Raw genomic sequence first — 115,343 nt, forward strand, 5'->3', positions numbered from 1 at the left:
TCCAAGTCATTTCGCCAGTATTCTCCAACAGAATAAAATTTTTCTCCATAAGTTGCCCTTATTTGTGTCAAAAATTCTGCTATAAACTCATCTTTTATATGTTTTACTGCATCCATTCTGAATCCATCAAGTTTCAATTCATTTACAACCCATTTTCCCCATCGGATTACTTCTTTCCGTACTTCAGGATGAGAAAAATCAATATCAGCATTCATCAAATAGTCATAATTTCCAAGTTCAGAATCAACTCCTTCATCCCAGTCCTTGTTTTCTCCAACAATCTTATAAATTCCATTTTTACCTGTTCGGTTATCAAAATCAATACCGTCAAAAAGGTTATAATTCCACTTAAATGCAGAATATTTATCGTTTCTTCCAGGAAAAGTGAATTTTGTCCACCCTTCTATTTCAAAAGGTTCAGATATTTCCACTGTCCTATCTTCCGGATCAACTTCAATTGCCAAAAAATTCTCTGTTTCGTCAGCACCGCCCTTATGATTCAAAACCGCATCCAAATACACATTTATATTATACTTATGAAGCTCTTCAATTGCCTCAATCAATTCTTGTTTTGTCCCATATTTCGTTCTAACAGTTCCTTTTTGATCAAATTCCCCTAAATCCCACAAATCATAAGCTCCATAACCAACATCATCTTGCGAAGTCCCTTTATATGCAGGCGGGATCCATACTCCAGTTACTCCAATTTCACTCAAGTGCTTTGCATCTTCCTTCAATCGTTTCCAATGTTTTCCGTCATTCGGCAAATTCCATTCAAAATACTGTATCATTACTCCATTTTCCATAAAAATTCTCTCCTTTTTGTAATATTTTTAATTTTACAATTTTTTATTCAAGTTTTATTCCATTTTCCTTTATAAATTTAACAACTTCCCTCAAATCCTCTTCTGTATCCACACCTATCACATTCGACTTAGTTTCCAACACCTTTATTTTATACCCATTTTCAATAAATCTCAACTGCTCAAGCGACTCAATTTTTTCAAGCACACCTTCCTTCAAATTTTTTAATTTGTTCAAAAAACTCGTGGTATATCCGTAAATCCCAATATGTCTAAAGTACTTAAAATCTGCATTTTTATTACGTTCATAAGGAATTACAGAACGGCTAAAATAAATGGCATTGTCATTAAAATCTGCAATAACCTTTACATGATTTGGATTTTCAATCTCCTTTTGAGATTTTATTTCCTGTTTCAGTGTAATAATTTCTGATTTTTCACTTCTGTAATTATTTGCAAGAACATTAATTGATTCAATGTCAATCAACGGCTCATCCCCCTGAATATTTATCACAAAATCATAATTTTTAAATTTATCTTTATTTATAACTTCAACTATTCTAGAAGTCCCATTCTGATGATTTTCAGCAGTCATAACCACATTTCCCCCAAATTTTTTCACAGCCTCAAAAATCCTTTCGTCATCTGTCGCCACAACCAATCCATCAATATCCGCATTTTTAGCCCTTTTGTAAACCCATTCAATCATAGAATGTCCACAAATATCTTTTAATGGCTTTCCTTCAAACCTGCTAGATGCATATCTCGCTGGAATTACTCCTAATATTTTCATAAATATACTCCTCTTTTTGATAATCTTGTAAAATTACAATAATAACGTTTTTTTTTAATCTAAAATTTTTAATTTTTATCAATTTAATTTTAAATCAGTTTTGAATATATTTTATCACATTTTTGTCTAAATTACATTATTTTATTGTTATAAAGATTTTTTTATTTCATAAATTACAATATTAATTGTGACATTTTACCAAGTTTTTTTGCTTGCTTTTTTTTTTAAATTTTAGTATAATAATAGTAAAATATTTTTTTTAAAAGATAATAAATTTAAAATCATATTTTTAAAGTTTATATTACACTTAAAAAAATATTTCAAAAAAAAATCACTTACAATCACTAAAAAATCACTTTTATCAAAAATTATTTTGAGCACTATCGAAAAGAACCATGGAAAAATCTTAATAGTTTTCAAGCAATTTCACTATATTTAAAATTTTTTTTGGTTTTATATCATAAATGAAAAATTTAATTATCACAAAAAATTTTTTACAAGGAGATATATTAAAATGACAAATAGCATTACAAAAATAAAGCAGGATTTGCGGGCTTATGCAAAAAGATGTAAGGATGTGCATTATACAGAAGGTCTAGTAATAACATTTTTAATTACTGGAATGCTTTTTGCAGCGAGGAATCTATTTTCAGATTCGGCAGGTACAAGTATAGAAAATCAGAAACAAGCAATTTCTACATCAATTAAGACAATACATCAGCAAGTCAAAGCAACACGAAAAGAAAATGACAAATTATTGAAAAGCACAAATCTTGAACTAATTCAATTAATGGAACAAGGAGATCACGTTGTAAAAGCGCCTTGGAGCAGCTGGCAATATGGTATAAATTACTTTAATAACAACTGGAATGGTACTTATAAAGGTAGAGGAGATAAAAAGGAAAAATATCCTTATGAAGGTGTATATACAAGAAGTAATGATGTGTTTGTAAGAAATACATCTCCACTAAGTAATCAGTACAAAAAATTACCTTCAATGGGCTTGGCACAAACAAGTTACGGTTTAATAAGCAATATACGTGAACAGGAACCATTAGTAAGTGCTAAGGCAGAAGTAGCTATAATTCCAAGAACAGTACTAAAAAACCCTTTAAATGTGGTAACTCCCACAATGACAGAACCCAACCCAACAACACCTAACATAGCAATAAAACCGCCAAAATCAATAAAAATTGTGGAACCAACAGCACCAAATGTAAATCCAAACTTGCCAGAACCAAACGCAAGTCCTTTTGTTGACTACTGTTTCACAGGATGTGGAAATAGTAATAGTTGGGTAGCGGCTGATTCTAGACGTTCTGGAGGGGGTGCGACATATTATGCAGGAGTAGATAGTAGTGGAAATTTTAATGATCTTGCAAGACCAGCTCAAGTGATATACATAAATAATTCTCATAATGTAAATGGACATGGTTTTTCATTTAGTAATGATGCAACTGGTGTAACAATGTACTTAGCTGGAAGCAGTAACGGAACTCGAAATGTAGGAAATGGTGGTCATGTTGCGGGGCAAATAGGGATTCACTCTGTGGCTGATGGTAAATTAGCAAATATTACAGCTAATTTGTATGGAAGAGCTGCATTTCATTCAATAGAAACTTGGCATGCAGGACATAATTTATATGATAATGTGACTGTTAATCTTAAAGGGACAGATAATACAGTATTTCTTATTTATCCAGCTGCATGGGAATCGTTGGTTTTACACACAAGTGTGAATGGTGTTAATGGTACTCATAATAAAAGAGGTGAATTTAATGGAAGTGTAGACGTTACGATACCAGAATCTGCAAGTCAAAATATTATCTATAATGTGTTAGGGGCACAAGCAAGTTTTGCTGTGGAAAGTAGAGGAAATTATATACTTGAAGGACAAGGAAACATGGTGTATTCAGGATATGGATATTCTCCAAATTATAAAAATTTAAATGGAGAAACTTATAGCACTTCAAACGGAAGAACTGCTTCAGTAACTATTAGTGCTCCTGGAACTTCAAGAATACCATATATAAATTTAGAGAAATATGTACAATCATATGGAGATGACAATATAATTTTGTATTTTGCAAATAAAAATAAAAATGCAGCAGGAGATCCGTATCAAGAAGGTATCACTACAGGTGCTAACAGTATTGATAACTGGAAAGAAGCAGTAGTAGGGATTTATCAAGGAGAAATTTCGGCAAAAGCAGTTATTGGAAATCAATTAAATATAGCAAATGACGGTACTCCTCAAACTGGAGGAAATAAAACTAGTGGAGATAATAAATATGTTGAAACAAATGTTGGAGTATTTGCAAGATCTGGACAAAGAAAAGATATTACTCCTTCTAATGATATGGGTGCATTAGGTATTTTTGATAAGGATAAAGTACATTCTTTACAAATAAATAATGTTGACATTAAATTTGGAAAATATTCTAAGAGTGGAATTATGTTTGCATCTGAATATGGAACTATAATGGATGTAGCAATGAGTACAAATAACAAAGAAGTGATAACAACATTGTCAACTGATATAAAAGACAATGGAAATGCTGCATCAATAGGAATAGTAGGACCATCAGGTGCTGGAAAAATTTCAGCCGATGATTCTTTAAATGAAGCGGCAACTGGAACCATTATTGCCTATTCAAATGGTGTTTGGGATAATAACAAACATAGTATGAGTGCTGCTACAAATACTGCTCTTAAAGGAAAACCAAGTGAAATTAATATTGGTGCGAATGTAGAACTTTCTGCAAGATACTTGAAGACAGGTGTAGATGCAAATGGAAATGAGACAGGAATAAATCCTATTGCTTATCTTGCAAAAGATGGAGGATTAGTTAATGCTAAAGGAACAACAGATGCTAAAGGATTTGGTTCAATAATTGCATATGCGGAAGGCTTTGATTCTAATAACCAAACTACAGTATCGAAAGTAGAAACAACAGGGAAAATAACAGCTGTTGACGAATGGGTTTCAAATGATGATAAGACAGTGCCGTATATTTATAAGAATATAGGGGGATTGGCTAAAAATAAAGGACACATTGATATTAATGGAACGGCTGAAATTAATGGTATAGGAGCACTTGCTACAGGAGATGGCTCTATTGTAAATTTAAATGGTTCAAATAATGTGATTAGAGCTGGTAGAACTGGAGGACTTGCGGCATTTGATAAAGGAGTAGTAAATATCGCAGGAACAACGAAAATAGAAGTTAAAGATATAAGATATTTAGATAGTAAAAATGTTGTTCAGACATCAGGAAGCCATGATAGTACAACACCATTTTATGCTAGTGGTGGTGGAAAAATTAATTTTAATGCCAATACAGAAATAGAAATGCACAATGGATTAATTATTCCTGATACTTCTGACACTAAATTTTATTCTCAAACTGCAACACCTACCTCATCAGCAACAAAATATTTTAATATGGGAAAAGTAAAGTATAAGATAGTTGGAGATAAAGTTACATTTGGAGTATTTAATAATAAATCAAATGTTATTTGGAATGGAAGTACTCAGGATTTAGCAAGTGGACTAGGCTTTAATGGAATTATTACTTATGATTCAAGTAATCCAAATCCATTTGTAAAAACTGTGTTTGAAAATTCTGATATAACACTAGATACTACAAGTACAGTTCCAGGAAGCAATAATACTAATGCTGCAATTAATTTGACATTAACACCTTATACTAATGAAGGATTTAATGCAATTACTGCCGAAAGATCAAGAATAACAATAGCTTCTACTCAGACGATAGATGCTACAACAGCTTTAAATGAAAATATTCAGGGACTTTCAATGGGATCTAATAAAAATGCAACATCGAATGCAGAAACTGCATATATTAATTATGGGACTGTAAATAATACTGGAGGAACAGCGGCTGCCAATATTGCTGGAATGAATGTGAGTTATGGAACAATAACAAATAAATCTGGTGCAAATGTTACTGTAAATCACGGGGCTGGAATTTATGGAACTAATGGAAGTAAACTTGTAAATGAAGCTGGGGCAACTATAACTGTAACAGATTCAGGAGCGGCTATTGCGGCGAAAGTTACGGCTGATACTACACGTCTTTTAAATTATGGAACTGATAAGTCAGGAAATACTCAGACAGCTATAGAGATTACAAATGAAGGAAACCTTGTGACAACAGGAATGGCAAATCCGATTGGAATATTAGCACAAAATAACAGAGCGGATGAAGTTGATAGAAGTAGAGTGGTTATAAATAATAAAAATAATATTACTCTTGGTGATAGAGGTGTTGGAATAATTGTTACGGCATCTTCTAAGACAGCTGGTGGAAATCCATTACATGGTGGAACAATAAATCTTACTGGAAATGGAAGTTCTGATATAGTTACAGGAGCAACGGGAACAGGAGTATATGCTCAAAATTCAAATGTTAATTTACTTACAAATTATGGTATTGAAACAAAAGAAGAAGGAGCAGGTATCTACGTAAAAGGAAATACTTCAACTATAAATGGGCCTGGAAAATTTGAATACAAATATAATGGTTCTGCTACAGGAAAAGGAGCAGGACTTGCATTCGGAGGAAGTCTTGCTGGAGAAAGCGGAAATCCTGATGCCAAAAATTATGTTGATGTAGATGTTGTAAATGCGACAAATACTACAGGTGGTATTGCTTCACTATATGCAACTGGTGGAGGCACTTTAACAAATTATGGAACTATAAATGCTTCAACTGTAAAAGGGTATAACATAATAGGAGATGGAAGAAGCATTGTAAATGAAGGTGTGCTTAATGTTGTAAATTCTACAAATTCTTCAGAACCTAATATAGGTATAGTTGTAACAGGTTCTGGAAAAGCTGTAAATAATAAAAATATAGTAGCTGGAGATAAATCTGTTGGAATTTATGGACTAGATGCCGAACTTGGGTCAAATTCAGTTACAACAGTAGGTAAAGAAGGAATAGGAATATATTCTAAAGGCGGAACAGTTAAGCTTTTGACAGGAAGTACACTTAATGTTGGTACTGATGAAGGAGTCGGAGTTTATACAGTAGGAAATGGACAAAATGTATATTCTTCTGGAAATATAAATTTGGCAGAAAATTCGTTTGGATTTGTAAATGTTGGAAATAATAACATGGTAGAAAGTAATTCAAACGTAAGTTTACATAATAATAATATACATATATATTCATCTGATGCAGCGGGAAGAATATATAATAAAGGAAATGTAACATCTAGCGGTAATAGAAACTATGGAGTATATGCTGCTGGACATTCAGAAAATAGTGGACACATAAATATGACGACAGGTTTGGGAAATATAGGAATGTATAGTAAATCTGGAGATGCACATAATGTAGCAGGTGGAACAATAACTGTTGGTTTAAGTGGGACTAATCCAAATTACAATCCTATTGATTCAAGAACAGGAAACTTAAAAGATCCAACAAAACCACTAGATCCAGTAGGAACTTTGTATAGTGTAGGAATGGCGGCTGGATATCTTGAAAGAGATCCTAGAACAAATCTTCTTGTAAAAGATTCGGCAGGAAATAATATTGTACATGATCAAGGAAGAATAACAAATTCAGGTACAATAAATGTTGTTGGAAAAGATAGTACAGGAATGTATGGAGCTGGTTCAAATACAGTTATAACGAATGCAGCCGGCTCTTTCATAAATCTTGCATCTGATGGAGCAATAGGAATATTTGCAGAAGAAGGGGCAAGAGTAATAAACAGAGGTACAATTCAAACTACTGTTGATGGACTGAAGGATGTAAAAGGTGTTGTACTTGGACAAAATTCTGTACTTGATAATCAAGGTGGTAAAATATTGATAAAAAATGCAGATACCAGTGTAGGAGTTCTTTTGAAAGGTGCGACTATAATTAACAGAGGAACAATAGAAGTTAGAGGTGGAATAGGGTCAACTGAAACTCAAGTGTTTGAACAAAGTTCGACTGGAAAACCAGTATCAGCTTTCCCAAATATTATTTCAATATCAGCTGAGCCGAATGCCCCTGAAGCTACAATAACAGTAAATGGACAAGTTGTGCAACCTGAACCTGTTAAATTTAACGTAATATCAGCACCTAAACAAGTAAGTCTAAGTTCAATAGGAATTTATGTGGATACATCTGGAACAGAATATACAATACCAGTAGTTGGTCTTCAAAATCTTACAAAAGAGGCAGATCTAATAATTGGATCAGAAGCAGCAAGAAGAACAACAGCTAAAGAAATAGTAATAGATGACCCAAATATAATAGAACCTTATAATGAATCAATGAGAAGTAACGGAAGAGTAGACAAATGGAATTTTTATTCAGGAGCACTTACATGGGCTGCAACTGCCACAATAATAGATGCCAGCATGAGTGCATTCCCAGGACACGTTCAAATAAATAAAATGTACCTTGTAAAAAAACCTTATACTGACTGGGCTGGAAAAGATGCAACACCAGTAGATAGTACAGATACATATAATTTCTTAAACGGACTGGAGCAAAGATATGGAATCGAAGCCTTAGGTTCACGTGAAAATCAATTATTCCAAAAATTAAATGGAATTGGAAACAACGAGGAAGTATTGCTGTACCAAGCATTTGACGAAATGATGGGACACCAGTATGGAAACCTTCAACAAAGAATCAATGCAACTGGAAGCTTGCTTGACAAAGAGTTCAAGTACTTGAAACATGACTGGAGAAATCCATCTAAGCAAAACAACAAGATTAAGGTATTCGGCATGAGAGACGAATACAATACTGATACAGCTGGAATTATTGATTATACAAGCAATGCCTACGGTGTGGCTTACGTTCATGAGGATGAAAAAATCAAGATGGGTAACTCTAGAGGATGGTACGCAGGAGCTGTAACAAACAGATTCAAGTTCAAGGATATTGGAAAATCTAAAGAAAACCAGACAATACTTAAAGCAGGAGTGTTCAAGACAATGTCGCCTAAGAAAGACTACAACGGAGCATTGCAATGGACAATTGGCGGAGATTTATTTGTAGGCATTAACGATATGAAACGTAGATATCTAGTTGTAGACGACGTATTCCAGGCAAAATCTGACTACCATTCTTATGGAGCGGCTCTGAAAACTGATTTGGGATACGATGTAAGATTGAGTGAAAGAACACATTTCCGTCCGTATGGAGCCTTGAAGATGGAATACGGTAGATTTAACAGCATCAAGGAAGACAGAGGGGAAATGAGACTGGAAGTAAAAGGAAACGACTATTTTTCAGTAAAACCTGAAGTTGGAATGGAATTCAGATATGTTCAGCCGTTAGCGGTAAGAACAAACTTGACAATAGGACTTACAGCAGCCTATGAAAATGAACTAGGAAAAGTTGGGGATGTAAACAACAAGGCAAGAGTGAGATACACAACAGCAGACTGGTTTGGAATCAGAGGAGAAAAGGAAGATAGAAAAGGAAATGGTAAGTTTGACTTGAATGTCGGTGTTGACAATACAAGATTTGGAGTTACAGTAAATGGCGGATACGATACTAAAGGTAAGAATGTAAGGGCAGGTATTGGATTTAGAGCTGTTTACTAAATTCTAAACTGATAATATATTTAAATTTTAAAGAAAAGAAAGTATCCATTTATCAAATAGGATATTTTTAAGGCTATGTAAAATTTTTGTGTAAACCTCTAAATAATATATAGTAAAGAACTATATAATATTTGGAGGTTTTTATTATGGCTAATACTACTTTCCCATTTAAATATCGGAATAGTTATGAATTTTTTTGCAAGGTAAAATATAATTTCTATAAATGGAGTTTTAGTATAAAAAGAAAATTGACAAGGAAATTTTTGAGAATCATGATATTAAAGATATGTTTAAGGATTTGCTTTAAGATGCTATTCAGACTATGCTTGAATTTTAAATTTCACGGATTGGGGTTATGCTGAAATATTAAAATTAGGGAATAGCAGTCTAGACACAGCTTGAAGATGCCATTAATTATTATGGACACTCTCAGAATTACTTCAATGCTAAACTTCATTTCAAAAAAAAAAGAGTCATTTAAATCTTTAAACAACTCCATATTTTTTATCCTATGCCATTCCAAATGTTACAAATCTCAAAATACGCCCAAACATTGATAACTGCTTATAATTATTCTGAGCCAAAATATCCACAGTTCCTACAACTTTATTATCATTTGACAGCACTTCCAGCTTACCAATCACATCACCTTCAGAAATTCCTTGTTTTTCAGCTGTAACTTGTAAATCCTTTATTTCAAATTTGTAATTTGTATTGTCAATTTGATATACATTGCTTGAAAGGATACCGCTTATTTCCTTTTGTTCAGCATTTTTCACTTTAAATTTGCTTCCTATTTCCTGTCCTGCTTTATAAACTGGAATCATTCTTTTTTCCAGCTGTGCAAATTCTCTTTTCTGATCTTCAGTCCTGTCATTATCCGTCTTATTCCCCAAAGTTACTGAAATAATTTCAAGGTTTCCAATTTTACTGGAAACAATCATATTGTATCCTGCCTGTGCATGAAATCCTGTTTTTAATCCATAAATACCAAATTGATCCAACAGATGATTTCTGTTATTATAAACTACATCTTCTCCTTCAGAATTATGCAGAACTAATTCAGATTCTTTCATCCATGCTCTTAATCTTTCATCTCTAATTGCTCTTTTTCCAAGAAGATACATATCATATGCTGTAGAAATATCCATATTTTTCTTTGTCATAGAAGATGGCAGCCCCGCTGGAGTATAATAATGTGTATCCTTCATTCCAAGTTCTTTTGCCTTCTCATTCATCAATTTTACAAAATTATCATAATTTCCGTGTCCAATGTGATATGCCACTAAATATGCAGCATTATTAGCAGAATAAATAATTTCTGCACGTAATAAATCTCTTAATGTATAACAGTCACCAGCTTTTGCATTTAACCAGCTTCCTCCCATATTCACTGTTTCAGGTGTAAAACATACTTTATCATCAAGTTTTGCATTTCCTCTATCCACTTGATCAAGTGCAACAAGAATATTCATAACCTTTGTAAGTGAAGCTATTGGATGTTTTTGTCTTGACATCTTATCCTTCAAAACTTTTCCATCTGTAGTTGCAATATACTTTATTACTTCTCCAGAATATTGCGAAACACCCTCTTGCTCGTGTTCTATCGCTTTTACAACTTTTCTTTTTGGAGCAGGAGTACTATCATTATTTTTTGTAGATTTATTTTTATTACTAACTTCTCTTGTTGTATTATCTTTTAAATTTTTCTGATTTACAATTTTTAATTGTTCATTACTTTTTTCAAATTTTTTCTTTTTCTCTCTTCTTGTTCCTTTTCTTTTTACAGTTTGATATTCAAATTCACTACGTCTTTCATTATTTTCTTTCACAACTGAAGAATTTTTTTTCTCTTCTCTAATTATAACACTATTTTCCTTTGGAGCAGCACTCCCACCTTCCTGTTCACCTTCAGCATAAACTAGCGACGCAAGTAATGCAACAACTCCCAAAACCAAAACTCTTTTTACTCTCTTAACCATTCTTTTCCTTTCTTATATTATTTAAAATTAATAATTATGACGAACCACTTTAAAACAAACTTAAATACTAAATTCTATTTAAAATATTTAAATAAGAAATAGTATAAAATAAAATTTAAAAATTATAATATTATTTTTTAAAATTCTCTAAATTATATTTACAATAATCCCGAATTTCACATATATCACATTTTGGACTTCTAGCAATACACTTATCTCGCCCGTGTAAAATCATATAATGTGAATACACAAACCAGTCCTTTTTAGGCACAAATTTCATAAGTTCCCTCTCGATAATTTCAGGGTTTTCACTTTTTACAAATCCAATACGGTTAGACACCCTTTTTACATGCGTATCAACTACAATTCCCTCGCGAATGTTCCAAAGTTCACCCAGAACGACATTTGCAGTTTTTCGACCTACACCTGGCAATTCCACCAGTTTTTCCAGTTCTTTCGGAATTTTGTCACCATATTTTTCCAACATCATTTCAGCATTCAATTTTATATTTTTAGCTTTATTTCTGTAAAATCCCGTTGACTTTATGTACTTTTCCAATGTTTCCAAGTCCATTTTCCTTATATCCTTAGGTTCCTTTATAACTTTAAAAAGTTCCTTTGTAACAATATTCACACGTGCATCAGTACATTGAGCCGAGAGAATCACCGCAACCATCAGCTGATAAGGTGTCTCAAATTCTAAAGCTGCTTTTGGATTTCCAAACTTTTCCTTTAATATTGGAAATACCTTTTTTAATCTTTCCTTTTTTGTCATTTCTCTCTCCAAAATTTAAAAAAAATATTTTTACATCTTTTCCAAAATAAATTTTATAACTTCCAAAATAAAAAAATGTATCGGATAAAATAAATAAAAAAAGTACTTCATACTTCTTCCCTTTTTTCCATTATACATAAAAATAAACACTAATGAAATTAATGAAAACAATTGAGTATCAGGCAAATCAAAGACCTTTGGAAAAATTACATTATAAATATTTAGTACAAGAAAATTCATCAAAATTTTAAATTTATTATTTCTAAAAATATTAAAATTTATAATAACTAAAATCCCATATATTCCATAATCCAATTTAAATTTTTGTGAAAGAAATAAAACAAATCCAATTAGAATAATTTTTAAAATTACATTCATCTTTTTTAAATTAAAAATATAGATAGACAAAAGACCTAAAAATAATGTAAAAAAAATATTCATTGGATAGTCATAACCAAATAGGATTGATGGCATTTGAATACTAACAGCAAAAATAAATAACCTTAAAAGATACTTTTTCAAACTTCGAGTATGCACATACCCTTCATTAAGCGTAAATGCAAATATCGGAAATGCAATTCTTCCAATAACATTTAAAATCTCACTTCCACCAACTATATAATGATAATGATCCAAAAACATTGTCACTATCCCAATTATTTTTAAAATAAATAAACTCAATTCATCTCCTAAATTTAATATTGAAAACTATGATAACAAGTCTAAAAAATATGACTATTCTGATAAATATATCATATTTAATAATATCATTTTTTTAGTTTAATTTCAAGAATTTTTTTAGAAATCTCTTTATACTAAATTCTATTTAAGAAATAAAATAATATTTATATATTCAACAATAAAAAACTATAATTCTCTAAAAGATAAAACTTCAAAACAAATCCATATTTAATAATAGAACATAGTATCAATATTTAATTTCAAAATAATATCCATATTTTTTAACAAAAAAAAGCAATCTATCTTCCACTTAGTGAACTGCTCCCGCTTTTAGAAGCGGGAGCTTCTTGGGAAGTATCTGCTTTTGCTAGCCAAATATATTTACCAAGCTCTTCGGACAGTCCCTGCCCTGTCTTCTTTTATTTTCCTAGTATTCCAACATTTCTTTTCCAACATCTCTTATATTCAGTGCCGCATTGTAATCTCTATCAATTTCAATCCCACAGCAATTACATTTATAACTTCTTTCTGATAATTCCAGTTCCTCTTTAACATTTCCACATTTACTACAAGTTTTCGACGATGGAAACCACTTATCTATCTTCAAAAATTGCTTTCCTAAAAACATCAGTTTATACTCAACCATCCTCAAAAACATTCCCCATCCATTATCTCCTACACTTTTCCCAAAATTTAATGCCTGGCTCATCCCTTTCATATTCAAATCCTCAACAACCACAGCATTATACGCTTCAGATAATTTTTTCGATAATTTATGTAGAAAATCTCTTCGACAATTTTTGATATATTCATGCAATTTTGATATTTTTTCTTTTTGTTTATACCAATTTTTAGAAAATTTTACTTTTCTTGACAATGACTTTTGTAATTCTTTCAATTTTTTCTCCAACATCCTAAAATATCTTGGATAATCAGCCCTTTGGTTTTCAGAACTGACAAATAATTCAGACATTGAAAAATCAAGTCCAATTACTTTATCACTACTTGGATTTTTTTGAATTTCTTTTTCAAATTCCGTCAAAACAGAAACATAGTAATTTCCATTACTCTTTGTCAATGTTACTGACTTTATCTTGTAATCCTTCGGTATTTCTCTATGATATTTTAATTTAACTTTTTTCAATTTTGGCAAAACCAAATATTTGTTTTCCTCAATTCGTATTGAATTATTCACACAATTTGTCGTGTAACTTTTAACATTATTCTTTTTAGATTTGAACCTTGGAAATTTTGCTCTCTTCTGAAAAAAATTTGTAAACGATCGTTTTACATTCAATTGAGCATTTGAAAGTGCTAGACTGTCCACTTCTTTTAAAAATTGGTTTTCACTTTTTAAACTGGCAGGTGTAATTATTTTATTTTTTCCAGTTTCTTCATAAATTTTATTCGCAGTATACAAAATTGTATTGTAAACAAAACGAACACATCCAAAAGTCTTGTTTATCAATAATTCCTGCTCTTTATTTGGATAAATTCTATATTTGAATGCTAAATTATATTTCATAAAATTACACCTCCTTTTGACTTTGAATATTATTTCTTTAGAAATTTTATCATTAATGATTTCTCTTCAATATTTTATACAAAAATTTTATCATGGATGTATCCTTTTTTTCAATTTTTTTTACAAAAAAAAGCAATTCATCTCCCACTTATAGAAGTTGGAGACTTCTTGCTATCTTTTGTTAAAATAAAAATATTTAAAATGCTGTTACTGTTGCTAAAAATCCAAAAATTACTCCTGGTAAGTTTGCTGCTGATAATGGATAATCTTTTTGTTCTTTTAAAAGTCCATAACTTGTCCATATCGCACAGTTAATAGTAGCTGCCAGAGGTTGTAAAAAAAATGTTTTGTGACCGTGTAAATTTCCCATAATTTGGGGAACATAAGATACATACATTATTACAGAAAGTAATGTTCCAAGCCATCCTAAAATTTTTAAATTCTTTTCACTCATATTTTCCTCCAATTCATTATATTTTAATCAGGTCAATTTAACATTTCCCAACTGAAAATATAACATCTAAATTTTTTTATATCTTATTATTATAACATTTTTTATTTATAATTTCAAATAAATAATTTTTAGTTTTTTGTTAAATTACAATTTTTTTTATATTATTTTTACTTTTCTGTTGCACTTAGCTTAACAATACATTTTTTTAAATTTTTACTTGACATTAAGTAAAAAATTCGATATAATATTTTTGTTAGTTTTGCCGCTTTAGCTCATCTGGTAGAGCAACTGACTTGTAATCAGTAGGTGGTTGGTTCGAGTCCGACAAGCGGCACCACTTTAAAAATATCACTCATATTATAAGTTTAGAGCTATTTTATTTCGGTAAAATAGTTTTTTTATTTACAAATTTTTGAACATGCTAACTTCGATTCCTTTTGTATCAAACTGTAAAACTTTATAACTTGAAAAGAATAACAATCATAAAAATTCATAGTAATATTACTTTAAACTTATTTTACATTTTATTCATTTATAAATCTCGTTTTTTTATATTCTAAATTATTCAAAATAATTTCAATTCTTCTATTATTATATCTCCCTTCTACAGTTTCATTTGTATCCATAGGCATCTCTCCACCTTTTCCTATAATTTTCTCAATAGAAAATCTTTTATCAAGCCCATATTCTCGTAATAATTTAGCCACATTTCTCGCCCTTATCAACGACAATTTCAAATTATGCTTTTTTGAACCATATGAATCTGTATGTCCTATAATTTCAAGTGAACCTTTTTCCATATAAGTATTAAGCATATTTGCAATATACTTCAAATTATAACTTTCAGCTTCATTCATTTTTTCTCCATCCACCTTAAATCCAAGAATTACACATTTTCCCTCTGTTATATCACAAGGTGGAAAGCCACAAATTATCTGAGTTGTCATTGGTGGTTCAATTTTCTCTTTTTCTTCCAAAATTTCTCCTGTAAATGTATTTACACTTACTATTCCCATCAAAAATATAATTAATTTTTTCATCATCTTATTTCCATCCTCTTCTCAATTTAAATAAAATTTCAATTTTATTTACTTTCTGAATTTTTAAATTCTATGTCAATAAAAATAAAACTATTTTCTTCGATTATTATCACTCCTTAATATTTTTTTAACTAAAATTATGCCCTATCTTTTTTAAAAAAAAAAGAAAAATCTGATGAAATCAAATCTTTCCTTTTATATGAACCGCTCCCGATTTTAGAAGCATAAGCTTCTTTGGAAATATATCCTTTTGTTAGCTGTATATATTTACCGAGCTCAACGGATAGTCCCTACTCTAGTGTATTATAGCTATTTTTCGCAATTCATCTTCAAATTATAGAACAAGGAGATTTCTTGCTATCTTTTTGTTAAAATATTATTTCTTAGTTTTTTTAACCAATAATTTATTATGTTCCTTTATCACTTCATTGAAATTTGCAAGTAAATTTTCTGGCGTTCCTTCCTCAGTCTGGGCAAAGAAACTGTCGCTTACTGATGAATGTGAGGCTTTTTCCTTTTTCTCTATTCTTTGAATAAATACATTTACAGACTGATTAAATTTGTTGGCTTTTTGGACAAATTCACTGTGATCTCCAGGTGTATATCCTTCCTTTTCAAGCTGTTTTGTATTTTTTAAGGATTTTTCAAATTTTATAAGAGCCTTATCCATTTTTTCTTCCATTTTCTTAAATTGTTTAGCATTTCCCTTTAAAATAAAGTCACTTGCATCTAATTCTTGTTTATGTATTTCTTTTATAATCTTTTCACCTTCAATAATAAACATGAATTGATTATATGTAATGAATTGTCTTCGTTTATCATAATCCTTTATCATTAATTTTTTTATCTCATCAGATTTTTTTTCAAATACATTCTTATAATTTTTAGTAACTTGATTATACTTATCCAAAGTTGCAAGTAATTGTGTATGCAAAACCTGTGCCTTTTCATAATTATCCTTCAAATATTCTTTGTTTTTATAATATGTTCTCATTTCATCTGTAATTGGCATCATTTTTTCAAGTATTGGAATCATTGCAATTGCCTTTTTATCCAGTTCATCTTTTTCCTTACTAGTTTCCAATTCCTTCAATTTATCAATAAAATTCTTATCAATCGCAATATCTGCTGTAATATCTTCATTTTGAATAGTTCTAAATTTTTTATCTGTTCCAGCATCTTCAAAATAATACAAAAGTCCCTTATCAATATTGAGTATTCTGTTATAAAAACGTATATGCTTACTGTATTTATCCTTATTTCTACTCAATATTTCCTGTTCCTTGGAAACTCCGCTCAATGACTTTTTTTCCACTTTTCCCGATACCATTGATAAAAACACTATTACCAATAATCCTATCATTATTATTCCAATTTTCTTCATATAATTGTTCTCACTCCTCCTTCTGATTTATAACAAATTTATCTTAAAACTCAATCTAAAAAGTTGTAATCATTCCACCAATTTCTAGCATTTAATATAATTTCCAGGCAATTTTTCATCTAAATTTCTTTGAGTTTTATTTTAAATCCATTTTACTTCCTTAGTACAATTATAATAATTTTTATACATAATGTCAAATAAAAAAATATATTTTTGAAAAATTTTAAAATATATGCTATACTAAACTTATCAATCAAAAATGTTAAATATCTATTTAAATCATTTAAATAAAATCTACAATTTAACATCAAATTAAAAAAAAGGAGAATGATTCAAAATGAAAAAAATACTACTTATTATCTCAATGTTTATGGTATTTATGATTGGTTACGGAAAAGAAAAGGCACTTGATGTAAATATGGAGGCTGGAGCTAAAATTCCTAGTTTTCAATTAAGGGACTTCAGCGGAAAATACACAAATAGCAGAAAAATATTTAATAATGGAAAGCCTACATTATTAGTTCTAGCAGCAGAATGGTGTCCATATTGCCGTTCAGAATTGCCTGATGTTCAAAAATTTTATGAAGAAAATAAGGATAACGTAAACGTAGTAGTTGTATTTACAAGAAGAAAAACAAATTTATCAGAAACTAAAAAATATGCAGAAGAAAGCAAATTTACTTTCCCAGTTTACTACGATGCTGATGATTCAATAATGAAGGGATTCAAAGCAAACAGTATTCCATACAACATAAAAATTGAAAATTCAAAAATTCAAGAAATTTTAGGTGGAACTATGCAATATGATGCTATAAAATCAGCATTTGGCATTGAATAAATTTATTAATTAAGTTTCAGTTTTTAAAATTTATCAGGATTTAAAGTTTTGTGCTTTAAGTCCTTTTTTTATGCTATTTTCCATTAAAATAACAGATTTATTATAACACAAGGGGCAAGACCCCTTGTTTAAAAAATAGACTATAATTTCTCCTTTTCAAAAGGGATTTAGTACTAAATAAATTTAGTACTGATTCACAAAATTAATATAATTTTGTTCCACATTCTGGACAAAACTTGCTTCCATTTGTCTTTGTTCCACATTCTGGACAGAATTTTGGAGCAGCGGTATTTCCTGCCGGATGATTATTTTCTGATGGCTGCTGATTATTATTGAGGGCTTGGTTCTGCTGATTCATTTGATTTGCCATTTGCTGTCCCATCATCATTCCCATTTGCATACCTGCAACGTTTCCAGCCATATTTCCTGCACCTGTTCCATTTTCCATAGAGTCAGCCATTGCCATTTGAGTATACTTGTTTACATCTCCAACCATACTTTGTCCTGCTGCCTTTTCCTGCATACGTTTTATTTCTTCTGGATAATTGAAGCTGGAAATAGTGAAGCTTGGAATACAAAGCCCGATTTTTCTCATCTCAAAATCCATATCTTCTTTAATCCCATTTCCAATTTCATAAGAATTTGCCTGAAGATTGAACATATCCTTTCCTTCTCTAACTATCCATTTCATAAGCAGCTGATCCAGCATTGAGATTACTCTTTCTTTTACATCATCAATGTTATACTGCTGTTTAATTCCAGCAATTTTATCAATAAATACATTATAGTTATCAACTTTACAAGCCATTACACCAAATGCTCTTATTGGCATTCCTCCTGGAAGTCCTGGTGCTGGAATATTAATAGCATTTTTAGTTCCCCATTTTACAGTAACTTCCTTTGTATTGATAAAAAGCACTTCGGCTCTCATTCCTGAATTAAATCCAAACTTAAATCCTTTTAATGTCGACAAAAAAGGAACTATTTGTGAAGCGACATCATAACTGCCTTCATCTTCAAAAACACCTTCTATTTTTCCATTAAAAAGAAAAATTGCATCTTGTCCAGGTCTTATAATCAATTTTGATCCTTTTTTTATTTCTTTATTTGACCATTTCCAAAAAAGAGTTTCATCATTATACTGCTCCCATTCTATAATGTTAGCAAGCTGATTTCCAAATAATCCCATTATAAATTTCTCCCTTCAATTTTTATATTCCCATTTCCTTTTTTAATCTTTCAAGCTCATCATCAACCGCAGATGAATTTTCCTTAGACTCCGCATCATCATATTTTTTCATAAGGTCATCTACTCCATCTCTTTTGGGAGAATCAAGTTCTATACTTGCATTTGCTTCATCTAACATTCTGTTAGCTTTTTCTTCAACAGAATTAAATGCATCCATTTTTCCGCTTATGCCAGTAGAAGATGATAATTTACTAATTTTTTGAGCAGATTTTGCCATTTTGATTTTTGCCTTTATTTCATTTCTTCTGGCATTAAGTTTTTGTATATCCGATGTAAGTTTATCATGCATTTCTCTCATTTTTAAAGAGTTTTCAACCGCAACCATTTTTTCCTTTTCAAGCGATTCTAATTTTATTTTAATAGATTCCTTTTTTTCCAAAAACATTCTAGCATCAGCTTCATTTCCAGCTTGAAGGGCTTTTTTCGCATAACTTTCCATTTTTTTTATTTCATCTTCACATTCCAAAACTTTTCTTTTTGCTGCACTTTCCTGTGCCATTACAGCAACTGTTTCAGCCTTTACACTCCCAAGATCCTTTTCCATATCCCTTAAATACTGATCTATCATTTTTTCAGGATCTTCCATTTTATCCAGCACCGCATTAATATTCGATGCCATTATTGTTTTAAATCTTTCTAAAATACCAGCCATTTTTAATTCCTCCAATATATTTTTTTATTTATTCATATAGTAAAATAACAATCCCAATGCTATTACAGCCAATATAACTACAATGGCTATTTTTACAGCCGATTTTGGATATTCCCCAACTATTTTCCCATTTTCCCCATTTATAACAATTTGATAAGATTTTCCATTAAATGAATAAGACATTGAATATACAGGTAACAATAAAAGCCTGTAATATTCATCGTTCCAATAAACAGAATATCTTATATCTCGTACTCTATCGTATCTTCTTAGCACATCTGAAGAAATTGTATTGTAAATTTCATCTTCCATTTTTACTTTAGCCTCTTCATAGCCTTGCCTCATGGAAATTTTAAAAATTTCAGAATTGTACCCTGACAAATATCTTGAATCAAAATTTATCGTATTTTCCACATTAAATCCTCCAAGACTTTTTAAAAGCCTGTCATTTAACGTTCTGGAAGCTCTCATTATGACATTTCTGAATTTATTTTCAACTTCTCCACTTACATAATACCAGTCTGTAACTATCCTTGTCTTCGTCTTTCCATCCTCTTCGTAAGTTTCTGTCCTGTCAATCCCTCCCTGAGCAGTATATTCACTATCTGCACTATTGTCAAAAGACCAGTATGGAAGATATATTCCAGTTACTTTTCCGCTTTGATACAAATTTTTTAAAACATTTGGAGCAAACCATCTTCTTTTTATCCAATTTGAAAAAAGATTTCCAATTTCTCTTTTATCCACAATAAAAGGTCTTATTCCATCAGGTTCTAATACAGATACCGCCTTTTCGCTCAACACGATATTTGTATCGCAATAAGGGCATTTTTTTGAAGTTTCAAGTGGTCCCATCTCGACCATAGCTCCACAGGAACTGCATTGAACAATAGTTTTTTCTTCAGATATTTTACTTTTTATCCTTTTTTCATAATCATCTATATCATGTCTTTTATGTGTAAAAACTTTTGGCAATTCTTCTTCTGTTTCACAATTCTCACATTTCAGATTCCCAGATTTTGGATCAAACCGCATCATTCCACCACAATTTTTACATCTAAAATCATCACTTTTCATTAAAATTACTCCCGAACTTTTATTAAATAAAATAATATCAAATTTAATAAATAAACATAGAATCTCCAAAGCTATAAAATCTATATTTCTCTTCAATAGCCTTTTTATAAGCCTCAAAAATAAATTCTTTTCCACCAAATGCTGAAATTAGCATAATTAACGTAGATTTCGGCAAATGAAAATTTGTAATTATCGCATCAGCAATTTTAAATTTATAATTTCCATAAATAAAAATACTTGTATTTCCTTCATCTGCCATAAGTTTCCCGCTTTCATCAACAGCTGACTCTAATGTTCTTACCGATGTTGTCCCTACTGCAATTACACGGTTACCCTTTTCCTTAGCCTCATTGACAATTTTAGCCGTTTCTTCAGGTACCCGGTATTTTTCACTGTGCATTTTATGATCCAGTATATTTTCTACCTGTACAGGTCTAAACGTTCCAAGTCCCACATCCAAAAATACTTCTGCAATGATAACTCCCTTTTCACGAATTTTTTCTAAAAGTTCATTTGTAAAATGAAGTCCCGCAGTTGGAGCAGCGACAGACTCCCCTTCCTTTGCATATACAGTCTGATATCGGTTCTTATCCTCCAATTTCTCCATAATATATGGCGGAAGCGGCATTTCCCCCAACTTATCCAATATTTCCTCAAATCTTCCTTCAAAATTAAACTTTACAACTCTATTCCCATCTTTCTTAATTTCCAAAAGTTCCGCCTCCAGAACTCCTTCTAAAAATATGATTTTCTGCCCAATTTTCAACTTTTTAGCAGGTTTTAACAAAACTTCCCACGTATACAAATCATATCTTTTTAAAAGAAAACATTCAAGCACAACCCCATTTTCCTTATGCCCAAACAATCTTGCTGGAATAACTTTTGTACGGTTAATTACAAGAACATCATCTTTTTTTAAATAATCTATTATATTATAAAATTTTTTATGTTCCAATGTTTTTTCTGTTTTATTTGATACTAACAATCTTGAATGATCTCTTGGATTAACTGCATGCTGTGCTATCAGCTCTTCTGGCAATTCAAAATCAAAATCTGAAATTTTCATTTAACTTATTTTTCTCACTTTCTTTTATTTTTCTTATTTTAAAGGAAACAGGGAATTTAATAATTCCCTGCCAATTTCCACAATTTTTATTTGTTTTTAAATATATCTATTAATATGCACTTCCAATTTCAAATGTTTTATAAGTGTCTACTCTGTTATACCATCCTTGTAACCATCTGCTTTCATTTCTTGGAGCATTTTTTACACGTCTTGCCAATATGTCTTTAGCAGAATTACTAAATTCTACCAATGCACTTTGTCCAGTTGCTGTTCCTTTCATATTTTCAAGTACTTGTCTTAATCCCCAAGCAACATTGTTATATGATGAAACACCTTTCAATCCTTCACCTTTAAAGTTTACATAATCAATTAACGCATATAGCCCATTGGGAGTGTTTACCATTCTTTCAAATTGATTTTTTAAATTTTCCTTATTTGAAGAAGCCTGTATCATTTTATCAAGCGAATTTTTTAATCTGTCATAAATAAACATTACCTGAATATCTCTTGTATTGTCAAAAAATGCGATTAATTCTTGAATATCTTTATCCCCATTAGCCTTTTTAGCCATCAACTCTGATTTGCTGTTCCAAGGAGAATGTTTAAATTCTGCAAGTAATTTTGGCAATGTAATACCTTTTTCCTTATAATAGGCAATCATATCAGGCAAACTGTCTCCAAATCCACTTCTTCCACCGCTAGCCTTAAACCACGTGAAATGTCCAATTCCAAGTGACGGAAAATTTTCTCCATCATTCCAGTCAACTAGATTATTTCTAACCCCGCCAGTTTCATTCTGGAAAATTTTCTCAGCTACAGCAAGTAATTGCTCTCTTGATAATTTCATATCAGGTGTCCCTTGCTGAGTTTTTCTGTTCGCTGTGTAAGTATTTGCATTTGGACGCTCATAACTTCCACTATCACGCATATTTTTTAAACTTGTATTTACATTTAAATCTATGCTTTTATTATTATATTGATTTTTAATTAATTTTTCCAATTGAGAATTATTAGTTTTAGTTGAAGCTACCGATGCAGGTTCTTTTTTAGGCGTACTTACGCTTTCAATGTTCCCTTTTAACGACACCTCCTTAATATTTTCATTTCCAAATGATATTATTGAGTACACTAAACCCAATAATGATACTCCTGTTCTTTTAAAAAATCTCCTATCACTAATCATTAACTCATCTCCATTCTTTTTTAATTAAATAATTTTTATATTTTTAAAATATCAAAAACTATTTAATGTTTAACTAATTTTCAATTTTATTTATAATTTTTTGTCCTATAACAACTCTATCCAATCCCGCTAAATCCTGTATAACATCAATATTTTTAAAACCAAAATTTTTCATGATTTCTGAAACATTTTTTCCCTGCTTATAGCCAATCTCAAATAACAAATATCCAAAATCAGCCAAATAATCAAATGCCTTCTGACAAATTTCATAATAAAAATATAATCCGTCATTTTCTGCAAAAAGTGCTTCGCTTGGCTCATGTAATAAAGTGTCATCTGACATAATACCAACTTCATTAAGGGAAATATACGGCGGATTTGACACTATCATATCAAACTGTTTAAATTCTACGTTTTCAAATAAATCAGATTTTAAAAACTTTATATTTGAAACTTTTAAAATCTCTTTATTTTTTTGAGCAGTTTCAAGTGCCTTTTCAGAAATATCTACACCTAACACATAAGAACTTTCTACTTCCAATGCAGCTGTTATCCCTATTATACCACTTCCAACTCCAATGTCAAGTATTTTTGGATGCACTTGATTTTTTGAAATTTTAGTTTTTAAAATATCAATCATTTTTTCTACCAAAATTTCTGTATCTTGACGCGGAATCAAAACCCCTTTATCAACATAAAATTTTCTTTTATAAAATTCCTGCTCATTTAGCAAATATTGAACTGGAAACTTTTCACGTCCAATTTTTTGAATAAAATATCTGATTTTCTCGATTTTTTCATCTTCAATATCATCTCTATACTTTGTAAAAAGCATCATTCTGTCAATATTCAAAACATGCGAAAATACAATTTCTGCGATTAATTTACTTTCTTCAATATCATTTTTTTCAAGATATTGAATACTTTTATCAAGCAGTAATTTTAATTGTTTTTCAGATTTTACTGCATTTTCAAAATTATTATCACCAGATATCTTCTTTTCTTTTAATTTATTTACTACTTCATTTAATTTCCCCCTGATTTTTTTTAATTCATCTTCTGATAATATTCGTTCAAATTCAGCATATAGCATAATTCTTTCCATTTTCATTATTTCAGCAATTATACTTTCCGCTGTTAATCGAGCATTTTTTACCTTTTGTTTTTTCAAATAATTAACCGATTTATTCAAAATATCCAGCAAATTATTCATTATTACTTCCAACCTCTTTCAATAATTCCGCTTGCTCATAAGCTATTAAGGCATCTATCATCTCATTCAGATCCCCATCCAAAATTCCTTCAAGTCTGTGAAGTGTCAATTTAATCCTATGATCCGTAACTCTTCCTTGTGGAAAGTTATAAGTTCTAATTTTTTCAGATCTATCTCCACTTCCAACTTGTGAACGTCTTTCATTTTCAACCGCACTTCTTTGTTTTTCACATTCCATTTCATATAATTTAGAAACCAGTACCTTCATTGCAGCTTCCTTATTTTTTATTTGTGAACGTCCATCTTGTGAAGTTACCACAAGTCCAGTTGGCAAGTGAGTAATTCTTACGGCAGAATCAGTAGTATTTACATGCTGTCCACCTGCACCACTTGATCTATACGTATCAATTTTCAAATCATTTGGATTAATTTCTACTTCACTTACATCATCTATTTCAGGTAATACCGCAACTGTAATTGTAGATGTATGAACTCTTCCAGAAGATTCAGTAGCTGGAACTCTTTGCACACGATGAACTCCACTTTCAAATTTTAATCTTGAATAAGCTCCGTGTCCTTTAATCAAAAATGTTACTTCTTTTAATCCGCCAACACCAATTTCATTCTTTTCAATGATTTCAGTTTTCCAGCGGTTTCTTTCTGCATATCTTGTAAACATTCTGAAAATATCAGCTGCAAATAATGCCGCTTCATCTCCACCCGCACCAGCACGGATTTCCATAATAACATTTTTATCATCGTTGGGATCCTTTGGAAGTAAAAGAACTTTTAATTCTTCCTCAAGATGTGGAATTTCTTCTTCAATTAAATGAATTTCTTCATGCATCATTTCTTTCATTTCGGTATCTTTTTCAGATTTCAAGTCTTCTTTTAAACCTTCCAATTCCTCTTTACGATCTTTGTAATATGTATACTTTTTAACAACCTCATCAATACTGTTTAAAGCCTTATTATACTCCATAATTTTCTTTGGATCTGATACAACTTCAGGATCCATAAGCATTTTTGTAAGTTCTTCATGCTTTAAAACAACATCGTCTAATTTTTGAAACATAATTTATTTTCCAACTCCTAAATTCTTAATTTTATTTAAACAATTTATAATCCAAATTATTTTTGAAACTTTTATATCAATTTTTTTGATTATCTAAAATAAATTTTCTCAACAATTCCTTTTTTAGATAACTTTTAACGTTAAGTATTATAGCACATTTTTTAATCTTTTTCAATTTTTAATTATACAAAATTCCAAATTGCATCATTATAAATAATATAACAAACGCAACTGAAAATCCAAGCAGTCCACCCAACAAAACTTCCCTAATACTGTGAATTCCAGACTTAACTCTACTTTGAGCAACTAATGCAGCCATAAAGAATCCCAAAACCAATATTCTTACATCTGAAGTCATAAATACAAGTATTCCAAAAGCCGCAAAAGCTATTGCACTATGTCCACTAGGCATACCTCCTTCAAGCGGTGTACCTTTTCTAAAAAATGTTTTTAAAACAATTACCAGAATTGAAACCAAAATTAATATCAAAATTGAAATATTACCTTTTCTTCCAGCAATAATATGTAACTTATTCGTACCATCAAAAATATCCAGCAATTTATCATAAAATAGCAGATAACCCACACAAAGTGCATTAATTGCAGCAACTAAGACCGCTCCAGCTGCTACATCCTTAGCCAATTTCGCAAGTGGATGCCGTTCAGGAGAAACCAAATCAACAATTGCTTCAACTGCAGTATTTATAAGTTCCGTAATTAATACAAATGAAACCGATAATGAAATTATCAAAATTTCTACTTTACTCGCATTTATAATAATCGCTAAAATTACAATAATAATTGCCGCAAGTATATGAACTTTCATGTGTTTTTCATTCTTCAATGATGAAATTAGCCCTTCAATCGCAAAATTAAAACTATCGACAAGTCTTTTATCCCTTGCCCTTTCCTTTTTTATATCCCAATTATATCTATTCTTTTTACGAAATAATGAAAATATTGATTTTTTCTTTTTTTTATTTTTATTTTTTCCCATTAAAATTTTTACTCCTTCCTAGATTTCTTATAAAAAATTTATCTCGTATAATTAAATTTACTCAAAATTTCTTCTTCTCGTCTTCTCATAACAACCTTATCTTCTTCCTCAATATGGTCATATCCCAATAAATGTAACATTCCATGACATAAAACATAGTAAAATTCACGTTCGTCAGAATGTCCATATTCACTTGATTGCTCCTTCACACGATCAATCGAAATTACAATATCACCCAACATATTAACTGCCCCAATATTTTCTGTTTCATTGTAAGCAAAAGAAATTACATCAGTTGGAGCATTTTTTTGGCGGTATTCTCGATTTATTTTCTGAATTTCCTCATTTGTTGTAATTAATAATGAAAGGTAGTATTCATTTTTATCAAAATCTTCACTATATTCATCTTTCAAAATATAACTTACAAACTTATTTATTTTTTCTTCATCAAAGAAACTATCAATTTTTTCAATGTTATAAGTTATATCTATTTCTATTTTTTTTTCTGCATTCACTTCTTTTTCCATTTTTTATATTTTCTCCATCTTCCAATTAGAGTTCGACAATCTAATTTATTTATTTTTCTTAGTTCTTTCATCCATTTTCGGATATTTTATTCTTTCATGATAAACACCTTGCAGTGTATTTATAAAGGATTGAATAACTTTTTCTAATTCTCCCAAAGTTAAATCAGAATCGCTTAATTGTTTATCTTCAATTTTTGATTTTACTAAATACCTAATAAAATTTTCTATTCCTTCCTTGCTTTTATTTTCAAGTGTTCTCGTAGCCGCTTCCACCGTATCTGCCAAAAGTATAATTCCAGATTCCTTTGTTTTCGGTTTAGGTCCACTATATCTAAAGTTACTTTCAACTACCTTTTCTCCACTTTCTAATGCCTTATAGTAAAAATATTGAGTCAAAGTTGTTCCGTGATGCTGTAAAATCACATCCAGTATTTCCTTTGGCAATTTGTTTTCTTTACCCATTATATATCCGTCTTTTGTATGGGAAGTCAATATTAATGCACTTAATGAAGGTTTTATCTTATTATGTGGATTAATTCCATCCCTCTGATTTTCCACAAAAAACTCTGGACGTTTCATTTTTCCAATATCATGATAATACGAGGCAATTCTCGCAAAAGTGGCATTTGCTCCTATACTTTCAGCCGCTCCTTCAGCTAGTGCTCCAACCATTATACTGTGATGGAAAGTCCCTGGAGCTTTTATAAGCAACTGTTTAAGCAACGTATGTGAAAAGTCACTTAATTCCAGCAATTTCATCGTTGTCAAAATATCAAAGTAATCTTCAAAATACGGTAATATCGCAAGTGACATCATCCCAGTCAAAATCCCTGAAAATACTGAAAATACAATCATTATCATTATTAATCCCAAATTCGACTGATTTACTAATCCATAGCTAAATGCCAATAATGCCTGAAATATCCCTAGAAAAAAACTCAATTTAATAATATCACTTCTACCAACAAGATCATCCGCCTTGTAAATTGCAATAAGTGAAACTGCTATTGTAACAAAAAACCATGATTCTTCCTGTGATAACATAATCATATTAGAAAATGTTATGATAATCGCATAAGTTTTATTTCCCAAAATTGTAGAAATAATCGGAAGCATCGCAAAAGGAAGCAAATAAATAAAAAATTGATTATTTAAAAATAAAACATAAATTACATTTACAATTATTATTGTAATTAATGTTGGGTAAAATGCATTCGATTCCACAACTTTTCTTACATTTTTTTTAAGAAGATAATGTATTAAAATTAAAAGTAATGAAAATGTTGTTGTCAGCCCAACTGCTTTTTTAAACTTATCTCCATTTCTTATCAAGTTCAGTTTTTCCAATTTCATAAATGCATCTGAATCAATTATTTCACCTTTTTTTACAATAATATCTCCTTTATAAATCTTAATTTCCTTATCCTTCAATGACATCATATTATCTGCAATTTTCTTTTTTGTAGCCTCTTCATTTATAACCAAATTTGGCTTTATAAAATTTTGAAGAACCTTCATATCTAGATTATCAGCTTTTATATCCTTTCTTCGGATTATTTTTGGTAAATTCTCCATTTTATAAATTCCTGTGCTGTAAATTTCAGACATAATTTCATCAAGATTTACAGAATATTCCACATTTTCGGTCCTTGCTGCTATTTCTCTAATATCAGCATTTGTAAATGTATACTTATTATCCTTTATATACTTTCCAATAGCCGCATCATCAGACAAATTCATATTACGTATATCCCGTAAAAATTTATTAAGAGCAATTACTGTCTCCCTATTTACGCTATTTATTTTATCATATTCAGGCTGTGTCGTTCTCATTATTTTTTCTTCAATACTGTCATCCAAAATATCCACAAAATACGACATATTTTTATAAGCTACAATATCAGATTTTGCGATACTTCCAACACTATAGTTTACATTTAGCCTTGACATTTCTATAATTATTCCAAATATCATAAATGTTATCGCCAAAATAGCAAATCTAAATATAAATCTATTTTTAATATAGGATTGGGATTCATTATTTTTTTTCTTTTTTTCCTTTATTTCAAAAAGAAATTCCCGCCCTAATATATTTACTTTCATTTTCCCTTTCCTTTCCTAAATTTTATAAAATTCCTTTTTTATATCCTAAGCCAATATTTTTTTATATAAAATTTTTACTTTTATAATTTTCTTTAAACATTCTATTTTATTCTCTTTAAAATCTCATTTTTACTTTTAACTACTCTATTTTGTGGTAAAGCAGCCAAAAATTTCTTTCCATACATTTTTTTTATTATTCTATTATCAAGAATAACTATATTCCCACTATCTGACTTACTTCTAATAAGCCTTCCAACTCCTTGCTTAAATTTAATCACAGCCTGTGGAACTTGATAATCATTAAACGGATTTTGCCCATTTTTTTTTATATTTTCAATAATAGCCTCTGTTACAGGATCATTTGGCACTTTAAACGGCAGTTTTGTAATAATTACTGATTTTAATTGATCTCCCTGAACATCAACACCTTCCCAAAAACTGTCTGTCCCAAATAATATCGGATTTTTAGAGTTCTTAAATATTTCAATCATTTCATGCCGTGGAAAATCATTTTGCTTTATAAGCGTATATTCCTTTTCAGAAAACCGTGTTTTTAACTGGTTATACAAAAAATTTAAAGCACTATGTGAAGTAAATAATAAAAAACAATGTCCTTTCGTACTTTTTATCACCCCTTCAATAAATTCTTCCAAATCCCTCATAAACTCAATATTCGTTGGATTAAGTGCATCTTCTGGAATATAGACTTTCATTTGCTTTTCATAGTCAAATGGTGATTTTACAATTTTTTCATCTATTTTTTTATGTTTTTCCTTCATAAGTCCAACGCTTTTTTTATAATAGTCAAACTTATTGTCAACAGCAAGTGTCGCTGAAGTAAAAATCATTCTATCCATTTTCATAAACAAATTATCATTTAGTTCATCTGAAATATCAAATGGTGTCGCATACAATTTCACATTTGGACGAACTGTCGTAACATTTGCCCAGTAAACATAGCCTTCCTCTTTCCCTTCCAAAATAAACTCAAACTTTTTATAATATTGCTTCAATCTTTCATAATATCTTGAAAATTCAAATAAGAATCCCTCTTTATCTTCCAAATTATAATTGCTCACTTTATTTAAAAATTTATTAATTTTTATAACTAAATTTCCATAAATTTCCTTAAACTGGCTATTTAATTTCATAGCCTCACAAAAAAATTTATTTCTTTGCATTTTCTCCTTATCAATTTTTACTTTAATTTCCTTGTTATCATTATTTTCCGAAAAAAGATAAGTTAATTTGTCAAAAATATCAATTCCCTTATCATAAAATTTATTCAGTTCCTCAACAACATCCTCCCGCAATTCATCGACTTCCTTATATTCTTCACTTGAAAGACTTTCATTCAAGTAAGTCAAAAGTCTTACAAGAGCCCCTCCATTGTTTGATTTTACAACACGCTTATTATAAATATTTCCCATAAGCCGTCCAAAGGAAATTTTTGACGTTTCAAAAGTAAAATAATTCCGAGCAGTATCTTCAATATTGTGAGCTTCATCAAAAACTACAATATCATAATTCGGTAAAATTGAATAATTTGTATAAAATCCTGTATGATTTCTAATTGCTAAATCGGCAAAAAACATATGATGATTTACAATAAGAAGTCTCGCATCTGAAACATTTCTTCTTGCATTAAAGAAATGACATTTTGAATAATACGGACACTTCACACCTTTACACATATCAGCTTCACTATTCACTTTTTCCCAAATACTATTTGGAATCTCATATTTCAACTCAGTCCTGTCACCTGTTTTCGTAACATTTTTATCCCATTCAATGAGATTTCTTATGACTTTTTTTTCTTTTTTTTCATATTCTGTATCTGTTTCCTTATCATCAATCTCTAAATTATAAAGTTTTCTTTTACAAAGATAATTTCCTCTTCCTTTTACAATTTGATAACTAAAATCCTCATCAATAATTTTTTTCAAAAGTGGAATATCTTTATTAATAAGCTGTTCCTGTAAGTTAATTGTATTTGTAGAAACAATTACCTTCAAATTATTTTCAATAGCATAAATTAATGTAGGCAAAAGATAAGCAATCGTTTTTCCCGTTCCAGTCCCAGCTTCAACTATCAGTTTCCTATTCTCATTCATACTTTTCTCAATAAATTTAGCCATCTCATACTGCTCCCGCCGTACTTCAAACTTTCCAAAATTTTTATGAATAATCCCATTTTCTCCAAAATAATCATCAATATCAATTTTTATAAATTCCCTTAAAGGCACAACCACACAAATATCATCCACATCATTATTTACAATATATGAAGCTCCACCAACTTCTCCATACATACTAGAAATATTCACATCCTCATCAGATGGAATCAGCACTCCAGATGGATGATTATGTATTATAACCTCATTTTTTCTCATCATATTCAGCAACGCAGCAACAGAGCCAGCATTTCCCCTAGCAATAACCTCAAACTCAGAAATAATCCCATTCTCATCAGGAATTCCCCTAAAAAATATCTCATTCCCGCCATATCTCTTTATTTCTGATCGCATCCCGCTTGCCGCTTTTTCACTAATAAATTCAGAAATTTTCATTTTTCCTCCTATACTAAAGATTTTACTATATAAAAAGTTTTTTTTCAACTTTTCTTTACAAAAAAATAACCATTGCTTATACAACAATGATTATTTACTTAGAAATTAATTTTTTATTTTTTATTAATTTCTGGAACTCCCTTTTCTGTCAAATCATGGTTTTGCCTATAAAACTCCCATTCATCAACTTCTTTCCCATCCTTAAATTTACAAATTCCATATTCATTTTCATCTTTATCTTTTCTAATAATCGACTTCCCACCTTGTTCCACACAATAAACTGAAGCAGGATTAGCCATTCCAATCATTTTTTGTTCAGGAAAATCTTCATTTAAATCTTTATTTCCATTATTTTTAATAGAAATATTCTGATCTATTCTTACTGGTTTTGTCACCTTTCTACTAGCATCCTTACTATGTGCCTCCAACGACATTGATAATAATCCAACCAATAAAATTCCAAATGCTTTTTTCATTTTTCCTCCTTATTTTACTTTCATATTACTTATAAATATTATATAATATTTTTTAATATTTATATATATATTTACCTTAATTCTATATTTTTATTTCATTATTTATTGGAATTTAAAAAATTTATCAAATGAACTTCGACTATTACTTTTTTATTGATCTATAACTAAAAAACTCTATATCCGAATCTATTTGAAAATAAAAACAAATTTTATTTTTTTCAACTTAACTAAACAATTACTCAATTTCTTCAAAATAGTTTTTTTGCAATCCATAAGTCGATATTTTCCGATTAACCAGATAAGCAAAAATCACAATTATCACAAAAAATGGCAAATTATTAAATCCAAAAACTTCTCCACCAATAAAAATTGGTGCTAATAAAGTATTTGTCGCACTTCCAAATACACTGATATACCCTGCCGCAGCAACAAATTCAATCGGAAGTCCAAAGAAAATCCCTATCACAACACCCAATGAAGCTCCAATTGAAAATAGTGGCGTCACTTCTCCACCTTGAAATCCAGCAGCCAATGTCAATGTTGTCAATAATAATTTTAATATCCAGTCATATCCAAAAATTGGTTTCCCTAAAAAACTGTTTTCAATTAAATTTGTTCCAAGCCCAGTATATCGACCTTCGTGCAATAATAAAAGTATTATGCTAAGAAAAATTCCAATAATAAAAATTCGATAATATGGATTTTTAATTTTTTCTGCAGCAAATTTTTTCAAAAAACTTTGTAAATAAACAAATAAATTTCCAGCAAATCCAAAAATTATTCCTAAAATTGCAAATTTTACAAATGTCGTTGGAGTTATTGATAAAGTTGTATTCACAATGTGAGTAAACTTTTCCAGTCCTAGAAAAGATGAAGTCCAACTAGCAGTAAATGCTGCAACAACAGCTGGAAGCAAAGCATATAACTGCAAATTTCCCAATGCTAAAACTTCTAAACCAAAAAATAACGCTGCAATCGGAGTCTGAAACAATCCACCAAAGCCTGCCGCCATTCCTGTTACCAAAAAAACTTTAGACTTATCAGGAAAATTAAAGTACTTATTAAATCTATGAGAAAGCGTCGCTCCCAGCTGCACAGCAACCCCTTCACGCCCAGCACTTCCCCCAAACAAATGCGTAATCCAAGTCGCAACCGTCAGAATCGGAACAAGTCTTAAAGGAATCTCCTTCTCAGTCCCATGACCAACTTCAAAAATTAGTCCCATCCCCTTACCAGTTTTCCCAGCAAATTTTTGATAAATAAAAACAATTAAAAGTCCTGCCAAAGCCAAGAAAGGCACAAAATAATACAAATATTCCTTCCGAATATCTCCAATCCAAATCAATCCTCTTCCAAAAATCGTATCAATTATTCCAACAATAAAACCAATAATAATACCTGCTATTATCAATTTTAAATACAAAAAATATGAATGCTGATAACTTTCTTTTATATTTTTTAACACTCAACTTCTCCTTTCTAAAATTTATTAACATCAAATTGTTTATACTAGGTTCCGTTTAAAATTATATTATTTGCTGACAAGAGAATCTTGATCCTTGCAAAAAAATTTATAACTAGCTCGCTGTTTAAATAAGAAATAGTATAAACCTTTTATCAAATTTTATCATATTCTTTTCAACTATAATAGTTTTATTTTAATTTTTAAATCAAATATTTTAGAGAAATAAAAAAAGCTATTTGATATAACTATTAAAATTATATAAACAGCTTTTTTATATTAAACTTTTTTACTTTTCAGTATATGATTAAATTTTTCCAACAATTAAAATTTTTTATAATAATATAAAATCCTTTGCTTTAAAATTTTTATTTTCCAAATTTTAAATACAGTTTTCTAAACAAATCTATTATTCTTCAATAGAACCATGACCAGTACTTTTTAATGTACAGCTCTTATCTTTTCCATTTTCTGTGTAAACAGCATCATTTCCTTTCATGTGAATTGAAATATTTCCATCAGAATATTTTTCTCCACTTGCAGCTGATGTAGAATTTAAATTATAGATACTTCCATAACCATCAGCTAATTTTACTTTATCTGTTGAAAGATTTTCAACTGTTATATCTTGGTAACCATCACAGCTAAATTTTCTTAATAAATTTCCACTTGCAGCTTTATTTGAGTTTCCGCTATTTGAATTTGAATCGCTTGTTAAATTACAGCTTTCATCATTTCCACTTGCTGTAAATACAGCATCATTTCCTTTTATTTGAATAGAAACTCCGTTACCTGAATATAATTCTCCACTAGCAGATCTTGTCAATTTTAAATTGTAAACTTTTCCGCTATCATCTGTCAATCTAACTTTATTTGTTGAAAGATTTTCTACTGTTACGTTTCTGCTGCTGCAGCTAAATTTTCTTGTTAAATTTTTAGAAGTTACTGCTGTTTTATTTACAGCTTTTTTTCTAGAAGTTTTTGATACAGCTGAATAACCAATAGAACCGATAGCCAATACTCCAATTAAAGTTGCTAAAATCATTTTTTTTGTAGATTTCATAATAATCACTCTCTCTTTTCTTCAATCTTTTATATTTATTTTTTGAAATTTTTGATCCTTTTAATCTCTCAAATTTCAGTATGAGTATACTACAAATTACTTTGTTTTTAATATTAAATCAATTATAATTTTAATAGTTTTACAATTTATATAAAGATAACTAGATAAGCAATATTTGTTACCTGTGCAATCTTCGCTTAAACTCTTCCTTATACGATTTGTAGGCATATCGCAACATTATGCTTAAAATAAATAATGGAATTGAAGAAAATATGCTCCAAGTCATTTTTTTGCTTATAATTAATTCTAAAACTAAAAGAAATATTCCAACAAAAAAAATAAAAAAATTCAATATTTTCATCCTATCACTTTTATGTTTATCCCATACATACGAGAAAACAAAGCTAATAAGATAAAATACAAAAACAATAGGAATTCCACGTCCTATGCTCCAAGTTAATTTTTTATCTCCAAAATCAAGTATAAGAAAAAAAACTGTAAGACCAGTCAATATCAAAAATAAATTTGTTCTCATTCTATAAGAGTCTAAAAATACAAATAATCCCAAATCAAAGACTAAAATAGATGGAATCGCATAATATCCCCATTCAAGTTTCCCATACATTATCAAATTTTGAAAAAAAACCTCCAATATTGAAATAATTGAAATTGTAAAAAATGATAGAAATATAGCTTTTTTCACTTTTTTCATCTTCATTTCATACAAATTTATATTAATAATCGGATATTCTCTTGCAAATTCTTCTTCCGTTTCCTTTATTTCAGGAACAGCCGTTTCACATAGCGGACATCTTTTCACTCCATCTTCCAGCTCTACTCCACACTTTATACAATACATTTTCATTTCCTTCTTTATTATTTTTTTTATAATATTCTCAATAATTAGTAATTATTTTAGATCTTATGCCTCTTTTTCTCAAATAAACAAAAAAATCCCTTTCAATATCATAATCTGCAGTTAAATTTCCAAAATTTATATAAACTTTTTGACTATCGCTTATAACTCCCATTTTTATTTTACATCTTTTACTTGGTGGTGGTAAAAATCTGAATCCCTTTAAATATTTTTCATATTTCTTATCAATTTTAAAAATTCCCAAATTGGAAAATCCTGTTGTATAGCCACGTTCTCCATAGTAATCAAATATAAATGGAAAAAATATTCGTTTTATCAAATATGGGACAGATTTTATAATTATATTTCTCATTGGATTCATCGCTTTATAAATACTTTTATAAAATTCTTTTTTTGTAATTTTCAAGGCAAAATAATTATCCAAATAAGTGATAATTTCAGATAGGGAATATGCTCCAAGGCTAGCATCTATACTTGGAGTTATATTTATAAAAAAATTCCTATATGTTTTTTCCTCAAAAATTCTTCGTAAATCAACTGGAACTCCAATAACAATCGGATTTTTTGCACTAGAATACCTATCCAGCAAAATTTTAAAATAAACCGCAAGTAAATATTTTCCAATTGTAGTTTTATGCTTTTTGCTTTCCATTTTTAAATCATCAATATAAATCTCACCAGTCGTAATATGATACTGTCCCTTCTCTAATATTTTCATTGGTAAATGAAATGCAGATTTTATCGTAGTTTCCTTACTTACTTTCCTCATATATTTTTCATAAAGATCAACATATTTATTTTCCTTTACATTATTTTCCTCATCATAATTTCCAAATATTTCTTCATTTTTTTTTAAAATCTTTTTTTTATTTTCTAAAAAACTTTTATTTTCAAAATTTTTAATTTTACTGCCTATCATTTTGGGAAAATCAATCATTTTTTTTAAATTTTTATCATTTACTAAATCTTTATTTTTTATTTTAAATTTATTCTTATCCTCACTCTTTCCATTATTTTCAACAATAATCCTCTTATTTTCAAAATTTTCATTCCTAATATTTTTAGAAAAATACTTCTTTTCTGTATATTCTTCAATTAAATCCTGAAAAAACAGCATTGCACCTTTCCCATCTGTTAAAAAATGTGCGATTTCTATTGACAATTTATTATTAAAATAAATTATTCGCAACGGATTATCTTTTTGTATATCCGTACAAGGATAAGTTTTTTCCTCCTCAATCATAAAATGAGTCTTCTTTTGCTGTAAATAATTCCAAAAAATACCTTTTTTCAATTCAGAATTATAAAACGGATACTTCTCTTCAAGTAAAATTACTACTTTTTCCAATATTATCAAATCAACATTTTCAGAAAACAATACTGAAAGTCTAAAACACGTTGTTCTTCCTTCACTAATTATCGAAGAATATGTCTTTGCAAAGGCATCCAGTTCATACCAAATTTTTTCATTTTTCACTTTTCCCTCCCTTCTTATTTTTTTTATTAGTTATTTATAAAAATTTATAATTTCATATTTTTATTAGAGATATTAGTGAACTACTCCCGCTTTTAGAAGCGGGAGCTTCTTGGGAAGTATCTGCTTTTGCTAGCCAAATATATTTACCAAGCTCTTCGGGCAGTTCCTGCCCTGTCTTCTTTTATTTTCCTAATATTCCAACATTGCTTTTCCAATGTTTTTTATATTCAATGCCGCATTATAATCTCTATCAATTTCAATCCCACAACATTCACATTTATAACTTCTTTCTGATAATTTCAGTTCCTCTTTAATATTTCCACATTTACTGCAAGTTTTCGACGATGGAAACCACTTATCTATCTTCAAAAATTGCTTTCCCAAAAACATCAGTTTATACTCAAGCATTCTCAAGAACATTCCCCATCCATTATCTCCTACACTTTTCCCAAAATTTAATGACTGGCTCATCCCTTTCATATTCAAATCCTCAACAACCACAGCATTGTACTCTTCAGATAATTTTTTCGATAATTTATGCAAGAAATCTCTTCGACAATTTTTGATATACTCATGAAGTTTTGATATTTTCGATCTTTGCTTATACCAATTTTTAGAAAATTTTACTTTTCTTGATAATGATTTTTGTAATTTTTTCAATTTTTTCTCCAACATCCTAAAATATCTTGGATAATCAGCCCTTTGGTTTTCAGAACTGATAAATAGTTCAGACATCGAAAAATCAAGTCCAATCACTTTATCATTACTTGGATTTTTTTGAATTTCTTTTTCAAATTCTGTCAAAACAGAAACATAATAATTTCCATTGCTATTTGTCAATGTTACTGACTTTATCTTGTAATCTTCTGTTATTTCTCTATGATATTTCAATTTTACTTTTTTCAATTTTGGCAAAACTAAATATTTATTTTCTTCAATTCGTATCGAATTGTTCACACAATTTGTCGTATAACTTTTAACACTAGTCTTTTTAGATTTGAACTTTGGAAACTTCGCTCTCTTCTGAAAAAAATTTGTAAACGATCGTTTTACATTCAATTGAGCATTTGAAAGTGCCAGACTGTCAACTTCTTTCAAAAATTGGTTTTCATTTTTCAAACTGGCAGGTGTAATTATTTTATTTTTTCCCGTTTCTTCATAAAATTTATTTGCAACATACAAAATCGTATTGTAAACAAAACGAACACATCCAAAAGTCTTATTTATCAATAATTCCTGCTCTTTATTTGGATAAATTCTGTATCTGAATGCTAAATTATATTTCATAAAATTACACCTCCTTTTGATTTTGAATATTATTTTTAATTATTTCTTTAGAAATTTATCATTAGTGATTTCTCTTCGATATTTTATACAAAAATTGTATCATAGACATATCCTTTTTTCAATTTTTTTACAAAAAAGCAATTCATCTCCCACTTGTAGAAAGCCTACGACTTCTTGCTATCTTTTTGTTAAAAATTATATTTCTAAATATTTTTTCAATTTTTCATAATTTTTTTTTGCAGTTTCATATCCAATATTATACACTTCAAAAAGTTTTTTCCGATTTTTCTCAATTCTTCCAAGAGTCAATCCCACTTCTGGGCGAATCACAAAAATTTCACTCTTTGCCTCCAATTCATCAATGTAATCAAGTTCCTTATTATATCTAATGTATCTCGTATTCATAAGTTCAACAAATTTAGGAAATTTTTTATATTTTACTCCTGTAATTCTACCTAAAGCACTTTGTTTTTTTCTATAACTTTTATCACGTGTCAAAATAACTACATTTTTTTTATTCCCATTTTCAATAGATTTTCTTATTGGTATCGAATCAGAAACTCCTCCGTCCAAATAAACATTGCCATTAATTTCAACCATTCTGGCAAGTAATGGCAATGAACTGGAAGCTCTTACATAAATTGTATCTTTATCAAAATCCTTAACTTCAGGATACTCTGCTTCTCCAGTTTCACAATTTGTAATTACCACCTGAAATTTTGTTTTGTTTTTCTTAAATGCTTCATTGTCAATTGGATTTAATTTATTTGGAATTTCATCATAAACAAAATCTACACCAAATAAATCTCCCGTTTTAATTAAGCTATAAAAACTACAATATCTTTTGTCGTCTAAATAATCTACCGACACGTTAAATGCCCTCTTATACTGTTTTGCCAAATAACTGCATGCATGGCAAGCTCCAGCAGATACTCCTATACAGCTATCAAATTCAATATTTTTTTCCAAAAAGAAATCCAAGACTCCAGCTGTAAAAATACCACGAAGTCCTCCACCTTCTAATACTAACCCAGTTTTTTCACCCATTAATTTCATCCCTTTCAACATTAATATATTTTTACAATTTTGTATTTTTCAATATTATACACCTATTAACTATATTTTTCTACTTTTTTTAATGATTTCTTATCTAAAAACAAAAAAAAGACTGAGTAATTTACCCAGCCTCACACAACTTATTTTTCAATAGTTTTATCATTTTTAGCCAATTCTGAAAACGCCGTAACCATTCCAGCTAAATTTTGCAATTCACTTGGAATAATGATTTTTGTTGCTTTTCCATCTGCCACCTTTTCAAAAGTTTCCATTCCCCTCAATGACAATACTTCCTTTGTCGGTGCAGCTTCATTTAACAATCTCAATGCTTCCGCTTTTGCCCTTTGAACTGACAAAATAGCTTCTGCTTCCCCTTCAGCCTCTTTTATCTGTTGCTCCTTCTTGGCTTCAGCTCTCAAAATTGCAGCTTGCTTTTCTCCTTCAGCAACCAATATTGCTGCTTCTCTTTTAGCCTGTGCTTCCAAAATATTAGCTCTTTTTTCACGTTCAGCTTTCATTTCTTTTTCCATTGCAACACGAATATCCGCTGGTGGCAAAATACTCTTTAATTCCACACGATTCACTTTTATCCCCCAAGGATCAGTTGCATCATCCAATTCTTGACGCATTTTTGTATTAATAATATCTCTTGAAGTCAAAGTTTGGTCAACTGTCATATCTCCAATAATATTTCTTAAAGTTGTTGCTGTTAAATTTTCAATTGCTGAAAGCGGTCTTTCTACCCCATAGGTATATAATTTTGGATCAGTTATTTGAAAATAAACGACTGTATCAATTTGCATTGTCGCATTATCTTTTGTAATGACTGGCTGAGGTGGAAAATCCACGACTTGCTCCTTTAATGATACACTTCTTGCAACTCTGTCAAAAAATGGATTCAAAAAACTAAGTCCTGAATTTAAAGATCTATCGTACTTTCCTAATTTTTCCACGATAAGTACACGTGATTCAGGTACAATCTTTATTGATTTTAAAATATAAATTAGTGCAATTACAATAAGAATTACTACTATTGGCAATGCCCACATAATTCTACCTCCTATTTTTTTATTTTTATAATTACTTATTTTTTTCTAAAATTATCTTATTCCCTCTAAATCCTTTAATTTTCGCAATTTCCCCACTTGAAAATATTTCTTCACTTACTCCACTCCAAATAGAACCTTTAAATTTTACTTCATATTCCTTTTCGATTTTTTTAGTGTCAACCACTTTTACAACTTTTATATTTGTTCCCTTCATACTTGAATCAAAATTTGTTTTCCTTTGTATTTCAATATATTTTCTCAAAACTGGACGTGTAAAAATCAAGAAAATTATTGAAAGCACAGCAAATATTAAAAATTGAATCAGTGAATCTCCAATGAAATTTGAAAGAAACATTACAATCAAAGCTGAAAGTGCAAACCAAATTGTCACAAGCCCTGGAATAATTATTTCCAGAATTGCCATTATTCCTGACAAAATTGCCCAAAATAACGCTCCCATAATTTTTTCCTCCCAATTTTATTCTTCACTAAAATCCGATTCCAATTCCTCCATGAACTCCTCCAGTACCTACTCCAATCCCAGCACTTAAACACGATGTTAATGCTAATAACATCAATATCGTGATAATTATTTTTTTCATAATCTATCTTCCTTTCATTTTTTATTAAACTGAGTTACTTCCAACTTTAGAAAAAAACTCCTTGTTAAATTTCGTTAAAATCCAATTCCTCCAGAAAGTCTACCGTCTGTATCAATCCCAATTCCTCCTTTAATTAAACCATCTGTAGACACTCCAATATTTCCCCTAACTTTTCCGTCACTACCAATTCCAATTCCTCCAGTTACGCATGAAGTCAATGAAAATAACATCAACGTTACCAAAATAACTTTTTTCATACCAACTCCTTTAATTTTATTTATTACTTTTTTGTTACTACCTTCCATATTTTATAACTTTATTTTCTTTCTTGCAAGCATTATTTTAAAAAAAGTCATCTTAAACAAGCTCTAAAAATTTATTTTCACTTACAAGATGACCTCCTAATCAATATTTATCATTTTCTTTTCAATATCTGTAACTATTCTTGATAAATTATCCTTGATACAATTTAATAGATTCTCTAAATTTAGCAATTTTGTTTTCTAATTCTTCTTTTATGCCATTTTCTTTATTGATAACTTCTTTTGGTGCTTTAGACAAGAATTTTTCATTTGATAATTTTCCTAAAACTCTGTCTAATTCTTTTTGTGTTTTTTGAATGTCTTTTTCAAGTTTTGCGATTTCTTTTTCTTTGTCAATTAAATCAGCAAGTGGAACGTAAATTTCTGTTGTTTCAACTAATTTGAATCCAACTAATGCAGGAATTTCTGTATTAAATTCATATTTTTCAACATTTGCTAATTTATCTAATATTTTCGCATTATGTTCTAAAATTTCTTTTTCTCCATCATTTACGATTTTGAAGATTACTTCAATTTTCTTCGCTGGTGAAACATTTGCTTCCCCTCTAATATTTCTAATTGCATTAACGATTTCTTTCAAGTAATCAAATTCTTTTTCAGCCGCCAAATCAACATATTTTTTGTTTTCTGTTGGGAATTCTGATAACATAATTGTTTCTTCGTCTAATCCTAATTTTTGCCAAATTTCTTCAGTTATGAATGGCATAAATGGATGAAGCATTCTCAATCCTTTATCAAGAACTGTTTTCAATACATACTGTGCCACAGTTTTATCTGAACCTTCTTGTCCATAAACTCTAGTTTTCGCAATTTCCACATACCAGTCACAGAAATTTCCTCTGAAAAATTCATAAGCAACTTTTGCTGCTGAATCCAATTCATATTTATTCATATATTCGTTAATTTGTCTTGAAGTTGTTTGCAATTTAGATAAAATCCATCTATCTTCTAGCTTAAATTCTTTCTCATCAATAACTGCATTTGCATCAAAGTCTTCCAAATTCGATAAAACGAATCTTGAAGCATTCCAAACTTTGTTTGCAAACGTAGAACCCATTTCTAATAATTTTTCAGAAAAATGAATATCTTGTCCTTGTGAAGTATTATACAAGAAACTGAATCTTATCGCATCTGCTCCATATTTTGCAATTAAATCTAATGGATCAGGTGAATTTCCTAATGATTTCGACATTTTTCTACCTAATTCATCTCTAATAATTCCGTGCAAATATACATAACTAAATGGAATTTCATCATTAATATACAAACTCATCATAACCATTCTTGCTACCCAGAAGAATAAAATATCTGCCCCTGTTACTAACGCATTTGTTGGAAAGAATTTTTCCAAATCTGGAGTTTTGTCAGGCCAACCTAATGTTGAAAATGGCCACAATGCTGATGAAAACCAAGTATCTAGCACATCTGTTTCTTCTCTTAATGAAACTTCTTTTCCAAATTTTTCTTTCGCTTGAGCTTTTGCCTCTTCCATATTTCTAGCGACAAATACTGTTCCATCTTCAGCATAGTACGCAGGAATTCTGTGTCCCCACCAAATTTGTCTAGAAATAGTCCAGTCTCTTATATTTTCAAGCCAGTTGTAATAAACTTTTTCCCATCTTTTTGGAGTAATTTGAATTTGTCCATTTTTTACAACTTCCAATGCTCTTTTTGCAAGTGGTTCCATTTTTACAAACCATTGAGTTGAAACTCTTGGCTCAATAATAGAATCACATCTGTAGCAATGTCCCACAGCATGATTGTGTTCTTTTGTCCCAACTAATAATCCTTCAGCTTCTAAATCAGCCAAAATCGCTTTTCTAGCCGCAAATCTTTCTAATCCTTCGTATTTTCCACCATTTGAATTTACGTGCGCATCTTCAGTAAAAATATTTATAAATTCAAGTCCAGTTCTTTTTGCTACTTCAAAGTCGTTAGGATCGTGTGAAGGTGTCATTTTTACTACCCCTGTACCGAATTCCATATCTACATACTCATCTGCAACAACAGGAATTTCTCTATTCATCAACGGTAAAATAACTTTTTTACCAATTAAATGTTTGTATCTTTCATCATTTGGATTTACTGCAACCCCTGTATCTCCTAACATTGTTTCAGGTCTTGTTGTCGCAATAATTACATAATCATCAGTATCCTTTATTCTATATTTGATTTCCCAAATTTTCCCTTTTTTGTCAATGTGATTAACTTCATCATCAGCCAAAGCTGTTTTGTCGTGAGGACACCAGTTTACAATGTACTCTCCTCTATAAATTAAACCATCATTATACAATTTTATGAAAACTTCTTTTACAGCTTTTGAAAGCCCTTCATCCATCGTAAATCTTTCTCTATCCCAGTCAAGTGAAACTCCCAATTTTCTCAACTGTTTAGTAATTAATCCACCATGTTTTTCTTTCCATTCCCAGGTTCTTCTCAAAAATTCATCGTATCCAATTTCTTCTTTTGAAGTTCCTTCTTCTTTTAACATTCTCTCAACTTTATTTTGAGTCGCAATCCCAGCATGATCCATTCCAGGAATCCAAAGTGTCTCAAACCCGCTCATTCTTTTATATCTAATAATTGCATCTTGAATCGCATTATTCAACATATGTCCCATATGCAAAATCCCAGTTACATTTGGTGGCGGAATAGCAATCGAATATCCTGGTTTTTCGCTATTATGCTGTGCATTAAAATACCCTTTTTCTTCCCAAATTTTGTACCATTTGTCTTCTATTTCTGTTGGTGAATATGCTTTACCTAACTCATTTGACATTTTATTTATATCCTCCTGTTTAAATTTCTAAATTTTAAAATTTTTAGATATTTTTATTTATTTTTTTTTACAAATTATATACATATTTTATCATAAAACTGACTTTTTTTCTACTATTACATTTTTTAAAACTATTCAATAATCTTCATTCCTCTTTCCCGCAATTCTCCAGCATATTTACGGGCAGTTTCATAATCTGTTATAATTACAAGCTGATTTCCACTTTGAATTGGCGTATCTCCACGTGCAATAATATCTTTTCCAGATTTACGCACACTTACGATTAATAAATTTTCCGGTAATTTAAGATCCTTTACTGATTTATTGTCAAATTCAGAATTTGCTCCTACCGGAATTAAAAGTGTTACAATCTTATCCTTTACATCTGGTCTTACACCAATTCCAAATTTTTTATTTTTCCACCATTTTTCCAATATTTCCAATCTTTTGACATGTTTTTGGATTTTTTCATTTTCCTCGTTTTCTTCCAAGATTTGCTTTTGAAACATATTCAAATAAAGCCTTTCATAAATTGGCTCCATTTTTAATAGTTCTGTAAAAATGTAAGTTATCGTACAAACAACTATTAACATATATAAATATGAAAAATTGCCTGTCATTTCCAAAATCAATGTAATTCCAGTAATTGGAGCTCTAACAACTGCCGTAAAATAAGCAGCCATTCCAAGCAGCATAAAATGCACAATTATTTCATTTGGAATTGAAAAATAATGATTTAACACTTCGCCATAAACTTTTCCAGTCAAAGCCCCTATTACAAGCATTGGAAGAAAAATTCCTCCTGGAGCGCTTGTTGCATAGCAAAGCATTGTATAAAAGAATTTTAATATTAAAATTATAATAATCGTTTTTAACATCACATTTTTCCCAAACATTTCCTCAATAAGCTCATGTCCGCCACCTGTAATGTCACTAAAAAACACAGCTACAATATATGCTATTACCATAAATATTGAAATTTTCACATAATTATTCAAATTTATTTTTCTATAATATTTTTGAATAAGCAGTAAAAAATAGCTGAATGCTCTTCCAGTAATTGTAATTACAATACAAAAAATAACTGTTACAAGTGCAATTACGTAATATGGAATATCTTTTGGCAATATGAAATTGTATTGAAAAGACGTATGTGAACCTAAAATCATTCTGGAAACAAAGTTAGAGGTACCGCTTGCTACCATAACGCAAATTAACAGCAGTGGAGAAAAGAATTTATGGATTTCCTCAAGTGAAAATATAACTCCCGCAAGTGGAGCATTAAATGTAGAAGAAATACCAGCACTTGCCCCACAAGTTACAAGATATTTTTCCTCCACTTCTGAACGCCTTGTAAGCTTCTTTATTCCAGAGCCAACTAAAGCTCCCAAATGCACCGAAGGCCCTTCACGTCCCATTGACATTCCAGCCCCAATCGCCAATATTCCCCCCACAAATTTCGTAATTAACTCTCCAAGCCATTTAAACTTTACTTTTTTCGTAAGCAGCCCGCTAACTTGCGGAATCCCACTTCCACTAATTAACGGATATTTAGAAAGCATAAACTGTATAGCCAGTCCCAATAATATAAAAACTGTTATTCCGATAATTATTTTGGGAAATCCCAAATTTGTAGTGAAAAACTCTCTAAAAATTGTCATTTTTTTTAATATTAACGTATAACTTCCAACAATAATTCCAGAAAAAATTCCCACAACAAAACACAGGAATATCAATACTACATTATTTCTTCGTGATTTCAATGAATTTATATCCCTTAATTCATGTAAAATATCCTTTGCCAATCTATTTCTCTCCTTTCCAGCAGACTTTCTGTATTCTATTAAATTACTATTTTATTAATGGCAATTCCCGTAATAATTTTGCTAGTTTAATTGCAGCCCAAGGTAAATGTTCGGTAATTCCAAGCCCAATTAAATTAAAATTATCATTAACATCATTTATCAATTTTGAAACAGTAGATATTTTAGCCCCAACAGGAAATTCATTCTTGTATTTATCAAATATTTCAGGTTCTGCAAAATACTGTGAATTAAATTCATACAAATCCAAAACATCCAAGTCAAAATGGACTATCACATTTTTTATCTCACGACTTTTCAACTCTTTCACAATTTTATCTCCATTTTTCTGAAATTCTTCTGTCGTAAAATTCTTAAAATTGTACTTCTTATAAACAACCCTGTCAAATTCTCGAGAATCATCAATTCCAGCAAATATCACATTTTCAGGTTTCACTTTCGTAGTTACCAAATTGTCAATATCTTTATCAGCTTCTCCAAGTAGACTTGCCAGAACCATTGCATGAAAATTCTTCCAATTATCCGCCGTCGTAGTAACGTCAGGATGTGCATCAATCCACAAAATCGCAGTTTTTTCATTTTTATACTTTTCCAGCAAATATCCAAACGGAGCCAATTCCACACTGCAATCCCCACCAAAAACCACAATTTTATCAGGATTCTTTTCATCCAGAATCTCAAATGTTTTTTTATATTGCTTTAACAAAGTATCCTTTGCTACAATCCCATCTCTCGTTTCATTGTTTGCAGTTTCTTTATCCACAGGAACTTCTACAGTTTCATCTTCCGACTCAGGTGCCAGCCAGTTAAGAAGTTTTGCACCCAAAAAATATTGCTCCCGATTTCCACCTTGCCATTGCGGAATTAATAATCTTAAAGTTTTACTCATTTAACTTCACTCTCTTTTCATATTAAAGTCATTTTTTAAAATTTAAAAAATATTTTTCCATATTAAAATAATATATTTTCCCAGACTTATCAATCAAAAACCCTGAAATTTCCATTTCGCAAGACAACTTTTCCATAATTTCATAAAATCCTTCAGGTGTTTGATTATAAAGCCCCGTTGAAATAATATCACCAAAAAAGGCATTTTCTGTAATTACTCCAACTTGCTTATTTTGAGATGGAAAACCTGTTTTGGGACTTATTATATGCCCGTATTTTTCATTATCTATAATAAGATATGTATTTTTCTGATTGGAAGTCGAATAACTCATATTTTTTATTTTTATTTCAAACAAGTCATTATCTCCATTTCCAGAATATTCATATTTCGTTATTCTAACAGGCATTCCATTTACATTTCTCAATACCTCTTTTTCATCTTCAGGATTTTCAGCGATAATTCCCCATTCATCAATAGCAATAATACTGCTCCCGCCAGCATTTACAATTGCATCCTTTATTCCAATTTTTTTCATTTCCTCAACCATTTTTTCAATTGCATAAGCCTTTATAAATGAACCTGTTATAATTTCTTGATTTTTTCCAATTCTTACACGATTTCTTTTCCTGTCAATAACAATTTTCTTATAATCCACAAGTCTTTTCACTTTTTTTATTTTTTCAAAACATGGCAAAACAGGATTTTGTTTATAAAATCCCCAAAGTCTTATGAGAGGCATTATTGTAATGTCATATTCTCCACCAATAATTTTTGACAAATGAATAATTTTTCTTAAAATCTCAACAGTTTCAATATCAACTTTTACAAAATGTCCGCTATTTTTATTAACTTTATCAATATATGAATTTTCCGAATATGAATTATACCTTTTATTCACATCTTCCAAAATTCCAAACAAATCATCAAAAACTGAATCATCATAAATTTCAGGTATTTTTATTTTTATATCTGAATGAAATAAAAAACGTACTTGGACTTTATACATCATACTTTTTACCTATTTTCCACTTGATGAATCATCATTTTTACTTTCTTTACCTTTATTTGGCGTATTTAATTTAAATTGACTTTCAACATCTTTATTTTTATCAATTTTTAACCGCTCTGATTCTTTTTGCTGTATTTTTTTTGAATCTTGATTTTTAGAATTATCTGTTTTATTTTGATTATTATCAGAATTTCTTTTTTCTTTTTCATTTGAAGGTTTTTGTGGTACATTATTTACTGGCTTATTTGACTGCGGAACAGATTTTACTTCTGCCATTGGTTCATTATTTCCAGTTGATGAAGTGGCTTTCTCGCTAGTTTTTCCTCCTTTAGCTACTCCATCTTTAGATGATGTTGCCTTTTCATTTGTTTTGCCTTCTTTTGAATTTTTACCCACTGATGAGGTAGCCCTTTCGCTAACCTTTCCTTCTATCGTAGTTTTTCCCTTATGATTTTCCACAAATTGTCGATAATTCCCAAAAACTACTAACGAGATTGCTCCTAAAAATAATATTACCTTTTTTTTATTATTCATTTTTATACTCCTTAACACTTCTTTATTTTATTATAAAGTGAACTTGGGAAGTATCTGCTTTTGCTAGCCAAATATATTTACCAAGCTCTTCGGGCAGTTCCTACCCTGTCTTCTTTTATTTTCCTAATATTCCAACATCAATTTTCCAATGTCTTTTATATTCAATGCCGCATTGTAATCTCTATCAATTTCAATCCCACAGCACTCACATTTATAAATTCTTTCTGATAATTTCAATTTCTCTTTAACGTTTCCACATTTACTGCAAGTTTTCGATGACGGAAACCACTTATCTATCTTCAAAAATTGTTTCCCTAAAAACATCAGTTTATACTCAAGCATCCTCAAAAACATTCCCCATCCATTATCTCCTACACTTTTACCAAAATTTAATGCCCGGCTCATCCCCTTCATATTCAAATCCTCAACAGCCACAGCATTATAATCTTCAGACAATTTTTTCGATAATTTATGCAGAAAATCTCTTCGACAATTTTTGATATATTCATGCAATTTTGATATTTTTTCTTTTTGTTTATACCAATTTTTAGAAAATTTTACTTTTCTTGACAATGACTTTTGTAATTCTTTCAATTTTTTCTCCAACATCCTAAAATATCTTGGATAATCAGCCTTTTGGTTTTCAGAACTGACAAATAATTCAGACATTGAAAAATCAAGTCCTATTACTTTATCATTACTAGCTACCTTTTGTATTTCTTTTTCAAATTCTGTCAAAATAGAAACATAGTAATTTCCATTACTGTTTGTCAATGTTACTGACTTTATCTTGTAATCCTCTGGTATTTCTCTATGATATTTTAATTTGATTTTTTTCAATTTTGGCAAAATCAAATATTTATTTTCTTCAATTCGTATCGAATTGTTCACATAATTTGTCGTATAACTTTTAACACTAGTCTTTTTAGATTTGAACTTTGGAAATTTCGCTCTCTTTTGAAAAAAATTCTTAAACGATCGTTTTACATTCAATTGAGCATTTGAAAGTGCCAAGCTGTCTACTTCTTTCAAAAATTGATTTTCACTTTTCAAACTGGCAGGTGTAATTATTTTATTTTTTCCAGTTTCTTCATAAATTTTATTCGCAGTATACAAAATCGTATTGTAAACAAAACGAACACATCCAAAAGTCTTGTTTATCAATAATTCCTACTCTTTATTTGGATAAATTTGGATAAATTCTGTATTTGAATGCTAAATTATATTTCATAAAATTACACCTTCTTTTAATTTTGAATATTATTTTTAATGACTTCTCTTCAATATTTTACACAAAAATTGTATCATAGGTGTATCCTTTTTTCAATTTTTTTTACAAAAAAAGCAATTCATCTCCCACTTATAGAAGTCGGAAACTTCTTGCTATCTTTTTGTTAAAATTACAAAATTTCAGATACATAACACGCTAGACTTAATACTCTATCTGAAACATCTTTTAATTTTAAAGGTTTTACATCCTGTTTTTTCATACTTTGTGAAATATCCTCATAATGAAATGATACATTATCTTTAAAAAACAATATCTTTCTTATTTTTGATATTTTTGAATATTCTCTTGGAAAAAATGAATCTGTCATAATAACAATTTTTGTTTTTGCATTTTCATCATAATAATGAATTCCGTATGCCATTCCATCATTTCCACAGCTAATTTCAAATCCCAATTTTGAACTTTGTTTTCGTAATTCTTTTATGAGAAATTCTTTTTCATTATAATCTAAAACTTCTATACTTTCCTGATTTTTTCCTATTAATTTATAAATTGGCATATTTAATTGACTTATCGGTTGTTTTAATTTATTATCTTTAAAATATTTTTTCCAATATTCTTGATCATTACTAGATATTTCAGGAAGATACAAAAGATTTATATAAGTATCTTCACCTAATTCATATTCTTTTTCATTAATTGTTTTAAAAATTCCATTTCTAGTATATCTAAATGTATTTATTGTTTTATTTTCATTGTCAATTTCTTTCCAAATAAGCAGCATTGCATATTTTTGCATAACAGGATTTTTTATAAAAACTTCCTTCCATTTTTTTACAGTCCATTTTCTTTGGGTAAAAAAAGCCTTTAGTAAATTGTCATTTTGAACTAGCGATATTACTTTTAATTGTTTTTTTATATATTTTAGCTCCTTTTTGCATTTTTCAAGCACATCATCACTTCTTCTTTTTTTATTTATTCTTGGAAAACTTCTCATAGATCTGCCACTTTCATCAAAAAGAATAACTTTTTGAGGTTCTTCTTCAATTTCAAGCACTGCTGTTACTTTCTTTTCCCCATAATTAAAAATTTTTATCCTATCCATTCCAAAGCCAAAATCTGGAACTAAAATATCATTTAATTCATCCCTAGAAATTCCTTCTCTTTCTGTAATCATCCCTAATGCCTCATCAGCAGCAATTCTAATCCTTTTGTCCTTATAATTCAAGCTAAATCCATTTAGAAGTATTCCTATTTCCTTAACTTCCTTTCGCAATGTCAAAACTCTTATTCCATAAGCGGCAACTGCAATTTTATTATATTCGCTCACAAGCATATCAACTATATTTATCATTTCATATATTTGTTTTAAACTTGCAGTTCTTATTAGTGGTATAAAAAGATTTTTATACTTTGGATTGAATTTAGATGCCTTCCATCTTTCAAATATTTTCTTGACAAATTTTCTTAAATCTTCCTTTTGTGCAATTTCCTCTATTTTATTACATACATCAATACTCCTTATGTCCTCTGATAATATATATTCTGAAATATAATATTTTATTAATTTAGATGGTATTCTTTTATTTTCACCCTTCAACCGTATTGAATTATAATCAACTTCTGTACTAAATACTGCATTTTCCTCATGCTTTTCAAGACACAGGTTATCTGCGTAATCAATAATATCATTTAAATCTGTCAGACCTTCTATTTTTTCCTGTGCTTCTATATTTTTCCAATATTTGATAAGATTACTGGCAATAGATTCAACAGAATCATTTTGATTTTTAGAAATTTCTTCTATTTTAAGTCTTACTTGTGCATTATTCATTTGATTTTTCAAGATTTTTTCAATTTTATTTTTTACAGTTATATCTGCTCTTATTAATAATTCAGGCAATTTTACATAATCAAATCCATTATCCTTTGAATATAAAATATTTACATATTTTTCAATGACCTTACTTGATATTATATCATTTTCAAAGCTTTCATACAATTCTTTTTCATGCTCATGTAAAAATTCCATCCAAATTTTATTATTTTCGTTATTATTATCTATTTTTTCAATATATTCAAAATATTTTTTATTAATAAAACTTATTGGTAAATTGTAATTCCATAATTCATCCAACATTTGTCTAAGGTCAGTTATTCCATAGATTATACTATATTTTATAAAAATATCCTCAAATATATTTACTCTTTCCACACATCTTATTAAAAGTTGAAAAATTTTTTGATACATATTTGAATATTTCAAAAGTGAAAATATTATTTTGCTTTTTTCCCATAAAATAATTGCCGCTTTACTCCCTTGACAGCTTACAAAAATATTTTCCCAATTAATATCATTTTCTTGTAAAAAATTTAGATTTCTGAAATTTGCTGGATGCCATTCCCATGCACTCATTTCAAATAGTCTTTTCAGCTGTTCAATCAATATACTTTCAGATTTTTTTAACAATTTATTTTTTTCATTTTCATTAATTAAATTTTCTCTTATTAAAAAATGTAGTAAAAATGAATATTCCAATCTATTTTCATTTAAATTATAACATAGGATTTCTTTTGTGTTTTTTAGATTTTCTTTAATTGTATCTTTGAATAATTTATATATTATTTTAGAATTTTTAAGATTTTCAAAAATAATATTAGATCCGTAATTTACAAGAAGATAAGTTTTCTGTCCATGAGAAAAATCATATTTTTCAAAATTTTCCATTATTTTTTTAAACATTCTATTACGATAATTATAATCATTATTTGTAGGTGAAAATTCTATTCCTGAAAATATAATAAATAATTTAATTCCTTCAGCAATAATATCTGAAATTTGACTATTTTCTATTATAACTTCATAAAATCTTTTTTCAAGGTATTTTCTCACTTCTCCAAATTCAAGCGTCTCCATACTTTGAAAATATTTTCTAAAATTTCCGCTATCCAGATACTTTTCAAACATTTCATCCATGCCGATTTTATTAATTTTACTCGCAATATAGCCTGTAAAGATATTATCTAATTTTTTTATTTCCACTTCGTTTCTTACTTTTCCTTTATTCACAGCCTCAATATTTTTGACAATTATTAACACTCCTAATTTTATTAAAAAGTTATTTGAATATAATTTATAATTTTGAATATATTCATTTGCCAAATCTTCAAAATAATTAATGAAATATTTACAATTATTCCAAAGAATCTCTTTAGTTTTAATTTCTGAATTATTTTCAAAATCTTTTTTTACAAATTCATTAGAAAAGCCTAAAATTTTATAAATTTTATATTTTAATGGAAAATTTGTAAACTGATAACTTAATTCCTCAGAAAAATTATCATACATATATTTAAAATACTTAATTAGTATTTTTCCCGCCTCACTTTCCAAAAACTCATCCTTTTCCATAAATTTATTCATCTCAAGATTATTAATATAGCGCAAATCTCTCTTATGAATATTTACAATTTTTTCTACCGATCCATTCAAAAAATACCGAATCTCATTACGAATATGCTCCGTTTTAGCTGATTCAACAAGATTCTTTATCATTTCTTCAACCATTTTTATGTGCCTCCATTTATAGTGAACTACTTCCGCTTTTAGAAGTGGGAGCTTCTTGGGAAGTATCTGCTTTTGTTAGCCAAATATATTTACCAAGCTCTTCGGACAGTCCCTGCCCTGTTTTCTTTTATTTTCCTAATATTCCAACATTTCTTTTCCAACATCTCTTATATTCAGTGCCGCATTGTAATCTCTATCAATTTCAATTCCACAGCACTCACATTTATAGCTTCTTTCTGACAATTTCAGTTTTTCTTTAATATTTCCACATCTACTACAAGTTTTCGACGATGGAAACCACTTATCTATCTTCAAAAATTGTTTCCCTAAAAACATCAGTTTATATTCAAGCATCCTCAAAAATATTCCCCACCCATTATCTCCTACACTTTTCCCAAAATTTAATGCCTGACTCATCCCTTTCATATTCAAATCCTCAACAACCACAGCATTATACACTTCAGACAATTTTTTCGATAATTTATGCAAAAAATCCCTTCGACAATTTTTGATATATTCATGCAATTTTGATATTTTCACTTTTTGCTTATACCAATTTTTAGAAAATTTCACTTTTCTTGACAATGACTTCTGTAATTTCTTCAATTTTTTCTCCAACATCCTAAAATATTTTGGATAATCAGCCCTTTGGTTTTCAGAACTGAAAAATAATTCAGACATTGAAAAATCAAGTCCAATTACTTTATCATTACTAGCTACTTTTTGAATTTCTTTTTCAAATTCCGCCAAAACAGAAACATAATAATTTCCATTACTGTTTGTCAATGTTACTGACTTTATCTTGTAATCCTTCGGTATTTCTCTATGATATTTTAATTTTACTCTTTTCAATTTTGGCAAAATCAAATATTTGTTTTCCTCTATTCGTATCGAATTATTTACACAATTTGTTGTGTAAGTTTTAATATTATTCTTTTTAGATTTGAACTTTGGAAACTTCGCTCTCTTCTGAAAGAAATTCATAAACGATCGTTTTACATTTAATTGAGCATTTGCAAGTGCCAAGCTGTCCACTTCTTTTAAAAATTGATTTTCACTTTTCAAACTGGCAGGTGTAATTATTTTATTTTTTCCGGTTTCTTCATAAATTTTATTCGCAGTATACAAGATCGTATTGTAGACAAAACGAACACATCCAAAAGTCTTGTTTATCAATAATTCCTGCTCCTTATTTGGATAAATCCTGTATTTGAATGCTAAATTATATTTCACAAAATTACACCTCCTTTTAATTTTGAATATTATTTTTAATGACTTCTCTTCAATATTTTACACAAAAATTGTATCATAGGCATATCCTTTTTTCAATTTTTTTTACAAAAAAAGCAATTCATCTCCCACTTATAGAAGCCGGAGACTTCTTGCTATCTTTTTGTTAAAAAATAAAATAGATTTTATTTATTTATTTTTTGAATTATTATTTTATATTTTTCAATTTAGTATATCATATTACTTTTTAAAAATCAAAAAAAAAAAAAAAAATAATAACTATATTTAAAGACTTTACTTTCATTTTAAACTCTTAATGTTTAAAAAAATAAACAATACTTTTTATTTTATGATCTCTTTATTAGATAAATTTACAACTAAAATTTTTTCATATTATATATTAATTCTTAATTAATTTATTTAAAAAAGTTGACTTTTTACTACTAACAAATAAAATATAATTTACTTATTTCTCAGAAAGGGAAATATCTCCCTTTCTAAAAAAATATAGTTAAAAATCCATAATATTCAAATAATAATTAAAATTAGTAAATTGCCTTGAATCCAATTCCGCCTCTTATATTTTCACCTTTTGTATCATAACCTGCGTTCACTGTTACACCAAATCTTGTATTTTCAATTCCAAGGTTCAAATCAGCTTTTCCATTTCCACGTCTGTCATCCTTTTCACCTCTTATGTTAAACCAATCAGCAGTTGTATAACGAACTCTCGCTTTATTGCTCACATCTCCAACTTTTCCAAGTTCATTTTCATAAGCAAGTCCCAACTTAGCAACAAATGTTGTTTTTACTGCCATTGGCTGTCTATATTTAAATTCTACTCCAACTTCAGGCTTTATGGAATAATAGTCATTTGACTTAACTTCAAGACGCATTTGTCCGCTGTCTTCTTTTATTCCACCAAATCTTCCATATTCCATTTTCAAGCTTCCGTAAGGAGAAATGCTTGTTCTTTCACTTGTTCTAATATTCTTTCTAAGCTCATTTCTAAGTCCAAGTCCGTATGTATGGAATTGTGACTTTGCTTCAAATATATCATCAACAACAAGGAATTTTCTATCCATATCGCCAGTTCCTACAAATCCTTCAGCTGCGACAGTCCAATTTAGACCATTATTATGATCTCTTCCAAGGGGTTTTGATTTATATACTCCAGCTTTTACCATAGTTTGTTCTTCTTTTGAATCTCCTATGTCGCTAAAGTCAAATTTGTTTTTAACTGCTCCTGCATACCATCCTGAAGATTCTCCTAGTTTTATAGTTTCGTTTTCATTTAAATATGCAAACCCATAAGCTTTATTTGTATAATCAATAATTCCAGCAGTATCTGTCTTGTAGTTACCCTTCATTCCAAATACTTTTATTTTGTTTGAATCTTTAGATTTTGTTTCCCATTCATTTCTCAAATATCCAAATTCTTTATTTAATAAATTACCAGTTTCAAAAATTCTTTGCTGAACGTTTGCATACTGATGTCCCATCATTTCATCAATAGCTTGAACTAGCAAAGTTTCTTCACTATTTCCAATGGTATTCAATTTATTGAACAATGTTTTTTCCCTTGAATCAAGGCTATTTATATCGTATCTTTGTTCTAGCCCATCAGTAAAGTTAAACTCATTTGAAGTTGAGGAAACAAAGGCTGTATAAGGAATTTTTGTCATAAGAACTCGTGTAATCTGCTGTGTAGATGGATCAACTTCAGGCGTTGCCATCCAAGTTAATGAAGCAGAATATGGAGTAAAGTTAAATATTCCAGCATTTATCTGATTTAAGAATGGCTGCAATATTTGTTTTCCAATAATTACATTTTTTGCATTTGTAAGCACTGAAAATTCTGTTCCGATTAATAAATCACTGTTAATTCCTAGAGAATTTGCTCCATTTATATTTATTGGACGTGTTCTTCCCAATGTATCCACATATACTCCAAAGTTTGAGAAAGCATAGTTTGTAGAAGGGGTAGTGTAATCAATTGTCTGAACTTGGCTTTCATCTAGTGTTACACCATTTCTCTGAATTGCAAGCCGTCCATTTGGCAATTGAACAATTCCCACTCCTCCAACAGTTTTACTAGGGTCTGTTGGTGCATAATAATCTTTTGCTCCATTTCCAGAGATAATGCTTCCAGCTCCAGAGTTCAATGCTGGTAACACATTTTCAGGAGTTGCATTAGCTGCTATTGGTAAATCTCCAGCTGTTCCTTGAGAATTTGCGTCGTATCTTACTCCGTAAGATTTGGAACCATTTATGTTAATTTCTCCATAATTTTTAATTATAGATTTATTAGTTGCAGTACCTTTTATCAGCACACCATAACTGCTGTCCGCATCAATATTTATCCTTCCGTAATTTTCAAGCGTACTTCCATTTAATACAGCAACTCCCACGAGCCCCTGAACATTGCTATTTCCGTGATAAGAACCTGTTGTAGTAATATTTCCTCTATTTACAAATTTTGCTCCGTTATTTACAAATACTCCCATCATTGTCTGAATTTTATCAGAATCTGTCGCTCTTGAAGCATCCAAATATATATTTCCAGAGTTTCTCAATGTTGTTCCCCTGTCATCTCCATACATTCCAATGCTTAAATGTCCTGAAACATAAATATCCCTTTCATTTGAAATGCTTGCTCCGCCTACAGCTGCCATTCCGATTCCATAAACAATGTTATTTGGATCAGATTTATCAGTTTTTCCAACTTTTATTATTCCTCTATTTACAGCATTAGACGCCCCTGTTACAAAAATTCCCTGATTTCCGATTCCTTGCGACAAGTCAATTGTTCCGTTATTTACAATATTTGCTCCATCTTTTCCATAGATTGCAATAATTTTTCCATTTGTTCCAGATGTAATTGCTGCGTTATTTGTAACTTTTGATGCTCCTTCTGTATAAATGAATGTTGCTTCTTTTCCTAAAGTTACATTTGATGAAGCTGAATTTGAATAAACATTTGTTTTATTCATTCCTGGATTTGCCAAAATTACACCGTAAGATTTATCTCCAATAGTAAAGTTTGATGTCGTGTCATTAATTGTAACTCCGCTTGTTCCATAAACTCCCACAGGCTCATTATTGGCACCTGTCGCCACATGATTTGCAACATTGACTGTTCCGCCTAAATTAACATTTCCACCTTTTTTATACACCCCGATAGCCTTGTCTGCAACATTAATTACAGAACTTCCTGTAGTTTCCACATTTCCATTTTCACTAAGTGAATAAACTCCAAATGAAGCCTCTCCAACATTTATTGTCCCACTATTTCTGATATTAATTGCTGATCCATTTTGTGCGTAAATTCCGACAGTAGAATCATTTTTAACAGAAGTTGCAGTTCTATCCACATTTATTGTTCCGCTGTTTTCAAATGTCTGATCCGATGTTCCTTCCAGATACGCCGCAATCGAACGTTTTCCAGTAATATCAATATTTCCGCTATTTACAGTCATCTTTGCCACACCTGATTTATTTTGTGAGAAAATTCCAACTGAATCATCATTAGAGAATTTCATATCAGCTTTGTTTGTAACATTTGAATTTATTGAAACAATTCCTTTTGCCTTATTAGATACACCTGTTATTTTCTTACCATCTATTGCAGCATTTGAATTATCCACATAAATTCCAGTAGAACCGTTATTTAGAGTCATATTATTCCATCCGCCGAAAGTAGATGTTCCAGCCATATAAATTCCAGTTCCTTTTGAAGACACAATAATATCATTATTATTCATTTGTGCCTTACTGTTAATAACGTATAACATTGACTCAGAAGAAGCTGTCAATGTTCCAGCATTATTATAATTCAACACTGCATTATTTTCCAAGTATGCCAGACTTCCATTATTTGCAAAGTTATAATTCCCACCATTTACAGTTAATATCGAATCATTTCCATACAATGCAAATCCTTTATTTCCAACCGTAATATCTCCAGTAGTAGTCAAATTGGTTTTATTTTTTGCAAATATTCCAACCGAAGTCGAATCAACATTTCCACTAGAATTAAAAGTAGAATCTCCAACCGTAATATTTCCGCTATTTACAACCGTTGCATTTGAAACATTTGAAGTTTCTGGTGCAATATAAATTCCTGCTGCACCTTTTCCTAAAGTGATATTTCCTTCATTTACAACATTTATCACTTTACTGCTTGCAGCTGTATTTTTTGCATAAATTCCAACTGATTTATCTTTACCAGTTATTTCCCCTTTATTTTCAACTTTATCATATCCAATTGAATAAATGGCGGAAGATTCATCTCCAATTGTTATTTTAGAATTTGCTGTTGTTGTAATTGTTCCTATATTTACAGTTCCTGCTGGAGCAGCACTATAAATTGGTGTTGTATTTTTATAAATTCCATAAATTCCAGTCGATTTATCTCCTACAAGAATATCTTTTGAGTTAAGTCCTCTTGCTGAATCAAGGTACATAGCCGTACTTGTCTGAGCATTTGACAAATCTAATTTTCCTTTATTTTCAGCATCATATCCAGCAGTTCCAACCCAAGTTAACGCAGGATTGCTATTTCCATCTGCCATAAGTCCAATAATATTCTTAGTTGCTGATTTTGCCTCAACTGTAACTCCTGTTTGTAAAATAGCCTCCCCATTTATAACGTGAGAAAGTATATTTCCTGTATCTAGTGCATTTCCAAGTGCAACTGTCAAATCACTCGAAGTTACAGAACTTCCTTCAGTAACCCTTGTTCTCTCTACAGAATGTCCATTAGTAACTAATGTTCCACCATTATCAATAATATGTCCTCCCTTTTGGGCAAAGATACCAACTCCATCTCCTCCAAATTCAATTTTTGCTCCACTTTTAAAATCAACAGTTGCATTAGTTGTTACTATTGCTCCAACTCCATTTATTCCATTCAATTTAATATCTGCACCACTATCAATCGTTACCTCTGAAGCTTTATTCCCGTCTCCGCCATTTCCAATATAAATACCAGTTCCAGCTACTTTATTAGCACCAATATTCATAATTCCTGTATATTTTATATGGCTGCTATTTTCAGCAAATAATCCAACTCCATTTACTCCTGCAGTTATTGATGTCGATATTGCCTTAGGGCTTCCAGATGACCCTTGCTCATCAGTGTAAATTCCAATTGCATAAAAGTCATTTGAGCCACTTAATACAGAGTTTCCTACTTTTACCCCTTGGTTATAACCCGAAATATCAGCAGTTGCTCCCTTCATAAGAAGTCCGATTATTCCATTACCAGTATTAGAACCAGTCGTATAATCTAATTTTGATGTGCTTGAATTCAATATTCCTCCATCAAGATAAACTCCAACTCCATATCCACTTATGTTTCCAATATTTGCTCCATTAATCTTTCCTGTATTAGAAGCACTTGTTCCTTTAATATAGTATGCGACTCTATTTTGATTTTTTGTACCTAAATTTATTGTTCCTGTAGTTGTATCAGTTACTGTTGCCCCATCTTTTAGATAAACGGCTACTGAAGAATCTGCATCATCATTTAATATTATTGTTCCGACTTTTGTTATATTAGATTTTGGCGTATAGATTCCAACTGTGCTTTTTTGTTTTAAATTTATTGTTCCTTCATTTTTTATAGTTGAATCAGCTAAATTACCATTATTTTTTGTAAACATTCCTGTAGAGCTTTCAGATTCTACATTAATTACACCATCTGCTGTATTTGTCAGGCTGATTTTCTTACCAGCAGTACTTGCCGAACCAAACATTCCAACTGAATTTTTAGAAGATGATGTTAAATTTATAGTTCCTGAATTTTCTGCTGTTGCATCATCTTTCGAGAATATTCCTGTTGACTTTTCACCAGTCAATTTGATAGTAGCATTCTTTGCATTTATAACTGCTGTCCCATCGTCTACACCATACATTCCAATTACTGATTCTGCTGTTCCTATTATTTCTTTGTTGTTTGTTATTTTAGCTTTATCAGTCGCAAGCATTCCTGTCGCTTTTTTACCTTTTACAGTAACAGTTCCTTCATTTATTCCTTCAGTAACATTCGATGTGGCAGTATTTTTACCTGTAGCATAAATTCCTATCGCACTCTCTCCAGTTGACAATATTTCTATTGTTGCACCTTCATGATTTTTTATTTCAGAACCATTTTTACCATACATTCCAACAGCTTCTTTGTTATTTACTGTTATTTTGTTTTTATTATTTGTTACTGAATTATCCGAAAGCATTCCAACTGATTTTTCAGAATTTACTTTGATTTCTCCTGTATTATCTGCAGTTAAATTCCCTCTGCTGCCAGTAGCATTTTTAGCAAATATTCCAACTGATTCTTTCATGCTGACATCTATTATATTTTTATTTTCTATAGTTAATGTTTTAGACGCAGCTGCTTCTAGCTCTCCATAAATTCCTGCACTTTTTACTTGCCCAGCTGTATTTTTTAAAGTAATTATTCCACTATTTTCTATTGTACTATTTTCTGTTGCATTTTTTGTAAACTTACCATAAATTCCCGCTGAAGCTCCTTTATGCACATCAATAGTTCCTGCAGCGGCATTTACTGCATTACTGTCTTCAAGATAAATCCCTGCAGATTCTTCTTCTTTAATCTCTATTTTTTTATTATTAGTTACCCTCGATCCAGACTTACCATAAATTCCTGCCGACTTTTTATCGTTCATAGTAATTGTTCCACTATTGTTAACCGTACTTTTTACAGCTGATATTCCGATTGATTCTTCTGAATTTACTGTTATTGTTCCAGTCGCACTATTAATAGCTTCTATTTTATCTACATTATTATTAACATCATTTGAAGCGAATATTCCAACTGATTGCGGGCTTCCATTAGCAATATTTATTTCTTTATTATTTTGTAATGTCAATTTTTTAGGTGCCCCACTTACAGATTCACCATATATTCCAACATTCTTGATAACATTTGTCAGATTTATTATTCCTTCATTTAAGATAGAATAATCTTTTTGAGATGAACTTGTTATTTTTCCATACATCCCTGCTGATCCACTAGTTGCTCCTGTAGAGCCTGTCAATGTTATTGTTCCGTCGCCTGTATTTGTTGCATTTGAATCTGAAGCATACATTCCTGCTGAATTTTCATGTGAAACATTTATTGTTTTTTCATTAGTTATGTTAGAGTCATTACTTCCATACATCCCTGCTGAATTTTCTTTTTTCACATTTATTATATTTTTATTTTTTCCTGTAGCTTTATCAACAAAAATTCCAACTGTACTCTTAACATCCAAGTCAATTTTTCCATTAGAAGCTTCATTTACTACAATTCCAGCATTATCTCCAGCGTTGTTTTTCAAATACATTGCAGCTGATTCTTCCTGTCCAACGATTATATCCTTTTCATTTTGCAATGTTGTAATTCCTGTTGCTGTACTTTCAATTTCTACATACATTCCCGCTGATTTTGTCTTACCTGTTCCTTTTAACTCAATCTTTCCTGTATTCGTGATAGTTCTTGAAGCAGCATCTGAAATTTTTGCAAAGATTCCTGCTGATTTATTACTTTCAACACTTATAGTTCCTGCATTTGAAGGCGATGAATTTTCTACATAGATTCCTGCTGACTTATCTCCTGTTATTATAATTTTTCCAGTTGCAGCATCATTTGAAATAGTTGCTCCATCTAACCCTAACATTCCAGCAGAAGCTCCACCATTCATTTCTATATTTCCTTTATTTGTAGCACTTCCTTTATTTGCCAAAATTCCAACCGAAGCCGAAGTAGCTGTTGTATCAGTAAGTAAAATATCTCCGCTATTTTCGATTTCAGATTCCTTACCATAAATTCCAACTGATTTTTTCCCTTGTAATTTTATTTCAGAACCTGCGAAATTAGTCACTTTTGCTTTTTCTGACATTATTCCTATCGCATCTGAAGCTGAAGTATCTGAAGTTATTTTTTTCTTATTTTCAATTACAACATCAGCACCCTTACCATAGATACCAATAGAATTGCCTATATGAATATTTATGTTTCCATCATTTTCTACATTCTGATTACCTTCTGCATAAATTCCAACATTTTGAGTTTCAGTAGAACTTGCTACTCCAACTTCTATAGTTCCTTTATTTTTAACATTTTTTGCAGATGTAGATGTTGAATAAATTCCTGCTGAACTTCCTTTTTTAGAAGTTATTTTCCCAGTTGTTTCATTTGTAACATCACTGTTATCTGCATAAATTCCTGCTGATCCTGTTTCTCCTGTAGTTATATTTCCAGAATTTTCAATTGTCGAATTTGTTATTCCATAAATTCCCGCTGATCCTGTTCCAGAAGTTGTTATTTCTCCACCCGCAGCATTGCTTACTGTACTGCTATTTGCCAGTATCCCAACTGATGAAGTTCCAGAAGTTGTTATTTTCCCAGTACTGCTATTTGTCAATGTTGAACTTTCTTTTCCATAAATTGCGATTGAACTGTTATTTGCAGTTGTTATTATATTATTATTTGTCACTTTTGAAGCATTGGAATAAATTCCTATAGCCCCGTCTTTTCCTGATAATATAAGTTTTCCATCATTTGTTACAACAGCTCCATTTAATCCTGAAATTGTTGTTTTCAATCCAGATGTTAAAGTACCTGTTGATGTAATATTTACATTTCCATTATCTGATACCAAAAATTGTGCTGAATCATCTATATTTGAAAATTTTGTACTGTCAGCCGTTATAGCCGCTGTAATATTCACAGTTGTATCTTTTGCTCCATAAAATATTGCCGAATTTGTTCCCATACTTGAAACAGTCAAATTTTGTAACGTAGTATTTGTTATGCTTACAGTATCATCCGCTGTATTTCCAGTATTTCCAAAATATGTAAACACCGCTCCATTTCCAATTGAAGTTTTTAAATTAGTAATTGTAAATACATTCCCAAAATCACTAGCTTTTGAAGAATATAACCCAACTGTTCCTGCTCCTAAAGTGAGTTGTGCATCACTTCCTTGAAAAGTAGTCGCTGTAGAACTTCCATCTGAATACACTCCAATTCCAGTATTTCCATTTGCTGAATCCCCAACAGTAATTTTGCCCTTAATAGTTCCAGTAGAGCCGCTAGTAAATATCGCAATTCCACCATTACTTGATTTTATTTCTCCATTACTTTCATTTGTAAATGTTCCATTTTCTGAATATAAGCCTACTTTTCCACCTGCTTCAACAGATACAACTCCAGCGTTTGTAAATGTTCCTGTATTTTGTACAACAGCATGATATGCCGCATTTGAAATAGTTGCACCATTTTTATTTGTTGCAGTAGATCCGTTTGAAAGATATAACCCAATAGAGTCAGTACCATCTGATGTTACTTCTATCTTTTTTTCATTCTCAAATGTCGCATTATTTAAGATTACACCATATACTTTATTTCCCGCAACTGTTATTGTTCCTTGATTTCCTGTAGTTCCAGTCGTTCCGTTAAAGTACATTCCAATATTTTCATTTGCTCCATTTACTTTAATTTTACCTTCATTAACAAACTTTGCTGAACTTGAATAAACTCCAATATTTTTACCATCTGTACTGTTAATAGTAATCGTACCTTCATTTTTCATATTTGTTGCTGAAGTGTTTCCGACCCTTATTCCCATACTTCCTTGAGAGCCATTTTCAATATCAATATTTGCATCTTTAGTATTTTTTACATTAGAATCTACTTGTGAATAAAGTCCAAATGAATTTTTAGCAGTTATTGTAATTGTTCCATTATTAGTGGCTCCACCTTGGATTTTACCAAGTACTGTCATACCACCCGAATCGTTTCCAGTAACGTTAATTGTTCCATTATTCACAAAACTTGAATCAGGTCCTAAAGCATTTGTTGTTTTTGAAACAACCATACCGTGGCTATTGTCTCCACTAATATTTACATTTCCATTATTAATTGCAATAGTACTTATATTTACACCACTCTTAAAATCACTAGTTGCAAATCCTGCTGAAATATTTCCACTTAAACTAATTTCTCCTTCATTTCTCAATGTATGTTTATTTGTAGTACTGCTACCTGTCCCTTCATCTGTAAACAAAAGAGCCACCTGCAATGATTTATTTCCACTTATAAGCCCTGTTGAACCATTTATACCAGTAACTTGTGGATTATTCCATGTATCTGGCTGTACTTCAATTCCTGCTACTTCCATTACCTCTAAATATATTTTTCCTTTATTTTCAAATGAAAACGAAGGATTATCTCGCCCTCCCCTACCTGAAGGAAGACCTGGATCTAACGTTATTGCTCTTTGCTTAGTTATATCTACATGCATCTCTGTATTTTCACCTGAATAAAAAGAGCCGTTATTAGTCATGTATTCTCCAATCGCTTTACGATGACCAACAGGTGCCTGACTTAATGTATAACTAGAATTAAGCAAATTGGTATTAGCATTCATTGTATTATCAGCAGTTATACTATTTCCATATGAATCCAATCGTGGAATACTAAAAACTATAGGATTCGCTGTTGGATTTGGTGGTGTAACACTCGGAGCAGTAGGTTTAGTAACACTAATCGCACTAACTTCTGAAATATTTGGAGGAGTAATTGTCAATGTGTTTACAGTTGGAGTCGGTGCCGTCACATTCATGCTTAGTACTGGCGGTGTAATATTTACTCCTATCGTTGGTGCTGATAAATTCATTGAAATTGTAGGTGCTGTTACCGTAGGCGGTGTAGCCGGCTCTTGCGGATTCGGTACTTCAATTGTCACAGGATTCAAAGTAGGAAGTAAAATCGTAGGTGCTGTTATCGGTGTAGTCACATTCAAATTAATCGCAGGACGCACTACTTCTCTTGGCATATCAATTTGTGGATTAATCGCAATTTCCTCTTTTGTAACGGATTTTGGACGTACATTTGCCATTATCTGAATTTCCACTTCAGGTTCTTGAACATGTAATAATGAAGCTAATCCATAAGACTGCTTTCCTATTGTAGAAGTGCTAAGTGAAGAAGTCATGTAGCTTTTTCTTCTGTTTGACAAGATTCCAGTATCTGCCCAGTTTCCACGGTTATAAATACCATTAAATAAATATTTTTCAGCTTTATCCCCTCTTCCTTTGTAAGTACCATTGCTGCTTGATATAAAGGTGTTTGCACCAAATTGCCACGAACTCCATGGAGATTTTACAACTTGATCTCCTTGTTCCATCAACTGGATTAATTCTAAATTCAATTCTTCTATTGCTTCTTCGTTTACCTTTTTCTTTTTCTTAATTGCAGTACGCGTCTTATCTGCTGACATTACCAGTTCCTTATTCATTCTCTCATAAAGAACATTTGTAGATGTATTTAACCCAATTGAAAAGGTTATCATTCCCGTTATTAAATATGAAAACAGCAATGATTCTGTATATTTTACATCCTTCGCTCTTTTGGCAAATGCTTTCAGATCCTTCTTTGCCTGTCTTAAATTGTTGCTCATAAATCTCTCCTTTTTTAATCTACTATTAAGAATTCCAATAAATTCTTATATCTTATTAATCACTATTAATTAATTTAAAAATAATTTAGATATACTTTCAATTATGAATTTATTACATTATATCATTTTTTTATTTTCATTACAATACATTTATTTACAAACTAATTTTTAACTCCTATTTATTAATTACATTACTTTTTTATTAGATTTATAATAAAAAATCTCTCTAAGTATTTTATTAGAGAGATTCTTAAATTAAAAGTTATTTAATTGAAATTATTTTACTATTAAAGTGCTTCCATCCATTTCAGCTGGTTTTTCTAATCCTAATAAATCTAACATTGTTGGAATGATATCAGCTAACTTTCCATCTGTTCTCAATTTTGCATCTTTCATATCATTTGTAATGAAAATAAATGGAACGGGATTTACAGTATGTGCTGTATGAGGTTCTCCAGTTTCAGGATTTACTAATAAGTCAGCATTTCCATGATCTGCTGTAATTAATACTGCACCATCAAGTTCCAATACTTTATTAACAATTTGTCCTGTACAGTTATCTACCGCTTGACAAGCTGCAATTACAGCCCCCACGTTTCCCGTATGTCCAACCATATCAGGATTTGCAAAGTTTAGTATAACTGTATCTACTTTTCCAGTATTTAATTCTTCGATTAACCTGTCTTTTACTTTGTAAGCACTCATTTCAGGTTGTAAGTCATAAGTTGCAACTTTTGGTGAGTCCGAAAGTAATCTGATTTCTCCTGGATAAGGTTCTTCTTTTCCTCCGTTGAAGAAGAATGTAACATGTGCATATTTTTCAGTTTCTGCAGTTCTTACTTGAGTCAATCCAGCTTTTGATACGATTTCTCCAAATCCATTTACAATTGTTTCAGGCGGGAATGCCACTGGTGAAGTAAATGTCGCATCATATTGAGCCATTGTAGCGAAGTTCACTTTAGGATAAACTTTTCTTGTAAAACCATTAAATTCAGGATCAACAAATGTTCTAGTCAATTGTCTAGCTCTATCTGGTCTAAAGTTTGCAAAAATTACACCGTCTCCATCTTTAATTAATCCATTATCTTTAGAACCAATTTTTACTGGTTTTACAAATTCATCTGTAATTCCTTCAGCATAAGAATTTCTGATTGCTTCATCAGCAGTTGCTGCCAAATTTCCTTCTCCAGAAGTTAGGGCATCATATGCAAGTTCCACTCTGTCCCAGTTATTATCTCTATCCATTGCATAATATCTTCCCATAACTGTAGCAATTTTTCCTACACCAAGTTCATCCAATGCTTTTTGCAATTGTGCCAAGTACTCCACTCCACTTTCAGGGGCAGTATCTCTTCCATCCATAATTGCATGAACATAAACTTCTGTAAGTCCTTTTTTCTTAGCCATATCAACTAATCCAATTAAATGATCAATATGACAATGAACTCCACCATCAGAAGTCAATCCTGTAATATGCAAAGCCCTTCCATTTGCTTTTGTAGTTTCTATAATATCTGATAACACTTTATTTTCTAAAATTGTACCTTCTTCAATAGCTTTTGTAATTTTAGGTAGCATTTGATAAACAATTCTTCCTGCACCAATATTTGTATGTCCAACTTCCGAATTTCCAAATTGTCCTTTAGGTAATCCTACAAATTCTCCATCTGCTCTCAATTCAGTATGAGGGTACTCTTTCAAATAATTGTTAAAATTAACTGGATTAGCTAATTTTACTCCATTAACCTCATTATCATGATGATTCATTCCCCAACCATCTAAAATTATTAGAACTACTGGTCTTTTTTTCATAATCATTCTTCCTTCCATTTTTTTTATAACTTCTTTGCTATATCTATATTATACAGATTTTTTTTAAATTTATCAAGGAATTTGGAACAAAAAAATAAATAAATCACTATCTTTCAAAAAAAATTATATATATACATTGAAAACGACTTGATTTTTATTGAAAAAAATGATAATATATTGTGTAATTTATGTATTTTAAACTTATGTCAAATTACAACATATTAAGTAAATTATTGAAAGGAGAAGCATAAATGGCACACTCAAAATCATCTAAAAAAAGAGTTTTCATTGGTGAAAGAAACGCAGCTAGAAATCAAGCTATTAGAAGTAGAACTAGAACTTTCATAAAAAAAGTGCTTGCCGCTGTTGAAGCTAAAAATGTCGACGAAGCTAAATCAGCATTAAACGCAGCATACAAAGAATTAGATAAAGCTGTAACAAAAGGTGTTATAAAGAAAAATGCCGCATCAAGAAAAAAATCAAGACTTACATTAAAAGTTAATTCATTGGCAAATTAATTTTTTGCCACTGATTAATTTTAAAAAAATTTTTTTAAGATTAACAAAAATAAAAGACTATCACAATCCAAGGATAGTCTTTTTTATTTATTTTATATTTTAAAATTATTAATTATAAAGTGTTTATTTTTCAATTTTCAACTATTTTTTCATAATATACTTAAATCTTTTAATATTAAACTGACAAAATTAAATAATCTTGAAATTTGAGCAAAATAATCATAACTTTTACATCTTATTTTCAAATAATTTCATAATATGTTCCCTATGCTTTATCCCCCATTCATGAAGTGCATCAATAATCAGTTCCAGCTCTTTTCCGTGTTCTGTCAACGAATATTCTACTTTTGGCGGAATTGTCGGATAGGAAAAACGGCTTATCAAATCGTCTTCTTCTAGTTCTCTCAGATTTTTCGTGAGCATTTTTTGAGTGATTGCCGGAATTGCACGGGTTAGGTCTGAAAAACGCATTGTTCCATTTTTCATAATGTGCAGTAAAATTGGTAGTTTCCATTTTCCTGTTAGTGTATCAAGTCCATCGTCTATTTTACATAAATTTGGCTCTATTTTTTCAATTTTTTCCATATTCAAAACCTCTCTTTTCAATTTCTATACTTTTGTATATTATAGCACTTTTTTGTACGTACTTGTATACTAAAATAACTCGTGTTATAATTCATTCATAAAAATAAAAAAGAAAAAATATAAAATCGAAAAGAGGTCATTAAAATGAAAAATACAGGAATACATCACGTTTCAGTATTAGGAAGCGATATTAGAAAAGCATATAATTTTTATCATAATATTTTAGGATTAAAATTGATTTTGAAAACTGTCAATCAGGATGATTCAAATATGTATCATCTGTTCTTTGGGGATGAAACAGGGCGTGAAGGTACAGAATTTACAGTTTTTGAAATGAAGGGGGCAAGAGAAAATAAATTTGGGACAAATGCGATTGAAAGAACTATGTTTTTGGTTCCGTCTGAAGAATCTTTGTACTTTTGGGAAAAAAGGCTGGATGAGTTCGATGTGCTTCATTATGGAATCGAAGAATACAATAATCAGAAAATTCTGAGATTTGAAGATGAAGATGGTCAAAAGCTGGGGTTTGTTTACAGAAATGAAAAAATTGGGGAAATGAATCCTTTTGTTAAGGAAGGAATACCGAAAGAACATGCTATCTTAGGAATTGGAGATGTTTATTTGCGTATAAGATACACAGAGCCGACTCAAAAAATACTTGAAGATTATTATGGATTCAAAAAATATGGCAAAACAAAATTTTACGACTGGAAAATAAGTCTTTTTAAATCTGAAAACAGTCCATTCAAACATGAGATACATATTATCGAAGATAAGGATTCCGCTGTGGAAAGAAATGGTGTTGGTGGTATTCATCACATTGCGTTCGGTGTGGAAAGTTTGGATGATTTGGAAGAATTACAGCAAAAAATTGATGAAAAAAATTATTTAAGTTCAGGAACAAAAAACAGGGAATTTATGGTTTCAACTTATTTCAGAGAATCAAACCATCTTCTATTTGAAACTGCGACTCCACTTGACAGAAGTTCAAAGGATTTGCCTGAACAAGGACAAGACTTCGATGAAATTCCATTATTTTTACCGGAATTTTTGGAAAGAAAAAGAGAAAGAATTGAAAAAAATCTAAACTTTAAATTTCAATAAAATTATAAAAAAGAAAAAATAAGAAGAGGTGCATTTAAAATGGAACAGACAATTTATTTGTACTGTTTCACGGAACTTGCGGAAATGAAAGCGACTTGCTGTTTTTAACTGGCGAACTGGACTCCCATGCAAGTGTAATCAGCTTTTTAGGAAATGTTGGAATTGGAAAAAATAGAAGATTCTTTAATCCGCTTATAAACGGAAAAGTCGATAAAAAAGATTATTCAGAAAGAATTGATGAATTTCTAAAAAACTGGGATTTAATGGATATTTCAAAATATAAAAATATAACATTCATCGGATATTCCAACGGAGCAAACTTTACTCTCGGACTTTTGGAAAAACGTCCGGATATTGCCAATACAACTATACTCTTACATCCATCAAATTTCGATTGGCAATTTACGAAAAAGCCTGAAAAAAATAAAATTATTGCTACAACAGGCGCTTTAGATTTAATGGCTCCAGCCGCAGATGTAGTAAAATTAAAAAATCAGCTTTCAGGCATTGGTTATGAAGAGTTTCAGATAATAATGCTAGATAGCGGACACGAAATAACTAATGAAGAAATCGAAAAATTAAAAGAAATTTATAAAAAATAAAATTTAAATAAAAATGAAAAAAGGAAGTGAATTAATATGTTAGAATTAGGAATAAGCTCATTTGGAGAAACTACACCGCTTGAAGGAAGCAAAAAAGTAATTTCACACGATGAACGTATAAGAAATATGATTGAAGAAATTGAACTTGCTGATAAATTGGGACTAGATATTTATGCAATTGGAGAACATCATCGTCCTGACTTTGCTGTATCAGCTCCAGAAATAGTACTTGCCGCAGGAGCAGTCAACACAAAGCACATAAAACTTTCAAGTGCCACAACAAATATTTCCTCCAACGATCCGATAAGAGTTTTTCAAAACTTTGCAACAATAGACGCCATCTCAAACGGACGTGCTGAAATTATGCTTGGAAGAGGCTCTTTTACAGAATCATTCCCGTTATTTGGCTATAATCTTGAGGATTATGAAGAATTATTTGAAGAAAAAAAGGAAATGCTCCTTGAAATAAACGAAAATGAAATTTTGAACTGGAAAGGTGAAAAATTTACCCACGATGTTGATAATAAAGGTGTTTACCCACGCCCTGTCAATGAAAAACTGCCAATTTGGATAGCAACTGGCGGAAGCATAGATTCCACATTAAAAATCGCCGAAAGGGGACTTCCTATTGTATATGCAATTATCGGAGGAAATCCATTGGCATTCAAAAAATTAATCGAACTTTACAGAGCATTCGGAAAGGAAATCGGTCATAGTTCTGAAAAATTAAAAGTTGCAGCACATTCTTGGGGATTTGTGTGGGATACAACTGAAGAAGCCATAGAAAAATATTTCTGGCCTACAAAAACTCTTGTGGATCAAATCTCAAAGGAACGTCCACATTGGATTCCGTTAAGCAAGGAAAGATACCTAAATTCAGTAGGCCCTGACGGAGCAATGTTCGTAGGCTCTCCAGAAGATGTTGCAAATAAAATGATTAAAGTAATTGAAGAGCTGGGATTAAACAGATTTATGCTACATTTGCCTGTTGGTTCAATGCCTCACGAAGAAGTTCTGAAATCAATAAAACTTTATGGAGAAAAAGTTGTTCCGATTGTTAGGAAATATTTTGAGAAAAAAGAAAAATAATAAAATATATTTAAAAGCCTTCTGGAGAAAAATTTTCAGAAGGTTTTTTTAAACAATTCCCTTACTCTCAAATTATTTTTTCTACCTTTTAAAATCCATGAAATTGTGGCTTGAAAAAAATACAGGCTTTTTAACCAGTTTGGATTTACATAAATATCCTCATCACTTTTTAAAGTTAGAATATTAGCAGAAAATTTATCTAACACTTTACCTAAATTTTTTAGCGGTCCTCGCCCCAATGGATATTTTTTCAAATGTGGCAACAATTCCCCTGCACCTACACCAATTCCTTGTCCCCAGTCTGCCTTAATTTTCTCACACCAATTTTTCATCTGCAAAATTGGCAACCGATTTTGCTTACCTTCATAAAATCCATTATTCACTATGCAATAAATTTTAGTTCCAGATTTTATAACTTTTTCTCTTTCAAATTCTACAAGTAATTTTAACAAATTGGATGGAATCCCATCAACATACAAGGGAAAGAGAAATATTAAAATATCGCTACTATGAATTTCATTTTTAATTTTATTATCTAATCTAACAGAAATTGAATAATATTTTTTTATTTCATTTTCCTTAAGCAAGGATAAAATATAATTTCCTAATATTTCAGAATTACTTTTGCCTGCTTTTGGACTTCCGTTTATTATACTAATTTTCATATCTATTCTCCTAATCTTCTAAAAATGAAACTTTAAAAGTTTTCACATCTAAATTTACGCTATTAGCCTTTACTATTTCTTTAGCGGCTGTCTTTTCATTTGGCAACAAATGTTCCCCATAAAATATACATTTAAGTCAAATTTTGTTTTATTTCGTGTAATATGATGCATCTCTTTATTTTTGAATTTAAAAAATGGTAATAAATATGGAATTGTCCTATCTAGCACATTTTTTACAAATGGACTGTAAGAACCATAGACACATTGACTTATAATCACAACTTTATCTGCTTTTGAATATAATTTTGCTAAACTTTCATATCCATCCCTAATTTTACACTTCCCTGGGGTTTTAATCCAGCATTCAAAACAACCCATACAGCTTTTAATCCTACCGCTGTCACAAATTATAGATACATCTTCATCAACTATTATTTTCTTTTGATTTATGCTGTCTTTTATTTTATCCGTAATTTTTTCCTTTTTTTCAATTTTCCACTTTAAATTTTCCAATTTTTCATCGTCTAAATCGTGTATAATTAATTCCATATTTCTCACCTTCCATAAATATATTAAAATCTATCTAAAATTTAACTGCTAAATATTAACAATTTAAGTTTCAAAATCGTACAATAACCAGCAACTTTCAATTCTATGATAAAACTGTCTTAAAATAAAACTCAAACGCATAACTATTTTACTAAAATCTTAAATTTATATAATTTTTAATAGTTTTATTTAAAATGGATTCGAATATATTTTAAGATTACTTCGCTATACAAACTGATTTTATTATTTCCTCTATTTTTTCTTCCCAGCTTTCAGAATACTTTATATCATTTGTAATCATTATTGTTGTCAATCCTTGTACCAACGCCCACATTGCTATAATTTTATCTTGCATAGCCTGATTTGGCACTCCCATTTTTTCAAGTATTTTAATTGCCTCCATTTTTAATATGCTAAAAGCTTTTTCATTATTATTTTCTATTTTTGAAAACTTTGAGAATAAATCTATTTTCATATTTTTTCTTGAAACCATAAAATGATAGTATCTGTGATTTCCACAAAAAAACATAACGTACGTTTTTCCTAATTTTACCAACAAATCCTCTTGATTTTCATATTTTTTCCTCGTTCTATCAAGTTCCGCCGCCAATATTCCCCATATATAATCGCTCATTGCGTAAAGCAAATCGCTTTTTTTCTTAAAGTATGTATATGGTGCCGCATTACTTACTCCGCACATTTTAGCTACTTTTCTTAAAGATAATTTTTCTTCTCCTTCTTCATTTATCACCTCTATCCCTTTTTCAATCAATTCTTCCCGTAAATTCCCATGATGGTAACTTTTTTTAATTTTTTCCATATTTAAATTCCCCCTAACTTTCATTATCTTATCACTGTAAAGATTATACACCCAAATCTTTACACTGTCAAGTTTGTTTTAAAATTTTATTACTTCTTTTTACCTGGGCTTAGTACAAATAAATATTTTTATAAAATTTATTGGATAAAAAATTATTTTAAAAACTCAAATTATATGCAATATAGAAAAAAATAACCGCTGTCTTTTACAACAACGATTATTTGAAAATATAGCTTTGTTTTTTTATAATTTCTATTTTTCAGTCTAATAGCAAATTGTATTCTATTTCTTTAATATATTTCTCTAAACTCTTCATCCCATTTAAATATTTCTTCTAAAATATTCGTCTATTTTAATGTATCTATAAGAAATCATAACCTCAACAGAAAATTTATTTTTTCATCAATATGGCTGATACTTTTTTTATATGTCGGTATTTAATTTCTTTTATTTTTCCTTCTTCTAACAATTATAAAATTAATATTTTAAATTCATCTATTTACTTTTTCCATCTCTTGTTCATCATCAAATTACTTTTCTTAAACTATGTTTTAACAAATAGAAAACAAGTTTTCAAATTATTTGTCCAAGATTTTGGGTACACTCCAATTCTATTTATCTATATCATATTCAGTTACTATCTCTTTATTTAAATCAGGCTGGGTTTCTAAAAAATTTATCCATCCAATCAACGTTTCATAAAAGCATTCAAACGGAATTATATCATAATCTCCGTATTTTTCATAATCATATAAAAAATAAAGTAAAACACCTTCTTTTCTTATTTCTGCTCCAAACCCTTCCCCCATTTCTAAAAAGAAGTTTTCTGATACTCCTGACTTAATTTTCTCCACTTCTTCTATGCATTTTTTTAATGGGGGAATTATTGAAAAATAGCTATCATATCCACCATCAAAAAGCACATTGTATAAGTAATTTTTATAATTAAAATTTAATTGTATTTTTTTTTCTCCAAAAAAATATTTTACAGATTCTTTTAAATATCCTGAATAGTCTCCTATAAAGAATGAAGCTATCACAGGCACTACAGTTTTGTTATCTTCCCATCCTCCTATTTCCCAATTAAATTTAATTCTTATTTTTCTGTTCAATTTTAATTGCCTCCTTATTTATCTTTTGGGGTATGCTGTTGCATTTGGATTTCTGTTTGTAGGTTCATATCCTCTTACTTCAATACCACTTGGGGTTATTCCTTTCCACATTAAAGACCCTTGGTTATTATTATATAAAATTCTATTCTGATATGCACTATCAAATTCATACTTAACTATATCACAATTTTCAATATTTTATGTTAAAGCAGACTCAGGTTATTAGTAAAGCTGTTTTGCATTCTGTGAAACATTAGATTATTTTTCTAAAATATTTTAAAATATCTTGACGATTTGAGGATGTTATTTTTAATATATTTGTCTATTCAATAAAGTTCTTATTTGGTAAATTTTCAAATCCCCTTCAGAAACTTCTAATCTTCAATTTCTGAAGAAACAGCATTATCTTTATATTATAAAAAATTAATCTTCCAATAGTCCAAGCCTTTCCTTATATTCTTCAAGTTCTATTTGTAAACTTCCTTCTATGTAAATTCTATCTCCTTTTTTTAGATTCATATCCTTTTCCATATCCAGAATTATATCCCTGTTTACAATGGAGTTTTTTGCATAATAAGTAAATTCATTTATGACTTCTGTTATTTCTACTACTGCTGCTATCCCATCATATCCATTTTTTTGTATATACATTAATTCTTCATCTGTTCTCTCAAATTCTGTTATCCACGATATAAACAGATTTCCTTCTATTATGTCCCCTATCTTTCTTTTCATACTTATATTGTTCATCATAAAAACATCTTCTGAAAATTCCATGAAATATATACCAAATTTTTTTCCATCATCTATTTTTTTTACCCTTAACCACCTTTCATCAAAATCTGCTTCTATTTTTTTTATTATAAATTTTTCCATTTTTATCCTCCTGTCCTCCAACTTATTTTACTAGACTTTAAAAGGCATCATAGATTGCATTTTCCCATCATATATTATTACTTTTAAACCTTCTCTCAGTTTTTTCTTGTTCCCCTCAATAAAAAAAGAGAGCAGAAGCATGAACGTCTCTAACTTTCTACCAAGGTTCTCGCTGAAATACTTTGACTTATATTCTATAGATTTTTTTGGTTTCAGAAGAAAAGCTCTACCTTTTGAAAAGGGCTTATAATAGACTTCCATATTTATATCAAAATCTTCCTTGCTCAATATCAAGTTATATTCTGTCTTAAAAAAATTATGTATCCGATTAAATTCTTTTTCTTTTAGGTCTTTGTCACTCCTAAGATCAATACAGGAAAGGAGCAGGGAAAAAATGGAAAATACCAAAAACTATTTTTGATATTTTCATTACTTAACTATACCAAAAATTTTGACCTACTTTTAAAAACATAAATTATCCTTTCTTTTAAATGTTTTTTTACATTCATTCGTACTCATAATATTTAACTTGCTATATATTTTTTTTATTATACCACATTTCTTTATAATTGTATATTTATGCTTTATGTTTTTAGACTTTCAAACCTTTACTGCAAGATAAGATTTTGCGACAACAAGCAATCCTGTGAAAGTAAAAAAGAAAAAACATAGTAATTATGAAAAAATATTTATTAATCAAAATATCTAAAAAATAATTTAGTTGAATGATTATAAACCAATTATCAAACAACCTTATTATAAAAAATTATTCCTATTTTTAAGCGGGGTTTAATATAAAAATTCTTATAAAATAAAAAAGAGAGCGTCTAAATGCACCCTTTTCCATTATTTTCTGACAATAATCAGTTTATATTAAAACTTAATTTCACAATAAATTTTATTTCTTTACTTTTTCCACATCTTCTTTTTTCTTTAAATTTTTATCTCTTTCTTTATCTTCCTCCTGTTTTACTCCCCACGCTTCAGGCTTAGGCACACAAATCGGACGTCCTTCTGGCAGCATATCCCATATTTTTTTTAATATTCCCATTAGAAATACACCTCTTTTATGTTTACTTTCAAATATTATTCGTATTCTTTAATTTTTTTGTTGAAATTCTATCAGTTGTAGTTAAAATAGCTTTTAAGCAATCTATTTATAAATCAATTATTTAAACATCTTTGTTCGATGTTTATATTTATTCATATTTTAGGATTTCTAAAATTATTTTTTTCTAAATAATGAGCAAATTTCCATAATTAACATTTCCACTCCTGTTTCCATCTCTATTTTACCAGTCTTTATGTCTTTTTCGATTTCCCAGCATCTAAAAACTAATTTTTTTAAACTGGCATTTGTGTAGTTTTGTTCTAATTCTATTTTTTTGAAAATTACATAGGAATTTGGGATTCTGTTATTGGATTTAAAAATTTCCTTTATTTCTTCAAATTCAATTTTAAAAGTGTTGTAATTTTTACTAAATTTTCGCCCTTTCACTTTTAACGAGCTTATTTTGTACATTATTTCGAGTTCATTATAAAGAGAATACAAGATTCCCATATATTCTTTTTTTTGCTCCAAGTATCTCATTACATCCGCTGGGTTGTTTAACAATATGTTTCGGGTCATTTCATAAATTTGATAATCTTTTTCAATAGATACAATATTTTTAATTTTTTCAATATCAAACTTTTCTCCATCCAGAAAAATCTTAATTTTTGCAACTTCATTTCTGACCTTAAACGGATTGTTTCCTATCATTTCAAGAAGCATTGCCACATCCCTTGCGTTTATATCCAGTTCATTTACAACATAAGCCCGTATTTCCTCTTCTGTTTCCTTTTGAAATAAAAAAACTTCCATTTGCTTATTTTTACTAAATTCATCCAGCAGCTTTTTTAATTTTACTCCAAATTTCCCATCTTCCTTGTCATAATCAATAATAATTTCCTTATTTACTATCTCAAGATTTGCTATGTATTTCAAAATTTCCTCAATATTTTTAAGCTTTTCCGCTCTTTTCAATACTACCAGTTCCTGACTTGAAAATATGGAATTAATATTTATTTTTTCCAAAAATTTTTCATTTTCTTTCAAATCCACATCAAAAAAACTTTCACTAATTCCAACATTTTCTTTCCGAATTTTCTCCAAAAGTTCAAAATATTTAAATTCTCTTTGCTTTTTTCCTCCAATAAAATAAATCATTTATTTCCTCACGTCTATAATTATTTTTATTTCTTGAGAAAATTATATCAAATTTTTTGTATAATTTGAACTTTAAAACAAAAAACAAATAAAATTTGTAAAAATTATATTCTATATTTTTCTCTTATTTGATTTTTATATGTTTCAGCCTGAGTTCCATACACTACTTGAATTCCTTTTCCAGAACGAATTACACCTTTTGCCTGCAATTCTTTCCATCTCGCATCATCAGCAACTATAGAAGCATCTTTTACAGTAACTCTAAGTCGTGTAATGCAGGCATCTATATTTTCAATATTTTCTGCTCCTCCTAATGAAACCACTATATCATCTATGAGTTCCGTATTTCCTTTAGCTTCGTTATAGTCTTTTCTTGTGTAAAGTTTATTTTCAGAATCTCCTCTACCTGGTGTAGGAATATTGAATTTCAGAATTAATGTTTTGAATACAAAATAGTACACAAGTGCGTATACAGGCCCTAATATTAATATCCAAAAGTATGAAGTCTTCGCATTTCCTTGTAAAAGTCCAAAGAAAGTAAAATCTATAATTCCTCTTGAAAATGTAATCCCTACTGCTACATTAAGCACATACATCAGCATATATGCTAGTCCTTCAAGCAATGCGTGAATTACATATAGTGCAGGTGCTACAAATAAGAAAGTAAATTCTATCGGTTCAGTTATTCCTGTAAGGAATGATGTCAACGCAGCTGATAGCAATATCCCTTTTATAGCCGCCTTATTTTTATCATCTGCAGTTCTGTACATTGCAAGCGCTGCCGCAGGTAATCCAAACATCATAGGTAAAAATCCGCCTGTCATTGTTTTTGTCGCTGCTGCACTAAAATGTTTTACTGACGGATCTGCAAGCTGTGCAAAGAATATATTTTGCCCTCCTGCCACCATTTTACCTGCCACTTCCTGATAACCTCCAAGCTGAGTATACCAGAACAGAGGATATATAGCATGGTGTAATCCAAATACATTTAACAATCTCATTGTAAATCCATAAAAGAATGTTCCTATCGCTCCTGTTGCCGCAAACATTTCTCCAGCTTTTACAATTCCCATAAAAATTGTAGGCCAGATAAACGGAAATATTGCCGCCAAAGGAATAAATAAAATAATTGTCATAACTGGCACAAATCTATTTCCGCTGAAAAATGCCAAATAATCAGGTAATTTTTTATCTGAAAATTTGTTTGTAATTGCCGAAGCCACAATACCACACACAATACCACCAAACACACCTGTCTGTAATGTAAATATTCCAAGTTCCTTCGCATATAATGCCGCTGTCCCTCTTGCCGCAGCTTCACTCAAACCTTTTCCAATAAGAGCATCATAAGTTACTGAATCAGGAGTTATCCCTTTAAAACTCAAAATTGTCCCTATTATAGTGTGAAAAAGCAAAAATCCCAAAACTGCTGATAACGCTGCTGTTTCTTTATTTTTATTTGCAAGTCCTATAGCTACACCAACTGCAAACAGTAAAGGTAAATTTGCAAAAACAAACAATCCTACGTTAGAAAACAGCTGCATAAGATAATTTAACGGAGTTCCTGGTTCAAGAAAAGTTAAATTATACGTTTTTATAAGGACGGGATTTGTAAAAGAACCTCCCACTCCTAAAAGTATCCCTGCCATTGGTAACACTGCGATAGGGAGCATAAAAGCCCTACCTATTTTCTGTAATACTGCAAAAATTCCATTATTTTTCATAGCATACACCATATATTGAAACCATTTAAAATATTAAATTTCCTCCTTCCTTTCTATGTTCTAAAACAATTTCAACAATTTCCTTTCTATAAATAATATTTATTTTAATCATTAATTTTTTATATAATTTTAAAAATTTAATACCAACTCTCTATCTTTAGAATATCTTTTTTTCACAAATAAAAAAAATTGAATAACTTTTACTCCATTTCCCTAACAAATCTTTGAGCAATCTCAAGAGGTCTTGTTATAGCACCTCCGACAACTACTGCAAATGCACCCAATTCCAGCATTTTTTTTGCCTGCTTCGGTTCGTGTATCTTTCCTTCTGCTATTACTGGAATATGAAGTGTTTTAGAAAGATTTCCTACTAATTCAAAGTCAGGCCCTTCTGATTTTTTACTGTAGGGAGTATAGCCACTAAGCGTTGTTCCTACAAAATCTACACCAGCTTTCTCAGCATTCACTCCTTCTTCAAATGTTGAAATATCTGCCATTAATAATACATCAGGATATTTTCCCTTAATTTTTTTTATAAATTCATTTATTGTTTTTGCTTCAGGACGTTCTCTCATTGTACAGTCCAGTGCAATTATATCAGCTTTAGCTTCCACTAAATCATCTATTTCCTTCATCGTTACGGTTATATGCTGAGGAAAGCCTTCATATTGCTTTTTGATTAATCCTATAACAGGTAAATCTAAGTTTTTTTTGATTTCTTCAATATCTCTTATTCCATTAGTTCTTATTCCCGCTGCTCCAGCCCGTTCTGCCGCAATAGCCATAAGATGCATTATAGTCCCATTTTCTATATAAAGAGGTTCTCCAGGCAATGCCTGGCACGAAACAATCAACTTACCTTTTAATTTTTTCAATAATTGTTCTTTATTCATAATTACACCTTCTTTTATTCCTTAATTAATATTTCTTACATTTCTATGTTACCCCATTTTTTTAATTTGTCAATAGAAAAACTTTTAAATACTTTTTTTATTTCTTTAAATCTATTAATTTAATTCACACAGTTAATTCTTTGGCACCTCATAAGCCTGATGGCAAATCGGACATTCCAAATATTCTTTCCTTGCACTTATCGGAAAAACTGGTATCCAAAACAAAGTAAACCAGTCACGATATTCCACAAAATTCCAGTCAGATGTATTGTTGCATCTTGAACAATGACAGTTTTCTAGTGTTCCTAAATTTTTAAATTTTCTTTTTGTTCCAAATATTAAAATCATTTTAGATATCTCACTTCCCAATTTTTGAATAAAACTTCTCCCACTCCTATAAAAAAAGTGGGAGACTTTATTAATCTTCTTTTTCAACTTCCAGCAATTTCAATCTCAAATCATCTTCAAGAACTTGTTCTTCAATTCCCGCAGGTGCTCCAGTCATCAAGTCTTGCCCTTTATTAGTTTTAGGGAACGGAATTACTTCTTTTATTGAATCTTCCTTCAACATTGCCATAAGCCATCTGTCGATTCCGTAAGCAAGTCCTCCATGTGGCGGAACTCCATATTTCAACACTTCCAAGAAGAATCCAAATTTGTCTTCTAATTCTTCTTGACTAAATCCTAATTTTTCAAAAACTTTCGCCTGTAAATCTTCATCGTGAATTCTGATACTTCCTCCACCGATTTCATAACCATTCAAGACAATATCATATGAATCTGTCTTAATTTTTGCAAGTTCATTCGTATCAAGATATTTTCTATCTTCTTCCTTAATCGAAGTAAACGGATGGTGTTGTGCTTTATATCTATTTTCTTCTTCACTCCATTCAAACATAGGAAAATCAACTACCCATAAGAATTTAAACGCATTTTTGTCGATTAATTCCAATTCTTCTCCCAATTTCAATCTCAATGCTCCCAATCCATCATGCACAACTTTATATTTATCAGCTAAAATTAACGCAACTTCATTATTTTTAATTCCCAATTTTTCAATAATTTGTGTCAATTTTTCTTCCGAGAAGAATTTCGCAATTGGAGAATTTATCTCTCCATTTTCATTCATTTTGATATATGCCAAACCTTTTGCTTTAAAGTATGTTTTCACATAATCTTCCAAATCTTTAATATATTTTCTCGAGAATTTTTCAGCATTTGGTGCAACAATTGCTTTTACATTCCCACCATCTTTTAACGCATTTTCAAAAACGCCAAATCCACAATCAGCAGTTTCTTCAGATAAATCAATCAATTTCATATCAAATCTCAAATCTGGCTTATCTGAACCATAAAAATTCATCGCATCATCGTAGCTCATTTGAGGAAATTTTTCAGTAATTTCAATTCCTGTAACATCTTTAAATACTGTCTTTGTCAATTCTTCAGCCATTGAAATCACATCTTCCTGCTCAACAAACGACATTTCCACATCTAATTGAGTAAATTCAGGCTGTCTATCCGCTCTCAAATCTTCATCTCTAAAACATTTTGCCAATTGATAATATTTGTCAATCCCAGAAACCATAAGTATTTGCTTAAACAATTGTGGCGATTGTGGCAACGCATAGAAATCCCCTTTGTTAGTTCTACTTGGCACGATAAAATCCCTCGCTCCTTCAGGTGTCGCTTTTGCCAAAATCGGAGTGTCGACATCCAAAAATCCATTTTTATTCATAAATTTTCTAATCGAAAACAGCATATCGTTTCTTTTAATAATATTATTCAACATTTTCGGTCTTCTAATATCCAAGTATCTATAAGTCAATCTCATATTTTCACTAAGATTCCCAGTTTCACTAATCTCAAACGGCAGTTGCTTTGCTCGGCTTAAAACTTCAATTTTTTTCGCTTCAATCTCAATATCCCCAGTAGGAATATTTTTATTTTTACTACTTCTCTCAGCCACAACCCCAGTAACCTTCAAAACCCATTCATTCTTATATTTTCTAGCTTCCTCAAAAAGTTCACTCCCAGAAACTTCCTCATTCAACAAAATCTGAGTAATCCCGTATCTATCCCTCAAATCAATAAACACAAAGTGCCCCAAATCCCTAACTTTAGAAATCCATCCCGACAAAGTTACTTCTTCGCCAATATTTTCCATTCTTAACTCGTTTAATTTATAGTTTCTATACATTTTTTGTCCTTTCTCTATTTAATAATTTTATATTTTAATTTCCTTATTTTTTTCCAAAAATATCCCAAATTTTTTTAATTTCAAATCAATATCAATAATTTGGCCAATTATCGAACCAATTATCAAATAAATCAAAACAATGATATCACGTTTTGAATTTATTGTACTTTTCACGCCAACAATTATTATAAACAGTCCAGCACATTCCATCATAATATTTTTCATATCTTCTTTAAACTTGTGACCGATAAAAAATCCGATTAAACTTCCAAGAATAATGGCAGCACAATTTACTAAATTTCCCAAAAAAATCACCTTACAAAATCTTTAATTAACAATTTATATTTATAAATTTTTCTTTTAAATGAATTCTTTGTATTATACTTGAAAAAATATGTATTTTGAAAATTTAATATTTATTCTTGTTTATATTTTTTTTCATCAATAAATTTCTTAACAGCATTTAATAAATCATCCATTAATAAGACTATTTCATCATAATAATTTTTTAAATCACTTACTGTATATTCGGAACCAACTTCTATAAAAGATTTTCTACCATGTGCTAAAGCATTCCTTTCGTTTTTTATATTATCCAATGAAAATTTGTGATTTTCTGGATCTTGGCTTCTTGATCTAGAATTTAAAACTATTCCATGTAATTTACACATTTCTCTTAAATTTTTAGCACCTACATTCCCTGATAAATTAGATAAGTTTTTTATTTCAAATTTTAAAACTATCCTATTAGAGATTCCTTCAATAATTTCATTAACTTTATCTTTATAAGTATTAAAATTTGAATTTTTTTTAAATGAATCTGAAAATTTATATTCAATAAATAGTTTTTGAAAGACTTCACTTGCTTGTAAATAAGTTATATTTTCATATTCAAATTTTTGATATATTGAATCAATAAAAAGAAAAACAGAAGCTTCTATAAAATTATATAACAATAAAATAAAACTTGAACGAAAAATTTTAAAAAAATCATTATAGGAAAAATTCATGTTATCAGTATTATAATTAAAATCAATAATTGTTTCTTCTACTTCTCCTAAATCATTTCTAATTTTTAAATTCTCAAATTTTTCTAATATATTAAAGCAATATCTTAACTCATTTTTCCTTTTTCTGTATTCTGATTTCATGCTGAATATTATCTCCTAATAATTTATTTTTTACAAATGTAATTCTTTCTACTAATTTAGATTTATTATTTGCACTGTCAGTAGTTGTTACTTTTTTAAATTCTTTTGACTCTAACCATTCTTCTGTATTTGTGTTTAGATTTTTATTTTCATTTAAAGCTAAATTTACTCCAACAGAAATTGCTTCAAATCTAGTTCTTGGAGTAGATTTTGCACTTTTTGATTTAGCAAAACCATTAGGAAAATATTTCTCTACAAAAACTAACATATTTTCAAAATTTTTTAATAATCTTTCTCTATCAAAATCCCTTAAATTTTTTTTTACATAATCTTCCAAAAAAAGAGTTACTTTTCCATCATATTCATCTAAACTATCTGAATATGCAAAAAATCTAAGTACTAATTCTAAGTTTTCTTTCTTTTTTTGTTTTTCTAAAGAAATTGGACATAACTTTTTATATTTTTCGTTTTCTGAACATCTTTTTAAAAATTCAATAAATTCTTCATCAGCATAAGTACCTAACAATACTTCTATTGGTTCTAATTTTTGACTAGTTGTATTAAGTCTGTTAAAAATTTCTTTTCTAAATTCATTATTTGTTTTTTCTTCTAAAAGAATGACTCTCAAAGCTGTATTTTCAAATTTATTTTTAAATTTTTCAGGTAAATCATTAAAATAACAATTATTTAAACTTTTTAATTTTTTCAATCCTTCTAGTTTTAATTTATTTTCTAAAAAGAAATAAACACTTTGTAATCTTTGAGCACCGTCTACAACTTCTAAAATTCCTTTATCTTTATCTTCATAAAAAAACAAAAAAGGTATTGGAAATCCCATTAATATAGATTCTATTAACTTTGATTGTTTATCAATAGTCCATACAAACTCTCTTTGATAATTTGGAATAATAATTTTTTTATTTTCAAACCTTCGACAAATAGATTCAATGGGATAATCTACTGTATCGTATTTTATTTTTTCTCTATACCTTTCTATTTCTTTATGAATTTTTTCTAAATCTTTATTCATTTAAAATACCCCTTTCATATAAATGATTTATTATCGTTTGTGCTATATACTCAGCCAATTTAGGAGGAACTGCATTTCCAATATGTCTTGCTACTTCTGTTATTTTGAAATTTTTTTCATGTTCTACAAATTTATAGTTTTTTGGAAAAGACTGAAGAATAGCTCCTTCTCTTATTGAAATTGCTCTGTCTTGTTCAGGATGTCCATATCTTCCAGTTCCATAATTATAAAATTGTGTTGTTAAAGTAGGAGCTACATCATCCCATTTCATTCTTCCAAAAACGGATTTATAAGTTAATCCTGTTTTTTTCTTATAACAATTTGGTTTTATATTTTCAGGCCATAACTCCCAAGTTTTTCCAGGAATAGAATTTCGAATTCTTTGAAGATTCAAATCACTCAACTTAGAAGCCCTGTGAATAAAATCTTTTTTACTTATTTCTCCCGCTTTTATAGGAAATAAATTTTTGATAGCTTCCCTTACTGTTACTTTTTTTATATCTTTTTTCAAAAAATTAATTTCTCCAAATTTTGATGCTAATAATAATAATCTTTTTCGTCTTTGTGGCACACCATAATTTTCAGCATTGTGTACATCATAATTTACATAATATCCCATATCTTTCAATGAGGTATAAAACTTTACAAATATATTTTCTTTTTGCAGAGCAGGTACATTTTCCATTGAAATAATTTCAGGATTACTTATTTTAATAATTCTTAAAAATTCATTTAGTAAATCCCAATCTTTATGTTTATTACTATTTTTTTTGTCTTTTCTATAATTAGAAAATGGTTGACATGGAGCACACCCCATTAATAATTTTATATTCTTTTCCCCAAAAAGTGAATTTATTTCATTTTTTGTTATTTCTGTTACAGATTTATTTATAAAAATACTGTGATTATTTACCTCATATGCATATCTGCAAGTTTCATCAATATCAATACCGGCTATCACTTCAATTCCTGCTTTCTTTATACCGTATGTTAAGCCACCAATTCCGCAAAATAAATCTACTGCTACAATTTTTTTCATATCAATCTCCTCCTCTCTATAAAAATTTTATAAATTGATAAAATTATTTCAAAATCTCCAAAACTTCCTCGAAGCCATATTTTTTCTGCTCCCCAGTACTAAACTTCTTAACCGTAATCACATTTTCATCTCGTTCTTCTTCCCCTAAAATCAACACATATTCAGCATTTTCACGGTTTGCCTTTTTCATTTGTGCTCCAAAGCTTTTGGCATTGTAATCAAAGTTTACTTTAATACCGTTTTTTCTAAGTTCGTTTATTGTTTTCACAAAATATTCTTTTGTGTCATCGAAATAAATCACATAAATTTTTTCTTCATTTTCAGAAATTATAGAATTGTCCATTAACATCGCAATTCTTTCCATTCCAGCGGCAAATCCTATTCCAGGAACTTTCGCATTTCCTAATATTTCAAGCAATCTGTCATATCGTCCACCCGCTAGAACTGTCGCCTGTGATCCCAATTTATTCGATTTGATTTCAAAAACCGTGTCTGAATAATAATCAAGCCCTCTAACCAATTTATCGTTCACGACATAATTCACACCCAACAATTCCAAATATTTTTTAGTGTCTTCAAAATATTTTTTACTTTCTTCATCCAAATAATCATAAAGTTTTGGTGCATTTTTAAACTCTTCCTGATCGCCTTTATCCTTAGAATCCAAAGCTCTCAAAGGATTTTTCTCATATCTTTTTTGCGAATCTTTACTCAATTTGTCAAGTCTTTCAAGCATAAATTTTTTCAAATCTTCAATATATTTTTTTCTCGACTCAACATTTCCCAAGCTGTTAATTTCCACAATCAATCCAGTAATTCCAAGTTCTTCAAGAAAATCGCAACCCATTTTAATAATTTCTGCATCTAAATAAGCACTTCTCACACCAAACATTTCCACTCCAGTTTGATGAAATTCTCTCATTCTCCCTTTTTGCGGTGCTTCGTATCTGTACATTGGACCATTGTAAAACCATTTCACTATTGGAGAAGACTTATGAAATCCAGCTTCAAGATACGCTCTTACAACTCCCGCAGTCCCTTCTGGACGCATTGTAACATCTCTTTCTCCCTTATCCTTAAAATCATACATTTCTTTTGAAACAACATCAGTTTCATCTCCAACACCTCTTCTAAAAAGCTCCGTTTCCTCCAAAATTGGCGTAATTATTCGCTCAAATCCATATTTTCCAAAAACTTTTTTTGAAGCATCTACAATCGCATCGTATTTTTTCACATCGTCAGAATATCTATCTTTCATTCCTTTTAAGGCGGTTATCATATTTTTTTCCTTTCTTAATTAATATCGTCAATTTTATTTTATAAATTATTATACCACAATTGAATAAAGATTTTAAGATGCGGGATTTCATAATTAATCTTTTCATTCAACATCTTTATTTGTAAAATCACATCTAGTTAACTGCTCCATTGCATGTTTTCTTATCATTTCTTCATCACTTTGTAATAATAATTCCAGTTTTTCTTTCGCCTTAGGAGTATTTATATCCCCTAAAGCAAAACAACATTTTCTCACTAATGCGAAATTATCATCCCAACGGTATTTTTCAAAATTTGAAATTGCTAGTTCATAAATGCAATCTATTGTAGAAGGTAATTCTAGTTGCTGGAGATAAAACACTATGTCTTCATGTTTTCCATGCCATTCTTCTTTTGTTAATTTGCATAAAATATCAACAAATTTTTCACTGTATAATTCGAACATGTAAATTGCTGAAATTAAAATATCTACGCTGTCTCCATTTTTTTCATTATATGCTTTTTCCAACTCTGTTTTTATATACTCTATTCTTTCATCATCATTTTTTAAAAATTCCTTTTGTAATTGTTGAAAACTTATTTGTTTTTTATATTTTTTCCACATCAAATTTTCCAATTCTTCAAGACTATTTTTCTCCATTTTTTATTATTTCCTTTCTAAAACTAATTTCTTTAATATTTTGATTAAATATTTCCAGTCCTTTTCTTTATTAATATTAGTCAAATTAAAAATACTCCATCATTTTAAATTTTGATACAATGCAAAAATTGTCGTGATCTTTTTATAACTTACTCACTAATTTATTTTATTTTTCTCATCTTCAATCAAATCTCTTAAATCATTACTTCCTTCCTCATAAATTATTTTTGCAATAACCCTCAAAATTTTATAAAGTTTTCTCAATCCGTAAAATATTAAAATTGTCAAAAGAAAAGTTTGTGAAAATAATAATGAAAATAATAAATTTATGTTTTTGTTGATTTTATACAAACTTTTTTCTAAAAAAAGACTAAATACGATATTTCTCAGCAAATAAACTTGCACAGGAATATAAATTGCAGTTGCCATACGGATTATTTTTAATATTGAAAGCACAAGTTTTCTTATTTCAAAAGAATATTTTTTCTCTCTTTGCAAAATTTTATACATAATTTTTTCTTTTGTAATAAATTCCAGCTCAAAATATCTATCTTTTAAAGTCAAAAGCAACATAAAATTACAGAAATTAAAACATCACATAATTAATTTGCTTTTTAATTTTCAATTTTTTATCCACAATGAAAATTTCTTTCCCTTTATTTTTTTGAAAATATCGATAACTACTGTTTAACGGCAAATAAATTCCATTTGAAAGTTTTATAATTTTTCCTGAAATAATATTTCCGCTGTAAATTTTATTTTTTGAAAAAATTTTCACAACATTATTTTTTAAATCAATATATTCGCCCTTTTGAGATTTCAAATTTCCATTTTCTTCTTCAAAATTATTTCTATTTTTTTCATAATAAAGCATAAGACTGCTATTTTCCTTGACTAACAAATTTTCAACTCTATAATTTCCTTCTATTTTATTTCTTGAATCAATAATTTTCCCGTTTTTATCAACCGACCATTTAAAATGATAATTTTCATTCAAAATTTCAATAGTTGAATTTTTTAATAAATCCATATCATCTATATCATCGCTTTCCAAAATTAAAAAACTCTGATTTTTTTCTAAAAGTTTTTTTGTATAATTTTGAAAAGTAAGATTCGCTAAACTCAACAAAATTATTCCAACTATTATTTTATTCCATTTTATATGCAAATAAAAAGCTCCAATATAAAATTTTTTCGTCATTTGTACAAAAAACAAACTTGCCCATCTTATAAAAACCAAACTTATCCAAACTATGACAAATGTTATCCAGCTCACAAAAATCAATAAATAAATGTGATAATTCAAAACTTTAATTTGCCAAGCGATATTTAAAGAAGTCAATATCAACATTGCATAAACTGTGATTTCAAAAAAGAATTGGGAAAAATCCATTATTTTAATTTGATTATTTTTTATTTCCAAATATTTTTTTCGCTTGTAATAAAGTTTTTTTAAATTTTTTTTAGTCTTATTTTCTTCACAAACTTTTCTTAATTTCCTTATTTCATTTTCCATTTTTTTTAATATTGTAAATTTAAACTTCTTTAAACGAATATCATTTTTCAGATACTTATTTTCATTTTGCATAAGCTTTACTTTTGTGGAAATGAGATAAGAAATAATAGTTTTATACAAAACTTGTAAAACTTTTATAATTTCTTGCATTTTTCCCTCCTTTTTTGTTTCTAAATTTTTCATTTTTTACAATTTTTTATATTATCTGAACCTCCCACGACTGAAGTCGCAGGGTTCTAAAATCTTTAAAATCATTTAGAAATTTTCTAAAAAATTTGATAGCTTTACACTACCCTTATTCTTTTAGGTATGTTCAGCTCACCTCTATTGTATAGGACACTTAAGTCCACAATTTTACTTTTTCTTAAAATATTTAATGCTCCATTACAATCTGCATTTATGAGTTTACCTTTTCTTGTTTTATATAGTCCTCTTTTTATTCTTTTTCCACTAAATATATAATTAGTTTTATCATTTTCTTTATCATATACTGGGATATCATCTCCATCAAAGAAACTTGCTTTTGATGTATAACTTTCTTCTTTAAAGTTTATCAAAAAGACTGTCTCAAGTCTAGTCTAAATACTAAAATATTTTATTTAATTGTTTTATCAATTTAAAAATTAAGTATTTAGATAAATGTAAAAATTAATGTTTATATTTTAAGAAAATTATGATAAAATTTTATTATATTAATTTTGAAAAGAAGTGAGGAAAATATGTATAAAGTACTGATTGCAGACGATAATAAGCAAATCGTGTCAATACTTTCAGAATACTGCAAAAAAAATAATTTTACTGTAAGTGCTGTTTTTGACGGGGAAACAGCATTAAAAGAAATTGAAAAAAATAAATTTGATATAGTTTTGCTGGATGTGATGATGCCGAAAAAAGATGGATTTGATGTGTGCCGTGAAACGAGAAAATTTTCAAATGTTCCAATTATAATGATTACAGCACGTGGCGAAGATTATGAAAAAATAATGGGGCTTGAAATTGGGGCAGATGACTATATTGTAAAACCATTCTCGCCAGGAGAAATAATTGCCAGAATAAATGCAATTTTACGTAGAATAATGCCTAAAAATGATGAAAGTGAAAAAATCTTTACTTTTGATAATCTTGAAATTGATTTAAACAATTTTACGGTAAAGGTAAATGATGAGATAATTTCACTGACTAAAAAGGAAATTGAAATTTTATGGACTCTTGCAACAAATCAGAATAAAGTTTTTACAAGAGAGAATTTGTTAGATCTAATTTGGGGATTTGATTATTTTGGAGAAAGCCGTACTGTTGATACACATATAAAAAGGCTTCGTGCAAAATTAGACAACTATGAGCATAAAAAATGGAATATTAAGACAATTTGGGGTGTTGGATATAAATTTGATATTTTAGAAAAATAATAATTAATTTGAAGACAAAAAAGAAAACAAAAGAAAGGATCAGATTTTTTTATGAGTAAAAGAATTAAAAAAATTTTATTTAACGGAGAAGAATATCCTCCAGAAACATTTCGATTAGGAATGATGCTGTGCATGGTTGGAGGGTTTATGGATGCATACACGTTCATTACACGTGGAAAAGTGCTTGCTAATGCACAAACTGGAAACATTGTCTACCTTGCAATAAATTTAGGAAAAAGAGAATGGGAAAAATCCTTTGATTACTTTATGCCAATTTTATTTTTTGCACTTGGAATATTATTTACTGAACTTATAAAAACGAAATTTGAAAAGCATAAGATTTTCAGATGGCAGCAAATCGTAATAATCTATCAGGTTATAGTAATGTTTTTTATTTCTTTCATTCCAAGCGGAAACTGGAATATCATCGTAAACATAATCATGTCCTTTATCGCCGCAATTCAATACCAAGGCTTCAGAAAAATTAGAGGTCTCGCAGGAGCCACTACAATGTGTACAGGAAATCTGCGAAGCGGAATGGACAATTTAGTTAAATACATCAAAACTAAAGACAAATCACATTTACAAAGTTTTTGGATATATTTAGGCTTAGACGGATTTTTCCTTATTGGATCATTACTTTGCGTAATTTTAGTAAATATTTATGGGATAATTTCTCTGTTAATTTGCTGTATTTTACTAATTTTTGTATTTATAATAATGTTTAAGGAAACTATTTAAGAAAGCTATTGAAAGGATATTTATGGATAAAAAAAAATTAAAAGAAGAGTGGCTGAAAGAAAAAAATGGCACATATACACGGCTGGGATTTTTCTCATATTTATGGACGTTATTCAGAAGAGGAAAATTTACTTTGGGATTTTAGAACAGTTATAAATAAGTATTTAAAAAATGATATGAAATTGCTAGATATGGAAACAGGTGGTGGAGAATTTTTACTTTCATTAAACTATCCAAAACATAATATATCAGCAACTGAAAGTTATCAGCCAAATGTTGAACTATATAAAAAAGTATTACTGCCACTAGGAATAAATTTTAAAAAAGCGGATGGAGATGAAAAACTCCCATTTGAAAATAAATATTTTGACATAATTACCAATCGTCATGGGCTTATAATGTTGCAAAATTAAAAAGAATTTTGAAAAAAGATGGAATTTTTATTACACAGCAAATAGGGGCAGAAAATGATAGGGAACGTGTTGAAATTTTACTACCTGAATATAAAGATTTACCATACTCTGAACATTATCTTAATATTAAACAGCAAGAAATTTCTGAACAAGGATTTGAAATATTAGAAAGTGGCGAAACATTTCAGCCAATAAAGTTTTCTGATACAGTAGCTCTTGTATGGTTTGCAAAAATTATTGAATGGGAATTTCCAAATTTTTCAGTCAAAAGCCATCTTGACAACTTGTATAAGATACAGGAAATAATTGAGGCAAATGGAGCAGTGGAAGGAAGAATTCATAGATTTTACATTGTAGGCAAAAAAATTTAAATTTTTAAAATATAAATTGAAAATAACAATAGGCTTATTTAATAACTTAATATTCTTTATCTTAACAAGGGGTCAAGACCCCTTGCGAAAAAATTTATAGCTAATCGTTTATTCTATTCAAACGAGAAATAATATAAATCTCCCTAATTTAGTTTCATTAATAATTTTCAAAAACAAATTTTTTAATTAAAAATCATTTCTCAAAACTTCCCCTTTTCTCAAATTACTTCTCATCTTCTGAATAACATCATCCATTTCATCCAGTTTTTTCAAAATTTTCTTTTCCTCCGCACTTGTCGTGATAATTTTACTAATTCCACCATTTTTTATTATAATTCGTTTATCTGCTATTAGTGCCAATGTTGGATCGTGTGTTGCCATTAATACGATTTTGTCAGATGAAACAAGTAATTCCAAAGCTTTTTTCCTGTCAATTCCTGCATTTTCAATTTCGTCAATTAGGACAATTGGAGATGAACTTAGAATGGCTGTGTCGGCAATCATCAAAGCACGGGATTGTCCACCACTTAGGGCTGTAATTGCAGTAGTTAAGTCAAATTGCTCTCCAGCCAGATTGTTTGCAGCGGTAATGATTTTTTCCACAGTTTCATCAATATCTTCAATCATTCGGCTTTGAGCGTGCAGTTCTAGAAATTCCTTTACCGATAAATCCATAACAAAATTCATATTTTGTGATAGTTGTGCGACTAATTTGTTGTTTGAGGAATAACGCCATTTTTTGTCTGGAAGTTCACCATTTATAAGGATTTGACGCTGTGTTGGAGTATCTTTCTGGGCAGTCCATTCGATGTCGGCAAGAAGTCTTGATTTTCCAGAGCCTGTAGGTCCTACAATGGAAATAATTTCTGATTTATGAATGTCGAGCCTTTCAAATCCCTCTTTATTTCCTGATTTATCCTGTCCAGCAAGGATTGTAAGCAGATCAATCGAATTTTCCTCTTCCATTCCCAAAAAAAGTTTCATCTGCTCAATGTAGTCAACAAGACTTTCCTCAATTTTTTCCACATCCAGTGCAAAGTCTTCGATTTTATCTTCTGCAAAAGTTACGATGAACTCGTGAAATGTCCTATCCTGAAAAGTTTCTACAGGTAAGTGGTTTTCAGTAAAAAAGTTTTCTGCAAAGGGATATTTATTGCTAAGTTCACTAATAGTCAATTTATTTATTAAATCGTTATTTTTCATGTTTTTTCCTTTTTTATTATTTTTATCTATTTTTTTTATTGCTGTAAATTCATTTTTCGGACATTACCCATCTGGTATTTTTCACCGATTCTCTTTTCTCCCAAGCAGTAAGAGCAAAGTGCCGATGGCATAGGAAATCTAAGTTCCATTCCCTGAACGCTGTCTATTTCCAATTCTTTTTCGTAAAGAAGTGTACTTAATTCGTACGCTCCTTGTCCAGTAAGCCCGTTAACGTGCATTGTTACAGCTTTTGGGTTTACGGAGTTCACACGTGAGGCAAAAACTTCACGTTCAGCTTGTGAAACAATGTCTCCTTTGGTAATAATAACAATATCAGCAGCTTTTAATAATGGTCCAATCTTTTTAGGCGTATTAATTCCTGATAAATTGTCAATTACACAGACTCCCTTGATGTCCTTGATATATGGCGAACATCTGTTGCAAAGTCCTGCCGATTCTGTAATTAATATTGAAAGCCCAAGGCTGTTTCCCCATTGCACAACTTCCTCGATATTTGATACGAAGAAATGGTCTGGACATAAAGCACCTGAAATTCCTTTTTTTACTGGAATTCCTGCTTTTGCATATAATTTGTCGTCATCTGTATAAAGACAGTCAAATTTTACTACTCCCACTGACATTCCTTGTGATTTTAAGGCTTCTACTGTTTTTAGAATAACGCTTGTTTTTCCTGATGATGGTGGGCCTGAAAATATTATCAAATTCATAATTTTTCTCCTTTTTTATTTAAAAATTATTCTGTAAAACTTTTTTGTACATCATTATTAAATTCTTCTTCACATTCACGAATAATTTTCCCAATATCATGGCTATAAATGAAATCCCAGCCAATCCATTTGAAATTCTGATGCTCTTCTAAATGGTTATCCACATTTGGATTTGTTGATGGGAATTTTCCGTTTGCAGAAAAAATTGTTCCAATTTCATTTGACATGAATAAGTCCATAAATGGCTTGATTTTATCTGCCTTAGATTTTTTTGTAATCATAAATATTGGGCTTAGCAAAGCTCCATCTTTTGGCCATACAGCCTCCAAATCTCCTGATCCGTCAATCATTTGTGAAAAGAAGTATGGAATAATGCTGACAGCAGGGGCTTCTGGTGTTCTAGTTCTGGCTTTTACCATTTGAGCAGGGTGCAAGCTCTTTTTGTATGAACGTGCCAATTTATGTATCCCATCCATTCCGAAATCTTTGTAAAGATTTGCAAGAAGAGCATTAAACAAGTCTAAATCAGCCATTGGCAATGCAACTGAGTCTTCAAATTCGTCATTTAACAAGTCTGCCCAAGTTTCTGGTGCTTTTCTATCTCCTAAAGAAGTCTTGTTTATCAAAAATATTGCTGGCACAACTCCCATTATTGCGTAACGCTTTTTAGGATCCCGCAAATCAATAGTTTCATTGCAAAAATCTTTATTCATGCTTTCAAGGTGTGTTTCAAAAATACCATTTTCCATGTACTGTCCCATCAAATTTTTATCAAAAAACAGCTCAAATCCAGCTGAAAGCAATATATCCGAAACTTTGTCAGGATTACCTGTCTTAACTTTTTCTACAACCCAGTCAAGCCCTAAATTTGCGGATTTCAAGGTATATGAAATAGTATAATCATTTTTCTCATTCTGTTCGTTTACCCAGTCTTTTATACCTTCTAAAAGTGGTATTCTGATAGGGCAAGGCAGCACTCCTTCGATTATTAAGTCACTATTCTCATCAGCTTTGCTTTCATCTAGCGAAACATCAATATCCGCATCTTTTTTTAAAAATGTTTCCAGCTTTTCAACAAACAGTTTCTGATTAATTTTTTTTGACATAAGTGCCATTCTTAACTTAATATTTTTCCCCATAACCTCAAGCATCTGTTTATTTTTAAGCTGCTCAAACCCATTAGCAATAAAAAAATCCAAAGCCTCAGGATATTTTTTTATAATCTCATAAAGCGTATCATCTAAATTAAACATACTACATTCTCCTAAATTTCTCTATTTTTTATTTTAATTTTAAAACAATTTTATTATAAGTGAATTATAACATAAAATAACAAAAAAAAGTGTAATATATATTACACAAATCTAAGAAAAATTTGGTAAAATGTCGCAATTAATATTGCAATTTATGTAATACTTAAATTTCATTTATACTATTTCCTATTAAAATAACAGATCTATTATAAATCGAAATCTCGACCTTTTTTTAAATAGTATCTAGTAAATAATCAAAAAATTATCATAATATAGTGAAACCTATTTAAAATTAAACTATTGAAAATTATATAAGTTTAAGGTTTGAACAAAATAATTATAATTTTTGAGTTCAGTTTTAAAGTAGTTTACTATAAATAAAAAAAACTCCGCTAAGGAGAATATGACATGACAAAAATAAATTCAACAAATAAAAAAATGGCGTCCCCGGTTGGACTTGAACCAACGGCCCTCTGATTAACAGTCAGATGCTCTAACCAGCTGAGCTACGGAGACACACATATTCAAAAAAGTTTGGCAACCGCCTATCTTCCCAGGACAAGTCCAAGTATTTTAGGCGCTAACAGACTTAACTGCCGGGTTCGAAATGTTACCGGGTGTATCCCTGTCGCTATCATCACCAAACTGGATATATATGCTGCCTATCAAGACAATGAGAAATAAATAGCAGAAGTAAAAGATCACCTTAAAAGCAGACGTAATATTAGTACTGGTCAGCTGAATGCATTGCTGCACTTGCACCCCCAGCCTATCAACCATATGTTCTCTATGGATACTGCGAATACTCATCTCAAAGCTGGCTTCCCGCTTAGATGCTTTCAGCGGTTATCCGTGCCAGACGTGACTACTCAGCCGTGCCACTGGCGTGACAGCTGATGCATCAGAGGTCTGTCCAACCCGGTCCTCTCGTACTAAGGTCAGATCTTTTCAGTATTCAGGCGCCTGCAGTGGATAGGGACCGAACTGTCTCACGACGTTCTGAACCCAGCTCGCGTGCCTCTTTAATGGGCGAACAGCCCAACCCTTGGGACCTTCTCCAGCCCCAGGATGAGACGAGCCGACATCGAGGTGCCAAACACTTCCGTCGATATGGACTCTTGGGAAGTATCAGCCTGTTATCCCCGGGGTAGCTTTTATCCGTTGAGCGACGGTCCTTCCATGCGGAACCGCCGGATCACTAACTCCTACTTTCGTACCTGCTCGACCCGTCAGTCTTGCAGTCAAGCTCCCTTATGCGTTTGCACTCTCAGGCTGATTTCCATCCAGCCTGAGGGAACCTTTGAGCGCCTCCGTTACTCTTTGGGAGGCGACCGCCCCAGTCAAACTGCCCGCCTAGCACTGTCTCCGTTGCCAGATTAGAATTCCGGCAGCATATGGTTGGTATTCCAACAGCGACTCCGCAATGGCTGACGCCACTGCATCACAGTCTCCCAACTATCCTATACACACACTGCCAGAACCCAATGCCAGGCTGCAGTAAAGCTCCACGGGTCTTTCCGTCCTACTGCAGGTAGCCGGTATCTTCACCGGCATTACAACTTCACCAGGTCTCCAGCCAAGACAGCTCTCAAATCATTTCACCATTCGTGCAGGTCGGAACTTACCCGACAAGGAATTTCGCTACCTTAGGACCGTTATAGTTACGGCCGCCGTTCACCGGGGCTTCAAATCGGAGCTCTCACCCCTCCTCTTAACCTTCCGGCACTGGGCAGGTGTCAGCCCATATACGTCGCCTTTCAGCTTAGCATAGACCTGTGTTTTTGGTAAACAGTTGCTTGAGACTCTTCACTGCGGTATGTTTCCTGGGAGCGTCTCTCTCTTCAGGTATGTCAGGCACCCCTTCTCCCGAAGTTACGGGGCTATTTTGCAGAGTTCCTTAGCTAGAGTTATCCTGTCGGACTTAAGTTTCTCACTCTGTCCACCTGTGTCGGTTTACAGTACGGGCGCTGCTTCTCATCGATAGAAGTTTTTCCTGGCAGTGTAGGATCTGCGACTTATGCAAATGCACTTCCCCGTCAGGTCTCACGTCTAGGCGCGCGGATTTTCCTGCGCGCCCACGCTAATTTTAGAAAGGCTAAACCGTCAGCCTTCTCATACCTTCCTGCGTCACTCCGTCTCTCAAGCGATAACAGCGGTACAGGAATATTAACCTGTTTTCCATTCGCCGTCACAATTTTGCTTATGCTTAGGTCCCGACTTCCCCAGGGCGGACAAGCCTTCCCCTGGAAACCTTGGACTTCCGGCCGGCGGGATTCTCGCCCGCCTTCTCGCTACTCATTCCTGCATTCTCGCTTCTGATACCTCCAGGATGGCCTTGCGGCATCCCTTCGACGGCCTACAGAACGCTCTCCTACCAAGATACAAGGTACCTTCCGCAGCTTCGGTTTATGTCTTAGCCCCGTTACATCTTCGGCGCAGGCACTCTCGACCAGTGAGCTATTACGCACTCTTTCAAGGCATGGCTGCTTCTAAGCCAACCTCCTGGTTGTCTATGAATGTCCACCTCCTTTCCCACTTAGACATAATTAGGGACCTTAGCTGGCGGTCTGGGCTGTTCCCCTCTCGTCCGAGGACCTTGTCATCCACGGACTCACTCCTGAACATAATATATGGTATTCGAAGTTTGCTTGATTTCGGTAAGCAGTACGCCCCCTAGATCATACAGAGCTCTACCCCCACATATCTCAGTTCAAGGCTGCACCTAAATGCATTTCGGAGAGAACGAGCTATCTCCTAGTTCGATTGGCTTTTCACCCCTAGACCTGCCTCATCTCCCAACTTTTCAACGGCGGTGAGTTCGTCCCTCCACTGAGTCTTACCTCAGCTTCAGCCTGGACATATAGATCACTAGGTTTCGCGTCTATACTGGCGACTTGTCGCCCTGTTAAGACTTGGTTTCCCTTCGGCTCCGTCTATTAACCTTGCCACCAGCCATAACTCGCAGGATGATTAACCAAAATCCACGCAGTCACCCGGAACGGGCTCCTACCGTTTGTAGGCACACGGTTTCAAATTCTGTTTCACTCCCTTGCTCAGGGTTCTTTTCACCTTTCCCTCACGGTACTCTTCACTATCGGTCAACAGCAGTATTTAGCCTTGCGTGATTTGGTCCACGCTGATTCACGCCAGATTCCTCGTGCCTGACGCTACTCGGGTGCTTCCAGTCTCCACATACGCTTTATGTTCTACAGGACTTTCACCTTCTTCGGTCCAGCTTCCCAGCTGGTTCCACTTACACATATGCAGATTAAACATTATGACAATCCGTTAATGGAAGTCCCGCAACCCCGTGCCAGCAACGCTGTCCGCTTGGCACTGGCACGGTTTAGGCTTTTCCCCGTTCGCTCGCCGCTACTCAGGGAATCGTTTTTACTTTCCTTTCCTCCTGCTACTTAGATGTTTCAGTTCGCAGGCTTGCCGTTTCACGCATGCCCTCCAGGCATGCAGGTTTGCCCATTCGGAAATCCGGGGATCAGCGATTATGTGCATCTCCTCCCGGCTTATCGCAGCTTATCACGTCCTTCGTCGGCTGCTGTTGCCTAGGCATCCTCCGTGTGCCCTTTCTAGCTTTTTTATCCAGAATAACTTTTTTTACTCCAGTTCAGTTATAATCTTTTACCTACTATTCATTTCCCATTGTCCTGACAGATATAAAGATATGTAAAGAAGCAGTGCTTATTGCTCCTTAGAAAGGAGGTGATCCATCCGCACCTTCCGGTACGGATACCTTGTTACGACTTCACCCCAATCACTATCCACACCTTAGATGCTTTCCCCCTTGCGGTTGGACCGGCAGCTTCAGGTGCAGACAACTCTCGTGGTGTGACGGGCGGTGTGTACAAGACCCGAGAACGTATTCACCGCAGCATTGCTGATCTGCGATTACTAGCGATTCCAGCTTCATGAAGCCGAGTTGCAGGCTTCAATCCGAACTTGGACCGGCTTTGAAGGTTGGCTTGGCGTTGCCGCCTTGCAGCTCTCTGTGCTTACCATTGTAGCACGTGTAGCCCAGATCATAAGGGGCATGATGACTTGACGTCATCCCGCCTTCCTCCTGCTCTTCGCAGGCAGTCTCGCCAGAGTCCCCAACCTAATGATGGCAACTGGCAATAGGGGTTGCGCTCGTTGCGGGACTTAACCCAACATCTCACGACACGAGCTGTCGACAGCCATGCACCACCTGTCTCTGCGTTCCCGGAGGCACAGCCTGCTCTCGCAGTCCTTCGCAGGATGTCAAGATCTGGTAAGGTTCCTCGCGTTGCGTCGAATTAAACCACATGCTCCACCGCTTGTGCGGGTCCCCGTCAATTCCTTTGAGTTTCAGCCTTGCGGCCGTACTCCCCAGGCGGATTACTTATCGCATTTGCTTCGGCACGGACACTCTTCATGCCCACACCCAGTAATCATCGTTTACAGCTAGGACTACCAGGGTATCTAATCCTGTTTGCTCCCCTAGCTTTCGCACTTCAGCGTCAGTTACCGTCCAGTGAACTATCTTCATCATCGGCATTCCTGCACATATCTACGAATTTCACCTCTACTCGTGCAGTTCCGTCCACCTCTCCAGTACTCTAGCCGCATAGTTTCCAGGGCAGGCTTGCGGTTGAGCCGCAAGTTTTCACCCCAGACTTATCCGTCCGCCTAGATGCCCTTTATGCCCAATAATTCCGGATAACGCTCGCGACATACGTATTACCGCGGCTGCTGGCACGTATTTAGCCGTCGCTTCTTCTGCAGGTACCGTCATTTTTTTCTTCCCTGCTGAAAGCACTTTACAATCCGAAGACCTTCATCGTGCACACAGAATTGCTGGATCAGGGTTGCCCCCATTGTCCAATATTCCCCACTGCTGCCTCCCGTAGGAGTAAGGGCGGTATCTCAGTCCCCTTGTGGCTGTCCACCCTCTCAGTAGGCTACCTATCATCGCCTTGTGGTGTTACCCCACCAACAAGCTAATAGGACGCAAGGCTCTCCTGCAGCATTCTTTTCATCAGGCTGGACATGAGTCCGCCTGACTTTATCAGGTTTTATCAGTCGTTTCCGTCTGTTATCCCTGACTGCAGGGCAAGTCCCTTACGCGTTACTCACCCGTCCGCCTTGGCTAGGCTGTGCAAGCACAGCTTCGCCAAAGACTTGCATGTGTTAAGCATTCTGTCAGCGTTCATCCTGAGCCAGGATCAAACTCTTCATTCAATATATTCTTATATATTTAAATTTCACCTAATTAGTCTTGACGCCATCTTTTTCAAGATGCTTGACTTGTTGATTATACACTTAATTGCTTCTTTACATTATTAATATCTCTATTGTCCATGATACATTTTCGTATCGACAAGATATATATTATCATAAAAGGGATTATTTGTCAACTACTTTTTTGAAATTTTTTTGATTTTTTCAAAATTTTTCAACTTTCTATACTTAAATTCTCATTTCACTATTCTACTTTCATCCGATATTAAAAAAGTTTTAACATATTTCTTAATGTTTTTAATTTTCTAAATAATCATTTATTATTTGAATACTTTTCATATAATTTTCTGTAAGACTTTTATTTGACTTATGTGGTAATTCAATATATTTTTGATTATTTTTTTTTAATAAATTTTGTAATATTTTATCGTACTCAAAATCTTGAAGACTACTTGAATTAGCTTTATCAGATATATTCCTTATATATAATAATACATCAAAATTTGTATGTCTTACAAAATCCTCCACTACTGGATGTTTTTTTCCTGTTTCAAGAATTGAAAAGGATTGCAAAGAATAAAAATCTGTATCAATGAAACTTAATTTTTCTGCATTTTTTATAGAATCCATTATTCTTCTATTATGTTCATAGGCTATATTGCTGTAGTCATCATATTGAAGATTATCTACATTATTTTGGAGTTCATCTTTTACATATTCTTTTTTATATTCTTTTACATAAGTTGTATTGTAATAATTTGCTAATTTATGGGTTAAATTAGTTTTTCCTGAATGTTGTGAACCTATTATTGCCACTTTCAAGACAAAAAACTCTCTTACGTATTTTGGAATAAAAAACCAGTTTTTATAAGGATTTTTTCTTATTTCTGTTGCACTTATATGAAAATTATTTCTATTTGTATCTATCATTTGGATTTTTAAATTTTTATTGAATGTGCTTTCAAAATTTGGTAATGTTAAAAAATTGTTTTTGTAATTTTCTACATCTTGAGTTTCATTTGTAAAAATTACATCTACTTTTATATTATTTTTCAAAAGTGTCTCCTGTACTCTTTCACTCCATAATTTCCAGCCATTTGGATAAAATGGGATTCCATCTTCTGCCAAATGTATGATTTTTATATTTTTCTGATGCTTAAAGGTTTTTTCAACAAATCTAAGCCGATCCTTTATAGTCGGAATTTTTTTCATCCTAGATTCTTCAAAAAGTTCTTTATCTCTATCGACATCACTACAGACAACAACGTATAAATTTTCTACAAAACCGCTTGCCTGCTGTATAAAATCAACGTGTCCGATATGAAGTGGATAAAATTTTCCAAATATTATTCCATTTTTTAACATCTAACTTTCTCCTTTTTCTGTTTTTTATTTAACCATTTTTAAGATTATAAAATTCCAATAAACACAGCATTTTTAGATTTGTTATTTTTCTCTGCTTCCTGGTTATAAATCTTGTTATTATTTATCTCTATTATTTTTATTCTTAGTCTGTCTACAATTTTTTCAAGTTATAATTTTTTATTATTTGATAAAATAAGCATTCTGCTTAATTTAATTTTCAGTAATTTGACTTTGAACAGTTTCAAATAAATTGTCTGTTTTTTTATCAAATTTTACATTTGAAATTTGTGTAAAACGTTTGCTTATTTTATTTGAAGTTGTTGTAATGTCTTTTACATCTTTGGAAACTTTTTCAATATCCTTTTGAAGACTGTTCCAACGAGTTTGGTATCTTCCAAATTCAATATTTAATTTTTCAAGTTCCTGCTGAATAACGCTAGCATATTTATCACGTTCCATATTTGTCATTATAACTTGAATTACGGTTAATACTGATATTAATGTTGTAGGTGAAGCTATTCTTACATTTTTCTTGTTGGCATATTCTATTATGTCAGTATGATAGGCATTTATTTCAGCAAAAATTGCTTCGGCAGGTAAAAATAGCACTGCCTGTTCACTTGTTTCATTTTTTATTATATATTTTGAAGAAATTGCATCTATATGTTTCTTCAGGTCATTTACAAAATCTTTTCTCGCGTTTTCCCGCTCAATTTGGTTCAATTCATTATTATACATTTTTCTATAATTTTCCAACGGAAATTTTGAATCGACTGCGATATTTCCCAATGGTTCGGGTGTAAAAATAATTGAGTCAACTATTGTGCCGTTTGAAAGTTTATATTGCTTCTGGTAAAGTTTGTCGTTTTTTTCTCCAAAAACTGATGCCAAAATTTGATAAAGCTGAACCTCGCCAAATATTCCACGGCTTTTCTTATCAGTAAGAACATCTTGAAGCGAAACGACATTACTTGATAACGCTTCAATTTTTTTTTGTGCCTCATCAATTTTACTAAGTCGTTCCAAAACATTTCCGAAAGTTTTTGTTGTTTCCTCAAAACCCTTAGACAAACGTTCTTCCACTTTCGTATTCATCAAATCAAGTCTATTTTCCACCTTCTGATTTAGTTTCTCAAAATTCTCATTTATATTTTGATTAAGCATATCCTTAAATTCATTTATATTTTTTGTCAGTTTGTTATTATTCTCAGTCATAACTCCAGTTAGCACCGTATTATTTTCATTCAATCCAGTTGATAGCTTTTGAATAGCATTATTCATGCTTTCAGTTAAACGTTGACTATTTTCAGTATGATTCTTAGACAAAAGCTGGTTATTTGTATTTATCGTTCCATTTATATTTTGCCCAAGCTCATTAAATCTTAAAAGCATTTTTTCATTATTTTCTGCCAAAAGAATTCCAATATTGCCTGTTCCTTCGAGCAAGCTATTTTTTGTACCTAAATTTATTGATTTTTCAATTTCATCAAATTTTCTCTTATTTTCTTCAAAATTTTGCCGATTATTTTCACTAATTTGATTTAATATTATCTTTTCCAAGTTCTCATTATTTTTTTTATTCAATAAAATAATTATAATAGATACTAAAATAGTATTTACAATTATCGCCAATATTGTCAACACCGTTTACATTCCCCTTTCCAACTAACTAATAAAACCTTTTTCAAATTTTTATTTTTCTAGAAAAATTTCCAAGTTCCGTCTTCATATCTAACTCTTTTTCCACTACTTTCAGAATCTTCCACTTCTGATATTTCTATTGCTTCTTCGGTTTGCTTTTCAATTTCTTGTTCCTCATTTTTAGAATCTATTTCCTCTTTTTCTATTATTTTTTTAGAATCTTTTACTTTAAAATTTTCATCCTTTTGCTTTGGCTCTTTTGAAATTTGAAAATCTATTGTCAATTCTTCTGGTTTTCTGGACTTTACAGACGTTCCTGAATTTTCAAGATGTTCTGTTTCTGAGAACGATGATTTTTGTTCTATATTTTCGATTTCACTTTTATTTCCATTCTCACCTTCTGGATTTTCAATTTTTTTCATTGCCAGTTTTTCTCTTATTTTTTCAAGAAGTTTTCTATCCTCTTCATTTAAATTATCAAAAATATTTTCATAATGTTCAATATTTTTAGTATCAAATTTTTTCATAAATTCTCTAATTGTTATACTTTCAGGGCTATAGGCAACTTGATATTGACTGTCTGAATTTTTATCATAGAAAACTTCATTAATAAATCCCATTTTTTCAAGGTCAGAAAGCACCTCTTTTACAAAAAATACTTCCATTCCAAGCCTGTCAGTTAATTTTTGATATGTAAATGCTTCTTTTTTTTCTACGAAATTCTTAATAATTAATGATAAAATTAGTATCCCTGCTTCTCTTTTTACTTTTATCGGCATTTCAATTTTTTCACTATACAAAAATTCATCTGAAGTTTGTATTGAAAAAGCTATTTGAGCTCCAAGCAAAATTGTTACCCAGACATATTGCACCCAAATTAAAAAGATTGGGATTAATGCAAGACTTCCGTAAATTATATTATATTTCGTAATTGAAGATTGTAACAGTAAAAATAGTAATTTCCATCCAAAAGTAAGTGCCGTTGTTACAATTCCAGCAAAAATAGCTGGCTTAATTTTTACATTTGTATTTGGAATAAGGTAAAATAAATAACTAAATAGGATAATATATGTTGCAGGTCCAAAAAATCCAATAAACAAATTTGTTAAAACAGCATTATTTGGAAAATTTTTCACTATTTCTTCAATCACAACTGAATTTAATGCAGATAATAAAACAAAAAATATTGGTCCTAAAAATATAATCGCAATGTAGTCTACCACTCTTCTTGTAAGTGATCTTTTTTTATTTATTTTCCATATTTTATTAAATGAATTTTCAAGCATTATTAGAACTTTAACAGCAGAGTAAATCAAAATTACAATTCCCGCTCCAGTTAATATACTACTTTCAGTTGATAAAAGTAACTTTTGAGCTATATCTACAATTAATTTTAAAAAACTGTTATTTCCAGGCCATAATTCAAAGAACTTCTGAATAAATATCTTATCTAAGCCAAATCCCTTTGTAATTCCCAACACAAGGGCAACTACAGGAAAAATTGCAAGAAGTGAATAATAGGTTAGAGAAATAGCAAGTATTTGTGTTTCTCCATCTCGATAATTTCTATAAATTAAATATATCATCTTTTTTATTTCATCAATCTTTTTTTTCAACCCTTCTCCTTTCTTTTCCCTCTTTCCTTTTAATTCTTTTTTTTCTTTCATAATTTTCTCCATTATTTAATTTAAAATTTATTTTTACCCAAAATTAAAATATTCTCTTTCTTCAAAAATTTCATTCATAATTTCATCATAATTTTCAATTTTTTCTTCTTCAGCCAATACATCCTCCAACTTAGGATTTGTAACTGGATGTTTTGGTGCAAAAATTACACAGGAATCCTCATATGGCTCAATAGATTTTTCATAAGTTTCTATTTCCTTCGCAATTTCTATTATTTCCGTTTTATCCATCCCAATAAGCGGTCTAAATACTGGTAATTTTTCTACCGAAGCATTTGTACAAGTAAGCCCTCCCATTGTTTGTGAAGCAACTTGTCCAAGACTTTCTCCTGTAACTAAAGCCTGATATCGCATAGTATTCGATATTCTTTCAGCTAGACGCATCATAGCACGTCTTGTTAAAATCGTAGCCAGGTCTTTTTTTGTCTGTGTATTTATTGCTTCCTGAATTTTTAATATATTTAATGAATAAAGTCTTGTTTTTCCGACATAAAGCGATAAAATATCTGTCAGTTCCTTTACCTTTTCAAGAGCCTGCTGACTTGTAAATGGGAAGCTATGGAATGTTACAAAATTTAACCGCATTCCTCTTTTTGCCATCATAAAAGAAGCAACAGGACTATCTATTCCTCCAGATAAAAGCACAAGCCCTTTTCCAGTTGATCCAAGTGGAAGTCCCCCATAAGTTTTTATTCTATCTGTATAAATATAAACATTTATTCTAATATCAACATTTATCATAACATCAGGATCATTCATCTTAACCTTTTCAAAGGGACTGTTTACAAGCACATAAGCTCCCAATTCACGTGCATAATCCATAGACTTCTTCTCAAATCCCTTATTGCTTCTATTAACTTTTATCTTAAACGTCCTAGCCCCTTGTTCATAAGCATAATTTGCAAACTTCAGCACCTTTTCCTTAATAAATTCATCGTTTCTCTCAACCTTAGCCGACTGATTAAGCCCCACAATTCCAAAAACCTTTTTTAATTTATCTGTTATTTCATCTAAATTCTCAGGATTTATAAAAACATACAATTTTGACAAATCATCAAACAATTGATATTCAAACCCCTTCAACACTTTATTAATTTTATTTCGTAATTTTTTTTCAAACTGCCCTCTATTTTTTCCCTTTAACGACAACTCCCCATAAGAAAGTCCCACTGCATTCAATAAATTTTTGTCAGTATAATTGTTCATTTTTTCCCTTTCCATATTTTATCTAAATTTATAATAAAACTATCTCATTTTCCTAATTCTTTCTACACTTTCCTTCAGCCTTTTTACAACTTCATCAATTTGCTCCACTGTATTTTCACTTGAAAAGCTAAATCTTATCGCCCCATCCAGTTCTGACTGATTAAGCCCCATAACTTCCAGTATTCTGCTATTCCCTTTTTTAGAAGAGCAAGCTGAACCTGTAGAAACATAAATCTGATACATTCCTAAAAAATGTGTCAGCACTTCACCTTTTGTCCCCTTAAAAGAAACATTCAAAACCTTTGGACTCGATTTTTCAGGATCAAGCGATGAATTAAGTTTAACATCTGTAATTTCTTCACAAATTTTATCAGCAAGCATTTTTTTTATATTTTGAGAATGCTTCATATCTTTTTTATCCTCTTTTGACAAAATTTCCACAGCCTTCGCAAATGCAAGAATCAATTCTGTCGGCATTGTTCTTTTTACAATCCCATTTTCCACATTTGAACCAAAAACTACATCAGCAATTTTAACACGTTTATTTACATAAATCGCCCCAATTCCCTTTGGTGCATGAATTTTATGACCGCTTACCGTTATCGCATCCACAGAAATTTTATCAAATTTTATATTTGTACACCCAAATCCTTGCACAAAATCAGTATGGAAATATGTATTCCTATTTTTATTCCAAATAATCTTAGAAATCTTCTCCAAATCCTGAATTGCTCCAATTTCACTATTTACAGCACCCACAGAAACCAAAATCGTATCTTCACGAATCAAATCTTCTAATTGCTTTAAATTTATATATCCATCCTTGTCAACATCCAGATAGTCAACTTCAAATCCAGCATTTTCATAATGCCTAAATACTTCATAGACAGATGGATGCTCAATCTTTGTCGTAATCATATGCTTTTTTATACGGGAATTCGCATTAACAATCCCTTGCAGCAAAAGATTATTTCCATCTCCGCCTCCTGCTGTAAAGTAAATTCTGTCAGCCTCCACTTTTAGATAATCAGCCACAATTTTTCTAGCCTTTTTTATTTTCAAAAAAATTTTATGAGAAAAATCATGAATCGCATCAGCATTCGCATAATTTTCCTCCATTGTCTGAACTAGCACATCTATAACTTCTTTATACGGCTTTGTGCTAGCAGAATTATCTAAATAAATCATTCTCCCTCCTTATCAATTTTTATTAATATAATCATTTGTAAAAATCTAAAACTCCAATTAACACAATATTCTATTATTTTCCAATAAAAGTCCTTAATTTTCTACTGTAATAAATACTAAATGCTGATTAATTTTTACAATCTTAACTTTTATGAATTTTTATTTTTTTATTTCATAAAAAATTATATTATTTCCTAATTCTATTCAATATTTGATTTACTTTTACATTATACTATATTTTGAAAAAATTATCAAAAATAAAGTTCTTATACTAAACCTTGTTTAAAAATACTGACAAGAGGACTTAATACTAAACTCCATTTGAATAACGAATACATTGTAAATCTTTTTAGCAGATTAAACCTGATATTTATTCTTAAATAATTAAAGTAAATATTCGCTTTTTAAACGGGGAATAGTATGACTGCTTGGAAAAGAATTTATAATCCGTTCTCTGTTTAAATGGGAAATAGTATTACAAGAATACATTTAAAATTTTAAAATAAAAATAAATAATATATCTTAAAAAAAGAGAAAATCAACTGTAAAATCCAATTACAATAAATTTTCTCCAAATTATTTTTATTCTTTAGTTTTTCATACTTCAAAATATTATTTTAATGCAAATGCCTTATGATTCAACGGTCCAGTATAATCATTTAATTTAAAAGATTGTTTTAATGCTTCCGCTATTAATTTTTTAGTTGTAGCAACTGCCTGGGATACTGTCGCCCCTTTGGCAATTTCTGAAGTTATTGAAGCTGAGAATGTGCATCCTGCTCCGTGATTCCATTCTGTATCTATTTTTTCAGATTCAAAAAATTCAAAATCCTTTCCATCATATAAAATATCTACAGATTTATCTCCTGCAAAAAACTTTCTTCCTTTGATTACAACGTTTTTTGCACCTAAATCATATATTTTTTTTGCCGCCTCCTTTGCTTTCTCAATCGTATTTATCTTTTCTATTCCAGCTAATTGTGCTGCCTCAAATAAATTTGGTGTAACAACAGTTGCATAAGGCAATAAGTATTTTTTCATTGCAGTTACATTTTCTGGAAAAAGATTTTCAGTTGATCCGCTAGTTACTTTACAAACCATTACAGGATCAATAACAATCGGATTTTTCAAATCTTTTAAAACAGAACCCACATATTCAATAATTTCCGCAGTTGGAAGCATTCCAGTTTTTAATGCATCTACTCCAATTCCATTTATAACAGTGTCAATTTGCTCTTTAATAACATTCAACTCAACTGGAAAAACCTTGTGAGCCCATCTATTTCGTGGATCCATCGTAACAATAACTGTAAGGGCATTCATTCCATAAACTCCTCTTTCCTGGAAAGTCTTTAAATCAGCTTGTATTCCAGCTCCTCCACTTGTATCAGATCCTGCAATTGTTAAAACTTTTTTTATAGACATTTTGCTACCTCCTATTTTATATTTTTTTATTAAATTATCTTGCAAATTCAATATTTTTCACAATTTCCTTAGCAATTTCAGGCTTATTCATCGTATAAATATGAATTCCTCTAATTCCATAAGCCAGTAATTCTATAATCTGTTCACTTGCATACATTATTCCCGCTTTTTTCATAGATTCTGGATTATCTCCATATTTTCCCAGTAATTTATCCAATTTCTCAGGTACAGAGCATTTTGACAATTCTATAATTCTTTTTATTTGTTTTGCATTTGTAACTGGCATAATTCCTGCAATTAACGGAACTTTTATATCCAGTTTTTCAGCCTGTTCCTTAAATTTTATAAAAATATCATTGTCAAAGAACATTTGAGAAGCCAAAAAGTCAGTACCAGCTTCAACTTTATTCTTTAAATGAAATAAGTCAACTAAATCATTATTTTCATAATGAGTTTCAGGGTAGAACGCACCACCAATTGAAAAATCATTAAATTCACTATTTTTTCTCAAATCACTAATCAATTCTGAAGCATATTTATAATCTCCTCTATTATAAATCTCTTCTGTTTCCCCTTGCGGAACATCTCCACGAAGTGCCAAAATATTTTTTATATTACACTTTTTTGCCTCTTGTAAATAATCATTAATTTCACTTTTTTTACTTCCAACGCAAGTCAAATGAGCCAACACTTCCGTCTTCAAATTATTTTTAATATGTGAAGCCATTTCAATAGTCCCACCTTTAGTCTTTCCACCTGCACCATAAGTAACACTAATAAAATCAGGCTTATATTGTACCAATTCATCTGTTACATCCTTTAATTTTTCCACAGAAAAATTCTTATTTGGCGGAAAAATTTCAAAGGAAATTAAATGCTCCTTTTTCTCAAACAAATCTTTTATTCTCATAAATCCTCCCAATTTAAATTATTTTTATTATTTTTAAAAGTTTACAAAATTCTATTAATACACTCTTTTTCAATTTTATGTTTTCTATTTTTATTCAATTTCACAACAAAAATTTTTAATAAAAAAAATTATACTTTTGAAAAATAAAATTTTATAATAAAGTTGCTATTTAAATAAAAAGTAACATTTGTATTATCAATTCTTTTATATTGTACTACAAAAAATTCATTTTGTAAAATTTTTAACTATACTTTTTTATTTTTATTTGTAATAAATTTTAGTTATAGCAAAACCCTAAAAGTTATAGTTTTAAAATAATTTTTCTATAATCAAATTGAAAAAATAAATTGATTTTCCTGGCAAAATAAAAAGTGCAAAAAAAGAATTCCTAAAATTGTCTAATTCCAGAAATTCTTAAAAAAAATTTATTTATGTTTTTTATAAGCTCTAATTCTATTTGGAAGTGAGAATAATTTAATAAATCCTTCTGCATCCTTATGACTATACAATTCACTCGCACCAAATGAAGAAATCTCTTCATCATACAATGCAAAATCAGTAAATCTTCCAGCAATTTTTATACTTCCTTTGTATAATTTTAATCTTATTGTGCCAGTTACATTTTTAGAAGTTTCATCTACAAATGCATCAAGACCTTCCCGAAGTGGTGTAAACCATTGTCCTGAATATGCGATACTTGCATATTTTTGTGATACTAATTTTTTAAACTCAAAAGTATCTTTATCAAGAATCAAAGTTTCTAATTCCTTTAATGCTTCCATTAGCAATGTTCCACCTGGAGTTTCATAAATCCCTCTTGATTTCATTCCGACTAGTCTGTTTTCCACAATGTCAATTACTCCAACACCATTTTCTCCAGCGATTTTATTTAGCCTTCTCAATAATTCCACAGGCTCTAGAGCTTCACCATCTACTTTTACAGGCCATCCTTGTTCAAATGTAATATCCACATAAGTTGGCTTATCTGGTGCCTTTTCAGGTGGAGTTGTCATCATGTATACAACATCTTCCTTATGCTCATTTTCAAGATTTTCAATATCTCCACCTTCATGAGAAATATGCCATAAATTTTGATCTCTCGAATAAATTTTTTCTTTTGTTGCACTTACTTTTATACCTTTTTTTTGTGCATAGTCAATCGCATCTTCTCTTGAAGAAATATCCCAAATTCTCCAAGGTGCAATTATTTTTAATGTTGGATCCAATGAAAATACACCAGTTTCAAATCTAACTTGGTCATTTCCCTTTCCAGTACATCCATGACAAATATATGCCGCCCCTTCTTTATGAGCCACATCTACCAATGCCTTAGAAATCAAAGGTCTTGCAACTGAAGTTCCCAAAAGATATTTGTTTTCATAAACTGCTCCTGCTCTTAATGCACGGAATGCATAATCTCTTACAAATTCTTCTTTCATATCCTCCACATAAACTTTTGAAGCACCTGATTCAATAGCTTTTACCTTTACTTCCTCCATATCATCATCTTGTCCCACATCAACACAACATGCGATTACATCTAAGTCGTAATGTTCTTTTAGCCAAGGAATGATAATTGATGTATCAAGTCCACCTGAATATGCTAAAACTACTTTTTCTTTTGCCATATTTTTTGTCCTTTCTAGTTTAAAATTTATTCAATTAAAATTTATTTGGAAAATTTTGTTTCAATATTTTATTCCAACTGTCAACTCTATTTTTTTGAGTTTTTAGAAATGCGTCAACATCTCCTTCAACCACAACTTTTTTCATTACATCTCCATTAGACAATTTTTTTACAACTTTTAAATCATCATCTGACACAACTTCTCCAAAAATTGTATGATTGCCATTTAGCCATTCTGTTGGAACAGTTGTAATAAAAAACTGACTTCCATTTGTTCCAGGTCCTGCATTTGCCATAGCTAATTTCCCAGCCTTTGAAAAGTTCAGTCCATTATTAACTTCATCTTCAAATTGGTATCCAGGTCCTCCAGCACCGGTTCCCGCAGGATCTCCACCTTGAGCCATAAAGTTGTCAATTACCCTATGAAATTTTAATCCATCATAATATCCCTTTTTAGCCAAATTTACAAAATTTGCCACAGTTACAGGCGATTTTTCAGGCAATAAATTAATATTTATATCACCCTTTTCAGTCATAATTTTTACTTTCATCTTATATTCCCTGCTGTATGATATCACGCCTGCCATCATTATCATCAGAAACGACAACATTAACAATGATACTTTTCTAATCATACATTCCTCTCCTTTTCTTATTTGTTTTAGTTGCATACTTTCAATGCGTACTTAAAACCTTTTTACTATTTTCCGTTAAATACTGTTGGATATGCCTTATCATTGTTAAAAGCCCAAGAACCAGTATAATAATAGCTGTTATCACTTGAGTTGTAGACTAAATTTCTGCCTGCCTTCAAATGCATGTATTTATATTTTTTCAAATAGTTTTTAGCTTTTTCAATATCCTTAACTATCACTCCAACTTTTACATTTTCATAAGTTTCTCCATCAAACACACATTTTTCAAAATTTACATCCATTCTAGAATAATCCTTGCCGTCTACCTTTTTAAATTCACCATCTTCCTTCGGAACATTACAATAAGAATCCTTTTGAAGTTTTGCTGTTACTTCGTGAACTTTCTTACTTTCTCCAGCCGCAAACATTGTCATAGAAATTGCAAATAATGCAAAAATACTTTTTTTCATAATAAGTTTCCTCCTAATTTTATATATTCGAATCTCTTTAACATCAAACTGATAAAATTAAATAATATCGGAATCTTCCTTAAAATAGTTATAACTTTGTAAGTTCGGTTTTAAAGCGATTTTATTACGTATAGTATAACACACTTTCTCTGATTTTTCCATTTTTTCTTATATTTAGATTATTAAAAACACTAAATTTTATTGTATACTAAAATTTCCTTAATATTAATTCTTTGAATTATTCAAAATAATTTTTCCTATAATCCCAATACATCCTTCATAGTATAAAGCCCTGCTTTCTTCCCAAAAAGAAATTCCACAGCCCTAACTGCACCATCTGAGAACATTTTTCTTGACAATGCTTCATGTTTTATCTCAATTATTTCATCATTTTTAGCATAAATCACAGTGTGTTCTCCCACGATATTTCCACCACGGATAGCATGAACTCCTATTTCCTTTTCAGCACGTTTACTATGTCCTTCTCTTCCATAAACTGTTCTGTAATCTTTTCCATTATTATCCAAGTTTTCTTTCACAATTTCCAGCAAAGTGTCTGCCGTACCGCTTGGAGCATCAATTTTTCTGTTATGATGCTTTTCAACTATTTCAATATCAAAATCTTTTAATAATTTTGTTGCAAAAGCTACAATTTCATTGACAATATTTACTCCAACCGAAGTATTTGTAGCCTTAATTATCGGTATTTTTTTTGAAGCTTCTTCAATTTCCTTTATTTGAGCTTCAGAATGTCCAGTTGTAGCGATTAACACTGGAACTTTTTTATTAATTCCCGCTTCCAGCACATCTTCCAAAAGGCTAAAGTGTGAAAAGTCTATAATTGCATCAAAATCCACATTATTTTCCTTCAAATTTTTAAAATCTCCATTTCCAAGCGGGTCAACAAATCCAACAAATTCATTTCCAGAATTTATTACAGATTCCTTCACATATTGTGCCATAACTCCAGCACCGTAAACTACTATTTTCATTTAACAACCTCCTTATAATTTTAAACTCAATTTTTTACCATTATTATAAAAGACCGAAAATCTCGGTCTTTTTATATTATTTTTATCAAAATTTCTATTTAACTGCTCTTAACATTTTTATTTTGCACGAATTACTTCCATACGGTAACCATCTGGATCTGTCACAAAATAATAATGTCCTGGCTTTCCAGGCAAGCCCTTAATATCAGTTGTTTCATATCCAAGTGCCTTATGTTTTGCATTGTCACCTTCCAAATCATCTGAAGCAATTGCAAGATGTGAAAAACCATCACCAATCGTATATGGTCCATGACCGTAATTGTAAGTCAGCTCAATTTCAAAATGTTCACCTGGAAGAGCCAAATAAACAATAGTAAACTTATGCTCTGGATAATCCATACGTCGATCTTCTTTAAATCCAAATGCCTTTTCATAAAATTCAATAGACGTTTCCAAATTTTCTACACGTAAGCAAGCGTGCAACATGTTTAAAATAGCCATTTCATTCCCTTCCTTTTCATTTTAATTTATTTTAAGAATATTTTAACTACTTCTTGCTCCACTCATATCAAGTCTAAGACCTGGAAGTTTTCCTTTTACTACTCTTCTTTCAATTAATGATTCTGAAGCTCCAACTTTTGTCAATCTTTCTATAACTTCAATTATAAATTCATCATTTTCTTCTGAAACATAAGAACCTTCAGGTATTCCTAAAAGTTCTCTTCCTTCTGGAGTAGAAACTGGTGTATTTATATATTTTATTAATTGATTTGTATTTTCATCTAATCTTACAGTTCCCCATACTAAGTCAAAATTATCTGAAACTTTGTCATTTGGTGTTATAGCTTGTACCGAACGAGCTACTTCAGAAAAGTTTCCGTACTGATCTTCATATCCGATAGATACTTCATAATCTTGATTTACATCAATGCCAGTAATATAGTGTGAACCTATTCTTTCATGTCTTATAATTTTTCTGTATTCTTGTCCATCCTTGAAAAGTTTTATAACTACATTGTCAATGACTCCATTATTTGATGATAATCTTTCATACGTATCATCACGAATTTCCCAATACATAAACAATGTTGTAGGATTTTTTGGCATTAGCACGATTTCATCAACAAAATATGCTACTGGCAATGGAGCTTTATCGAAGTAAATATCCTCATGGTTTGAGTTTCCATCATATTCAACACCTTTTGCAAATTTTGAACGGTTAATTTCAGTTTCTACATATCTACGTCTTATTTGATCTGGCGAAATTTTTTCAAAGTCAAAATTCAAAGATTTAAACATTCTCTTATATTTTTTCCCAAAATTTCCAACTAATTTTCTATTTATGAAATTTCTATAAAACGTTCTGCTTCTTTTTATTAAAAAACATTTTACTAAAATTCTCTCAATAATTTCTCTTTCAATAACTTCAAAAGAAACTATTTCTTCAACTTTTTTAAAGCTTTTTCTTTTATTTCCAACTAATTTTTCATTTATGTAATTTCTATAATGTGTTCTTTTTCTATTTTTTCTTGCTTGCTCCATTCCCATTCCACCTTTACATTAATTATTTATTTAATTTTTATTTATAATATTTATAACAGTTCTTAAAAAATAAGAATTTATATTTTTTAAGTTTATTATTAAAATTAAATCTTAATAAATGGTATACTGGATACCACT

General features: G+C 30.6%; 86 protein-coding genes, 2 tRNA genes, 3 rRNA genes and 2 pseudogenes (1 of these 93 only partly in view). 11 read left to right on the forward strand and 82 right to left on the reverse strand.

Going from position 1 to position 115,343, the window contains the following annotated elements:
• Positions 1 to 806 carry the 5' portion of an alpha-amylase gene (locus FVE73_RS07575; RefSeq protein WP_018499035.1) on the reverse strand. It extends 637 nt beyond the left edge of the window, so the window shows 806 of its 1,443 coding nt (coding positions 1-806); it begins with the start codon at positions 804 to 806; its stop codon lies beyond the left edge, outside the window.
• A 43-nt stretch (positions 807 to 849) separates the two neighbouring features.
• On the reverse strand, positions 850 to 1,596 hold the full coding sequence (gene kdsB, locus FVE73_RS07580) for a 3-deoxy-manno-octulosonate cytidylyltransferase (protein ID WP_018499034.1): 747 nt from the start codon (positions 1,594 to 1,596) through the stop codon (positions 850 to 852).
• Positions 1,597 to 2,110: 514 nt separating this feature from the next.
• On the opposite strand from kdsB, the gene FVE73_RS07585 reads away from it, so the two are divergent.
• Positions 2,111 to 9,181 carry an autotransporter-associated N-terminal domain-containing protein gene (locus tag FVE73_RS07585; protein ID WP_146997851.1) on the forward strand — a complete coding sequence of 2,357 codons (7,071 nt, stop codon included), beginning with the start codon at positions 2,111 to 2,113 and terminating at the stop codon, positions 9,179 to 9,181.
• Between the two features lie 509 nt (positions 9,182 to 9,690).
• On the opposite strand, the gene FVE73_RS07590 is transcribed toward FVE73_RS07585, so the two are convergent.
• The 5 genes from FVE73_RS07590 to FVE73_RS07610 all read right to left on the reverse strand — a co-directional run bounded on the left by FVE73_RS07590 (position 9,691) and on the right by FVE73_RS07610 (position 14,598).
• Positions 9,691 to 11,163 carry a D-alanyl-D-alanine carboxypeptidase family protein gene (locus FVE73_RS07590; protein WP_018499551.1) on the reverse strand — a complete coding sequence of 491 codons (1,473 nt, stop codon included), beginning with the start codon at positions 11,161 to 11,163 and terminating at the stop codon, positions 9,691 to 9,693.
• Between the two features lie 130 nt (positions 11,164 to 11,293).
• Positions 11,294 to 11,938: an endonuclease III gene (gene nth, locus FVE73_RS07595; protein WP_018499552.1), complete on the reverse strand. Its 645-nt coding sequence runs from the start codon at positions 11,936 to 11,938 to the stop codon at positions 11,294 to 11,296.
• Positions 11,939 to 11,968: 30 nt separating this feature from the next.
• Positions 11,969 to 12,619, reverse strand: coding sequence for a TraX family protein (locus tag FVE73_RS07600; RefSeq protein ID WP_018499553.1), 651 nt, complete (start codon positions 12,617 to 12,619; stop codon positions 11,969 to 11,971).
• Between the two features lie 427 nt (positions 12,620 to 13,046).
• Positions 13,047 to 14,144, reverse strand: a complete 1,098-nt coding sequence (locus FVE73_RS07605; protein WP_146997852.1) for an RNA-guided endonuclease TnpB family protein — start codon at positions 14,142 to 14,144, stop codon at positions 13,047 to 13,049.
• A gap of 196 nt (positions 14,145 to 14,340) precedes the next feature.
• A complete protein-coding gene (locus tag FVE73_RS07610) occupies positions 14,341 to 14,598 on the reverse strand; it encodes a SemiSWEET family transporter (protein ID WP_018449618.1) in 258 nt (85 codons plus the stop codon).
• 261 nt (positions 14,599 to 14,859) lie between these two features.
• Between FVE73_RS07610 and FVE73_RS07615 the strand changes: the two genes are divergently transcribed.
• Positions 14,860 to 14,935, forward strand: a tRNA-Thr gene (locus FVE73_RS07615).
• Between the two features lie 187 nt (positions 14,936 to 15,122).
• Here the strand turns inward: FVE73_RS07615 and FVE73_RS07620 are convergent.
• Both FVE73_RS07620 and FVE73_RS07625 read right to left on the reverse strand, forming a co-directional pair.
• Positions 15,123 to 15,641 (reverse strand): OmpA family protein, encoded by a 519-nt coding sequence (locus tag FVE73_RS07620; RefSeq protein ID WP_018499013.1) that lies wholly within the window; start codon positions 15,639 to 15,641, stop codon positions 15,123 to 15,125.
• Positions 15,642 to 16,014: 373 nt separating this feature from the next.
• Positions 16,015 to 17,022, reverse strand: coding sequence for a YiiG family protein (locus FVE73_RS07625; RefSeq protein ID WP_018499014.1), 1,008 nt, complete (start codon positions 17,020 to 17,022; stop codon positions 16,015 to 16,017).
• Positions 17,023 to 17,359: 337 nt separating this feature from the next.
• Between FVE73_RS07625 and FVE73_RS07630 the strand changes: the two genes are divergently transcribed.
• Complete coding sequence (locus FVE73_RS07630) at positions 17,360 to 17,860, forward strand: TlpA family protein disulfide reductase (protein WP_018499015.1); 501 nt, start codon at positions 17,360 to 17,362, stop codon at positions 17,858 to 17,860.
• A gap of 202 nt (positions 17,861 to 18,062) precedes the next feature.
• On the opposite strand, the gene FVE73_RS07635 is transcribed toward FVE73_RS07630, so the two are convergent.
• From FVE73_RS07635 to gpmI, 32 genes are all read right to left on the reverse strand, one after another.
• Positions 18,063 to 19,049 carry an SPFH domain-containing protein gene (locus FVE73_RS07635; RefSeq protein WP_018499016.1) on the reverse strand — a complete coding sequence of 329 codons (987 nt, stop codon included), beginning with the start codon at positions 19,047 to 19,049 and terminating at the stop codon, positions 18,063 to 18,065.
• A 22-nt stretch (positions 19,050 to 19,071) separates the two neighbouring features.
• Positions 19,072 to 19,761, reverse strand: coding sequence for a PspA/IM30 family protein (locus FVE73_RS07640; protein WP_018499017.1), 690 nt, complete (start codon positions 19,759 to 19,761; stop codon positions 19,072 to 19,074).
• Positions 19,762 to 19,785: 24 nt separating this feature from the next.
• A complete protein-coding gene (locus FVE73_RS07645; RefSeq protein ID WP_026239082.1) occupies positions 19,786 to 20,838 on the reverse strand; it encodes a hypothetical protein in 1,053 nt (350 codons plus the stop codon).
• A 43-nt stretch (positions 20,839 to 20,881) separates the two neighbouring features.
• A complete protein-coding gene (gene queA / locus FVE73_RS07650) occupies positions 20,882 to 21,904 on the reverse strand; it encodes a tRNA preQ1(34) S-adenosylmethionine ribosyltransferase-isomerase QueA (protein WP_018499019.1) in 1,023 nt (340 codons plus the stop codon).
• A gap of 109 nt (positions 21,905 to 22,013) precedes the next feature.
• Positions 22,014 to 23,087, reverse strand: a complete 1,074-nt coding sequence (locus FVE73_RS07655; RefSeq protein ID WP_018499020.1) for a hypothetical protein — start codon at positions 23,085 to 23,087, stop codon at positions 22,014 to 22,016.
• A gap of 73 nt (positions 23,088 to 23,160) precedes the next feature.
• Entirely contained in the window at positions 23,161 to 24,300 is a 1,140-nt protein-coding gene (gene prmC / locus FVE73_RS07660) for a peptide chain release factor N(5)-glutamine methyltransferase (RefSeq protein WP_018499021.1), read from the reverse strand.
• Positions 24,293 to 25,375: a peptide chain release factor 1 gene (prfA, locus tag FVE73_RS07665; protein WP_018499022.1), complete on the reverse strand. Its 1,083-nt coding sequence runs from the start codon at positions 25,373 to 25,375 to the stop codon at positions 24,293 to 24,295. The genes prmC and prfA overlap by 8 nt, the downstream gene beginning before the upstream one ends.
• A 178-nt stretch (positions 25,376 to 25,553) precedes the next feature.
• Positions 25,554 to 26,372, reverse strand: coding sequence for a diacylglycerol kinase (locus FVE73_RS07670; protein ID WP_018499023.1), 819 nt, complete (start codon positions 26,370 to 26,372; stop codon positions 25,554 to 25,556).
• A gap of 38 nt (positions 26,373 to 26,410) precedes the next feature.
• On the reverse strand, positions 26,411 to 26,899 hold the full coding sequence (gene ybeY / locus FVE73_RS07675; protein WP_018499024.1) for an rRNA maturation RNase YbeY: 489 nt from the start codon (positions 26,897 to 26,899) through the stop codon (positions 26,411 to 26,413).
• A gap of 45 nt (positions 26,900 to 26,944) precedes the next feature.
• Positions 26,945 to 29,002, reverse strand: a complete 2,058-nt coding sequence (locus FVE73_RS07680; protein ID WP_018499025.1) for an HD family phosphohydrolase — start codon at positions 29,000 to 29,002, stop codon at positions 26,945 to 26,947.
• A gap of 101 nt (positions 29,003 to 29,103) precedes the next feature.
• Entirely contained in the window at positions 29,104 to 31,572 is a 2,469-nt protein-coding gene (locus FVE73_RS07685) for a helicase C-terminal domain-containing protein (RefSeq protein WP_018499026.1), read from the reverse strand.
• A 113-nt stretch (positions 31,573 to 31,685) separates the two neighbouring features.
• The gene (locus tag FVE73_RS07690; RefSeq protein ID WP_018499027.1) at positions 31,686 to 32,048 is read right to left on the reverse strand and encodes a putative hemolysin; all 363 of its coding nucleotides are present in this window, start codon (positions 32,046 to 32,048) and stop codon (positions 31,686 to 31,688) included.
• A 235-nt stretch (positions 32,049 to 32,283) separates the two neighbouring features.
• Entirely contained in the window at positions 32,284 to 33,513 is a 1,230-nt protein-coding gene (locus FVE73_RS07695; protein WP_018499028.1) for a chloride channel protein, read from the reverse strand.
• Positions 33,514 to 33,919: 406 nt separating this feature from the next.
• Positions 33,920 to 34,573 (reverse strand): MliC family protein, encoded by a 654-nt coding sequence (locus FVE73_RS07700; protein ID WP_018499029.1) that lies wholly within the window; start codon positions 34,571 to 34,573, stop codon positions 33,920 to 33,922.
• Between the two features lie 178 nt (positions 34,574 to 34,751).
• The gene (locus FVE73_RS07705) at positions 34,752 to 35,432 is read right to left on the reverse strand and encodes a DUF6320 domain-containing protein (RefSeq protein ID WP_018499030.1); all 681 of its coding nucleotides are present in this window, start codon (positions 35,430 to 35,432) and stop codon (positions 34,752 to 34,754) included.
• 37 nt (positions 35,433 to 35,469) lie between these two features.
• A complete protein-coding gene (locus FVE73_RS07710; protein WP_018499031.1) occupies positions 35,470 to 36,927 on the reverse strand; it encodes a hypothetical protein in 1,458 nt (485 codons plus the stop codon).
• A gap of 189 nt (positions 36,928 to 37,116) precedes the next feature.
• Complete coding sequence (locus FVE73_RS07715; protein ID WP_146997853.1) at positions 37,117 to 38,214, reverse strand: RNA-guided endonuclease TnpB family protein; 1,098 nt, start codon at positions 38,212 to 38,214, stop codon at positions 37,117 to 37,119.
• Positions 38,215 to 38,409: 195 nt separating this feature from the next.
• The gene (locus tag FVE73_RS07720) at positions 38,410 to 39,261 is read right to left on the reverse strand and encodes a patatin-like phospholipase family protein (RefSeq protein ID WP_018499264.1); all 852 of its coding nucleotides are present in this window, start codon (positions 39,259 to 39,261) and stop codon (positions 38,410 to 38,412) included.
• 149 nt (positions 39,262 to 39,410) lie between these two features.
• Positions 39,411 to 40,319, reverse strand: a complete 909-nt coding sequence (locus tag FVE73_RS07725; RefSeq protein ID WP_018499263.1) for an SPFH domain-containing protein — start codon at positions 40,317 to 40,319, stop codon at positions 39,411 to 39,413.
• 31 nt (positions 40,320 to 40,350) lie between these two features.
• Positions 40,351 to 40,779, reverse strand: coding sequence for an NfeD family protein (locus FVE73_RS07730; RefSeq protein ID WP_018499262.1), 429 nt, complete (start codon positions 40,777 to 40,779; stop codon positions 40,351 to 40,353).
• A gap of 28 nt (positions 40,780 to 40,807) precedes the next feature.
• The gene (locus FVE73_RS07735; RefSeq protein ID WP_018499261.1) at positions 40,808 to 40,921 is read right to left on the reverse strand and encodes a lipoprotein; all 114 of its coding nucleotides are present in this window, start codon (positions 40,919 to 40,921) and stop codon (positions 40,808 to 40,810) included.
• 74 nt (positions 40,922 to 40,995) lie between these two features.
• Complete coding sequence (locus tag FVE73_RS07740) at positions 40,996 to 41,178, reverse strand: hypothetical protein (protein WP_155822766.1); 183 nt, start codon at positions 41,176 to 41,178, stop codon at positions 40,996 to 40,998.
• Between the two features lie 196 nt (positions 41,179 to 41,374).
• On the reverse strand, positions 41,375 to 44,023 hold the full coding sequence (locus FVE73_RS07745) for a valine--tRNA ligase (protein WP_018499259.1): 2,649 nt from the start codon (positions 44,021 to 44,023) through the stop codon (positions 41,375 to 41,377).
• Between the two features lie 131 nt (positions 44,024 to 44,154).
• Complete coding sequence (locus FVE73_RS07750) at positions 44,155 to 45,828, reverse strand: ClC family H(+)/Cl(-) exchange transporter (protein WP_018499258.1); 1,674 nt, start codon at positions 45,826 to 45,828, stop codon at positions 44,155 to 44,157.
• Between the two features lie 46 nt (positions 45,829 to 45,874).
• Positions 45,875 to 46,735 (reverse strand): arginase family protein, encoded by an 861-nt coding sequence (locus FVE73_RS07755; RefSeq protein ID WP_018499257.1) that lies wholly within the window; start codon positions 46,733 to 46,735, stop codon positions 45,875 to 45,877.
• A 28-nt stretch (positions 46,736 to 46,763) separates the two neighbouring features.
• Positions 46,764 to 47,741, reverse strand: a complete 978-nt coding sequence (locus FVE73_RS07760; protein WP_018499256.1) for an FAD:protein FMN transferase — start codon at positions 47,739 to 47,741, stop codon at positions 46,764 to 46,766.
• 12 nt (positions 47,742 to 47,753) lie between these two features.
• Positions 47,754 to 48,278, reverse strand: a complete 525-nt coding sequence (locus FVE73_RS07765; protein ID WP_018499255.1) for a hypothetical protein — start codon at positions 48,276 to 48,278, stop codon at positions 47,754 to 47,756.
• Between the two features lie 123 nt (positions 48,279 to 48,401).
• Positions 48,402 to 49,442, reverse strand: coding sequence for an RNA-guided endonuclease InsQ/TnpB family protein (locus tag FVE73_RS07770; RefSeq protein ID WP_232058499.1), 1,041 nt, complete (start codon positions 49,440 to 49,442; stop codon positions 48,402 to 48,404).
• 236 nt (positions 49,443 to 49,678) lie between these two features.
• On the reverse strand, positions 49,679 to 53,077 hold the full coding sequence (locus FVE73_RS07775; RefSeq protein ID WP_018499555.1) for a DUF4132 domain-containing protein: 3,399 nt from the start codon (positions 53,075 to 53,077) through the stop codon (positions 49,679 to 49,681).
• Between the two features lie 135 nt (positions 53,078 to 53,212).
• Positions 53,213 to 54,310 (reverse strand): RNA-guided endonuclease TnpB family protein, encoded by a 1,098-nt coding sequence (locus tag FVE73_RS07780; protein WP_146997854.1) that lies wholly within the window; start codon positions 54,308 to 54,310, stop codon positions 53,213 to 53,215.
• Between the two features lie 542 nt (positions 54,311 to 54,852).
• Positions 54,853 to 65,775 carry an autotransporter-associated N-terminal domain-containing protein gene (locus tag FVE73_RS07785; RefSeq protein WP_018498475.1) on the reverse strand — a complete coding sequence of 3,641 codons (10,923 nt, stop codon included), beginning with the start codon at positions 65,773 to 65,775 and terminating at the stop codon, positions 54,853 to 54,855.
• 276 nt (positions 65,776 to 66,051) lie between these two features.
• Positions 66,052 to 67,587, reverse strand: coding sequence for a 2,3-bisphosphoglycerate-independent phosphoglycerate mutase (gpmI, locus tag FVE73_RS07790; protein WP_018498476.1), 1,536 nt, complete (start codon positions 67,585 to 67,587; stop codon positions 66,052 to 66,054).
• 251 nt (positions 67,588 to 67,838) lie between these two features.
• Here gpmI and rpsT point away from each other — a divergent pair, with 251 nt between their 5' ends.
• Complete coding sequence (gene rpsT, locus FVE73_RS07795; protein WP_018498477.1) at positions 67,839 to 68,105, forward strand: 30S ribosomal protein S20; 267 nt, start codon at positions 67,839 to 67,841, stop codon at positions 68,103 to 68,105.
• Positions 68,106 to 68,333: 228 nt separating this feature from the next.
• On the opposite strand, the gene FVE73_RS07800 is transcribed toward rpsT, so the two are convergent.
• On the reverse strand, positions 68,334 to 68,690 hold the full coding sequence (locus FVE73_RS07800) for a winged helix-turn-helix transcriptional regulator (RefSeq protein WP_018498478.1): 357 nt from the start codon (positions 68,688 to 68,690) through the stop codon (positions 68,334 to 68,336).
• Positions 68,691 to 68,834: 144 nt separating this feature from the next.
• On the opposite strand from FVE73_RS07800, the gene FVE73_RS07805 reads away from it, so the two are divergent.
• The 3 genes from FVE73_RS07805 to FVE73_RS07815 all read left to right on the forward strand — a co-directional run bounded on the left by FVE73_RS07805 (position 68,835) and on the right by FVE73_RS07815 (position 71,485).
• Positions 68,835 to 69,794, forward strand: coding sequence for a VOC family protein (locus FVE73_RS07805; protein ID WP_018498479.1), 960 nt, complete (start codon positions 68,835 to 68,837; stop codon positions 69,792 to 69,794).
• 95 nt (positions 69,795 to 69,889) lie between these two features.
• Positions 69,890 to 70,396: an alpha/beta hydrolase gene (locus FVE73_RS07810; protein ID WP_018498480.1), complete on the forward strand. Its 507-nt coding sequence runs from the start codon at positions 69,890 to 69,892 to the stop codon at positions 70,394 to 70,396.
• Positions 70,397 to 70,432: 36 nt separating this feature from the next.
• Positions 70,433 to 71,485: an LLM class flavin-dependent oxidoreductase gene (locus FVE73_RS07815; protein WP_018498481.1), complete on the forward strand. Its 1,053-nt coding sequence runs from the start codon at positions 70,433 to 70,435 to the stop codon at positions 71,483 to 71,485.
• 35 nt (positions 71,486 to 71,520) lie between these two features.
• Here the strand turns inward: FVE73_RS07815 and FVE73_RS07820 are convergent, their stop codons facing one another.
• From FVE73_RS07820 to FVE73_RS07910, 20 genes and pseudogenes are all read right to left on the reverse strand, one after another.
• Positions 71,521 to 72,150: a hypothetical protein gene (locus FVE73_RS07820; protein WP_018498482.1), complete on the reverse strand. Its 630-nt coding sequence runs from the start codon at positions 72,148 to 72,150 to the stop codon at positions 71,521 to 71,523.
• Positions 72,151 to 72,160: 10 nt separating this feature from the next.
• A pseudogene (locus FVE73_RS07825) lies at positions 72,161 to 72,699 on the reverse strand (flavodoxin family protein).
• Between the two features lie 217 nt (positions 72,700 to 72,916).
• Complete coding sequence (locus FVE73_RS07830; RefSeq protein WP_018498483.1) at positions 72,917 to 73,519, reverse strand: TetR/AcrR family transcriptional regulator; 603 nt, start codon at positions 73,517 to 73,519, stop codon at positions 72,917 to 72,919.
• Positions 73,520 to 74,130: 611 nt separating this feature from the next.
• Positions 74,131 to 74,631 (reverse strand): hypothetical protein, encoded by a 501-nt coding sequence (locus FVE73_RS07835; protein WP_018498484.1) that lies wholly within the window; start codon positions 74,629 to 74,631, stop codon positions 74,131 to 74,133.
• Between the two features lie 423 nt (positions 74,632 to 75,054).
• Complete coding sequence (locus tag FVE73_RS07840; RefSeq protein ID WP_018498485.1) at positions 75,055 to 75,507, reverse strand: hypothetical protein; 453 nt, start codon at positions 75,505 to 75,507, stop codon at positions 75,055 to 75,057.
• 898 nt (positions 75,508 to 76,405) lie between these two features.
• Complete coding sequence (locus FVE73_RS07845; protein WP_018498487.1) at positions 76,406 to 76,558, reverse strand: hypothetical protein; 153 nt, start codon at positions 76,556 to 76,558, stop codon at positions 76,406 to 76,408.
• A 174-nt stretch (positions 76,559 to 76,732) separates the two neighbouring features.
• Positions 76,733 to 77,716, reverse strand: a complete 984-nt coding sequence (gene holA, locus FVE73_RS07850) for a DNA polymerase III subunit delta (protein WP_018498488.1) — start codon at positions 77,714 to 77,716, stop codon at positions 76,733 to 76,735.
• Positions 77,717 to 77,820: 104 nt separating this feature from the next.
• A complete protein-coding gene (locus FVE73_RS07855; protein ID WP_026239039.1) occupies positions 77,821 to 79,440 on the reverse strand; it encodes a PTS transporter subunit EIIC in 1,620 nt (539 codons plus the stop codon).
• Between the two features lie 200 nt (positions 79,441 to 79,640).
• On the reverse strand, positions 79,641 to 80,333 hold the full coding sequence (locus FVE73_RS07860; RefSeq protein WP_018498490.1) for an N-acetylmannosamine-6-phosphate 2-epimerase: 693 nt from the start codon (positions 80,331 to 80,333) through the stop codon (positions 79,641 to 79,643).
• A gap of 132 nt (positions 80,334 to 80,465) precedes the next feature.
• A complete protein-coding gene (locus FVE73_RS07865) occupies positions 80,466 to 80,681 on the reverse strand; it encodes a zinc-ribbon domain-containing protein (RefSeq protein WP_018498491.1) in 216 nt (71 codons plus the stop codon).
• A gap of 70 nt (positions 80,682 to 80,751) precedes the next feature.
• The gene (gene aspS, locus FVE73_RS07870; protein WP_018498492.1) at positions 80,752 to 82,533 is read right to left on the reverse strand and encodes an aspartate--tRNA ligase; all 1,782 of its coding nucleotides are present in this window, start codon (positions 82,531 to 82,533) and stop codon (positions 80,752 to 80,754) included.
• A 27-nt stretch (positions 82,534 to 82,560) separates the two neighbouring features.
• Positions 82,561 to 82,839 (reverse strand): DUF554 family protein, encoded by a 279-nt coding sequence (locus FVE73_RS07875; RefSeq protein ID WP_018498493.1) that lies wholly within the window; start codon positions 82,837 to 82,839, stop codon positions 82,561 to 82,563.
• A 110-nt stretch (positions 82,840 to 82,949) separates the two neighbouring features.
• Positions 82,950 to 83,684 (reverse strand): MAE_28990/MAE_18760 family HEPN-like nuclease, encoded by a 735-nt coding sequence (locus FVE73_RS07880; protein ID WP_018498494.1) that lies wholly within the window; start codon positions 83,682 to 83,684, stop codon positions 82,950 to 82,952.
• The gene (locus FVE73_RS07885; RefSeq protein ID WP_018498495.1) at positions 83,653 to 84,714 is read right to left on the reverse strand and encodes a DUF262 domain-containing protein; all 1,062 of its coding nucleotides are present in this window, start codon (positions 84,712 to 84,714) and stop codon (positions 83,653 to 83,655) included. The genes FVE73_RS07880 and FVE73_RS07885 overlap by 32 nt, the downstream gene beginning before the upstream one ends.
• On the reverse strand, positions 84,707 to 85,753 hold the full coding sequence (locus tag FVE73_RS07890) for a DNA cytosine methyltransferase (RefSeq protein ID WP_018498496.1): 1,047 nt from the start codon (positions 85,751 to 85,753) through the stop codon (positions 84,707 to 84,709). The genes FVE73_RS07885 and FVE73_RS07890 overlap by 8 nt, the downstream gene beginning before the upstream one ends.
• Positions 85,754 to 85,796: 43 nt before the next feature.
• Entirely contained in the window at positions 85,797 to 87,032 is a 1,236-nt protein-coding gene (gene hisS, locus FVE73_RS07895; protein ID WP_018498497.1) for a histidine--tRNA ligase, read from the reverse strand.
• Between the two features lie 102 nt (positions 87,033 to 87,134).
• Positions 87,135 to 87,671: a HEAT repeat domain-containing protein gene (locus tag FVE73_RS07900; RefSeq protein ID WP_018498498.1), complete on the reverse strand. Its 537-nt coding sequence runs from the start codon at positions 87,669 to 87,671 to the stop codon at positions 87,135 to 87,137.
• Between the two features lie 156 nt (positions 87,672 to 87,827).
• Positions 87,828 to 88,181: a hypothetical protein gene (locus tag FVE73_RS10950; protein ID WP_232058500.1), complete on the reverse strand. Its 354-nt coding sequence runs from the start codon at positions 88,179 to 88,181 to the stop codon at positions 87,828 to 87,830.
• Positions 88,182 to 88,257: 76 nt separating this feature from the next.
• A complete protein-coding gene (locus FVE73_RS07905; protein WP_232058501.1) occupies positions 88,258 to 89,337 on the reverse strand; it encodes a hypothetical protein in 1,080 nt (359 codons plus the stop codon).
• A 134-nt stretch (positions 89,338 to 89,471) separates the two neighbouring features.
• Positions 89,472 to 89,741: pseudogene (locus FVE73_RS07910) on the reverse strand (transposase); the annotation flags it as partial.
• 165 nt (positions 89,742 to 89,906) lie between these two features.
• On the opposite strand from FVE73_RS07910, the gene FVE73_RS07915 reads away from it, so the two are divergent.
• The 4 genes from FVE73_RS07915 to FVE73_RS10960 all read left to right on the forward strand — a co-directional run bounded on the left by FVE73_RS07915 (position 89,907) and on the right by FVE73_RS10960 (position 92,121).
• Complete coding sequence (locus tag FVE73_RS07915) at positions 89,907 to 90,596, forward strand: response regulator transcription factor (RefSeq protein ID WP_018498501.1); 690 nt, start codon at positions 89,907 to 89,909, stop codon at positions 90,594 to 90,596.
• 51 nt (positions 90,597 to 90,647) lie between these two features.
• Complete coding sequence (locus tag FVE73_RS07920) at positions 90,648 to 91,337, forward strand: YoaK family protein (protein WP_018498502.1); 690 nt, start codon at positions 90,648 to 90,650, stop codon at positions 91,335 to 91,337.
• A gap of 65 nt (positions 91,338 to 91,402) precedes the next feature.
• Positions 91,403 to 91,750 (forward strand): class I SAM-dependent methyltransferase, encoded by a 348-nt coding sequence (locus FVE73_RS10955; protein WP_232058502.1) that lies wholly within the window; start codon positions 91,403 to 91,405, stop codon positions 91,748 to 91,750.
• 8 nt (positions 91,751 to 91,758) lie between these two features.
• Entirely contained in the window at positions 91,759 to 92,121 is a 363-nt protein-coding gene (locus FVE73_RS10960) for a methyltransferase (protein WP_232058503.1), read from the forward strand.
• 186 nt (positions 92,122 to 92,307) lie between these two features.
• Here FVE73_RS10960 and FVE73_RS07930 read toward each other — a convergent pair whose 3' ends face one another.
• From FVE73_RS07930 to FVE73_RS08025, 20 genes are all read right to left on the reverse strand, one after another.
• Positions 92,308 to 93,324, reverse strand: a complete 1,017-nt coding sequence (locus FVE73_RS07930; RefSeq protein ID WP_018498503.1) for an ATP-binding cassette domain-containing protein — start codon at positions 93,322 to 93,324, stop codon at positions 92,308 to 92,310.
• A gap of 35 nt (positions 93,325 to 93,359) precedes the next feature.
• Positions 93,360 to 94,052, reverse strand: a complete 693-nt coding sequence (locus FVE73_RS07935; RefSeq protein ID WP_006805894.1) for a GTP-binding protein — start codon at positions 94,050 to 94,052, stop codon at positions 93,360 to 93,362.
• A 26-nt stretch (positions 94,053 to 94,078) separates the two neighbouring features.
• Complete coding sequence (locus FVE73_RS07940) at positions 94,079 to 95,305, reverse strand: ABC transporter substrate-binding protein (protein ID WP_018498504.1); 1,227 nt, start codon at positions 95,303 to 95,305, stop codon at positions 94,079 to 94,081.
• A gap of 439 nt (positions 95,306 to 95,744) precedes the next feature.
• Positions 95,745 to 95,821: transfer RNA gene (locus tag FVE73_RS07945), tRNA-Asn, on the reverse strand.
• 16 nt (positions 95,822 to 95,837) lie between these two features.
• Positions 95,838 to 95,950 (reverse strand): 5S ribosomal RNA (gene rrf, locus FVE73_RS07950).
• 61 nt (positions 95,951 to 96,011) lie between these two features.
• Positions 96,012 to 98,900: ribosomal RNA gene (locus FVE73_RS07955) — 23S ribosomal RNA — on the reverse strand.
• A gap of 115 nt (positions 98,901 to 99,015) precedes the next feature.
• A 16S ribosomal RNA gene (locus tag FVE73_RS07960) occupies positions 99,016 to 100,519 on the reverse strand.
• The 16S, 23S and 5S rRNA genes sit together here with 1 tRNA gene alongside, the layout of an rRNA operon.
• Positions 100,520 to 100,816: 297 nt before the next feature.
• A complete protein-coding gene (gene nadR / locus FVE73_RS07965) occupies positions 100,817 to 101,884 on the reverse strand; it encodes a multifunctional transcriptional regulator/nicotinamide-nucleotide adenylyltransferase/ribosylnicotinamide kinase NadR (RefSeq protein ID WP_018498540.1) in 1,068 nt (355 codons plus the stop codon).
• Positions 101,885 to 102,094: 210 nt separating this feature from the next.
• Positions 102,095 to 103,528: a DNA recombination protein RmuC gene (locus tag FVE73_RS07970; protein ID WP_018498541.1), complete on the reverse strand. Its 1,434-nt coding sequence runs from the start codon at positions 103,526 to 103,528 to the stop codon at positions 102,095 to 102,097.
• 56 nt (positions 103,529 to 103,584) lie between these two features.
• Positions 103,585 to 105,192 carry a YihY/virulence factor BrkB family protein gene (locus FVE73_RS07975; protein WP_018498542.1) on the reverse strand — a complete coding sequence of 536 codons (1,608 nt, stop codon included), beginning with the start codon at positions 105,190 to 105,192 and terminating at the stop codon, positions 103,585 to 103,587.
• 33 nt (positions 105,193 to 105,225) lie between these two features.
• Positions 105,226 to 106,416, reverse strand: coding sequence for a tRNA uracil 4-sulfurtransferase ThiI (gene thiI, locus FVE73_RS07980; RefSeq protein ID WP_026239045.1), 1,191 nt, complete (start codon positions 106,414 to 106,416; stop codon positions 105,226 to 105,228).
• Between the two features lie 39 nt (positions 106,417 to 106,455).
• Positions 106,456 to 107,604, reverse strand: a complete 1,149-nt coding sequence (locus tag FVE73_RS07985) for a cysteine desulfurase family protein (protein WP_018498544.1) — start codon at positions 107,602 to 107,604, stop codon at positions 106,456 to 106,458.
• Between the two features lie 612 nt (positions 107,605 to 108,216).
• Positions 108,217 to 109,029, reverse strand: a complete 813-nt coding sequence (thiD, locus tag FVE73_RS07990) for a bifunctional hydroxymethylpyrimidine kinase/phosphomethylpyrimidine kinase (protein ID WP_018498545.1) — start codon at positions 109,027 to 109,029, stop codon at positions 108,217 to 108,219.
• 34 nt (positions 109,030 to 109,063) lie between these two features.
• Entirely contained in the window at positions 109,064 to 109,939 is an 876-nt protein-coding gene (gene metF, locus FVE73_RS07995; protein ID WP_018498546.1) for a methylenetetrahydrofolate reductase [NAD(P)H], read from the reverse strand.
• A gap of 425 nt (positions 109,940 to 110,364) precedes the next feature.
• Positions 110,365 to 111,567 (reverse strand): argininosuccinate synthase, encoded by a 1,203-nt coding sequence (locus FVE73_RS08000; protein ID WP_018498547.1) that lies wholly within the window; start codon positions 111,565 to 111,567, stop codon positions 110,365 to 110,367.
• 34 nt (positions 111,568 to 111,601) lie between these two features.
• A complete protein-coding gene (locus tag FVE73_RS08005) occupies positions 111,602 to 112,201 on the reverse strand; it encodes a peptidylprolyl isomerase (RefSeq protein WP_018498548.1) in 600 nt (199 codons plus the stop codon).
• Between the two features lie 65 nt (positions 112,202 to 112,266).
• Complete coding sequence (locus FVE73_RS08010; protein WP_018498549.1) at positions 112,267 to 112,671, reverse strand: hypothetical protein; 405 nt, start codon at positions 112,669 to 112,671, stop codon at positions 112,267 to 112,269.
• Positions 112,672 to 112,928: 257 nt separating this feature from the next.
• Positions 112,929 to 113,663: a 4-hydroxy-tetrahydrodipicolinate reductase gene (dapB, locus tag FVE73_RS08015; protein WP_018498550.1), complete on the reverse strand. Its 735-nt coding sequence runs from the start codon at positions 113,661 to 113,663 to the stop codon at positions 112,929 to 112,931.
• A gap of 117 nt (positions 113,664 to 113,780) precedes the next feature.
• The gene (gene gloA, locus FVE73_RS08020; RefSeq protein ID WP_018498551.1) at positions 113,781 to 114,164 is read right to left on the reverse strand and encodes a lactoylglutathione lyase; all 384 of its coding nucleotides are present in this window, start codon (positions 114,162 to 114,164) and stop codon (positions 113,781 to 113,783) included.
• Between the two features lie 42 nt (positions 114,165 to 114,206).
• Entirely contained in the window at positions 114,207 to 115,211 is a 1,005-nt protein-coding gene (locus tag FVE73_RS08025) for a DUF4912 domain-containing protein (RefSeq protein WP_232058504.1), read from the reverse strand.
• Between the last annotated feature and the right edge of the window lie 132 nt (positions 115,212 to 115,343).

This window comes from Leptotrichia wadei (assembly GCF_007990545.2).
In the GTDB taxonomy this organism is placed as follows: Bacteria; Fusobacteriota; Fusobacteriia; order Fusobacteriales; family Leptotrichiaceae; genus Leptotrichia; species Leptotrichia wadei.

What these genes read in the sequence shown, in the direction of transcription:
- kdsB (WP_018499034.1), bottom strand. Translation starts at nt 1,596, where the DNA reads ATGAAAATATTAGGAGTAATTCCAGCGAGATATGCATCTAGCAGGTTT.
- FVE73_RS07585 (WP_146997851.1), top strand. Translation starts at nt 2,111, where the DNA reads ATGACAAATAGCATTACAAAAATAAAGCAGGATTTGCGGGCTTATGCA.
- FVE73_RS07590 (WP_018499551.1), bottom strand. Translation starts at nt 11,163, where the DNA reads ATGGTTAAGAGAGTAAAAAGAGTTTTGGTTTTGGGAGTTGTTGCATTA.
- nth (WP_018499552.1), bottom strand. Translation starts at nt 11,938, where the DNA reads ATGACAAAAAAGGAAAGATTAAAAAAGGTATTTCCAATATTAAAGGAA.
- FVE73_RS07605 (WP_146997852.1), bottom strand. Translation starts at nt 14,144, where the DNA reads ATGAAATATAATTTAGCATTCAAATATAGAATTTATCCAAATAAAGAG.
- FVE73_RS07610 (WP_018449618.1), bottom strand. Translation starts at nt 14,598, where the DNA reads ATGAGTGAAAAGAATTTAAAAATTTTAGGATGGCTTGGAACATTACTT.
- FVE73_RS07620 (WP_018499013.1), bottom strand. Translation starts at nt 15,641, where the DNA reads ATGATGAAAAAATTAATTATATTTTTGATGGGAATAGTAAGTGTAAAT.
- FVE73_RS07625 (WP_018499014.1), bottom strand. Translation starts at nt 17,022, where the DNA reads ATGAAGAAAATTGGAATAATAATGATAGGATTATTGGTAATAGTGTTT.
- FVE73_RS07630 (WP_018499015.1), top strand. Translation starts at nt 17,360, where the DNA reads ATGAAAAAAATACTACTTATTATCTCAATGTTTATGGTATTTATGATT.
- FVE73_RS07635 (WP_018499016.1), bottom strand. Translation starts at nt 19,049, where the DNA reads ATGGGATTATTTGGAAATCAGCTTGCTAACATTATAGAATGGGAGCAG.
- FVE73_RS07640 (WP_018499017.1), bottom strand. Translation starts at nt 19,761, where the DNA reads ATGGCTGGTATTTTAGAAAGATTTAAAACAATAATGGCATCGAATATT.
- FVE73_RS07645 (WP_026239082.1), bottom strand. Translation starts at nt 20,838, where the DNA reads ATGAAAAGTGATGATTTTAGATGTAAAAATTGTGGTGGAATGATGCGG.
- queA (WP_018499019.1), bottom strand. Translation starts at nt 21,904, where the DNA reads ATGAAAATTTCAGATTTTGATTTTGAATTGCCAGAAGAGCTGATAGCA.
- FVE73_RS07655 (WP_018499020.1), bottom strand. Translation starts at nt 23,087, where the DNA reads ATGATTAGTGATAGGAGATTTTTTAAAAGAACAGGAGTATCATTATTG.
- prmC (WP_018499021.1), bottom strand. Translation starts at nt 24,300, where the DNA reads ATGAATAATTTGCTGGATATTTTGAATAAATCGGTTAATTATTTGAAA.
- prfA (WP_018499022.1), bottom strand. Translation starts at nt 25,375, where the DNA reads ATGTTTCAAAAATTAGACGATGTTGTTTTAAAGCATGAAGAACTTACA.
- FVE73_RS07670 (WP_018499023.1), bottom strand. Translation starts at nt 26,372, where the DNA reads ATGGGAAAAAATAAAAATAAAAAAAAGAAAAAATCAATATTTTCATTA.
- ybeY (WP_018499024.1), bottom strand. Translation starts at nt 26,899, where the DNA reads ATGGAAAAAGAAGTGAATGCAGAAAAAAAAATAGAAATAGATATAACT.
- FVE73_RS07680 (WP_018499025.1), bottom strand. Translation starts at nt 29,002, where the DNA reads ATGAAAGTAAATATATTAGGGCGGGAATTTCTTTTTGAAATAAAGGAA.
- FVE73_RS07685 (WP_018499026.1), bottom strand. Translation starts at nt 31,572, where the DNA reads ATGAAAATTTCTGAATTTATTAGTGAAAAAGCGGCAAGCGGGATGCGA.
- FVE73_RS07690 (WP_018499027.1), bottom strand. Translation starts at nt 32,048, where the DNA reads ATGAAAAAAGCATTTGGAATTTTATTGGTTGGATTATTATCAATGTCG.
- FVE73_RS07700 (WP_018499029.1), bottom strand. Translation starts at nt 34,573, where the DNA reads ATGAAATCTACAAAAAAAATGATTTTAGCAACTTTAATTGGAGTATTG.
- FVE73_RS07705 (WP_018499030.1), bottom strand. Translation starts at nt 35,432, where the DNA reads ATGTATTGTATAAAGTGTGGAGTAGAGCTGGAAGATGGAGTGAAAAGA.
- FVE73_RS07715 (WP_146997853.1), bottom strand. Translation starts at nt 38,214, where the DNA reads ATGAAATATAATTTAGCATTCAGATACAGAATTTATCCAAATAAAGAG.
- FVE73_RS07720 (WP_018499264.1), bottom strand. Translation starts at nt 39,261, where the DNA reads ATGGGTGAAAAAACTGGGTTAGTATTAGAAGGTGGAGGACTTCGTGGT.
- FVE73_RS07725 (WP_018499263.1), bottom strand. Translation starts at nt 40,319, where the DNA reads ATGTGGGCATTGCCAATAGTAGTAATTCTTATTGTAATTGCACTAATT.
- FVE73_RS07730 (WP_018499262.1), bottom strand. Translation starts at nt 40,779, where the DNA reads ATGGGAGCGTTATTTTGGGCAATTTTGTCAGGAATAATGGCAATTCTG.
- FVE73_RS07735 (WP_018499261.1), bottom strand. Translation starts at nt 40,921, where the DNA reads ATGAAAAAAATAATTATCACGATATTGATGTTATTAGCATTAACATCG.
- FVE73_RS07740 (WP_155822766.1), bottom strand. Translation starts at nt 41,178, where the DNA reads ATGAAAAAAGTTATTTTGGTAACGTTGATGTTATTTTCATTGACTTCA.
- FVE73_RS07745 (WP_018499259.1), bottom strand. Translation starts at nt 44,023, where the DNA reads ATGTCAAATGAGTTAGGTAAAGCATATTCACCAACAGAAATAGAAGAC.
- FVE73_RS07755 (WP_018499257.1), bottom strand. Translation starts at nt 46,735, where the DNA reads ATGAGTAAAACTTTAAGATTATTAATTCCGCAATGGCAAGGTGGAAAT.
- FVE73_RS07760 (WP_018499256.1), bottom strand. Translation starts at nt 47,741, where the DNA reads ATGTATAAAGTCCAAGTACGTTTTTTATTTCATTCAGATATAAAAATA.
- FVE73_RS07765 (WP_018499255.1), bottom strand. Translation starts at nt 48,278, where the DNA reads ATGAATAATAAAAAAAAGGTAATATTATTTTTAGGAGCAATCTCGTTA.
- FVE73_RS07775 (WP_018499555.1), bottom strand. Translation starts at nt 53,077, where the DNA reads ATGGTTGAAGAAATGATAAAGAATCTTGTTGAATCAGCTAAAACGGAG.
- FVE73_RS07785 (WP_018498475.1), bottom strand. Translation starts at nt 65,775, where the DNA reads ATGAGCAACAATTTAAGACAGGCAAAGAAGGATCTGAAAGCATTTGCC.
- gpmI (WP_018498476.1), bottom strand. Translation starts at nt 67,587, where the DNA reads ATGAAAAAAAGACCAGTAGTTCTAATAATTTTAGATGGTTGGGGAATG.
- rpsT (WP_018498477.1), top strand. Translation starts at nt 67,839, where the DNA reads ATGGCACACTCAAAATCATCTAAAAAAAGAGTTTTCATTGGTGAAAGA.
- FVE73_RS07800 (WP_018498478.1), bottom strand. Translation starts at nt 68,690, where the DNA reads ATGGAAAAAATTGAAAAAATAGAGCCAAATTTATGTAAAATAGACGAT.
- FVE73_RS07805 (WP_018498479.1), top strand. Translation starts at nt 68,835, where the DNA reads ATGAAAAATACAGGAATACATCACGTTTCAGTATTAGGAAGCGATATT.
- FVE73_RS07815 (WP_018498481.1), top strand. Translation starts at nt 70,433, where the DNA reads ATGTTAGAATTAGGAATAAGCTCATTTGGAGAAACTACACCGCTTGAA.
- FVE73_RS07820 (WP_018498482.1), bottom strand. Translation starts at nt 72,150, where the DNA reads ATGAAAATTAGTATAATAAACGGAAGTCCAAAAGCAGGCAAAAGTAAT.
- FVE73_RS07830 (WP_018498483.1), bottom strand. Translation starts at nt 73,519, where the DNA reads ATGGAAAAAATTAAAAAAAGTTACCATCATGGGAATTTACGGGAAGAA.
- FVE73_RS07840 (WP_018498485.1), bottom strand. Translation starts at nt 75,507, where the DNA reads ATGGAAAAATTTATAATAAAAAAAATAGAAGCAGATTTTGATGAAAGG.
- FVE73_RS07845 (WP_018498487.1), bottom strand. Translation starts at nt 76,558, where the DNA reads ATGGGAATATTAAAAAAAATATGGGATATGCTGCCAGAAGGACGTCCG.
- holA (WP_018498488.1), bottom strand. Translation starts at nt 77,716, where the DNA reads ATGATTTATTTTATTGGAGGAAAAAAGCAAAGAGAATTTAAATATTTT.
- FVE73_RS07855 (WP_026239039.1), bottom strand. Translation starts at nt 79,440, where the DNA reads ATGAAAAATAATGGAATTTTTGCAGTATTACAGAAAATAGGTAGGGCT.
- FVE73_RS07860 (WP_018498490.1), bottom strand. Translation starts at nt 80,333, where the DNA reads ATGAATAAAGAACAATTATTGAAAAAATTAAAAGGTAAGTTGATTGTT.
- FVE73_RS07865 (WP_018498491.1), bottom strand. Translation starts at nt 80,681, where the DNA reads ATGATTTTAATATTTGGAACAAAAAGAAAATTTAAAAATTTAGGAACA.
- aspS (WP_018498492.1), bottom strand. Translation starts at nt 82,533, where the DNA reads ATGTATAGAAACTATAAATTAAACGAGTTAAGAATGGAAAATATTGGC.
- FVE73_RS07880 (WP_018498494.1), bottom strand. Translation starts at nt 83,684, where the DNA reads ATGAAATCAGAATACAGAAAAAGGAAAAATGAGTTAAGATATTGCTTT.
- FVE73_RS07885 (WP_018498495.1), bottom strand. Translation starts at nt 84,714, where the DNA reads ATGAATAAAGATTTAGAAAAAATTCATAAAGAAATAGAAAGGTATAGA.
- FVE73_RS07890 (WP_018498496.1), bottom strand. Translation starts at nt 85,753, where the DNA reads ATGAAAAAAATTGTAGCAGTAGATTTATTTTGCGGAATTGGTGGCTTA.
- hisS (WP_018498497.1), bottom strand. Translation starts at nt 87,032, where the DNA reads ATGATAACCGCCTTAAAAGGAATGAAAGATAGATATTCTGACGATGTG.
- FVE73_RS07900 (WP_018498498.1), bottom strand. Translation starts at nt 87,671, where the DNA reads ATGGAGAAAAATAGTCTTGAAGAATTGGAAAATTTGATGTGGAAAAAA.
- FVE73_RS10950 (WP_232058500.1), bottom strand. Translation starts at nt 88,181, where the DNA reads ATGTATAAAATTTTGCAAAGAGAGAAAAAATATTCTTTTGAAATAAGA.
- FVE73_RS07905 (WP_232058501.1), bottom strand. Translation starts at nt 89,337, where the DNA reads ATGCAAGAAATTATAAAAGTTTTACAAGTTTTGTATAAAACTATTATT.
- FVE73_RS07915 (WP_018498501.1), top strand. Translation starts at nt 89,907, where the DNA reads ATGTATAAAGTACTGATTGCAGACGATAATAAGCAAATCGTGTCAATA.
- FVE73_RS07920 (WP_018498502.1), top strand. Translation starts at nt 90,648, where the DNA reads ATGAGTAAAAGAATTAAAAAAATTTTATTTAACGGAGAAGAATATCCT.
- FVE73_RS10955 (WP_232058502.1), top strand. Translation starts at nt 91,403, where the DNA reads ATGGCACATATACACGGCTGGGATTTTTCTCATATTTATGGACGTTAT.
- FVE73_RS07930 (WP_018498503.1), bottom strand. Translation starts at nt 93,324, where the DNA reads ATGAAAAATAACGATTTAATAAATAAATTGACTATTAGTGAACTTAGC.
- FVE73_RS07935 (WP_006805894.1), bottom strand. Translation starts at nt 94,052, where the DNA reads ATGAATTTGATAATATTTTCAGGCCCACCATCATCAGGAAAAACAAGC.
- FVE73_RS07940 (WP_018498504.1), bottom strand. Translation starts at nt 95,305, where the DNA reads ATGTTTAATTTAGATGATACGCTTTATGAGATTATAAAAAAATATCCT.
- nadR (WP_018498540.1), bottom strand. Translation starts at nt 101,884, where the DNA reads ATGTTAAAAAATGGAATAATATTTGGAAAATTTTATCCACTTCATATC.
- FVE73_RS07975 (WP_018498542.1), bottom strand. Translation starts at nt 105,192, where the DNA reads ATGAAAGAAAAAAAAGAATTAAAAGGAAAGAGGGAAAAGAAAGGAGAA.
- thiI (WP_026239045.1), bottom strand. Translation starts at nt 106,416, where the DNA reads ATGAACAATTATACTGACAAAAATTTATTGAATGCAGTGGGACTTTCT.
- FVE73_RS07985 (WP_018498544.1), bottom strand. Translation starts at nt 107,604, where the DNA reads ATGATTTATTTAGATAATTCTGCTAGCACAAAGCCGTATAAAGAAGTT.
- thiD (WP_018498545.1), bottom strand. Translation starts at nt 109,029, where the DNA reads ATGTCTATAAAAAAAGTTTTAACAATTGCAGGATCTGATACAAGTGGA.
- metF (WP_018498546.1), bottom strand. Translation starts at nt 109,939, where the DNA reads ATGAGAATAAAAGATTTGTTTGAGAAAAAGGAGCATTTAATTTCCTTT.
- FVE73_RS08000 (WP_018498547.1), bottom strand. Translation starts at nt 111,567, where the DNA reads ATGGCAAAAGAAAAAGTAGTTTTAGCATATTCAGGTGGACTTGATACA.
- FVE73_RS08005 (WP_018498548.1), bottom strand. Translation starts at nt 112,201, where the DNA reads ATGATTAGAAAAGTATCATTGTTAATGTTGTCGTTTCTGATGATAATG.
- FVE73_RS08010 (WP_018498549.1), bottom strand. Translation starts at nt 112,671, where the DNA reads ATGAAAAAAAGTATTTTTGCATTATTTGCAATTTCTATGACAATGTTT.
- dapB (WP_018498550.1), bottom strand. Translation starts at nt 113,663, where the DNA reads ATGAAAATAGTAGTTTACGGTGCTGGAGTTATGGCACAATATGTGAAG.
- gloA (WP_018498551.1), bottom strand. Translation starts at nt 114,164, where the DNA reads ATGGCTATTTTAAACATGTTGCACGCTTGCTTACGTGTAGAAAATTTG.
- FVE73_RS08025 (WP_232058504.1), bottom strand. Translation starts at nt 115,211, where the DNA reads ATGGGAATGGAGCAAGCAAGAAAAAATAGAAAAAGAACACATTATAGA.